Genomic DNA, 115,343 nt, shown 5'->3' on the forward strand with positions numbered 1-115,343 from the left:
AAGCTGGCGCAACAACCAGAAAAAGGATTAATCTCCCATGAGTGCTACCCCTAAAGGGTGCGACAGTCGGTGGTACACCGTGGTAGTTGGAGTCAGACTAACGGATGGGCTCAATGGCACCATAGTTTAAAGACCTTCTTCGCCAGCATTAAAACAGTATGGACTGCCAGATCCATTTTCATTCTCTGTGGTGCAGCGCTGATTTTGCGCTGCATGGATGGCTAACGGGTGCGTTAGTTGAAGAAGGAACTGGACAATAAACGAGCAAAACTCGCCACAAATATTGTGGCGAGTTTCGCCTTTTTATATGCCAATAGATATACCAAAACAGATGTCATTTCGGCTTGAATTTTTAGAAAAGCACCCCAAAACGGAACCCTTTAGTTATTGAACTAAAGCTACTTTTTCATGAAGTAAATACCAATTTAATCTGTATTAAAGTGTGGAGGCTCTCTTAGCCATGATTTCAGATATTCAATGAACTTTTTCGTAGCTGGAGCAAGGGTTTTAAAAGATGTAGCAGCAATACCAATTGTACGATAATTTTCTCCCTCTAACTTAAGAGCTCGAACGTTCGTTGGAACCCGATGTAAAACCATTTCAGGAAGTATACTGATTCCCAAACCATTTCCAACCATTGAAATAATTGCTTGGTCATCTGAAAGTTCAAATTTTATATTAGGGGTAACATTGTTCTCTTTTAAAATTCGATTTAAATCGTTATCGCTCCCTTTTTTCGCCTTGATTAGAGGCTCCGATTTGATTATTTCAAAACGAATCTCATTTTGTTCGGCAAGAGGGTGTTCATTTGAGAGGATACAGAGCATTCTATCTTTTCTTAAGGAAATCACTTCAAAGTGTTGCGAAGTCGGTAGAGACACAAAACCAAAATCAACCAAACCAGTTGATATCCAATGCTCGACGGCATCATAATCCCCCTCCAGGAGTTTAACCTCGATAGTTGGGTGAGCCTTATTAAATATTTTCATGATTTCAGGGAGCCAGTGAATGGACACACTTGAAATCGTTCCAATCCGTACTGTACCGATTTCCAGCCCATTGATATTAGCTATCTCTTGAACCATTTCCTCGTTCAACTTTAGAATTTCACGAATGTATTTTAAGAGACGCTCTCCGTTACTGGTCAAATGGATACCTGAGCGCCCTCGATTGAGTATAGATAATCCCCATTCTGATTCAAGGCTGGTAATGGCATGGCTGACAGCAGATTGACTTAAACCTAGTGTTTCACCGGCTTTCGTAAGGCTCCCTAATTCCACGACAGTACTAAATATCTCAAACTTAGCAAGAGACAGTTTGACCACTCCTTTTGCATGAATTTTATTCATGTTAATCTTCGAAAACATTCATTTTCCTAATCTTAATTTTACAATTATACTTATAAAATATCAATTCGTGAAAGTATAGGTGATCAAAAGATGAATCAAAATAAATTGTCTCGGATAGTAGATGGGAGAGAATCAGACACTCAATTAAAAGCAGATCTCATGATGCTGATCGTTACTATGATTTGGGGGTCATCTTATTTGTTTATGAAGATGGGTCTCGATTCTTTTCAAGGGTTTAACTTGATAGCATTACGTTTTGGCATAGCCTTTATTTTAGCCGGAGCTGTATTTTACAAGCGCTTAATACATATTGATGTTAAAACGATTTTTTATGGATTTTTATTAGGGTCAATCTTGTTCTTAATAATGTCTGTTGTTACGATCGGATTAAAATTCACGTCAATTTCAAATGCAGGATTTTTATTTAGTCTTTCAGTGGTATTTGTCCCGTTGTTATTAGCGATCCTTTTTAGAAAAAAACCAGAAATAAAAGTTGTTTTTGGCGTGGTCGCCTCTATTACAGGAATTGCTCTTTTAACATTAAATAATGAATTAACGATTAATTCCGGAGACTTCCTAATCATTTTAGGTGCAGTATTTTATGCCATTTTCATCATTTTAACTGATAAGTTGACGAAAAATGTTGATTCCATCACACTGGGGATTTTACAACTTGGATTTGCCGGGGCATGGGGGTTACTATTTTCATTATTTTTCGAAAAGCCACATCTTCCGAACACAACGGAATCATGGGTTGCTATTTTGGCTTTAAGCATACTTTGTAGTGCAATTGGTTTTATCGGTCAAGCCTATGCTCAAAAATATACAACACCAACGCACACAGGTCTTATATTTTCATTAGAACCCGTTTTCGCTTCATTATTTGCTTTTATTTTCGTAAATGAAACACTCCCAGCCAAAGGATATTTAGGGGCCATTCTAATCTTACTAGGTGTCTTAACTGCTAAGATCAATTTTAAAAAGCCCTTTATGAGAAAAAGATTCAATCAAACAGTTGACGGTTCTGAAGCCTAGCTTACTATCCAATGTAACAATAGTAAAGGTACAGATTTCCATCATTCAATAAGGGATATCTTAACCCATGTTGCCCTTCATGGTCAGTACCATCGAGGACAGATCAATCAACTTCTAAGAGCAGCAGACCTTGAACCAATTAATGTTGACTTCATTACATTTAGAAGATGATGTAGAGATTGATCGTTATTTTTTATATAAGAGAATATAAAACAAATAATAAAGGCAGTGTGTTTTTCATAAGAAGATACATTCATTGTTATCAAGAAACAGTCTAAACCCCTAGCTTTAGATATGGGGTTATAAGCTTATTTAACATAAAAAACATCCCACCAATCGTATTATAGGTGGGATGTTTTTTATGTTAAGTTTTGTTCATTACGAATTTTTTCGAGCAATGCTCGACAGCCATCTGAAATCAGCTGAAAGGTTTCTTCAAAATCTCCCGTGTAATATGGATCAGGGACATCTTTGTTATGTTCCGTTAAATCGAGCAGACGTATGATTTTTGGATGCCGAGGTTTACCGGTTATCTCGAAAATGTTCTTTACATTGCTCTCATCCATACCAATGATATAGTCGAACTTTTCAAAGTCTTTTTTCGTTAATTGTCGTCCAACAAGATCATCTGATGAAATGTTGTATTTTTTTAGAATGGTTAGGGTTCCTTTATGGGGAGGAGAACCTATATGCCAAGCACTTGTAGCAGCTGAATCAACAGTAACTTTCTCTGACAAATTTTCTTTTTTCAGTAAGTCACGAAACAATGCCTCAGCCATTGGTGAACGGCAAATGTTTCCCAAGCAAACAAATAAAACATTAATCATATCATTAACTCCTTTTAATCTTTTAAACTACGTTTAGTATTCCATAACGACCATTCTAAGTATATTATCAATGAATGTAAAATGAAAAGTAGAAGAACAAAGCTTTATGTGGACCAAGAATGCGCTAATCCCACGATAGTCGCGGCAAGCCCTGCCATAAAAATAGATTTAATGAAAGAGTAGGACTGTTTTCGGTCATAATCTGCCCATCTAAATAGTACAAATGTTTTAAGGTTGTTTTTATCCATATCAATGATTTGGTTAAAAATCCTTCAAAATTTTCAACTTAGATAAGATTTTAGCTAATAAGGAGGAGTGTTTAGTGAAATCGATTGGAATCTTGGGCGTAGGTCAAGCAGGTGGGAATATTGCAGAAATTGCATCAGCCTTGAATTTTCAAACAGCTCTCATTAATACGAATCAACGTGATGGTGTTGTAAACACGCGGGTAGAAAAAAAGTATTTTGTTCCAGGATATAATGGTGCAGGTCAAGATCGTTCATTAGGATTACGGGCTCTTCAAGAAAACTATAAGGAGATCATTGATTTTGTTAGCAGCTCCTTTAAAAACATCAAGCTTCTTTTAGTGGCTTTTTCAACGGACGGTGGCACAGGGTCTGGGATGAGTCCAATGTTAATTGATCTGTTAGTCGATCAGTTGCCTGGTGTCAAGGTAGGGGCGATCGCGATTATCCCTGAACGGAACGTATTAGCAGGAAATCGCATCAATACGGCCGAGTGTATCGAACAACTTTCCAATATAGAAGGCATTTCTTCTGTATTCCTCGTCGACAATGATCAAATGCGTAAAATGAAACCGCAATCCAGTAAACACGAGATTTACGTTGCGGCTAATCATCAAGCCATAGAGGCTATTAGTTTTCTCTTGAAAATAACGAAAAAGAGTTCTTTCTATGGCAACTTCGATGAATCCGATCTGATGAATATCCTTGGAACAAGAGGCGTAACGATGATCACTTCCGCAACGATTACGGATGCGAAAACCACTTCGGATGTCTCGAAGAAAGTACAGATTTCTTGGGCGAACTCGATATTCTGTCCTGTTGAATCACAAGGCGTAATCCGGGCTGGGCTTATCTATGAAGGTCCAGAGAACATTTCAAAGCTGATTAATGTACCTTCCATTTTTGAGAGGGTGGGCGAACCGCTGCAATTATTTGAAGGAACCTATATTTCAGAATCTGACCCTACGATCACAACCATTCTTGCTGGACTACCATTCCCAACGCGCCGGATGCTTTCTGTTGAAGAATCTCTTGAAAAAAACAAAGAACGATTAGAGGAGCTTGTGAAAAAAGAACAGACCCAAAATTACGAGTCTGGAATCCGTTGGGCATCCAACTTAAAACTTATAAAACAGGATAGAAAGCCAGTATCTATCACTTCCAAGTTAAATAAGTATCAGAAATAATTAGAATCTCATTCAGTATTCAAAATGAATACTGAGTAAAAGGAAACACATGCGGAGGAACCCATCCGTTGTGTTTCCTTTTTTAATTTAGGCTTTGTTAAAGAATAATGTTGTTATTTGATTTTCTCGAACATTTATTCTATAACGGGTGGACTAAAATTACCGAGAGCGAGTGAGTTTTAATGGTGTTAGCGGACATGATTAACCAAATCAGAAATCTTAGCCGAAGAGACCAGCAGCGATTGAAGGAGTTCTTTACAAACTCATTAGGGAGTGCAGCAGAAACAGAGTCTGTATTCAAAGATGTATCAGAACAGAAACACAAAGACGGCTACACCTGCACTCAATGTCAATCCACTAACGTCATTCGTTTCGGTAAATACCAAGTTAAAACTACAATCAATACCATTGAACGCCAAAGATACCGCTGCAAAGAGTGCTGTAAAACATTCACAGATAGGACGAACACTCCTCTTCACAGGACACATATGCCGAGTAAATGGCTTCAGTTTATTGAATGTATGATTGAGGGGTATTCCCTTCGAAAATCAGCTAAACTCATTGGTGCTCATTATGTGACGCTTTTTAATTGGAGGCATAAAATTCTAACTGCATTAAAGCAGATGGATTTTGAACTTTTTCAAGGCATAGTAGAAATGGATGAAACCTATTTTCTCTATTCCGAGAAAGGAAAACGGAATATCCAAGGACGAAAACCAAGGTTACGCGGTGGGAGTTCAGAGTTTAGAGTAATAAGCAAGGACCAAGTATGCGTTCTTGTAGCTAGAGACCGCCAAAAAAGAACGTTTTCCAGAACAATTGGAAAAGGGCGGATTATAAAAAAGAGTTTGGACGAAGCGTTAGGTTCCATGCTATCAATTCAAAATGTTCTATGTACGGATGCTTGGCGGGCGTTTATGACTTATGCCAAAGAAAAAGGAATTGAGCATCATCGCTTTAAAGCAAATGGTAGGGAGCGAGTTAAAGGGATTTATCATATCCAGAATGTAAATAGTTATCACAGCCGTTTAAAGAGCTGGATGGAGCGTTTTAATGGTGTAGCGACTAAATATCTAGACCATTATTTGAGCTGGTTCCAATTCTTAGACACCATCAAACATATAAAAGATAACTTTACGATAACCAAAATGGTTTTAGACAGTTGTTCTTTCTCAGTTAACATAACTTATGATAAACTAATGTTATCGGAATTTTCTGAATAATAGGAAGTTTATTGTTCCGTTAAAGGGCAGGTTAATTCAATAATCGGAAGGAAAAAGGTATATAGAAAGGGAACTATTTGATATACCGGATTAAATAAAGGAGAGAAGGCTATGAGTAAATCATTTATTGAACAAGTACATTATATTAGAATTCCTGTAAAAGATTTAGAACTGTCTGCACAATGGTATAGAGATGTATTAGGGCTCCAGTTACTAAACAATACTGAGGAACTTGCAATTTTAAAAGTAAATGAAGGACCTTTCTTACTTATCTTAGTTCCTACCGAAGATGAAACATTTGCACATTTTACAATTGATAATGAACAAGAATTTAGCATTGGCTTTACAAGTCCAGAATTATCTAAATTTCATCAACACTTAATTGATAATCAAGTTAAGGTCGAGGATATAAAAGAAGATAATGGTCATGCCTTTTTCCACTTTTATGACCCAAATGGTAATAAACTTCAAGTACACTGGTAAGATTATAATAAATAAATTACCTTATTTCATTAACGGGTGCTTTAACGGAATAAGAACGGGAACGTCCAAATCAGACGTTCCCATATTTTTTGCCTGAAAAACAACAATACTATTTAACAAAGCCTAAATTTAAAAACGTAGAAAACCGCAAAAATGATATAAAGAGTAAACAAGATTGTTTAAATTGATGAAATCTTTACCAATTCATAATCAATAATTTACAAAGGATAAACTTAGAATTAACACTTCTCAGCTATTCTTTTAATAGATTTACTTTTTAAAAAATTTTTATAAAGGGATGAGGAGTTTTTATTATGAGTAATCATGAGTTGCAAAAAGGGTTGGACAGACGAAGTTTTATAAAAATCGGTGGAATGAGTACACTCGCTTTAACACTTGGATCAGCTGTCCTTCCTGCTGATTTGTTCACGGGTAAAGCGCACGCTGAATTAAATGATGATGTTAAGCTTCAATTTAATCCAGACGGAAAATTCAAAATCGTACAGTTTAACGATACACAAGATGATGAAAACATTGACCGTCGTACGGTCGAGCTGATGGAAAAAGTGCTTGATACTGAAAAACCGGATTTTGTTGTCCTTAACGGTGACAACATTACAGGTGGTTGTGATACGCCAATCGAGATGAAGCAAGCGATTAATAATGTCGCACAGCCGATGGAGCAAAGAGGGATTAAGTGGGCTATTACTTACGGTAATCATGATGAGGATTCAACTCCAAAAAGCGGGCTTAATGAAGAGGACATGCTCGAGATTTACATGTCTTACAAATACAATATGAACAAGCCTGGAGTAAAAGATATAACTGGAACCGGAAATATGAATCTACTAATCAAAAATTCCAAAGGCACGGATGCGGCTTTTAACCTCTGGCTGCTGGACAGTGGAAGATATGCGCCTAACACCATAGCAGGTCAAGACTTTCATGGTTACCCGACCTGGGACTGGCTCCGTTTTAACCAGGTAAGCTGGTATTACGAGACTTCCAAAAAATTGGAGCAGCAATGGGGGCATAAGGTTCCTTCACTCGTCTTCATTCACATCCCTCTCTGGGAACATAGATATATGTGGTTTGCCAGCGTAGACGGAAGATCGGACCAACATCATGCTAACGCTGTGAATAAGCATACTATTGTGGGAGAAAGGAATGAAGATGAATGTCCAGGTCCAATCAACAGTGGCATGTTCACAGCCATGTTGGAAAGAGGAGATGTCAAGGGTGTCTTCTGCGGCCATGATCATGTGAACACATATATGGGTAATTATTATGGGATTCTTCTTGGTTATGCCGGAAACACTGGTTTTGGTACATATGGCCTTCCGGGCGCTAACCGCAATAGATTACGCGGTGCCAGGGTATTTAATTTAGATGAAAACACTGCAGATGTGCTAGTGGAAACACACATGGTGTTTGCCAAAGACTTTGGCATTGATTTGACAGCCAATGACCAGAGCATTGCTCCGGCTCCAATCGACGAAAGCAAAAAGAAAGAAAAAGTAATAAAATAGTTAATATTTAAAAATAAAGCAGTTGATTTCTTCAACGAAACCAACTGCTTTATAAATCATAAAAAATAAGACCAAGCCAACTTAAAAACTAAGTTGGCTTTTAATATGGAAAAACTATAATAGGCTATATTAATTGGTAAGTTTTAGAGAAGTAACTTGCTTTAATTTAACTAATTCAAAATGAATTAATTAAGTCATTTTGAATTAAATTAATTCGTTAGTTTTTTGATAAGAGTTATAAATTAAGTCTTCCCTATGTTGGTACGAATCTTGCGTTGTATTTTAGCAAAACTATTTCGAGTAACGATAACAACTGTTGAAAAAAGAGAGATGATTTTCTTTATAATAGGCAAAAAAACCCGAATCCAATAGTGGAGACGGGGTTTTTTTTAGTGAAAAATGGGGTGTGAAAGAGGGATTCTTTTCACACATTCATCATACCACCCAAATATGAATAAACTTTGACTAAACTCTTAACAATTTATTACCTGACAAAAGATATAACCTGAGAGAATATCTTTGCAACAAAAGAAATATAGGCTGACTTATACTAGCCGTATCGTAAAGACTTTTCTAAGTCAGCCCATTTTATTACTTTTTTATACCTTATTGATTACCATTTGTTTACTTATCATAGGTTAGACCGAAATCAAACCCATATGCATTACCATCTTTATCACGGTATACATAAGAAGGATCTTCATCATAACCTGGAACATCCCCGTTGTTGTTATCTACGGCTTCCTGATTAGCAGGAATGGTAAATGGAAGTTTTCCTGTTGGAGCAAATTTGCCGCGAATGACATCAACTAACGCTTCTGCTTTCACTCCGAAAACCGCTAATGTAGCTGCTGCATTTTCTTCAATCTCTCCGATCAGCCAAGGGCTGGTCATATTGACAGTAAGGATTGTCGGTACTTTTGCTTCAATTTCTTTGATTCTTTCAACATTGATCCCTGTTTCTGCACCAAGTGCCACAGAAAGTGGAATGTCCGGACGATCAGCTACTGTGCTTGGAATCGCATAGACTAATGCATGAGTAGCATCCTCCAAGTTGTCAACCACTTGGATAGCTGGATCATATTGGATAATTGACTTTTTCAAATCAGCAGTTCTAGTGCTTCCGCTTGTTCCGGAGGAGAATACCTCTACATAAAGCTTAATATCTTCGACCTTCTCATCTTTTAGCGGTAATGTGTCTTGATCATTACGAAGCAGGACAATGGATTTTCGATGGGCTTCATCTGCTTTTGCCTGTGAAGCTGGGTCATCAGCTATTTCTTGTGCATTATCCGGATCAACATACGGATTTTCAAATAAGCCTAATTCCATCATTTCCGTTAATAGTCTTGTTACAGCTTCGTCGATTCGCTTCTCTTTAATTAAGCCATCTTTGACTGCCTTGATAAGGTCTGTAGGATCTGCTTCACCGGAAACAATATCGGTTCCAGCGTTTATTGCTTTCGCATATCGTTCAGGCTTTGTCAGGTTTTCAACTCCCCAAGGCATGGCATAAATAATGGAAGTGTCGCTATTAATATAGCCTTGGAATTTAAGTTCTTTGCGCAAAAGATCGGTAATAAGCCTTTTGTTGTACGCAAAGCCCACTTCTTCAAACTCTTCGCCGTTCTTTAACTGTGGTACGCTGTATTCATTACTTGGGTACGCATAATAAGGCATAATTGATGTGGTACCCGCTGCAATCGCTGCTTTAAAAGATGGAAGGTGGTACTTATATAAACTGCCTTCAGTTGGATAAGGATTGAATTTACCCCATTCATAATGTGGATCATGACCATCTTGACGAGCACCGCCGCCTGGGAAATGCTTTGTCGTTAAAGAGACACTATTTGTGCCAAGCTCTTCACCTTGGAAGCCTTTTATCACGGCATAGATCATTTCAGAGGCTAGGTCAGGATGTTCACCAAAAGTACCATTGATTCGATTCCAAAGAGGGTCTGTCACGACATCTGCCATGTACATATAACCTTTACGGATTCCTGTAGAGGTCCATTCTTTTGCTGCAATTTGCCCAAATTCCTTTACTAGTTCGGCATCACGTGTCGCAGCAAGGCCTAATTCACCCGGCCATACAGAAAACTGACCAGATGCTTCGCTAAAACCAAATGCTAAATTCCCAGCATGGTTTCGAGGATTCGATGTCATGACTACAGGAATTCCTAGTCTTGTATCCTCTGAAATTTCTTGCAGCTCATTGATCCATGTTGCTAAATCTTTTGCGGAAGGATTGTCACGAATAATTAAGTAACGTAAATTTCTTTCCTGAATGCCCTTTGTAGCGGCAGATGCTTCTACAATCGGCGGATTAAACTCATAGAATTGCTGACCAGGAACAGACCAGCGATTAATGGTTGTTTCTGTATCTTGTTCACACGTTAAACTCCCCACCGTATCCGGACAGGACCTGCTGTTACCCATATAATGAGAAGAGATTAACATCATCCCGGCCTTTTCCTCAAGGGTCATCTGCTTAACAAGATCCTTTACACGTGCATTTACTGGGAGCTCCCAGTTTTCATATTTGTCTAATTTTCCGTTATTATTTAAATCTTTGTACTCTTTACCTTTGACGGTAAGAATATCCTTGGAAGTTACACTAAGTTGAGGGACTGTTTTGACCACTGCCTTGTTTTCATTTCCGCGGTCAGCCGAGGCATTAGGGATCACTAGCGATGACAACATCAGTGCCACTGCCGATAATACAGCTGCTTTCTTTATCTTTTTCAATAAACCCACCTTTTTTCCTCCCCCATTTATATAGACTTAAATACTAGGCTATGTAGAATGAAACGCCTGAAACACAAATCAACAGACCAGTTTAACACAGCCAAACAAAAAAATAGTAGAATTTTATCCTTGTAGACAATCCCCCTAACGTCAAGTAAACGCTTTCTTTCGCAAGTTTAGTTTACGATAAGGAAGGACTTAAGCAGTAGGGAGTTTTTTTAGATAAATTTGTGTTTTTTTAATATTCTAAAAATTAGTAAATAGTACCTATTATTAATAACTATCAATTTAAGTGTCAAAAAAATTAAATGCCATATTGAATAGAAACTATTTATTAAGAGTAAAAAATAAAAACTCCACCGTAATTGTATCGGATATTATAAATAACTATAAACCTAAGCGAGAACGTTGCTGGATTGCCGAAATGAATGGAGAAATTGTGGGTTCTATTTTTGTTGTAGAAGGAAATGAAGATACGGCTAAACTTCGTTTATTAATTGTAGACCCAAAGGCTAGAGGTTTAGGTCTAGGTTCACAATTAGTTAAAGAATGTATTAATTTTTCTAGACGGGTTGGATATAAGAAACTCGTCATGGACGAATAATGTCCTTAAAGAAGCTCGTCATTTTTATCAGAAAAAGGGCTTTAAACTTGTAAATGAAGAAAAACATCATAGTTTTGGGCAAGATTTAGTTGGAGAGACGTGGCAACTGTTACTTTAGAAAAATTTCAAGTCATTAGGGGAGCGATACTTCAATAAAGAAGGGTCTCTTTTTCCTTATTTTTAACAGGTTATTACAGATAGTGAAAGAAAGGTAGGAGGCACCAAAATTAATTTTTTGGTGCCCCAGGAGGATAATAATATGGAGGAACTTTTATCCATCCACGTTTACGCATAGCGGTTTTTACTTCCATGCCAAATATCATCTTTTCAGCATGAAATCTTGCCCACATAAGACCTATATCATTTCGAACACATTGAGATATATTTGTTGAACACATCACAATATTGGAAGCAACCTTTATAGAAATAAAGTTTGCTATTTCATCATCTGTAACTTTTACACCTAATGGAACACTATTAGGATCAGATTTTGGTTTAGATTGTGCTATAGGAGCTAAAGGGATTCCTTCTTCAATCATAAATTTTTCTAATATTTGTTTTTGATGATGGGCTAAATTTAAGGATCTCCTTATTAAACTAAGTAATTCGTCATCCGTTGATGTATTTAAAGATGCTTCAAGTGCGGGGATTTCTTCTGCTATTGCTGTGTAATAAAGCCAACAACCCATCGCTTCACCAATATGTGGACGAGACTTTGGTTCATTATCAACTGTAGTTTTGATGTAATCGATAACTGTTTCAAAAACATTAGGCATATTCATTCACCCTCATCTCTTTTAAGGTATAATTTTCCCATATTTAATAAAATTAAACGGGTCGGTTAATGGAATATACGATTGGAAGGCTAGACTTTGATTAATCAACGAAAATTAGTGCCATCATTAAGTGAATTTTTGAATTTAATCTGCTTGTTAAACAAACGGGTGCTTTACTTGAAGATACAGCAGATATGCTATTAATAAAAAATCTTAGAGTTGGAAAATTTTAAACTGCTAGGCAAAGAATATTTATCTAAATAAAATAAGGCAGTTCTTTATCGGAAAATAAGGTTCTCGTGAGGCTAAAAGATGTTAACCTCCCAAGGAAGTCCCCACTTATTTAAACGGAAGAAACTGAGATACAATGAGTAATTGAACTTAGATGAACACTAAAGATTAGTTATAATTAAAGGTGATTAGTAATGCCAATAACGGATCCTCAGATGGACTTGCTTTTTTTATCAACATATATTAGAATTTGATAAAACTATTTACTAATATTAAGAAAGGAGGCAAAAAGTCATGGAAACTGTTATCAAAAGTATTGCAACAGAAGTAAAGTCATATTTACATCTAGGAGATTTACTTGCAACGGGACCAGTCTGTCCTTTTTTAAGTAAACTTCATATAGATAACAGCTACCGGAAGCTTTTTGTCTTTTTATTTTAGAATCTGTAGAAAATCCCTTAATTTTTTGCGCATTTTGAATAAATACTAAGCAATTTACTAGACGCCGGTTTTATATGGCGTCTTTTTGTGTTTTAAAGGAGAAGAATTAAGATGATGAATATTTATATACGACCTCTTGTTGGATGAGATTCATGAAAAAGTGGAAAAAGGTCAGGTAAGGGACCACCAATACCGAAAAACCAAGTTGTATTAATTGGTGTGATGTCAATAAAGGAGTTTTAGAAAGGGTGAGACAATTGCTAAAAAAACTTAGGCAATATAGAAAGGTTTCAGTGTTTCAAACGCTTCTAATTTAGAAAAATAATTAGAAGCGAGGAATAATAATATGAAAAATCAAAGAATCTTTAATAAATCATTTCTTTTTTTATTTATAAGCAACTTTTTAGTTTTTATAGGGTTTGAAATGTTGCTACCTATTTTACCAGCCTATTTGTTAAGCATGAATGCATCTTCGATTCAAGTAGGTTTAATGATAACTTTATTTACACTAGGAGCTGTTCTAATCAGACCTTTTGTAGGGTACTATTTAATTGATAACCAACGGAAAAGTCTAGCCATTATTGCAAGTGCAGCTTTAATGATTTTTACAATGCTGTATCCTTTTCTTAATATTATATGGCTTTTGCTATTTTTACGACTTTTCCATGGCGCAGCGTGGGGAGTTTCAACCACAGCCAATAGTACAATTGTAGTCGATTTAATTCCTAAGACACGGTTAGGAGAAGGAATGGGGTATTTTTCAATTTCAACAACAGTCGGGGCTATCATTGCACCGAGTATAGGTATCCTTATCTATGACTCTTTTTCCTTCGATATTTTAATTTGGTCATCAGTAATACTCAGCTTATTGGCAGTAATTGCGCTTCAATTTGTATATTCACCTACTCCTGTTAAACTTGAGAAGCAGCCATTTCAATTTTTTAATGCGATCTTTGAAAAAGACGCATGGTTCCCAGCATTACTAACGATTATTACAACACTTGGTTTTGGAGCGATTATTACTTTCTTAGTTCTTTTTGGAAAACAAAAGGGATTAGATCATATTTTTCTATTCTTCCTTATCAATGCAAGTGTCGCAACTTTACTACGTCCGTTTACAGGAAGATGGTATGACAAAAAAGGACCTTGGTCTATCATCATTGTGTCTGCAGTGCTAGGATTTTTATCACTTGTTATGCTGTCTTATACGACAAATAATCTTCATCTTATTATTGCTGCGATTTTATTTGGCGCAGGCTATGGAACTGTTATGCCATGTTTACAAACATGGACGGTTCAAAAGGTAAGTGAAGAGAAAAGTGGAGCAGCCAACGCAACCTTTCTTTCCAGTTTTGACGTTGGTGTTGGAGTTAGCGCATTTGTATTAGGGATTTTAGCTGAATGGATTAGTTTAGAGATGATCTTCCGGATTATTAGTCTAAGTTTTATTGTTATTGCTGTTTTAGTCTATAAGGATTTTTTAAATGAAAAGAAAAGGTATAAAAATATATAAATCGATCTAAAAACAAATCCACTTCTATGTTAATAGAGGTGGATTTGTTTTGGTTGATACTTGCTTAAAATGTTGGCGGTACCCATTATAGGAATACGGCTTTTTAATCATAGTATGTGAACTATTGTACTTAAAGTAACGGGTGCATTAACATAATAAGGAATAAAATTAAAAGGCCTAAGATATGCAAGTTTTTATGCTCTACTTGTATATTTTTGCTTTTTTTACATTCATAAAACATACTACAATTGATATCATTTTATAAATACCAAAAACATGAGTGGCTCTCTACATACAAGGCTGCCAACCGATAGAACACTTTGGACACTTTCACCAAGCAAACACTCACGCAGTACACCTTGTCCAACCATCCCCGTAGCCCCGAAAAGAAGGACCTTCATAATTATGCCTCCTATTTTGGGTTTCTTCTTAAAGCGGGGCTAATTAAAAAAACGTGTCAGGCACCAGCCAATCTTTTCGTTGGTGTTTTTTCTCTTTCATTAAAAATCAAGTCACCTCGACCTTTTAATTTGTTGTCTGTACCCGCTCGAAATAAGCCTAAATGTCGTTAGAAGTCTCATACGGGGTATAAAATTTTAGCCTTAACTTATCTCCTTTTTTACCTATAATGAAATCTTGTAAGCGTTTTATATTTTCTGATACGAAGGGGAAGGGGAGAGTAAATTGAAGAAACCAAATGAGGGTCAATATGAACATCTACATAACGAAAGAAATGAATTGTCAAGGACCAAGGTTTTTAAGGGGAGTAATGGAAAAAGGTTCATTGCTTTATCACTTACTGCTTCATTGATTGTTCCAATAACAGCTGTGGTACCAGAAGCATTTGCCTCTGAAACACTAATGTTGAATGCTAGTTTCGCAGCAGAAGAATATGAAACAGCATCCCGTGCCAAGAATCTGGAGATGGAAGCACAAACCCTAGATATTCCACTTTTTATGTTCGAAAATGGCGTACCTAATTCATTTGAGACAAAAAACGGAGGTAATCTTGAAATGGATTCCCGTCACGTCAAAGATGGTAAACACTCACTTAAATGGGATTACACTAGTGGCTCTAAGCTATTGGTAAAAGAAAAAATTCAATTTGAGCCTTTTGTACCAAATGACAAGGACCAATCCATCCAAACCTTTGTGGTCTGGGTTTATAATGAAAAACCAGTAAATGATACCGTGACCTTTCAATTTGGCAGAGGCAATCAAGTGGACAGCTCGTTTAAAATGAACTTAAATTTTAGCGGCTGGAGAACTGCCTGGGTCTCATTTGAGCGTGATATGGAAGGAGCACCCCAACCTAACATGAATCGGATGACGATTGTCGCTCCTGAATCCGGGTCAGGTACTTTGTATTTCGACTCCATGATGCTTTCTACCCCACTTGATCCACGTCATCACACACCAGATTTACAAGTTCCGTTCGTTAATCCAGGTGTTAAAGATGGCGCAAACGCTCATTGGTTGGGACTTTTGCATTATTCCAGACAGACACCTCCAGAACCTCCACTAGAAGTGACAGAATCAGATTTGACGGGAATTCGAAAAATAGAAGATACATTAACAGAATTGGTTTTTCAGAAACAAAAAGTTACAGAAGCCTTACTCAACGACATACGCACTCGTTATGCTTCCTACGGGATTCAGCGTGAAGATGGGGCCATAAGGGGTGCTTCGCTTTTTATGCCACATTTTGATCAAGTGCCAGCTCCATTAAAAGAATCCTTCAAGGAGTTAAGTAATACGGTAGATCTCAAAGCTTTTACGGATTTTATGCAACTGGTGGCAAACACGTATCTCTCAACAGATGATGCGACTTTGAAATATGAGTTAAAGTCCATGTATATCGATTTGGCAGACCATCTGGCCGATCAGGGATGGAATGATGGAAGTGGTCAAGGCACCATGCATCATCTTGGTTATAATATTCGCGGTTTTTATACTTCTGCTTTTTTGATGCGTGATGTTCTTAAGGACGCCGGCATATTAGACAGAACCCAAAAGTCACTTTTCTGGTTAAGTGGTGCAGGCAAAATCTATTTTCCAAAAGAAGAAATAGAGGGGAACATTGACATTTTAAATACAACATTAAACGGAATGCTGGCAAGTATTCTTGTACAAGAGGATTCTAAAGAAAAAGTTAGAGATCTGGAAAGCTTTTCTTCCTGGCTGTCTCAAGGACTTCGACCTGCCAAAGGATTAAATCCTTCATTCAAGAACGACGGATCTGCCTACCATCATGACAATCACTACCCTGCTTACGCGAAGGATGCATTCAATGGAGTCACTCCAATGATGTATGTATTATCAGGTACTCCATTTAGGGTGGATGAAGATGCTCATGCGACTCTAAAAAAAGCATTATTATCCATGCGGCTTTATTCCAATAAAACACAGTGGTTAATCAGTATTGCAGGGCGTCATCCGGATGGAAAAGGTGCATTAACGCTGCCCCCTTATCGTTATATGGCTTTAGCAGGGACACCGGACGGAACTGAAGCCGTTGATAGAGAAGTAGCAGCGGCATATATACGACTTGCAGATAACGTAGATTCTACCGTTAGACAATTTCAAGCAATGGGCATCAAAGCAGAGTCTGATCCAAATGGTTTTTGGTCGATGAATTATGCCAATCTTGGGTTACAGAGACGCGATAATTGGCTGGTTGGTGTAAAAGGATTCAGCCGTTATTTATGGGGTAATGAAACCTATGAAAATGCTAATCTTTATGGGCGTTACATGTCTTATGGACAAATGCAAATTATGGGCTACGGTAATCACCAGGATAGTGGCTATGTACATGATGGATGGGATTGGAATCGTTGGCCAGGAACAACGACGATTCATCTGCCATTTGAAAAACTGCGCTCGAATGTTAGGAATGTGGATCGTTTTAGTGGAATTGAGGAAATGTTGATCTCTGATGAAACATATTCGGGGAGCTTAAGCTTGCAAGGGCAGAATGGAATGTTTGCTATGAAGCTTCATGAGCATCCAAAATATGATGGAACCCATCGTGCACGAAAATCCTATTTCTTCTTCGATAATCGAATTGTCGCGCTTGGTTCGAACATCGAGAACGAGAATAGTGAGTATCCAACAGAAACGACATTGTTCCAGAATCATATGAAAGAGGAAGCAGAACCGGTTTGGATTTCTGCAAAAGGTGCCATCAAGGAGTTTCCTTATAAAGACCAGGATGTACTGACTGAAAATGCGTGGCTTATCGATAATAAAGCAAACGGATATTATTTGCCGTCTGGACAAACGATTTCCATGACAAGGTCAGAACAATTGTCAAAAAACCAAAAAGATGGATCGGACACTTCAGGAAACTTTGCGACCGCCTGGATTGATCACGGAAAATCTCCTAAAGATGGAAAATATCAATATGCAGTTTTGGTAAAAACAGATTATGAAAAAATGAAAGCTTTTGGAGAATCTATGGCTGATCCCAATCAGGCTCCTTACGTTGTCCTTCAGCAGGATCGTATGGCACATATTGTCCACGATCGTGCTACTGGTATTATGGGATATGCATTGTTTGAAGCTAATAATTCTGTCAATCAAGGTTTAGTCCGCGCTGTTGATACTCCAACGATGGTCATGACACGGATGGATGGGGAGAAACTCGTCCTAAGTGCTGTCGATCCTGATTTGCGGTTATACGAGGGGATCGAGGAAGATCAATACGACGAGAACGGTGTCCAAAAAGAAGTAAGCATTTATTCTCGTACTTGGCGGCATTCCGAAAGCATTATGAGAGCATTTAAGCTGACGATTGAAGGTGAATGGAAAACCGATTCAACAGATGAGCGGATTCGAATTCTCTCCTCTGAAAACGGACGTACTGTTCTAGAATTCGATAGCAAAGACGCAGCGCCAATGGAAATTGTGTTACAGCCGAAATAACCTGTGCACCATATAAAAAGTTCGTTCCAACTAAAAGAAGAGGTGACACAGGAATTCGGTCACCTCTTTTTTTCCTTTATACTTATGACTAACGAAATATTTTAGGGGTACTTTTTATACTCCTATTTGAGTAGTTTAAATCTATAGATAGGGATATTTTCCAGATCTTTTTTCAAGGTAAAAAAACATCGTTATTATTTCACAACAGACATAGTTAAAATGAATGGAATAAAATCCTCATAAGTATCAAAATAATAATCTGCTTCAATGATTGAAGATGACCCATTCTTCTTCCCAACCTGGATAAACGAAAATGATTCCGGTAGACGAACCTCTATTCATAGTCATTTACCTAAGAGCATAATCATTACTATTATCAACCCTAAAGTATTGTATTGGACTTAGGGTTGTAATAATTAAAGGTGGAAAAAATAATGTACATGTTTTTTTACTTATTATTGGCCATTATTGCTGTGACTTGTATTGGATTACAAGCCGGGATCAATGGTGTGTTGGGAAAAAGGATTGGCGTAATTGAAGCTAGTTTTGTTTCTTTTTTTATCGGAACCATAATCCTCTTATTACTCGTTATTTTCATGGGAAAAGGGGACCTGTTAAAAGTAACAAACGTTTCGAAATGGCAGCTGCTTGGTGGAGCCCTTGGGGTTGGTTATGTATCTATCATGGTTGCTATCGTGCCAAAAATTGGAGTAGCTTCAGCGATAACAGCTGTTATTGTCGGACAATTATTTATTAGTGTTACACTTGATCATTTCGGAGTCTTCACCAATCAACCGATACCAATTGATTGGTATCGCATTACAGGATTAGTCTTTTTGCTGGTATCGTTGTTTTTGATATTTAAGGGAAACATTAAGTGGTTTTGAAGAAGTAAATAACAATCCTTTCACAATGGGGTAGGAGAGGGGATGTAATGTCGGCCTCAAGCAACGATAAACGCAGATATATGCCTGGTATTGATGGACTTAGAGCTGTAGCTGTCATTGGTGTTATTCTTTACCATTTAAATATCCCTTGGTTTCAGGGTGGGTTTTCAGGTGTAACGGTTTTCTTTGTATTATCCGGTTACTTGATTACGGACATCCTTATTGAAGAATGGAATAAAAATAATAAAATTAACTTCCTTCGATTTATGATAAGGCGTTTTCGCAGGTTGGCTCCTGCCTTATTGGTCATGATTTTTATCGTTACAGTTTGGGTAACATTCAGTGATCATCCTTCGTTTGAAAAATTACGTTCTGATTTATTGCCTTCACTTTTATATTTCACAAATTGGTGGTACATTTTCCATGAAGTTTCCTATTTTGATTCCTTCGGTCCGGCCTCACCGCTAACTCACATCTGGTCACTGGCAATTGAGGAACAATTTTATCTTATTTGGCCGCTGCTAGTGATTCTTGGTTTTACTTTTATTAATAGAAAAAGGTTTCGAGTTTTAGCTATCCTGGTCGGAATCGTCATTTCTGCTTGGTTAATGGCATTCCTCTATATACCAGGAGAAGATCCTTCTCGTGTGTATTATGGAATCGATACAAGAGCTTTTTCCCTGCTTCTAGGAGCAGCCCTTGCCTTCGTTTGGCCAAGTCAAAGATTATCTAAGACGTTGCCTAGACATGCAAGTTTGGTTTTGGAAATTGTAGGAATAACAGGCCTTCTGCTTATCATCATATTATTTATGGTTACGTCACAATTTGACCATTTTCATTATCAAGGTGGCATGCTTCTTTTATCCTTTATTACCACTTTAGTAGTTGCGGCATTAGCTCATCCTGCAAGTAAGCTAGCGAAATGGTTAAGTGTGATGCCTATCCGATGGATTGGAGTTCGTTCCTATGGAATATATTTATGGCATTATCCGATTATAATTTTAACCACACCGATTGTTAATACAGATGGAATAAACATTTGGAGATTAACCTTACAGATAGCGTCTACATTGTTTATTTCAGCTTTATCCTATCGATTTGTGGAAATACCAATTAGGAAAGGGCAGTTAAAAACTACTCAGAAACGATTAAGAAGTCTGCCTCTCATTCAACAAAGGATAGTTTTAGGAAGCTGTGCTGTACTATTTGTATTATTAGTGGGAATTGGAGTCGTATTTGCTACAAAAACAACCGTCATTGTTACTACTAAAGCACCCTTAACAGTTGAAACTATAAATGAAATTAATTTCAACAACGATCCAATCATAGAGCCTGAACCTGAAGAGGAGACCACCGTACCAGACCTTAAAATGAAGACCATTACGGTTATTGGTGATTCAATTCTCCATGATGTCGCTCCGTTCTTTAAAAACTATTATCCAGAAGCGGTTATCGATTACCGTGTCGGTCGGCAAATGTCTGAGATGCCTGAGGTGATTAAGCAACTAGAGGGCAGAGGGCAATTAGGGGAATATGTGATAATTCAACTAGGAACCAATGGACCTTTTGTTAAAACAGACTTAATAAATGTAATTGAAGGTCTCGAAAATAAAAAAGTGTTTCTAGTGAACTGTCGAGTACCCAGGGCATGGGAAACGACTGTCAATCGTACGTTAGAAGAAGTTGTTAACAGTGAGTTTAATACAATTCTCGTAGATTGGTATAGTGCCAGTGCTGGCCATCCGGAGTTTTTTGCAAATGATGGTGTTCATTTAACGAGAGTAGGCGGCGAAACCTACGCCAACCTATTAGTAGAACAAATGAAGGATTAAACACGTTGCATGAATTAATGTTTCATTTCGGATGAATAAGAACCTCAGAAAGGAAACTGAGGTTCTTTTTTCTATATGAGAAATAATTTGGTTTAGACTTAGTTTACATAATAAATTTACTAGTAAGTTTACAATTTTAGCTTCAAACAGTTATCCCACCCAATTAACAGTAAATATATATTAATATAAATAAGACGAGTTAGAAAAAGGAACACATTTTGTGGTTAAACTTCGAATTATATATCATTATAGCTTTAGAAGGTGGTTAAGATGAATCAAACTTTATTTTTTAGGCTTGAACAATTTATGCAGGAGAAAAAATGGAGTAAAACGGATTTAGCAAAACACTCCGGCATTCATCTTAGTGATATAAGTCGTATATTCAACCACAAGCAACCTCTTTCTCTACAAATTCTAGATGCAATCACCAAAGCATTTGGATTAGAAGAAGCTGCTTTATACACTGATTATATAGAAGAATGCTTCAACGAAAATCAGCATTTAGATAAACGGAGAACGATACAGTTCTTATATAAATGTGCAAGTGAAGGTTTCGAACAACTTTCTCATTCTATTTTAAACGCCATTTTAGAAGAAAAATCAAAAACGATAAGAAATAAGAATTTGATGTATATCTTTTCGGTTGCGGAGATGCTGTTTAAAGATGGAAAAGAAAAGGAAGCTTATCCTCTATATGAAATTATCATTGAAACAATGCCTAACCGATTCTCTGAGACACTGGCTATCAGTTATTTAAGACGGTTTCATATTGTTAGATTGACTGAGGAAGGTCAACAGGCTTTATCATATGTTTTGGAGCAGTTAGCGTATATGCCCATAGATGTGAAAATGGATGCCTATTTTTGGATTACCGCATTTTACTATAGACGTGAGCAGTGGAGAGAAGTGTTATATTACGCTGAGAAACTGGAGGCTATGGTCAACGATGGTGAATATTATGGCAGAGCCTTGCAGTATAAAAGTTTTGCGCTGAGACGCCTCGGTGGATCATTGGATGAAGTATTGAGCCTAACAGACCGATATGCACAGATTAACGAATTTTTCGCAGATATTGCTGTCGGAAACAGATTAGTTGCCCTGTTGGATTATGATTTTTTAGAGTATGTAGATGAATATCTTATATGGTTAGAAAATAGGGATGATATATATATGGGGTTGCCAAGATTGCTGGAGACATATGTAGAATTAGACCGATTAGATAATGCTGAGACATTATTGAAAAGATTCAAACCTGTGATCGATGATATATCTGTAAGTAAGGAATTCTTCAAGCAACAGGCTTATTTGCGTTATCGTTATGCACTCTCTTTGTATCTGTGTAAATGCAAATGTTTTCAAGAAGGGATGAATGAGCTATTAGAAGTAGCAAACTCAGCAAAGAAAATAGGAAATATGGAGATGCTAAAACGCTGTTTTTTTGTGTTTTGGACATATAGAGATCATGTGACTATTGAACAGGATGTAAAATATAAACAACTGCTCCATTAAAATTAGTTAGGTTTTCTAGTAAATGACAAAATGGAAGGAGAGCTCAATAGGGCTCTTTTTTTATTTTTAAAAAATAATTTGATAGAATTTCTCAAATTCAAAATTACCTCAAACTTACCTACAATTATACACTGATTATATAGAAGAATGCTTCAACGAAAATCAGCCTTTAGATAAACGGAGAACGATACAGCTCTTATATAAATGTGTACGTGAAGGTTACGAACAACATTCTCATGCTATTTTAAGCACCATTTTAGAAGAAAAATCAAAAACGATAAGAAATAAGAATTTGATGTATATCTTTACGGTTGCGGAGATGCTATTTAAAGCTGGAAAAGAAAAAGAAGCTTATCCTCTATATGAAATTATCATTGAAACAATGCCAAATCGTTTTTCAGAACCACTTGCAATCAGTAGCTTACTCAGCGAGTAAAATAGGAAATATGGAGATGTTAAAGCGCTGTCTCTGGCTGTTTTGGACATATAGAAATCATGTGACTGTTGAACAGGAAGAAAAATATAAACAACTTCTGCATGAAAGTTAGGGAAGTAAACACATAAATCTCATTTCTTTTTTCTTAAAATAACACAACTAAAATGACAAAATCGACAGAGAACTCATTAGGGCTCTCTTTTTTTATTTTGGCTCTAGTTATATAGCAAACTTTACTAAAAGTACCAATAAAAATAAAATAAATTGATTAAAAAAATAGAATTTGATGAAATTTCTCAAAATTAAAATTACATCAAACTTATATACAATGAAACCAGAAACAAAATAAGACAAGAGGGGTAAACCACATGAACAAAAAAACTGCAAAAGGTATTGCTAAACTAATCATTAAAGAGGGGAAGAGTGAGTTTGATGAAAAAACTTATTAAAGTTACTGCTGTTTTAACTCTTAGTACAGGAGTACTATTTAGTTCATTTCCTATCAGTAATCACCAGCCTGTTGTTAAAGCAACGTCTACTGACTCGATAGAGCAAGTATTATCAAAGCTGACAACAGAGCAACGTCAAGCTCTACAAAAATTAGAAGTAAGTAGTCAGGAAGGGCTCCAGTTATCACCTTCAGTAGATTTAGAGAGTTCAGATAATTTGTCGGTAATCGTGGAATTTAAGGACAAGCCGACAAAAGTTGCAGTCATTGAAGAAGCTGCAAATGGAAATAGTTTATCACTTTCAGAAGCAGAACAAAAAGCAAATGCAGCACAAGAAACGTTTAAAAATGATTTACAAACAATTTATAAAGAGGACTTAAAAGAAAATAAAAAATTATTTAAGATTAAGCACACTTATAAAAACTCTTTAAATGGTGTTGCAATTGAGCTTCCAGCAAATAAAGTAAAGTCATTACTACAATCGAAAGTTGTAAAAGCTGTTTGGCCAAATAATGTCTTTAAAGTTGAGCCACCTACTAGTCCAAAAGGATCTAGTGATTCGAAAAAAGTAGCAACTGAGGTATTTCCAGGAATCAATAAGTTACATGACGAGGGATTTACAGGTAAAGGGATTAAGGTAGGGGTAATTGATACAGGAATTGATTACAACCATCCTGATTTAACGGATGCATATAAGGGATACCGTGCACAAACAGGTGTTGATCCGAAAACAATTAGTCCAAGCTCGGTGAAAGGCTGGGATTTTGTCGATAATGATGCAGATCCGATGGAGACTACATACGACGATTGGAAGAAATCTGGCCTTCCCGAAAAAAGTCAAAGTGGATCAACCTTTTATACGGAGCATGGAACTCATGTTTCTGGAATCATTTCTGGACAAGGTAAAAATAATACAGATTACGCCGTAACAGGTGTAGCTCCAGATGCTGACCTTTATGTTTATCGTGTGTTAGGACAATTCGGTTCTGGATCAACTGAAAGTGTATTAGGCGGAATTGATAAATCTGTAGCCGATGGAATGGATGTTATCAATTTATCGCTTGGTAGTAATTTGAATGATCCAGAGAATATTGAAAGTCTGGCAGTTAACAATGCTGTTCTTTCAGGTGTTACAGCAGTAGTTGCAGCAGGTAATGCTGGAAACGAAATGTACACACTTGGGGCACCAGGTGCATCTGCATTAGCGATTACAGTTGGAGCAAATGATACGACTCAAGAAATTGCTATCTCAAAAGCAACTTTGCATGGTATAGAAGAGGTATCTGCGGATTTAAAATTGATAGGTAAAGGTTTTAATGACAAAGTAGATACATTACAAGGACAAAATCTACCAATCGTCTCAATTCCGAATTCAGGATCACCAAATGATTATAATGGAAAAGATGTAAATGGAAAAATTGTATTAGTCAATCGAGGTATTACAGCTCTTGTTGATAAAGTGAAAGAAGCACAAAAACACGGTGCTAAGGCAGTAATTATTGCCAATAATGTGGTTGGAGAAGGCTATATTCCGACTTATTTAGGTGCAGGGTATGGAATGATTCCAGCGTTCTCCGTATCAAAAGAACAAGCGACTGTCATTCAATCAAAACTTGGTACAGGAACACCAACATTCTCATTTGACGAAATGGGAAAAGAAACTGTACAAGGAAGCAAATTGGCAAGCTTCAGTTCTCGTGGTCCAGCTCGTATCACATACGATATTAAACCAGAAGTAACGGCTCCAGGCGTATCAGTCTTCTCGACTGTACCATCTTATATGCACGGAGCAGATCAAATTGGTAACTATCAATATGCATATGATAATTTATCAGGAACATCAATGGCTACTCCTAATGTAGCTGGGGTTGCTGCATTATTATTACAAGCAAATCCAAATTTAACGCCTGCTCAAATTAAAGAAACATTAATGAATACTGCAGACACATTAAATGGGGAGTACAGCGTGTATGAAGTAGGCGCAGGGCAAGTTGATCCTTATGAAGCGATGCATTCACAAACAAGAATTGAAGTATTAGATGAAACACTTGGATCACATGATAAAAAAGGTAACCTAAAAACAGTGAAAGATTTAACGGGTGCGCTTGCATTTGGCGTATTTGCACCGGGTGGAGCAAATGTAAGTGAAGAACGTTCACTATTTTTCTATAATAATAGCGATCAAGCAAAAACATTTGATGTGAACGTTACATTCCAAATAGATCGCAGGGGCTCATTGGATGCAGATGCAAATGGAGTCATGATTGAAACAGACAAGTCCATTAAATTAGAACCTAATGCGAAAAAGAAATCAGTTGTTTCGATTGCAGTTCCTAAATCAGCAGCAATTGGTACGTATGAAGGATATGTTACTTATACAAATCATGAAAACTCAGAAGAAACATACCAAGTACCATTCGCCATTAAAACAGTCGAAGAAGGAATAAACCCAGTAACAATGAGTCCACAAGCATTTACGCAAGTGTTCGATTCTGCGTATGCAGGACAATTAATTTATACGAATGCATTTCTCAGTATCAAATCCCATATGCGTACGATTGATGTCATTCTTGTTGACGGAAAAACGAACAAAGATTTAGGATTCGTTAGTACTTTGGATACTTTAGGCATGAATGAAAATGTGAATTATGGAGTTGCTAAAATATTTAATGGTCATTATTACAAAGCAACCGGTGATTCAGAGCACCCATTTGCTTATGACACTGATTTAGCAAAACCAGGTTTCTATAAACTAAAATTAATTGGAACAAATGATGCGGGTCGCACGTTCTCTCAAGAAGCACCTTTCTATTTTGATAATACGGCTCCAAAGATGACGGTTAACAGTCCTGACGTTGTTGAGTATAAAAATGGTCAAAGTACAGTGACGATTACTGGTTCAGTGTATGATAACGAAACAGAAGAGATGAAATCACTTGGCATGAATTTTAATCAAGGAAGTACTAGAGTGTTTTATAAAGACAATTTTGGAGGAAGAGATGTATCTGTTCCTGTCAATGCAGATGGTACATTTTCCGTTAATATTCCAACAAACTCAACAAGAGCAATGAATCTATCATTCTATGCAATGGACGCGGCATCTAATAAAACATTCAAAGAAGGTAGAGAGATCTTTGTTACACAAGACGATGTAGCTTATGGTTTCATGCAATCTGATAAACGATCTGCAAAAATGGGAGAAACAGCCCATGCGACATTAACTTTAAATAAAGTAAGCAATGTAAAACAAGTTGTTTATAAGTTTTATCATCACACTGATGTTGCGTCAATGAATGTCACACCACATCCAAGTTTGGCAGATAAAGTCAATGTAAATGTTGCGGAGAAGCTTTTTGCTGGTAATATATATGAAGCGACTGTAACAGTTACATTAAAAGATGGAGCAACTCCATTATCAGGAAATCTTTCTTTAGTAGATTTAGGATTTACTATGAGTAACACTTATACTGCATACCCTGTAATGTTTCCAGCTTATATACCAAGTGTTACGTATACAGATATAAATAATACGGCAAAAACAGCATTAAGCAGTAATCCTACAATTTATTTTATGGAACCAACGTATTCACTAGCTCGTGGTACCAATTACGCTGAGGCATTTACGATTTATTATGGAACACCAAATCAGCAACCTAATCAATCATATGATTATTCAAAAATGGGCATTAAAGTAAAAGCAACAAGTTCAAACGGCACGGTATACAATGGAACAGTTTCATCTTTAGTAGTATATAAAATACCTAATTTACCACTAAATGATGATCAATACGAACTTGAGTTTAATGTTCCTGGACATTTTACAGTACACAAAAACTTTACAATTGGCTTCAATGAAGAGGGTAAAGTCACATATCAAAATCTTTTATTACGACCAAACCCGGCTATTGCAGGGGACGTTAACAAAGATGATGTAATTGATGTAATGGATGCTTTGTATTTACAAAAGTATTGGGGTACAAACACTAGAGAAGCAGATATTAATTTTGATGGAGTTGTCGATGCAAAGGATATGGCATTTGTAGAAAAGAATTATTTAATGCAAAATCCAACAATTAACAATGCTCCAGTTCCTAATAAGAAATACAAATCTCAAACATTAGAAACAGTGAAGAGTGTATTAGGTTTATAAATAATAGGAAGAGAACAACTACTTAAATGATAAATCCCCGACTCAATCATGAATCGGGGATTTTTTAGCCTTGTTGTGGATCTCTTGATTGGAATGACATCGGCATTCCGTTTGGTGCTGATAATACTCAATTGTGTAGCTGGAAAGGGACAGGTCCCGAACATTTTAGAATATGTACAGACAAACATTATTTCTTTTCTATTTTTACTAATCCTTTACCTATATTATCTTTTTCAAAATAGCATATGACCTCATCATTGACTTGAATTTTATCACCCGAATCGATACTTTCAGCAGAAAAAACAATCTTTGTTCCATCATCACTTTGTCCGTAGTATTGGTCATCTTTAATTTTAGTGATTTTGTATTCTACCGTTTTGTATTCAGAGGAATCATTGCTTAGATTACTGACAGGAGCAGTGGTTTGAGTTTTTACTAAAAATAATACTAATAAAATTGCTGTGAGCATTCCAAGGATGATCATTCTTTTTAACATAATACTAACCTCCCACTAAGTATTTTAAAAGATGAAAGGGGAAAGTAAATCCTACTATATTCCTTTGGTCTTTCTACCTATAGCAGAATATCTCTATTATATTGAAGAAAAGGATTATTGAACATCACTGAAAACTAAAAATACGAACGTTAATAATAAAACGCGCACATAATTCTATCTAAACACGAACATTAATCGTTTTTTATAAAATATTATTCACATTTTATTGATTATCCACCAGTAACTTGTTATACTAACAACATACCAATTTAGAAACATAAAACATATATTATGAATTTTCATACTATTAGCATAATATTTATGATATTGTAATATATCTAAAAATTCACTATAATGATATTTGTTAGAATTTATAATCTACTTGAAGAGAGGCAGATAATTTAAAAATAATAGATAGAGGGAAAATAGCACTTTTATGTTCTTTTGGAATGGTGCACGATTATCTGAAACGAATGGGGGAAACATCTATGAAAAATCTATTGAAAAAGTGGAATCAAATCAGTCTGGTAAAACAAATATCTATTGGTTTATTGATTGGTATTATCCTGGCTGTCGCGATTCCCGAAGCAGCAAAACCCGTTGTCATTTTAGGATCTTTATTTGTAGGTGCTTTAAAAGCCATTGCACCAGTATTGGTACTTTTCTTGGTTATGTCAGCTATCGCGCAGCATAAGAGTGGTCAGCAAACGAATATGAAATCCATTATTTCTCTATATCTTTTAGGGACGTTTCTAGCTGGATTAATTGCCGTAATTGTAAGCTTTATTTTTCCTGTTAGTATTACACTTACAAAGGGCGCTGAGGATTTGGCGGCTCCAGGTGGTGTAGTAGAGGTTCTCAAAGCATTACTGTTGAACGTTGTCGATAACCCGGTAAATGCCATTGCAAATGCAAATTATATCGGTATTTTAGCTTGGGCGATTGTCCTAGGGTTGGCTTTAAGAAATGCACCAGATACAACAAAAACATTGATTACTAATTTTTCAGACGCCGTATCTAAAATGGTTACATGGGTAATCAAGTTCGCTCCATTAGGGATCATGGGTCTAGTTATTGAGTCAATTACAACAAATGGACTTGAGTCACTATTAAGCTATGGAAAATTACTTGTTGTCTTGATTGGATGCATGCTTTTTGTGGCTTTCGTTGTCAATCCACTCATTGTATTCGTAAACGTACGTCAGAACCCTTATCCACTTGTTTTCAAGTGCGTTAAGGAAAGTGGTATTACCGCATTCTTTACACGCAGCTCTGCTGCCAATATTCCTGTAAATATGAAATTATGTGAAAAACTAGATTTAGATAAAGATACTTATTCTGTATCGATTCCATTAGGTGCAACAGTCAATATGGCAGGTGCAGCGGTTACGATTTCTGTTTTGACTCTTGCAGCGGTTCATACACTTGGCATTCAAGTGGACATCCCTACAGCTATCATCCTCAGCGTATTATCCGCAGTATGTGCGTGCGGTGCTTCAGGGGTTGCTGGCGGCTCACTCTTATTGATCCCGCTTGCTTGTAGCTTATTCGGTATTCCTAATGATGTAGCAATGCAGGTAGTTGGAGTAGGTTTTGTCATCGGTGTTTTACAAGACTCTTTTGAAACTGCCCTTAACTCATCAACAGACGTCCTTTTCACAGCTACAGCTGACTATAGGAAGAGGCTTAAGGAAGGGAAAAAAGTAGATATCAAAAAAGTGGCTTAACAAAAAACTGATAATCCCTTTTGTTAAAACAGGAAACTGTCTTAACAGAAGGGATTTTTTTGAGAATTTAACAATGTAACAATGTTGTCAATATCTTATGGCCACTATAAAAAATGAAAGATGTATAATAAAAGTAGAAGATAAAGTTTTTATTTTGAGAGGATGAGAAAAATGTTAACGGATTATTCAAGAATCGTAGTTGCATATGATCATTCAGAATTAAGCAAAAAGGCTTTGAAAATGGCAATGAATTTAGCGAAGCAAGATAATCAAATTGAAATGATTGTAGTAATGGTTTTACAACCAGTAAGACCTATGCCTTATTCTTACGGATTTGTTACGGACTCCCAAGAAACTCAACGTGAAGAAGCAAATACCATACGAAATGAAATTCAGCAAGAACTGACTGAGCTCCCAAACAAAACAAGAACAGTATTATTAGAAGGAAATCCAGGACAAATGATAGTTGATTGTGTGAAGCAAAATGATGCAGATCTGGTTGTAATGGGAAGCAGAGGATTAAGTGGACTGAAGGAACTATTCTTGGGAAGCGTCAGTCATTATGTCGTACAAAAGGCACCATGTCCAGTTTTTATTGTAAAATAAACTAATAAAAACCTTATCAAAAAAGCTTGAAGAAGAAGTCTCAAAGGACAACTTCTACAAGCTTTTATTTTTGGAGACTAAAGGAATAAATTCAGCATAGCTATCTAAGTGATAATCAGCTTCAATGTTGTGATTTTGAAAGGCAACGGTTTTAATCCCTAATTTTCTTGCTGGAAGTAAGTCAAGTTCTCTGTCACCTACAACCAAATCAATGTGGTGATTTTTTAAGACATATTCATATGAAGCTGTATGAGTTTTTCTGTCGAACCCTTGCTCTTCAACGGAAACAATCTCTTTAAAATATTGGGTTAAACCAAATTTTTCAAGGAGATACATGGTAGATTCTCTATCACGATGGGTCACGATTATATTGTTTTCAACCGCTGATAGTACATCCTTTAAATGCTCAAAGGGTGTACTGTACTCTTTTGAGTAAAGTTTATCGATACTTTTATACTCTGCACGTTTTGCTTCATCAATGCCGTAATGTTTAAAGGTCGTTAGTGAATCAATTTTTAGCCATTTTAAAACCTCACTGCGATCGAGCTCACGCCGACTTAACTTTATAAATCCTTCCACCAGTGCTGGATATGTATCAAAAAGTGTTCCATCAAAATCCCATAATATGTTCAACATTTATCCCTCATTTCAAAAACTTATTCAAAATATCTCTCAAAAATAATACTGTATCATTATCTTTTTCATAAAACCAGCAGGGATTAAAAAACTTTACATATCAAAACTTGTAGACTATTATAAGAAATAATTACATAAAATTTTACCTACTAGGGGTGCCCTGATATACGGGCTGAGAGAAAAACTATTCGTTTTTTAACCCTTTGGACCTGATCTGGATGATACCAGCGTAGGAAAGTAGCAAAGTAGAAATTACCTTTTCTCTAACTATTTAAGTCAGGTCCAATTATGATGGATCTGGCTTTTTTATGTTTAAAAAACTAATAGAGTCACTAAAAAAGGGAGAAAGAAGATGGAGGTACTGTTATGAATAGGAAAGATTTAAGTTCAATTTTACAAAGAGTAAGAGAGGAAAACCCGCTCGTACATAATATTACCAATGTGGTTGTCACTAATTTTACGGCTAATGGACTTCTATCACTGGGGGCTTCACCCGTGATGGCTTATGCTCCAGAAGAGGTTGCAGACATGGTTCGGATTTCTCGTGCCCTCGTCCTTAACATCGGGACATTAAACTGGGAAGTTGTCGGCTCGATGATATTAGCAGGAAAAACGGCTAATGAACTTGGCATTCCGGTTATATTCGACCCCGTTGGAGCAGGTGCTACTCTTTTTCGAACGGAAATGGCACAAAAAATAATGGAAGAAGTGAAAGTATCTGTTCTTCGCGGAAACGCAGCTGAAGTTGCCAATGTTCTAGGGGAAAAGTGGGAGATCAAAGGTGTGGATGCGGGTGAACATCAAGGGAGTAGTGTGGAATTGGCTATATCCGCGGCACAAAAGCTTAATACCACAGTCGTGATTACCGGGAAAGAAGATGTGCTAACAGATGGAAAGACGACGTATTTGGTTTCCAATGGACATCCACTGTTAACAAAAGTGACAGGTACAGGCTGCCTGTTAACCTCTGTGATCGGAGCATTTGCGGGAGTGGAGAAGAATCTTTTACTCGCTGGATTATCTGCCTTAACCTTCTATGGAATCGCAGCGGAAAAAGCATTCGAAAAGGCGGGCAATATGGGGCCTGGCAGTTTTCAAATCGAATTTTTAAATCAACTTGCCCTTGTTACTTCAGAAGATATCGATCAATTAGCATCATTCAAACAGTTATAAGGAGTGGACACAATGAAAAAAGCATTAACAATTGCTGGTTCTGATAGCGGCGGTGGTGCCGGAATTCAGGCGGATATAAAGACTTTTCAGGAGCTAGAGGTTTTCGGTATGTCAGCTCTAACAGCTGTAACGGCCCAAAATACGCAAGGGGTTCAAGCTGTATTTCCGATGACAGCTGAGGCAGTTAGTAAACAAATCGAATCAATTGGCGAAGATATGAGTGCAGACGCTCTTAAAACAGGAATGCTGTTTAATGCAGAAATCATCCAAGCAGTTTCTGAAAAAATAGAATACTATAACTGGAAAAATGTCGTGGTTGATCCCGTTATGATTGCAAAGGGCGGCGCCTCTTTGCTTCAAATCGAGGCCATTACGGCAATGAAACAATATTTATTACCCCTTGCGATGGTCATTACACCAAACATTCCTGAGGCAGAAGTTTTAACAGGGATGTCGATTCGAACGCATGAAGATAAACAGGAAGCGGCAAAACGTCTTTATGATTTAGGAGTTAAGAATGTGGTCGTAAAAGGCGGGCATGACGAAGACCGACATCTATCGGTAGATTATTTGTATGATGGCAACGACTTTACCACCTTTACGAGTAGCAGAGTTCTGACAAAGAATACCCACGGAACAGGATGTACTTTTTCCGCGGCGATAACAGCTGAACTGGCCAAAGGTTTAAGTGTTTATGAGGCAGTATCGAAAGCAAAGCATTTTATCCAAGCAGCGATTGAAGATCAGCTAATGATTGGTCAGGGTCATGGACCAACCAATCACTGGGCATATCGAAAAAGAAATGTACTGACAAGGTAGGTGAGCAGCATGAATATTCGTAATAGGGATGCAATAAGAGAAGCATTGAAAGTCTACTTTATTATGGGCAGTCCAAATTGCAAGGACAATCCCGCACAAGTTTTGCTTGAAGCCATTGAAGGCGGAATTACCCTTTTTCAATTCCGCGAAAAAGGTACCGGTGCGTTAACGGATGATAAGAAGGTTGAACTGGCCAAAGAACTCCAACAAATATGCCGAGAGCATCGGGTTCCATTTATTATTAATGACGATATCGGATTAGCGATTGCGCTTAACGCAGACGGTGTTCATGTCGGGCAGGATGATGAGCCGATTGAGGAAGTAAGAAAGAAAATTGGCTCCGATAAGATCATTGGAGTTTCTGTACATAGTTACGAAGAGGCTATGACCGCTTTAGATGGTGGAGCCGATTATTTTGGAATCGGACCCGTTTTTCCTACGAAAACAAAAGAAGATGCCAAACCCTCAAACGGAACGAAGCTAATTGAAGAACTGCGAGACAAAGGATTAACGATTCCGATTGTCGGAATTGGCGGAATCACTGCCGAAAATGCTGGGTCTGTTGTCCAAGCGGGAGCTGATGGCGTATCAGTTATAACCGCGATCAGTCATGCTCCTTCTGTTACAGAAGCCACCCAAGCCTTATGGAAAAGTGTATTTTAAGACTTTATTGACTTTTTAAAAAAAAGTCTTCAAAGATTGCACATCAGGGGTTGTGTATCCAAATCTCTTGTATGAAAATTTTAATATAGTTAAAGTATCCATGTGACCAAAACTTATGTTTGAAACTGTCAAAATGGTCACAAGAAGGGTCGTTGTGACCAAAACTCATGTATGAAACTATCAAAATGGTCACCAGAAGGGTCGCTGTGACCAAAACTCATGGATGAACCTTTCAAAATGGTCACCAGAAGGGTCGCTGTGACCAAAACTCATGGATGAAACGATCAAAATGGTCGCAAGAAGGGTCGCTGTGACCAAAACTCATGGATGAACCTGTCAAAATGGTCACAAGAAGGGTCGTTGTGACCAAAACTCATAGATGAAACGATCAAAATGGTCACAAGAAGGGTCGCTGTGACCAAAACTCATGGATGAACCTTTCAATATGGTCACAAGAAGGGTCGCTGTGACCAAAACTCATGGATGAAACGATCAAAATGGTCACAAGAAGGGTCGCTGTGACCAAAACTCTTGATTAAATCCATCAAAGTGGCTACAAGAAGTAAGCTGCTATTCGGAAATTGCAAATTACAAAAAATTGATGATTCACACAGTCACCAATAAAATTTCATACTAGCACTGGGGGAGCCGAAATTGGCTGAGATTAGACCAAATATGGTCTTAAACTCCTGAACCTGATCTGGGTTGTACCAGCGTAGGAAAGTGAACTATACTTACATGAACTGATTTTTGTCGGTAATTTATAGTATAAACCGGTAATCCCCCAGTGCTAATAAAAAACTTGGAGGGATTTTTTATGAGAAAAACGCATAAACTCACATTGACAGCGATGTTGATCGCGATTGGCACACTCTCGAGTAATATATTGTTTATTCCGGTTGGTTTCACAAAGGTGTTTCCGATTCAGCATTTCTTGAATGTGTTGTCTGCCGTTCTATTAGGACCGTTTTATGCGGTTGCACAGGCACTATGTGTGTCGATCTTACGAAATATCATGGGGACCGGATCCATCTTTGCATTTCCAGGTAGTATGGTTGGTGCCTTGCTGGCTGGGCTCCTCTTTATGAAAACCAGAAAGATATATATGGCCTTTTTCGGTGAAGTGATCGGAACGGGCATTATCGGAGCGATTCTATGCTACCCGATCGCAACTCTACTATTAGGTCAAGAAGCAACATTGTTTGGATTTATTCCGTTATTTATTTTTAGCTCTATTGCGGGTGCACTGATTGGCGCCATTATTCTTTCAATCTTTTTAAAAAAGAAAATAGCAGTCTTTACTCGGAAAGAGACTACAGTAAAATAAATCTAGAGCCATTAAAAGTGTCCGGCACCGCTGGTAGACAAATGAATATCTACGGCGCCGGACACTTTTTTTCCCATTCTCCCAAGATTTAAACTTAGTAGAATTTGTTTTCCTAGGGATAAATTCCCCCCATATCTATAATTCAAATAGGTATTGTGATTTGTTTTTTTTTATTCCTATTAAAAAGTTGTTATTATCGCTTTAAAGTTTTAACAGTTATTTGTACTATTGAGGTGTATAGGGAAATTTCAGATAAATGATGTATAAAAATAATAAAAAGTCATCTCAATTAAAGGGAAGTGAACGTAATATGCTTAAAATCTGGAATATAGAGAAGATCATTGAAGATACATTAGAAAAGCACAATTTAGATATTAACTATGAGATTAATAATAAACTCACTGTACCAATGAGTTATAACGTATCGATAAATACGATAAAATTTAATTACCTTCAAGTTAACGGTTATATTAATAAAATTAGGATTAACCAGACAGACGAAAACCTTGTAAAAATTATTCTTTATCATGTGATTGGTTATTACTTGGATTTTAAGAAAAACAAACATGATTTAAGGACACTCATGTATGGTGAAGACGACGAAATAGAAAAGCTTAAAGCTAAGATTGAAAACAATGCTTGGGTATATGGGAGAACATTGGTCCCTGAGCAACTCTTACAATCCTATGACCAGGTACGTGAATTAGATAAAGAGCTAATTAATGGGCAATTAACAAATATTTAATTATTGGACTGCTTCGAGAAAACTATTTGAATGACTATAGCAGTTTAATGACTCTTATCGTGAGGTGATAAATAGTTGAAGGCTGATGCAGTTTTTGAAGGTGGCGGAACTAGGGGTATTGCTTTTGTTGGAGCGATTGAGGCAATGGAAGAGGAAAAGGTAGAATGGCAAAGATTAGCTGGAACATCAGCAGGAGCCGTAATTGCTGCACTTTTGGCTAGTGGCTATAAAAGCTATGAAATTAGAAAACATCTGAGTGAACTTGATTTTTCAAAGCTTCGAGGTAGGACTATTATGAACCGAATTCCCATTATCGGCAGCTTACTTGAACTAATGTTTAATCTTGGAATCTATAAAAATGAGTATTTGGAAACATGGGTGGATTCACTTCTTTCCAAAAAAGGCATTCAGACATTTGCAGATCTTCCAGACGGAAAGTTAAAGATAATCGCTTCTGATGTTACGAATGGCCAAATGCTTATATTGCCAGATGATTTGGTTCGCTATAGGTTAACTCTTGCGGATCTAAAAGTATCAACCGCTGTGATGATGAGTGCCTCTATTCCATTTTTCTACCGTCCGGTTATTTGGAAATCAAAAGACCTTTACAATTCCTATATTTTAGATGGGGGCTTACTTAGTAACTTTCCAATTTGGATATTTGATACCGACAACCCTCGGTTCCCAACATTTGGCTTCCGTTTTGTGAAAGATAAAGTTAACATTAATGCTGTTATACCAACACCTCTCCATCTTTTCAAAAATATCTTTAAAACCATGCTTCAAGCACATGATTTACGACATTTGAACGAAGAAACAAAAGAACGCACCATTCAAATTCCGACTGGGGACATCAACTCAACTGATTTTAACCTAAATGAGGATGAAATCGATTTTCTATATAAGTCAGGCTATACTTCCACAAAAGAATTTTTATCCAAGTGGGACTTTGAACAATATAAGGTCAAAAGAATGCAAAGAGCAAAGAAGGAATACAAGAAAAAAACGCCATTCTATAAGGAATGACGTTTTCTGTGTTTAAAATTTCAAATTTCATTAACAGAATATCTACCTTTTCATTTGATACTAGGTTACGTCTCCCTTGAAATCTCAAAACGCTATCCATCACATGAGTCACGCTAAGGTACTTGCAACTGAGAAGTGGAGTCATCTAGAACCAACCCAAGAAAGAATTGATAGATTACTTGATGTGGTTGAACGAAATCAAAACATCTTAGACCACAGTGATCTATACATACGCATCCTAGAAAGATGGCAAGCGAGTAATTTTAGCAATGCTGTTACAGACCATAACAGTATTTGGGATCTTCAAGGAGAAACAATTGGGGAAGCAACCAGATTGCTTACTAAAGAAGAGGAAGCTGAGTATATAAAAAAACACTTTAACCTGTTTTAAGGTGTCGATGGGTTTCCTTGTTACTGGAAACTATTTTATTAATAAATCCCTACTATACAAGTTATTTTCATACTTGTTATGGTAGGGCTTTTTTGTTTATCCACGAAAATCCATAAACTAAGCGGTGGTGCCATATTTTACAAAGTTAAACTTAATCATTTTCATAGTTCGCATATGTGTCATTTGCAGCCTATTTTTGTTGAGAAGATTCTTTTCTCATCCTAGAAGGTTTTTTGAAGTTATTAAAATAGGCTTTTGTATCAGTAGCAATACCCACCTATTGCACATATTTTGTTGGGAAGGTAATGCAGTGTATTTACCTATTTATAAGTTTGTTTTTTGCCCATTTCAAGTAGCTGCAGCCCTTTTTAAATATATAAGGAGGTAATAAAAATGTATGATTTCCATAGTCAACTCCAGGGATTAAGTCTTGGGGATTTCCAAGCGACCGAAGCAGTTCCTTTTGACCCAAGCATGTACTATACTGATCCTACTCGATTTGGTGGTATGGGTGGTATTGGCGGTCCTGGTGGTTTTGGTGGTATTGGCGGTCCTGGTGGTTTTGGTGGTTTTGGTGGTATTGGTGGTCCTGGTGGTATTGGCGGTGTTGGTGGTATTGGCGGTATTGGGCGATGCTCTAGTTGTTTTAGATGTTCTAGTTGTTTTAGTTGTTTTAACTGCTTCAACTGCTTTAATTGTTTCCGTTGCCATAACTGTTTTAGGTGTTCACGGTGTCATAATTGTGGAGGCGGTCATCGTTGCGGCGGTTAATGGTTCTTGTAAGAAATGTGATTACCTAAGGAAAAGAGGCAGCCCCGACAAGAGATCTTGTTGGGGTACTTTTCTAAAAGATTAGTCATAAGTGACAAATAGTTATACATAGGATGATAGTGATACTGATAATTTAGAACCGTTAAGGCTAAGGAGGAACGAAATGACAAGTTTAAACCCTTCTATGCGATTAAAAGTGAAAAGGGATACGTTTTATCTCCCTGATCCAAACAGAGGTGTGTATTTTCGGAACAATGTAAGCACGTTTAGTATGGAAGGAAGTATGATTGATAAGTGGGTTGAAAAGCTGATCCCGATGTTTAATGGAGAACACACTTTGGAGTATGTGACGAATGGCTTACCGGAACCATACCGAGATCGAGTGTATGAAATTGCGGAAACACTCTATCGAAATGGCTTTGTTCGGGATGTGAGCCAAGATCATCCACATCATTTGACGGAGCAAGTAATTAAAAAACATGCCTCTCAAATTGAGTTTGTAGATAATTTTGTTGATTCAGGAGCATATCGTTTTGAAACATATCGTCAGGCGAAAGTGTTAGCAGTAGGCTCTGGTCCTATTTTTATTTCGTTAGTTTCTTCGTTACTTGATTCCGGATTGCCCAGGTTCCAAATACTGATTACCGACACGGTTCAGACCAATAGACGGCGGTTGATGGACATCGTGGCACATGCTCGTAAAACAGACGTTGATGCGGAGGTTGAGGAGATCACAACGGGGCAGGGGGAAAGCTCCTGGAAGGAGATTTTAAAACCGTTTGATTATATTTTGTATGTATCAGAAAAGGGAAATGAAGAGGAACTCCAACTTCTACATAGGGTTTGCAGGGAAGAGAAAAAGGTGTTTCTCCCTGCGATCTGCTTAGAGCAGGTGGGGATATCAGGTCCGTTCGTACATCCAGACTCCGAGGTTTGCTGGGAGTCAGCGTGGCGCCGTCTTCATCAAGCAGCTCTCTTCAAAGATCAGCCAGTTACAGCTTTCTCTGCTACAGCCGGAGCTATGCTTGCGAATGTCAGCGTATTTGAATTGTTTAAAAATGTTACGGGTGTGTCCGAAAAAGAACCAAAGAATCAGTTCTATCTGCTTGATTTGGAAACGTTAGAAGGAAACTGGCATTGGTTCCTTCCACATCCAATGGTGACAGGACAAGTATCAGCTAGATTCGTAGAAGATATAGATTTGCGTCTAGCACAGAGAACAGAGAGTGGAGATCCGGGTCAATTTCTTCTTTTCTTCAATCAGTTGACATCAAAGGTATCAGGGATTTTCCATACTTGGGAGGAGGGCGAATTACAACAGCTTCCGTTAGCTCAGTGCCGCATACAGGCAGTAGATCCATTAGCGGAAGGACCAGCCGAGCTGTTGCAAGAGAATGTTTGTTCAGGTCTGACCCATGAGGAGGCTAGAAGGGACGCAGGGCTTTCAGGAATAGAATCGTATGGATCACGAATTGTCGAAAGCCTTGACCTGCCTCAACAAGTTAAGATTGGATTTGGTGAAACATTCGAGGAAGGTGTCTTCCGAGGATTACAAAAGTGTTTATACGAGGAGTTGATTAAACAATCTCTTGACCAGAACTATATTGTCTCTCGAGTAGAGTTGGGTACGGTAGAAGATGAACGCTGCCGGTTTTATTTGCAGTCCCTGACGATCATGGGAGGAGCACCGACTATAGCTATAGGTGAGGATGTGTCAGGATTCCCAGTTGTGTGGGTTGGTACAAGGGACGGATGGTATGGCAGTGTCGATTTGAATACAACAATGGCATTACGAAATGCGTTGCAACAGGCAATTATCACTCTGCAAAATAAAGAAGAATTTGATATAGCACGATCATTGGAGGTTTCGTCCATGATTCTGGATGAAAAAGTGCCGCTAAGCATTGAAATTCCTGCGTGTGAAGATAGAATACAAACCGAGGACTTGCTGAATGCTATGGAAATCTTGGAACGGAACGGAAAGCAGCTCTTGGTGTTTGAACTAGGACTTGATCCTTTTTTGAAAGAGGAAATGGCAGGGGTATTTGGAGTTTTGGTTCAAGAGGGGAGATTAACATGAGTGCTGTCGTGTTGGTTGTGGGAGAAGGTTTGTTGGCAGACCTCATGTATGAAGAACTGTCATCTCAATACTTAGTAGTTCGCCAAACTGCTTTCGAGGCAGTAGTACCTGTAACGATTGATTTGGCATTGGTATTACAGGATGCCTGGAATCCCTCGATTCAACTTAAAGCTGAAGAGGTATTTCGTCGAACCAACACTCCTTGGCTGAGAGGCTCTGTTTCTTTTGGAGAGGGTATTGTAGGACCGCTAGTTCGCCCCGGTGTGCCAGGATGCTCTCAATGCGCTGAAATGCGACGTATTATAACAGGACGTGACCGCAAAGAGATGTGGGAAATACAAAAGAGGTTGGAGTTATCCGGAGGAATGCAGCAGGAAGCTTGGGCATCGCGCTCGGGAATATTACAGATGGCCCACTTGATCGGGGCAGAGGTCCAGAGAATTATGCAGGGAGATCAGGCTTACTCTGAAGGAAAGATATGTTATATCAGTCTGAAATCATTGAAGAGTTCCTGGCATAGGTTTCTTCCAGTTCCCTTGTGTCAGGTATGTAGTCAATTACCTGACGATTCACCAACCATGGCTCGAATTTCACTGCAGCAAAGTCAAAAGGTTACCAACGACAGTTATCGCAGCCGTTCGTTAGATGACCTGAATAACGTTCTCGTTAAAGATTATCTTGATCATCGAACAGGCCTTTTGAATGATAAAATGGTTAACCTCGTGCATCCATTTGCTGATGTAAGTGTCAATTTGCCTTTGTTCGAGGGTGACGAGGGAACAGCAGGCCGGACTAACTCATTCGCTGTAAGTGAGTTAACGGCCATTTTGGAAGGGTTGGAGCGGTACTGTGGACTAGAGCCCCGTGGTAAACGGACAGTGGTCCATGACAGTTTTAACAATTTGAGAAATCAAGCACTTAATCCGATCGAGGTTGGTGTACACGCTAAAGAACAGTATGAGAGGCCAGGTTTTCCATTTAACCAATTTGATCCAGATCGCCCGATTGATTGGGTATGGGGATATTCGTTTTTGCAGGAGCGTCCGATTCTGGTTCCAGAGCTGCTTGCGTATTACAGTTTGGGCTGCGGGTCACGAGGTTATGTCTATGAAACTTCCAACGGATGCGCGTTGGGCGGAAGTCTAGAAGAGGCCATTTTCTACGGTATTTTGGAAGTGGTGGAGCGTGATTCGTTTCTGATGACTTGGTACGCGCAGATGTCCCTCCCGCGTCTTGACCCAACCTCGATTGAAGACCAAGAGCTGCTGTTAATGATTGAACGAATGCGTGCGGTCGCGGAATATGATCTATATTTGTATAACTCTACGATGGAGCACGGAATTCCAAGTATTTTGGCCATAGCAAAAAACAGAAAGGAAAAAGGAATGAATCTAATTTGTGCGGCCGGATCTCATTTGGATCCAGTACGGGCAGTGAAAACTGCGGTTCACGAGTTAGCTGGTATGATGCTGTCATTGGATGAGAAATTAGAGAAAGACCAGGATGAGTATGTACAAATGCTGCATGATTCTTCATTAGTGCAACAAATGGATGATCATGGCATGCTGTACGGTTTGCCGCAAGCAGAAGAGCGCCTGCAGTTTTTATTGGACGAATGTCGGCCATTGCGACCGTTTCACGAGGAATTCCAGTGGAAGTCAATACATTTAGATCTTACCGAGGATCTTCAGGATATTCTTCAAGTGTTTCGCCGATTAAACCTCGATGTGATTGTGATTGACCAGACTACACCTGAAACGATCCGAAACGGACTTTATTGTGTAAAGGTGCTAATACCGGGGATGCTGCCGATGACATTCGGACATCACCTTACTCGGGTAACAGGGCTGGAGAGGGTGTTTAGGGTACCAATGGAACTAGGATATTCAAATAAACCGCTGACAGCCGAACAGCTTAATCCACATCCTCATCCGTTTCCATAAGCGCATCACTAGGAGGATAGAGTATGATTCTAGATGAGTTTCTGCACAATTTACATTTTGATATTGAAAAGGCAAGCATCCCGAATTGGGAAGTGGATTGGGAAGATGGACCACTTCCCTATAAACTATACCGTGGATTGCCGGTAGTCCCATTATCTCTAGAAGTTCCACTGACACTTGAAGGACAGAAACAACCCTTAATGCCTGATCTGCGGAAAATGGGTGATTTTCTATGGTATGTATACGGCCTTACCCAATTTAGCCAAATGGTCTTTAGTTTGGATTCTACAGAGAAAACAACAGAACTAATGCAATCATACAGAAGATTTGCTCCCTCAGGTGGAGCGCTTTATCCAAACGAATTATACGTATATTTGAAAATCGAGGATTTGCCAGTTGGGGTGTATCATTATGATGTGGCTCACCATCGCTTGGTATTGCTGCGAGAAGGAAATTTCGATTCCTATATTGCCAGGGCTCTTGGTAATCGGTGTGACATTTCAACCTGTTTTGGGACGATTTTTGTATCGACCATGTTTTGGAAAAATTTTTTCAAATACAATAACTTTGCCTACCGACTGCAGGGGTTGGATGCAGGTGTGTTGATTGGACAATTATTGGAAGTATCGAAAAGATTTAACTTCGAATCAGGGGTATACTTTCAATTTCTTGATCGAGCCATGAATCATTTGCTTGGATTATCTGAACGAGAGGAGAGCGTATATGCAGTCATCCCGCTATCGGTGGAACCAACCATTTGGTCAGCCAACGGGAGTGAAAAGGACAGAATGGTATCTGCAGCCGAGTTGTGCCGAGAATTGACATCGATTGAGCCGAATCACTACGTCCGGTCACAAAGGGTTAAAGAGTATCCGATGTTAACCAAGTTAAATGAAGTGTCCATGTTGGATTCTACAACATTGTTTCCGTTAATCGAGGTGAAGGAGTATGAGAATAGTGATGGTCAATCGGTAGCCCTCCCTCATGCGGAGAGGTTGTCGTATGATCTTGCCTCTGTTTGTCGAAAGCGATTTTCTCCAGATATGGATTTCATTTTGGGAATGGTAAGTCAACTCGAACTGGCAAATCTGCTACACGAGGCGACGGATTCTTTTTCGTATCGAAATGACTTGGAAGCTACGCATCAGAAGCACGAGCCGCGTGTCTCCCTGAATGTCTGTTTGTATAATGTTGAAGGAATTCCTAATGGTGCGTATCAATATGACAGCACTGCTCATGCATTACGTCCGGTCCATCTCGGAGATCATCGACTCCTACTGCAATCTGGTATGTCATTATATAATGTAAATTTGCACCAAGTACCACTCTGCATACATGTCACAGGAGTTAAGGATTACTATAAAACTACACTCGGATACAGAGGATATCGAATCCAACAAATGGAGGCAGGTATGCTCGTGCAACGATTACTCTTATCGGCAGTAGCAAGGGGAATGGGGGGGCACCCTCTCCTCGGATATGATTCCAATCTGTGTGATGAAATTTACAGAATGGAGCCACAAGGAAAAACCTGCTTAATTCAAATTCCGATTGGTCCATATCGACATCGCCCTTGGTTAGTGGGAGGTTTGTGTAGTTAATTGCTTTACTAATTAAAAGTCGTGGAAAAAACAACGTGGATGAATGAACATGGGAAAAATGGGAATGAAGTTTATTTACTTCATTCCCATTTTTCAACCGCAGAAACGGACGAGTTTTTAGTATTTATATATACCAATTATTATGCCAAATATGCATTTTTTATATTGACCTCTAACACCAAACTATTATTCTATGGGGTGTGGTTTGTGCGGGGATACTCATTGTGGCATGTCCATAGATAACAATTAGATTTCGGTTTGCAGGGTTTCTTGAAAAGGGTTGGCCATTAGCTAATACTATTTGAGTATTTGGAGCTATATTTAATCGTAATTGACCATCACTACTCTCCAACTGACGGTTAAAATAATCTACTTTTACATTTTGATATGGACTTTCTTTTACCATAACAAGTGCTCGATATTGTGGTGGGTAAATAAGTGGAACAGGTGCATTTCCATCATAATAACCAGTTACCCTATCTCCAATTGCCACCATTACATGGTCTACAAAGTAAGTTGAAGGTGACACAACGAAATTTACTGAAGCTCCAACCCCGTTGTCTACAGACATTAATTTATAACAGCCTTCTCCTTCACCATTTTGCCCAGTAATAAAATCACTAATCATGGTGACCGTCCCTTGAAAGGAATTAAAATTTATCATACTCATACCTCCATTAAGGTTTATCTTTATTTTGTTTTTTTCCAAAAGGGCTTTTTCAATTAGTAAAGGGTAGGGGTTGGAGAACAGGCAACAGCATCAATAAATCTTGGATCTATACCATAAAACATCCAGAAGACACCGTTCCATCTATATCCAGAAACTTCACCATACTCAACACGAGTTGGGTAAAACCAGAAGCTTTCCCCATTTATTAACCACACATAAGTGTTTTCAAATAAACAGTCGATTATATAAGATACTGAAGGCTTTGGTGGAACGAATGTTGGGGGAGGGGATTGTGGTTGTTGTCGCATTGAGCCATGGGGTGGGAAAAAAACCATGTAATTTCACTCCTTTTCATCTAGGTCCACAACATAATATGTTGAAACGAATCATAAGGTTTAAAAATTAGCCATTTACCCAAGGATGAATTAGCCTATATTCAAAAAATTTTTCCAAACGTTTTTAAATAAACACCTAAGAAGGTTAGATTAACTTTGACCCTAGTATTGATACAAACAATCCTGTGGAGATAAATTGAGTACCATTCCAAGTAAGGAAGTTTTCAACATATCCTAATGTATCCGCATTCGATGTACCAATGATACGCTGTATCGCTAGCAAATCGTAGTTAATGCCTGTTTCATTTTTAACGATTGGCCATAGGGCAGATAAGCTAAGAACCTCACCTTTAATTGGATATTTTAGTTTTCCATTTTCATTGTAATATTGTGATAAATAATCAGGTCCTTTGTTACTTAAGTCTATGGTAAACAATACGTTAAGTTGAGGACTCGCTATACGAACTTTATAAAAATCTTGATAATCCACCGTGAATTTATATTCTTGATTATATTTTTCAACATCAAAAATTTCACGGAGCATGTTGTTCATTGATGAATAAATATAGAAGATGCCATACCCGCCACTGCCACCTGAGTCAATACTGACTAATATATCAGGAATTTGATCTTTGGTAAAATCTCCAAGGAACAGTCTCGCATTGTATCCGGCGTTGTTCTGAAGATTAACCGTTGTACTTTGATTAGAAAAACCATCTTGAATAACAAGTGTGATATTATCAGCAAAGATTCCTGATACTCCTTCGGGTTTATTGCCGAATAAAAGCACTTTATCTAAAATACCATCTCCGTTTACATCTCCTTGCTTCATATCTAACAAAAAAACATCATTCCTTGAATAAGTGTTGGTTCGATAAAAATATTCTTTGTAAGGTCTGTACACATGTATCCTCCTGTTCTAAATTCATTCGTGAACCAGATTAATATCGTATGTTACTTATTTCAACTGGCTATTAGTCTTTCCTAGGGATTAATCCCCAACTTATCAAAAATTTAATAGGTACCTAGATTTGTTTTATTATATGTCTATTAAAACGTTTTCTGTGTTGATAATTACCACCATCTCCACCATTTCTTTTGATGGGCGGCTGCAATCTGCTTTCTGGTTACTTCCTCCATTAATTTACCTCGTTCCGCCAGCAGTTGTTCCGTTCGTTCTACATACTTTAAAATTTGATTCATCTTCTCTTCTAGATAAGCTTCCCGTACGGCCTTCTCCTTCAGATGTTTGATTAAATCCATATTTATTTGCTCCAAATGCTCTATACGTTCCAACAGCTCATCATGATTACAATTCTGAGTTATTCCCTGGTCAGGTATAGTTTGTAATGGTTCTTCTTCGGTAACGGCGACTGTTTCATTTTCTTCAGAAATCCAACTCATTACGGCTTGTGCTGAAAGTTCCAACGTCATTCCCTCTTGACCGCTAAATTCAATGAATTTTCGGAGCGTGTTAATATCCTTATCAAAATAACCCCGATGTCCTCGAGTATTGCGATGAATGGGATACCCTTGTCCTTCTAAGAGAGTGGCATACTTTCGTAATGTATTGCTATCAATGCCAAGCAATTCTTGTACGTGACTAGGTGAATACATTTCCGTCATAACTAACACCTCCACGATATCATTCATTCTTTTTGCTCAGAGAATCTTCTTTTATATAAAAGTTATGATAGAGGTTGTAAACGCTGTATGTTCCTTTAATAATGTATTAGGGTGGTGTCCAGATTGTAAAGGACGCGGAACGACCAAAAATGTGGAATGTCCAATGTGTAAGGCAGGAGTTATAATCAAGAAGTTGAGCAGTATAAGCTTGAATTATGTGGCATCAATGATGAAGGACGAAAGGAAGTCGTTGATGGCATTGACGTGCAAACATGGTTAACAGGCAACGTAAGTGATGTTGTTGCAGAAAGCCTGATTACTGAGGCTGTTGCAGATATTCCAATATTCAATCGCATTCGTGAGTTGAATAAACGAGATATGATGGCTGTATATCAAGCCCTGGAGCAAAATAATTAAATTAGAACTTAGAGAGTAAGAAAACTCATTTGCAAAACATTTTTGCAAATGAGTTTTTTTTATACAGCTGATGAAGGATAAATTTTTTCAATATCTGTATAGTAGATGATCTCAGAAAGGATTTTACAGCCAGCTGCTTTATCATACTCCTGCCAAGCCTCATCCTTAGTTTCATATTCGAACATTTTAATGCTGTCTGCTGAATAAAGTGTCAAAATCCACACATTATCTCCCTCCCAGGGTAAGGTAGTTTGTAAGGATTTCCATTTTATTTTACAAATAGATCAAAGCCGATTGTAATTAGCCAACCAACAGCAAGAGTAACAGTGAGATATGTACCAAGATAAAGCAATATTTCAGCCATGTTTCCTCCTTTCTTCATCCTTCTAATCTAAAGCTATTATAACAAGCAATTTTTCAAAATTTGTCGAACCAAAGGTTATTTACAAATTTGTAAATAGACTGTTAACTTCCCTTAATATTAGAAATAACATTACGGTAATCGGGACCTTACGACCCCAAACATGAAGATAATCTACTGCTTTTCTCATTAATAAAGGGTGTGCTTTTTCCCATTTTTCAACGTTAAATAATAGGTAACACTTAACTAGACAATAAATTTAATGTTCCGTAGACTAAAAACTATATCATTTTTTTCTATTATTTTATTTGGAGGTAAGGGTTAACTTGCTTCCTAATCTACTAAACCTAAAAAAATAGATTAAGTACCGAATAATAGTGATTCATGAAAAATTTAGGATTTTGGATAACGGGGAGGAAAGAGCATGTTAGAATTTGACACAAGTATGGACCAACTAGCCAATATTAAGGTTATCGGTGTAGGCGGCGGGGGAAACAACGCTGTGAACCGTATGATCGAGGATGGCGTTGGGGGTGTAGAATTTATTGCCGTTAATACAGATTCACAAGCTATTAAGCAATCTCAAGCAGCGATTAAAATGCAAATCGGTGCCTCATTGACCAGAGGATTAGGGGCAGGAGCAAATCCGGAAATAGGAAGAAGAGCTGTGGAGGAAAGCAAACACCAGATTGAAGAAGTCTTAACAGGTGCAGACATGGTGTTCGTCACAGCTGGAATGGGCGGCGGTACTGGAACAGGGGCCGCTCCAGCTATTGCGAAAATTGCCCGAAAGCTTGGTGCCCTGACCATTGGGGTTGTAACGCGTCCTTTCAAATTCGAAGGCCACAAGCGTGCAGTAAACGCTGAAAGTGGAATTAATGCAATGAGGGAAGCAGTAGATACTCTAATTATTATTCCAAATGATCGCTTATTGGAGATCGTGGATAAAAAAACCCCTATGATTGAAGCTTTCCGAGAAGCGGATAATGTACTCCGCCAGGGTGTTCAAGGTATTTCCGATTTAATTGCTGTCCCTGGTTTAATCAACCTTGATTTTGCCGACGTGAAAACGGTCATGTCTCATAAAGGAACTGCCCTAATGGGAATCGGTATTGCAAGCGGTAGCAATCGGGCTGCTGAAGCTGCGGAGAAAGCCTTAAACAGTCCATTACTAGAAACCTCCATCAATGGGGCTCATGGTGTAATTATGAACATAACGGGTGGAAACAATTTAAGTCTATTTGAAGTACAGGAGGCAGCAGAAATCGTTGCTTCTGCTTCTAACGAGGAATTAAATATGATTTTTGGTTCAGTCATTAACGAACACTTAACAGATGAAATTATTGTAACGGTTATTGCCACTGGATTCACGGAGCAAGAGGAAAAAGTATTACATAAGCCTTCCCAGCCTACAATAGAAGAAATACCGAATCCATATGATAGGCAACAATCGGATTCATATCAAAGAGAACCGCGTGTACAATATCAAGAACCTGACCCAATTTACCATGATGAAGACGTTCAAAGTTATGGTCGACACACTGAAGATTCAGAGGAATCTCAGGATATACCAGCATTCTTGCGCAATCGAAAAAAACGATTTCGATCATTTTAATGATTGAATCAAGGTAGAAATTGCAGGACAGCTTATTGTTAGAAAAATCAAACATATAGAAAACCGTTAAGATTTTATCTTTGCGGTTTTTTGAGTTTTTTATAAATTAATTAGATTGGAATGGTATAATTTTCTAATAGGAACACGAGAGAAGAAAGTTCATTTGGAGGGGAAAAATGAAGATTGTTATTGCTGGGGGTACTGGTTTTATTGGTCAGAGGGTAACGGAACTGCTTCTTACTGAAGGGCATACGGTTGTGATTTTAACAAGGAAGGAAACGAGATCTTCCGGAAAGGTCTCGTTTATAAGGTGGCTCGAAGAAGGAGCCACACCAGAAAAAGAAATCAGAAAAGCGGATGCGTTTATTAACTTAGCAGGTGTTTCAATTAACGATGGTAGATGGAGTAAAAGTCATCAGAAACAAATCTATGAAAGTCGTTTGACCGCAACGGACGAATTACTTAGAATCATTTCCTTACTTCCTGAAAAGCCTTCTGTCCTGGTCAATGCTAGTGCAATTGGCATTTATCCTGCCTCTCTAAGTGCTGTCTATACTGAAAATTCATTGGAAACGGCAACTGATTTTTTAGGGAAGACGGTAAGCGACTGGGAATCCAAAGCAAAGCAAGTAGAAAACCATTCCATTCGCGCAGTCTACATGAGATTTGGTGTCGTGCTCGGTAAAGAAGGAGGTGCACTACCGCTGATGGCGCTGCCATTTCGTTTATTTGTCGGCGGGAAAGTGGGTTCAGGTGAACAATGGGTATCATGGGTGCATGTAATGGATGTCGTCCGAGCCATCGTATTTGCGATAAAAAATGATCAATTACGTGGACCAGTCAATGTTACATCACCTTCTCCACTTCGAATGAACGATTTCGGCAAGACTATCGGATCCGTTTTACATCGTCCCCACTGGTTGCCTGTACCTTCTTTCGCTATGAAAATGATTCTTGGGCAAAAAAGTGCACTCGTTCTTGAAGGGCAGCATGTTATACCTCAAGTGTTACAAGAGGAAGGTTTTGAATTTATGTTCCCCACACTCCGTTTGGCTTTAGAGGATTTACTTACTCAAACTAGTGATTAAAACATAATCAAGTTAGAAAGTTTTATATTTTTTAACACGAAAATCGAATGTATGTTCTTATATTGTGTTGTTTATGATATACTAAAATGGCAATAGATAAGGTTGTCCCAGGGGTGGTCGGCTTCTCTCCACGAGAGGGGGTGATGCTGTTTGACGGTTTTTGAAACGTTTATGATTATGCTTGGTTTTGCTAGTTTAGTGGTAGCCATTCTGACGTTCAATCAAAAAAAATAATCCACCCTCGAGATTGCATGCTCAGGTGGATTATTTAATCCTTTATTAAACAGTCGTCGCTTTTGAGGGGACCGTCTATTGCAGGACCGACATGTTGCAGCATGTTCGGTCTTTTTATTTTATGTTCATGCTTATCTATATTATAACGAAAAATAGGAAAAAAGAAACATAAACGAGAAAACTACTGTATTGGTATTTCAATCACATTTATCGTTCCAAATCCTTTTTTACTCTTAATTTGCATTTTTCCTTCTTTTCCATAGACTAATTGAATTCGTTTAAAGGTATTGGATAAGCCAATATGTCGATCAGAGATGTTATCTGATTTTAACCGTACTTGCAATTCGCGTAACTGTTGTTTATTCATCCCTTTACCGTTATCAATTACGGCAATGCGAAGTGTTTTAGTATGTACGGTTATTTTAATTTTTATCTTTCCTCCAGTCTCGGTTCGGCTTAAGCCGTGATAAATGCTGTTCTCAATAAGAGGCTGAAAGAGGAGTTTCAGTATCAAATATTGGTAAGCTAATGGCTCAATACTCCAAGTTACTTCGAATATGTCACGGTAGCGAATTTGCTGGATATTAATGTAGTTATCTGTGTACAGTTTCTCTTTGTTTAAGGGAACAAGGTTTCCAGGTTCATCCAATGAGTAGCGTAATATATCAGATAGATTTTCAACCATTTCATTCAATGAACTATGTCCGCGTGTTAAGGTGGTTGCCCGCCAGTTGATCGTTTCAAGCGTGTTGTACAAAAAATGTGGATTCAACTGAGATTGCAATGCTTTAAATTCAGCTGCTTGTGCTTGATATTCATTTCTCGAAACCTTCATTTGTAGATAATCTTGTTTAATAAATGTTCCTACTAAACGTTCTGTTATGTAGTGATATATGTCATTCTCTGTGTTCTCGTTTCGGGTAGTTATCTGATCTTGTCTGCGGGTGGCAGAGAGCAAATCAGTAATTGCGCGTAAGTGATTGGCTGCTTTCTTTGTGTGATAATAGGCATACCAAACACTGAATAAGAAAGACAGAAGAAGCATAGCAAGCGTTAAATTCTTTAACTGATTCGTCAATTTGTATAAAGAATCCTCTGGTACGAGAGAGATAAAGCTCCAGTTATAATTATCTGCATATTGGTTCGTAACGACAATGTTTCCGTTTTCTGTTGAAACCGTGTTTGTATCACTATAGGTCAAATTTAGTTGAGCCACAAGCGTTTCTGCTTCTTTCGTATTCGAATAATTGCTGGCTACAACTTCATTGGCTTCATTTAATAGAAGTATCTGCTGATCTTTGAACGTTTCGAGTTGACTTAGGCTCTTAGTTAAGTATGACTCTTTGATATTTAAAACCACAAAACTTTCTTGATTGTTATCGAGGGGTACTCTGCGGAAGAGCGAAATCACTTTCTCTTGATAAATTTGATCGTTTAATCCCTCTTTTAAGATTGTCCGTCTTTTTGTCCATACAACTTTTTCACTATTTTCATTGCTATTCAACTCGTTTAGCCAAACTGTATCTGGGTATGTCGAAATGGTAACCATTCCTCCATCGGTAGATGACAAAAAACGATCAAAATTATTATCAAGGTATACATAGATGGAATCGATAAAGGGTTTACCAATGGCAGGAGAATCAATAAAATTCTTTAAGTTTGCTAAATCTCTGAGCTGGACTCTGTTTGGAAATTCAGTGTTTAAAATCTTCTGGAGTTCTGTAAATTGGAATGCACTCGCAACAATGGTTAAGTTTAGGGTATCTTGCTCTTGAAATAATAACTCAATGTTCTCTTTGGATTGTTCTAGAAGTGCTGTGTTTTTCTTTTGTAAGTCAGCAACGATATAATGCTGAATGATGAAGTAAGAAGATATACCAAGTATAAGGATCGGAACCATCATAGGAGCCAGTATACTTAGTAAATTTTTCAAGAAAAAGCGTCGAAACAACTTGTCCAAGGTGTTTGTCATAATAAATTCCTAAATTCACGAGGTGATTTTCCAAAATAGCTGCTAAACTTTCGAGTGAAGTTTTTAGGTGTACTGTAGCCTACAAGTTCACTAATTTCGTAGGTTTTATAGTGGGAGTTTTGCAAAAGAAGAACGGCGTTTTTCATACGAATATGGGTTAAATAATCGGAAAAATTTACTCCGGTTTTTTCTTTAAAAAAAGTACTCAAGTAAGATGGGTTCATGTCCATCTGGTCTGCAAGTGATTCAAGGGAAGCTACCTTAAAGTTTTGATCAATATACTTGATAATCATTTGAATATTCTGGTTACCTACGTTTGCTAAATCGAAAAGAGCTGCCTGTGGTAAAAGACTCTCCACATTCACTTTTTGCTTTACCTGAAGAAGCTCATCACGTATTTGTGAAAATGTTTCAGTTAGTTCTATATGCTTTGTTGGTTTCAGCAAAAAGCGTCGAACCCCATATTCGATCGCCCTTTGTGCATAATCAAACTCCTTATAACCACTAAGAAGGACAACAATGGTTTCTGAACGCATACGATGCAGTTCTGCGGCAAGTTCGAGCCCGGACATTTCTGGCATACGAATATCGCTGAGTACAACATCAAAGGGTTGTTCGGATAGTAGCTGAAGTGCCTCCACTCCGTTTTTGGCAATCCCCTTTATTTCAAATCCAACGTGATCCCAGGGAAAAAAATTGAAGGACCGTTTCTAATTTCGTATTCATCATCAGCAATCAGTAATCGAAACAATTTATTTTCCCTCCTCATCTATAAAACTAATAATGAACCATTTAATAAACAAGATACTAAAAATAGTGAGATTTTCTTGCATTGTTTTTTGAATATTATACACAATTTTTCTAGAATAAAGAAACCTTTTCTTTATAAAGGGATAAGAAACTAAGAAAAGGATACCTAATGTAAAAATAAAGCACCTATTCAATGCAAAGATAATCAATGTAAGATTAGCCTAACAACAGATTTTTCAAAATTGAATGGAGGTAGACAAATGGATTTTGCACAGTCTATTAGTGAAAAGGTTGAAGGGAAAAGACAAAGTTATATTCATATTAGTGATGAAATTTGGAATTATGCCGAAACGAAATACACTGAACACAAATCTTCTGAAATTTTAGCTAGTAAATTGGAAGAAGAGGGTTTTAAAGTGGAAAGAAGTGTAGGAGGGATACCAACAGCTTTTACGGCAACATTTGGTTCTGGTTTTCCAGTCGTCGCAATTTTAGGTGAGTATGATGCGTTGTTTCATTTAAGTCAAGAAAAAAGTAAGACAGAATGGAGTCCTGTTGTTCCTGAAGGAAATGGTCATGGCTGTGGGCATAACTTATTAGGAACTGCATCACTTGCTGCAGCGATTACCATAAAGGAGATTCTGGAGGAAGAAACGCTGTCTGGTACTGTTCGTTACTATGGCTGCCCCGCAGAAGAAGGCGGTGGTGGGAAGGGCTATATGGTAAAAGCAGGTTTGTTTGCTGATGTAGATGCAGCGATTACTTGGCATCCATCTACCCAAAATGGAGTGATGTCCTTTCGAATGCTTGCAACATCTCAGCATTACTTCACATTTAAAGGAAAGAGTTCACATGCTGGGGTTACTCCTCATCTTGGGAGAAGTGCTCTTGATGCTATGCAGCTTATGAATGTTGGGGCAAATTATTTGCGAGAACATCTTATTCAAGACACAAGACTACATTATGCAATTACAAATACGGGCGGAAATTCAGCAAACGTCGTTCAATCTGAAGCACAAGTTCTTTATAAATTGCGGGGACCAAATCTCACAGTTGTCAATGACATGCTTGAGCGGGTGCAAAATATTGCAAAAGGAGCTGCACTCATGACAGGGTGCGAGGTGATTCATTCCTTTGATGCAGGTTCATCAGATATCACATTAAATCAGACACTTGAAAAAGTAATGAATGAAAGTTTTATTCAGCTTGGAGTTCCAATATTTAATTCGAAAGAGCAGGACTTTGCTGCAGAAATTAGAAAAACTTTTACACAGGAAGAAATGGTTTCTAAGGGAGAAAAAAGTTTAGCAGATACCATATTGCCCTACTCATTTGATGTCGGGATTGTCCATGGATCCAGTGATGTTGGTGATGTGAGTTGGATTGTTCCAACTGTCCAATGTAGGACTGCATGTTTTGCGCTAGATACACCGTTTCATACATGGCAAGTAGTTAGTCAAGGTACGACATCCATCGCACATAAAGGGATGCTTCACGCTGCTAAAGTTATGGGTTTGACTGCAGTAGAGCTATTATTACATCCTGAAACAGTTATAGAGGCCAAAGAAGAACACCAAAAGAAGCTTGCTAAAACTCCATATATAAGTCCAATTCCTGATACCTCGGCACTTCCAAAAGAAGTTGTTTCAATAGTTTAATAAAAAGTTGAATTTTTTGAAGATTTAAATAATTAGGAGGGACTTGTTAATGAATATGGCTGAAAAGATTGCTTCAAAAATTGAAGCGCGGAGAGAGTCTTTTATCAAATTAAGTGATCAGATTTGGGAGTTTGCAGAAACAAATTATACGGAATTCCGCTCGAGTGAGCTACTTGCACGAACACTTGAGGAAGCTGGCTTTGCAGTGAACACCGCAGCAGGTAACATTCCGACGGCTTTTACTGCATCCTATGGGACAGGTTCTCCTGTGATTGCCATTCTTGGTGAATACGATGCATTGTTTTATTTAAGTCAAGAAAAAGGAATTGCTGAAAAACGTCCAATTAAACAGGGTGGAAATGGACATGGCTGTGGTCATAATCTGCTGGGGACAGCAGGAGTAGCAGCCGTAATGGCAGTCCAAGAATTATTGGATGAGGAGCAATTTGAAGGAACGATTCGCTACTATGGTTGTCCAGCAGAAGAAGGTGGTGCTGGCAAAGTTTATATGATGAAGGCAGGTTTATTTGATGATGTTGATATCGCAATAACTTGGCATCCATCTACAGGGAATAGAGTAATCTCGCAACGAATAATTGCGAATAACCGCGTCACTTATAAATTTAAGGGGAGGAGCTCTCATGCCGGAGCTAGTCCACATCTTGGCAGAAGCGCTTTAGACGCTGTTGAGTTGATGAATATAGCCTCCAACTATTTACGGGAACATTTAATTCAGGATACACGATTACATTATGCGATTACGAATGCTGGAGGTTGTTCTCCAAACGTCGTTCAACAAGAAGCAGAAGTTCAGTATGTACTTCGAGGACCGAATATGTCAGTCGTTCAAGATATGGTAGAACGAGTAACGAATATTGCAACTGGTGCAGCGCTCATGACAGGCACTACGTTTACACATTCAATCGACTCAGGAACATCCGATTTGGTTCCAAATAAACCATTGGAACTATTAATGTATGCTAGCTTCCAACAATTAGGTGTACCCCAATTTGATCAAGAGGAAGAGAGTTTCGCTGAATTGATTCGCAGCACATTTTCAAAAGAGGAAAAAATAAGCGAGAAGGCATTAGCTGATACTCTCCTGCCATATGAGTATGATTCGGGAATAATTCATGGTTCAAGTGATGTTGGTGATGTTAGTTGGTCCGTACCAACAGCTCAATGTGTTACTGCTTGTTTTGCACTTGATACGCCTTTTCATACTTGGCAAATTGTTAGTCAAGGGACTACTTCAATTGCTCATAAGGGGATGCTCCATGCAGGAAAGGTTATGGGTCTATCTGTTATTGAGCTATTTAGACAGCCGAAAATTATTGCAGAAGCAAAAGCAGCTCATGCTAAGGAATTACAGGGGAAACCGTATATCTGTCCTATTCCGGATGGTGTCGGCATCCCATCAGTGACAACAGAATATTCTTTAATTTAAACGCTTTGAATGGAGGTTAGAACATGACAGGGAGTAATCACCTCTTGGATGTTTATAATATTAAGGTTACTTTCAAGGGAGATGATGGAGCGGTTAATGCCCTTGAAAACGTAAGCTTTCACATTGAAAAAGGTGAAATACTTGGTATAGTTGGTGAATCGGGCTGTGGGAAAAGCGTCACATCTCTTTCCATTATGAGGTTACTTGGCCAAAAAGGCCGTATTACCGAAGGGGAAATTTCTTTTAAAGGAAAGGCTTTAACATCTCTTTCAGAATATGAAATGCAAAAGATTCGCGGGAATGAAATTTCGATGATATTTCAAGAACCAATGACATCATTGAACCCTGTCTTTACACTTGGAAATCAAATGATTGAAACAATTAGGTTACATTTAAAACTAAGTAAAAAAGAAGCAAGGAAACTTGCCATTGACATGCTTAAAAAGGTTGGTATTCCACGTGCAGAGACGATCATTGATGATTATCCACATGCTTTATCTGGAGGAATGAGACAACGTGTAATGATCGCAATGGCACTTGTTTGTCAACCGAGTTTACTCATTGCTGATGAGCCAACAACTGCTCTTGATGTTACCATACAAGCACAAATACTAGACTTAATGAAAAAATTAATTCAAGAATCTGATGCCTCCATCATGTTAATCACGCATGATTTGGGAGTCATCGCTGAAATGGCAGACCGTGTCATAGTTATGTATGCAGGTCAAATAATCGAAGATGCAGATGTTTATACACTATTTGATAACCCTAAGCACCCATACACTCAAGGACTACTTCGTTCGATTCCTCACATGGACGGAGATGAAGTGGAACGGCTTGAGTCCATCCCTGGGTCAGTCCCATCTCTACAAAACATGCCAAAGGGCTGCCGTTTTAGTACAAGGTGCGCTTACGTAACAGAAAAATGTCTAACAGAATCTCCTGAATTACTTTCACTTTCTCGAGGGCATTCAGCTAGATGCTGGTTACTCACTAAAGACAATGCAGGGGATGTTTCTGAATTTCACCAAGTCTTCATTTAGCAAAAACACGGAAGGAGGAGTGAGCTTGGCTCAAGTAACGTTGCAGAAGAATCCCCTTATTGAAGTAAAAGATTTAAAGACCTATTATCCAATAAAAAAAGGTATCTTTTCTAAAACTGTTGGTCATGTAAAAGCTGTAGATGGAGTTAGCTTCTCCATCTACCCTGGTGAAACCTTAGGTCTTGTGGGAGAATCCGGTTGTGGAAAATCTACAATTGGTCGTACGCTAATTAGGTTGGAGCAGGCAACTGAAGGCCAGATACTATTTGATGGTCAAGATCTTACTAGCACAACGAATAAGAACTTAGTATCTATGCGCAAAAATTTCCAAATTATTTTTCAAGATCCCTATTCTTCGCTTAATCCTAGAAAGAGAGTCAAAGATATCTTGGCAGAACCACTACTTGTACACCATATCGTTGACCCAGCACAAGTAAACAAGCGGGTTGATGAGTTAATGGTTATGGTAGGTTTACCACGACAATCCAAAAATCGGTATGCACATGAATTTTCAGGAGGTCAGCGGCAGCGGATTGGGATTGCTCGAGCACTTTCTTTGAATCCTAAATTAATTATTTGTGACGAACCCGTTTCTGCTTTAGACGTATCGATTCAAGCCCAAATATTAAATTTGCTTAATGATTTACAAAAGCAGCTGGATTTAACATACCTATTTATTGCACATGGCCTTGGAGCGGTGAAGTATATTAGTGACAGGATTGCTGTTATGTACTTAGGTGAAATTGTGGAAATTGGAGAAACCAGGGATGTTATTAAGAATCCTAAGCACCCTTATACAAAAGCGCTACTAAATGCCTATCCAATACCTAACCCACATTTACGGGCTAAAGAAAGGGTTTTTATTCAAGGCGATGTTCCTAGTCCTGCCAACCCCCCTCAGGGCTGCCGATTTCATACACGGTGCCCAATTGCAACACAAACTTGTCGAGAAGGAAAACCAAAATTAGAGGGTGGGGTTCATAAAGCTGCATGCTTTGCAGTAGAATTATAGATTTTTAGAGGGGGAATACTCGTGTTAACCTACATCATTCGTAGAATAATAATTGCTATTCCAATTCTCTTTGGAGTAACAATCTTAAATTTTCTTATAATTAATTTGGCCCCAGGAAGTCCAGTTGATATTATGATAGATCCAAATCTTCCCCCAGAGGCTCTAGAAGCTCAAAAAGAAGCGCTTGGCCTGAATGACCCTTTTTATATTCAATATTGGACCTGGTTATTGAATCTATTCCAGGGAAATCTTGGATATTCACTAGTAACCTTTCAACCTGTTATAGATATCATTTCAGAGAGACTTGGCCCGACTATATTATTAATGCTCAGTGCATTAATTTTCGGATTATTAATTGCTATTCCGTTAGGTATATTAAGTGCCATTAAACAAAATTCAGTAATCGACTACTTGGCCACTGGAGGGGCATTTATGGGAGTATCGATACCAAACTTTTTTCTTGGACTTGGATTAATATATGTGTTTTCTCTACAACTAGGTGTCTTGCCTTCAGGCGGAATGCACACGATAGGAGCAGAGAGTAGTTTTTGGGATACGGCGCTGCATTTCGTATTACCAGTAATTGTTCTTGCAACGGCAATAGCAGGAAAGAAGATCCGCTATGTTAGATCAAGCATGATTGAGACTTTAGGGCAAGACTATTTACGAACTGCACGTGCTAAGGGGTTGAAAGAAACCATTGTAGTCAATAAGCATGCGCTTCGAAATGCATTAATACCTATTATTACTGTAATTGGATTGGAAATTCCGTTACTGTTCGCTGGTGCTGTTGTAACGGAACAAATTTTCTCATGGCCGGGTATTGGTCAATTAACCATTAGTTCGATTATGTCTCGCGATTATACCACCCTAATGGGGCTTAATTTAATTGCTGCCTTCATCGTTCTATTTTCTAATCTAATTACGGACATTGCTTATACCATCGTCGATCCGCGAATTAAATTTCAGTAAAATTTATTACCAGGGGAGGTGTGGATGATGAATGTTTCAAATTTACAACCGAATTCAGAAATTAACGCAAAAATACTAATTTCTGAAGCCAATGAACACAAGGATGAAAGTTACGTTAAAATGGTATTACGACGCTTTTTGAAACACCGATTAGCAGTAGTCAGTGCAGTTGGACTAGTACTAATCTCTTTGGTTGCATTGTTTGCACCATTTCTCGCTCCTTATGATCCATATGCTGTCACAGGTGCCTTTGGGGCTGGTCCTAGTGCTCAACATTTTCTTGGTACCGATCTTGTAAGCAGGGATGCGCTCAGCCGCTTAATCTATGCTGCACGTGTATCTCTTCAAGTCGGGGTTGGTGCAGTTGCTATTAGTAGTGTGATAGGAACGATATTAGGGTTAATCTCGGGGTACGCAGGAGGAAAAGTAGATACCGTTATTATGAGAATAGTAGATGTGTTCATGTCCTTCCCACATTTAATGCTAATCCTTGTCGTTGTCAGTATTGTCGGTTCAAGCCTGACCAACTTGATCTTAATTCTGGGTTTGCTGAATTGGACAGGTATGGCTCGTATTGTTAGAGGGAGTGTGCTTTCTATAAAACAGCTAGATTATGTGAAAGCGAGTATTGCACTTGGTTTTTCAACACCTCGTATCTTGTTTAAACACATTTTGCCCAATGTATTAGCTCCAATTCTAGTCCATGCCACATTTGGTATTGCTAACGCAATAATGGTAGAGGCAGCACTAAGTTTTCTAGGACTTGGTGTTCAGCCGCCAACGGCCAGTTGGGGAAATATGTTAACTGAAGCACAATCAATGACCGTGCTAACGTCACAACCGTGGTTATGGGTTCCGGCTGGAGTAATGATCGTCCTAACTGTCTTAGCCGTAAACTTTATAGGAGATGGATTAAGAGACGCGCTTGATCCAAAAAGTATAAAGTAAATAAAAAGAAGAAAATAAGGGGGTAAAATATCATGAGAAGTTACTTAAAAGCTTTTTTTCTATTAAACATACTTACACTGTTCATAATAGCAGGTTGTTCAAACTCAAATAATGATACAACAGGTGCCACAGTAGCTACGAGCAATCTCAAGACAAGTGATGAGAAAAGTATTACGATAGGAATAACCAACCCTCCAGGGGCTTTTAACCCAATAAAACGAGTTGATCTTACAGGATGGTACGTTACATCCATTCTTTATTCACCTTTAGTGGAAATGAATAGCTCCTTTGAATTTGTTCCAAAACTTGCAAAATCTATTGAATCTGAGGACAACCAAATTTATACAGTAAAATTACAAGAAAATGCGGTATGGTCGGATGGAAAACCTGTAACCGCTGAAGATGTTTTCTTCACTGCTAAACTAATTGGTTCTCTGGATTCGGGCTCTTTGATACAAGGCGTTTCAATGCTTGAAGGATTTAATGATAGTGGAAAACTTGAAGATCCGAATGCTGATATAACAGGAGTTAAGCTCATTGATGAATTCACCGTTCAATTCAAAACAAAAACACGAGTGGATGAAAATCTATTTAAACAGCAGCTCGGTGCACAATTTTTAACTCTTCCAAAGCATATATATGGTGACAACGCTCCTTCAGAATTTGCTAAACATCCTGATGTTCAAGAACCTAAAGTTACGAATGGTCCATTTAAGTTTGGAAAGTATGCAGCGAATCAATATATTGAATTAGTTGCGAATGAGTCTTACTTCCTTGGTGCTCCTAAACTTGATAAGTTATTCTTTAAAATTATGCCTGCTGCTAATATTGTGGCCCAGCTTCAAAGTGGAGAAGTGGATATGAACTATCCAGGTATAGGTAGCATTTCAAGTCAAGATTTTGAACGTGTTGAGAACCTTACCAATGTAAATACTACTTATGGCGATGCACTTGATTATCAAACTCTTGGCTTTAATCTAGAGACGATAAAAGATGTTCGTATACGTCAAGCCATTGCTATGGGAATAAATCGTGAAATGATTGTTGAGAGTTTATTAAAAGGAAAAGGTGAAATTAACGATTTAGTCTATGCTTCATCTAGTCCTTATTTCAATAAGTCGATAAAGCCAATCGAATATGACCCTGAGGAAGCTAAAAAATTACTTAAGGAAGCAAATTGGGAACAATCGAAGGTACTTAAATTTGTCGTTCCTTCAGGCAATACAACAAGAGAACAAATGGCAGATCTTATAGTTCAAAACTTATCAGAGATAGGAATAAAAGTAGAAATTGAAAAATATGATCTCCCAACTGCTAGCGAAAAAGCTCGTTCAGGAGAGTTCGATATACTTGTCTTAGGGTTCCCATTCTCATTCGATCCTGATAATACTACGATTTACTCTAGTAAGGGACCAAACAATCTCTTTAACTATTCTAATCCTAAAATGGATCAACTGCTTAAGAATGGTTTAAGTGAAGTGGACCCAGAAAAACGTAAAACGATTTATGATGAAGTTCAAGAACTTCTATCTGAAGAATTGCCAACACTTGTTTTATATTATGACAAACGCATGATGGCAGTATCGAAACGAGTTAAAGTGGGTCAACCGACTTCTGTCGGAGCCTTAGTAAATGTTCATGAATGGGATGTAAAATAAATAATAGAAGAAGGAACTTCTGTAATGGAAGTTCCTTTTTCACTGTTTTTATTCAAAAACAATCATTAGGATTAATAATTGCGATAGAATTCTTGATTGTCTACCTCTAACTGAAGGAAATCATTCGCGTCTTCAAGTGTAAGTAATCTTATATATATGTTTTGGCTTAAATTCATTGTTCTCACCCTTATAAACTTATAATATGGTTATATACAAATTTTATCATTAATAACATTCGTTGTCAGAATAGGAGATGATTACTTTATGTTTTGGGATAAACCCAAATGTATGGTTTGCGAGAAAGAAATTAAGGAAGATGAAATGGTTTATGTAAAAATGCTCTATCCTAAGCGAAAAGGTTTTACGGAAATCAAAGCATATATAAGAAACGAAGGAAAATTTATATGTGAAGACTGTATTACCTTAAATAGGAAAGAGGAGTGAACTTATTGGCAGTTATTAAGGATATCGGGCGTTATTGTCCTACAAACGATAGAGGACTCATACTTAATGATTCTAATAAAAGTAAAATACAACCTGAATTTCTAGAAGTAATCGAGCAAGTAGTAAAAGATTATCAAATTCATTTAGGAAACAACTTACATAGTATTTACATAAGAGGTTCGATCCCCCGAGGATTAGGAATAGGTGGAGTTTCAGACTTAGATACGATAGCCATTACACACAAAAAACCAAGTGAATTATACTTACAATGGACTAGTGAAGTTGAAGGAAGATTAAACGCTCAATTCAGTTGTATAAATGGAGTCGAATTAAGTTTCTATCATATAGACGAAATATTGGAAACTACTATTTTTTCAATTATTCCTTTTATGCTCAAGACCCACAGTATTTGTGTATATGGAGAAGATTTATCACCACATTTACCCGATTACAAGGCGAATAAAACGCTTGGAAATGATCACCTGATTAAACTTAAAGAACAAATTGAACTGGCAAGAGAAGACCTTGTTGATAATGATGATTTGTCTGATATATTAGATTGTTGTGGCTGGATTATGAAAATCATTGTTCGAGCTGGACTTGCACTTGTCATCGTGGAAGAAAATCTGTATACGCGAGATTTGTACCCTGCCTATAACATTTTTGCAAAGCATTATCCTGAAAAAGAGCATGATATGAAACAAGCTCTCCACTATGCAATCGAACCTACAACAAACGCTGACCGTCTCTTAATCTTTTTAAATGAATTTGGTCAGTGGATGATTCAGGAATCGGAAAAATGGCTGCAAATACATAATCCAAGTAAAGTTAGGTAAATGGAAAATATAATCAACGAGGTGTATGGGATGTTAACGAATGGTATGACAGAGGTTTTGAAAATTGAGTATCCGATTATCCAAGCTCCCATGGCGGGGGGAATAACCACTTCGACATTAGTGGCTGAGGTTTCAAAATCTGGAGGTCTCGGAATGATTGGAGCTGGCTATATGACTCCGAATCAAATACGTGAACAAATCAGGGAAATAAAGAAGTTAACATCAAGCCCGTTTGGCATAAATCTATTTGTTCCCAATGAATTTACCTATACTGAAAGTGAAATTAAATCAGCAAATCAACTATTACAGCCCATTTACGAGCAATTGAATTTACAACTTAATGATAGTTTGGACATTCCAAACTCCATCCATGTATTTGAAACGTTTAACGAACAGATAAAAGTAGTCATAGAAGAACAGGTCCCTGTTTGCTCCTTTACTTTTGGTATTCCTTCTAAGGAAACGATTGCAGAATTAAAAAGAAATACTATTATTCTCATAGGAACAGCTACAACAGTAGATGAAGCTGTTGAAGTTGAAAAGTCAGGAATGGATATAGTGGTTGTTCAAGGTAGTGAAGCGGGTGGACATCGAGGGAACTTTATTAGTCAATCTCAAGAGAGTTTAGTAGGTTTAATGTCCCTGATTCCACAGGTTGTCGATCATGTAAGCATTCCTGTTATTGCTGCTGGAGGAATAATGGATGGGAGAGGTTTAATGGCTTCACTATGCTTAGGTGCAAAGGGAGTCCAAATGGGTACGGCTTTCTTAACGTGTATCGAAAGTGGCGCTCATAAGGTATACAAAGAAGCTATAATGAACGCTAAAGAAGATCAAATTGTTTTAACTCGAGCTTTTTCTGGTAAATGGGCAAGAGGAATTAAAAATAAATTTATTACAGAAATGGAGAAACATGAAGATTTATTACCAGATTTCCCAGTTCAAAATACACTAACCCAACCTATTAGAAAAGCTTCTTCTTCTCAAAATAACGCAGACTACATATCACTCTGGTCCGGGCAAAGTCCTAGATTAGCTAAAAATCAAACCGTAAAAAACTTATTAGATACCATTATTACTGAAGCTAAAAAAATCAATAATTATATATAGAAGATGCAGCAATCCTTCCATAACGGAGGATTGCTTTTTCTTTTTCAATTAATTTAAGTAGGTTGTGATTTTCTGCTAATAAGAAATAATTTAAAGATAACGCTAAGAAACAGGGACATCATATCCATTTTTATGTAACCTTTATCCTAAAACACGAACATTTATTAGTTAATTTTTATTAATGTTCACTTTTTTGTTGAATATTTTTTATAAGTTTGCTATATTAACAAAGTAATAATCTTAAATATCATTACTCGTATATACTCAGTAATATGGTCTGAGTGTCTCTACCTGGTTCCCAATAATGAACTAGACTACGAGTTAAAGTATTCGGCTGTCCGGCAGCTCAAGCCACGCCATTTTATGATTTAGCAATAACTTCTTGCTAAATTATTTATACTTTGACTTTCGTAGGTCTAGAAGGCAGGAATGATCCTGCATTTTCTAGACTTTTTTATTTGGAACCAATTAGTGGGTATATCAAACAACAAGAGAAAAAGGGGAGAGTTATTTATGAAAAAGAAAATGTTAAAGAAATTTGCTTCAGTCGCAGCTATTTCGGGAATGTTAGTGATGCTCGCAGGATGTAATGCATCTTTACTAAATGAAACAGAAGTAGAAGGGGCGCAGAGACCAATCATCATTCAAGGTCCAATGCCTATAGAAGCGGAAGATTTTGCGAAAAAATTAGATAAGGTAAAAGTGGAAAAATCAGGAAACTTTGTTTTTTACAAAGGACAATTGAATAATTATCCAGTTATCGTTACGAAAACAGGTAAGGGAATGGAAAATTCAGCTGCTGCAACAGCATTGGCTATTGAAAAATATAACCCGATTGCCATCATCAATCAAGGTACATCAGGTGGACATGATCCAAGTCTAAATGTATTTGACATTGTGTTGGGGAAAAGAACGACAAACATTGGTTCATTAAAAACAACAAATATGGATGAAGGCCAAGGAATTGATCCAACTACATGGATTCCGATGGATTTAATGGCTTCGGAAGGAAGCGGATCAGATGAAAGTGCGAATAAAGTCCGTTACTACTACGGAGATGAGGATTTACTTGCCGCTGCTAATGCAGTAAAAGACACATACACGAAGGGTAAAGTTGTCGAAGGTACGATTGGTTCAGCAGACTTTTGGAATAGTGAAGTGGATCGAATTAAATGGATTCATGAGAAATACGGTACCTCTGTAGAAGAAATGGAAGCTGCTTCAGTAGCTCAAATTGCCGAAGCCTATGATGTAGCATTCTTAGGTATTCGAATCCTATCGAATAATAAAACAAATGGCGGTACCTACAATCCGGGGACAGCAGCAGCAAATCAAGAGTATGTTTTTGAAGTCGTTAAAGAATATATTTCTATGATGAAAAAGTAAATAATTAAGTGATTGGATGCGTTTCTACTTTTGTGGAGACGCATTTTCTTTTTCTACTTTACACAGCAGTGGAAAAAGGGATGTAAGATTTTTTAAAAAAGCAATATTTGTCTATTTCGAATAGACGAAATAATATTAATTGTAAAACTATTGTGAAATTGTTATATGCCCTTAAAAACACATAAACATCGTGTTAATATGAATATGCTAGGAACTTGGGATTAGCATATTACATAATTGAATATAATTATGATTATCACGAGTCAGAATGAAAGGAGTCTTATCTTGAAAAAAATCATGTTAATCTTGTTATGTACATTAATGATGGTACCCTCATTTGTTAGTGCGCACACAAGTATATCCACTTCCAATCCATCTGAAGGGCAAGTTGTAACAGAGAATCTAGAACAAATTATCCTTACTTTTGCTACCACTATCGAAGAATTAAGTACGATGGATTTGATTAAGGACGGAAATGTTATTCCGTTTGAAGGAATCAAAGTTGAAAATAAGCAATTAATGGGAACTATAGCAAAACCATTAGAAAACGGATCTTACATAATCCAATGGAAAATTGTTGGGGAAGATGGTCATCCGATAAAAGGCGAAATCAATTTCGTTGTTCAAAATGATCAAAATGAAGTAGAAACAAATCCTGTTACTCCTGAGGAAAACGAAGCAACTCAACAGGAAGACAGTCAATCCAATCAAATAGATGAAAAAAGTGTAGAACAAAACTCCGCTGCTGATACAGTTGAAAAAACAGAAGATCAAAAAAATGAATCAACAATGCTAACTACAGTTTTTATTATCTTAATCGTTATTTTTGGAATTGTACTTTTACTATTCACTAAAAAGAAGAAGAGTTAATTTTTATGTTTCAAGCGCAGCTTTAATTGCAGGGTGGTTAGCACTAGTTATTTCACTAAAAAAACGATCATAAATAATTTACCTTAAAGGACAAGAAAAATAAATTTCTTGTCTTTTCTTTTGTTAAGACTCCATAGGTCTTTGACCTACTTTTTGTTTTTTTTTTAAATATTTTATAAAGTTTTAATAATTGTGTGATATGGTTCTCTTAGCCATTTATGAAAATTAGCGCGGGATGATTTGGAGGTGATTATTTGTCCATTAAAATGAGGTTTCTGTTGTCCTACGTTGGAGTAATCCTTATTTCTATCACTTTATTATTAGCAGCTGGTTTTTTAATTATTTTTACGATAACTGGTGATGTAAAGTCAATAGAGCATTTTTACAAAAAATCTTATCTTCAAAAACCTTTGACTGCTGTTGAGGAAAGTGTGTTTCTTGATTTGAAGCTTTTGGCAAAAAATAACTCCGAGCAGCTTTTAAACGATGAACAATTGAAAAAGATTGAACATCAAGATATCAAGATAGTTGTTAGAAAAGATAAGAACATTGAATACGCTACAAGCACTCTTGATAAGCAGGCATTGGTTTCCTCGCTTCCTAGCTTTGAAGAAACAAATATCAATACGCGGGATTCAATTTATATTAATGACTTCGTTTTCACGTATGTGAAGTTTGATTTTTATTTTTCAGACAAGAGTGAAGGAAGTATTTTTGTATTGAGGAAGGTAAGCTCGAATGCCCAGTTGATTCGAGAGCTGTTCCCAATTTTATTAGGTCTTATGGTACTTCTGTTTATTATGGTTATTGGATTATTAAACTATTTAGTGTCAAGAAGTATCATTAAGCCTATCTCCATGCTAAAAGAAGGTGCAGAACGGATTAAGTCAGGAGATTTAAATTTTGAAATCAAGGCTACTTCAAATGATGAAATCGGACAATTAAACACGACGTTTGAGGAAATGAGAATTAAACTAAAGGAGTCAATAAACCTCCAGCTTCAGTACGAGGAAAATCGAAAAGAACTTCTTTCAAATATTTCACATGATTTGAAGACACCTATTACTTCAATAATTGGTTATGTTGAGGGGATTAAAGACGGTGTAGCAAACACCCGTGAGAAAATGGAGAAGTATTTAACCACAATTAACTTAAAAGCAAGGGATATGGATTCGTTAATAGATGAACTGTTTTTATTTTCAAAACTAGATTTAAAGAAAGAGCCATTCACTTTTGAAAATATCGAACTAGTTGAATATTTGCAGGATTATGTAGAAAAACTTCATCTGGAATTACATCAAAAAGGCATTCAAATTAATTATCATTTTATGAAAAAACCTATATACGTGACGGCAGACCGGGAGAAGTTAAAACGGGTTTTAGTAAATCTCATAAACAATTGTGTAAAGTATATGAATAAAGATGAAAAGAACATTTCTGTTTCTCTCCATGAAGGACCTTTTGATGTTGTTGTAGAAGTAAATGATAATGGCTATGGAATCGAACCTGCTGCTTTGCCATACATTTTTAATCGTTTTTACCGAGCTGAAAAATCTAGAAATTCTAGGACTGGTGGAAGTGGTTTAGGACTTGCGATTTCCAAACACATTATTGAAGAGCATGGAGGAGAGATTTGGGCAACGAGTGAGAAAGGCAAGGGTACAAGTGTCTTCTTTTCTTTGAAGAAAGGTGTGTATGAATGAAAAAGATTTTATTGATTGAAGACGAAGTTAGTATCGCAGAATTGCAAAGAGATTATTTAGAAATTAATCAATTTCATGTAGATGTTGATCATAATGGTGATTCAGGACTCCAACTGGCTCTTCAAAATGATTATGATTTGATCATTTTGGATATCATGCTCCCTGGAGTAAATGGGTTTGAGATATGTAAACAAGTACGCCAGGTTAAAAATATTCCTATTCTGTTTGTTTCCGCTAAGAAAGAGGATATCGATAAAATTCGAGGTCTCGGTATAGGGGCGGATGATTATATTACCAAGCCTTTTAGTCCAAGTGAGTTGGTGGCTAGGGTGAAAGCGCATATAGTGCGGTATGAACGCTTAGCAGGAAGTCAAGCGAAATCAAGTTCTATTTCGGTTAAAGAGATTTCGATTGATAAGTCAGCACGAAAAGTTTATATAAACGGCGAGGAAACATCTTTCACCACAAAGGAATTTGATTTGCTGGTGTTTCTAGTGATGCACCCGAATCAAGTTTTGAGCAAAGAACAGCTTTATGAAAATATTTGGGGCTTTGAATTGGCAGCAGATGTTTCAACTGTGACCGTTCATATCAGAAAAATACGAGGGAAAATTGAAAAAGATCCTGCACATCCGAAATATTTGGAAACGGTTTGGGGAGCAGGGTATCGATTCAATGTTTAAGATAATTATTATATATGATAATCCGTCACAAAGGTGGCGGATATTTTTTATAAAAATGAAGAATTTTTATGAAAAAGTTTATCTTTTTTTAAGAAATTTTTTCGAGAGAGTTTATGATTGGGTAGTAACATAAGGAAGGTAAACAAGTTCAATTAGTAATTTAGTTAGGAGGATAGCAAAAGTGAATTTCATGTGGAGATCCCTGACAATAGTCATTGGATGTATCTTTATACTTCAGGGGTGTGTCTCAGATACGGTTAGGGAACCAAATAAACAGGAGAAAGAGAGTAAAGGAGAGGTAGATATGGAGGAACAATTGATTCAAGCAGCAAACCGCAAAGATGCGGGTACAATAAGAAGATTGCTTGAGGAAGGTATTGATATTAATATACAGGACTCAGAAGGGCGAACCTCCACTATGATTGCAACTTACAACAATGATGAAGAAACTGCAAAAATACTTATTGACGCGGGAGCAGACGTCAACATCCAGGATGACATGAAAAATAACCCCTTCCTATATGCTGGTGCAGAAGGTTATATCAATATTTTAAAACTAGTTATTAAAGCGGGTGCCGACCCATCGATCACGAACAGATATGGAGGAACTGCTCTAATCCCTGCCTCAGAACATGGATATGTAGATGTTATTAAAGAACTTCTAACGAATACTGATATTGATATTAATCATGTAAATAATCTCGGTTGGACAGCTTTACTAGAAGCTATTATTTTGAATAATGGTGATGAGAAACAGCAGCAAACCGTGCAATTGCTAATCGATCATGGGGCAGATGTCAACATTCCTGATCATAATAATGTGACCCCTTTACAGCATGCACGCGAGAAAGGATTTAAAGCGATTGAAAATATTTTGTTAACAGCAGGAGCAAAATAACCTGATTGTAAAAGGTCCCATCATGAAACACATAACCAAGTACTATTAGAAATCATAGGCAGTAATGTAAATTACACTAAAATAATGAAATGAGGAACGCTAAAATGAACAAAAAAACAAAAATATTACCAGCTGTAATACTTGGATTAACTTTAGTAATATCAGGTTGCAGCACAGTCACCCAAGCAAAAACAAGTGAACAGAATCAAGAACAAACTGCAATAAAAAGTAAAAAACAAAAGAAGGAAACAAAAGGACAGGAATTGGCTTCTATTCTTAGTAACACAAATTGGCAGGGTACAAAGGTATATGATAAGGATAAAAATGACTTAACAAAAGAGAACGCAAACTTTATTGGTCTAGCGAAATATGACGATGAAACAGCGAGATATGAGTTTTTTGATAAAACGACAAAAGCAAGCCGAGGAGATAAAGGAACTTTCTTTATTACTAACGATGGAAAGAAGAGAGTATTAATTTCAGCAATGGGTTACCAAGCTGTTGTCGAAATAACAGAACTAAATAAAGATATGTTTACCTATAAAAGAATGGGAAAAGATGCGAATGGTAACGAAGTAGAGGTATTCGTTGAACATATTCCTTATATAGAAACAGAACTTTCCTTTACGGACCCAGATAAGACTTTAGATACAACCACAGGAGAAATTGTTACAGACAAGGATGGAGATAAAATTTTATCAGACACGCTATGGCAAGGAACTGTGGCATTAGATGAAAACGGCAATGATGTATCAGCCTACAACCAAAATTATTTGGGTCTTGCAAAATATGATTTTAAGACAAATAAATATGAATTTTTTGACGCTAAAACTGGTTTAAGCCGCGGTGATTACGGCTATTACGATGTTGTTCATGGAAATAAGATACGAGCCCATGTTTCACTAGGAATGAAGTATGGAGCAGTTCTTGAACTTACAGAGCTGAATGAAAATAAATTCACCTATAAAAGAAATGGTAAAGATAAAGATGGTAAAGACATAACTATAACCGTTGAGCATATTCCATATCAAGGTGATTTCAAACTAAAATTCACAAAATAATTTAAATATGACTTGGCTTGCAGTCATGAAGGGTATGGAATTTATCGAGGCCACTGAAAAAGTACTATAAAACAAAAAAGTAGAACTTGAACGTACTAAGCGATATGAGACACATATATAACACCACTTTTAGGCTGCCTTCATTCCAAATTCTTTTGGTGTGAGGCAGCCTAATTTTTCTTAAACAAAGAATGTCAAATAATCAAATTAATGTTATAAAAATTAAAAAACGAGCACCAAATATCCAATGCCCGTTCTAAACCCTATCCCTATGAAGCTGAAGAAAGCTGTAATAAATCAATTTGCTCCTTTACATTCTTCACTAAAATCATATCTGTATGAACATAATTTGACCCGAATAGTTTATGTAAATCGGAGAGAGTTAATTGACTTCCATTTACTAGCTCATTTTTGCTATAGATGTAAACTGAAAAATATTGTTGTAAAAACCGCATAAAGTCATTTAAATTCACTCCAGATTTTTCCATATACTCACTATTAAATTCAATAATACCTAAAGCAGAAGCACTTTTCTGAAATAGTTCTGTCATTCCTCTTAAAACAAATGCTTCATATCCCTCAACATCAACTTTAAATAAAATATTTTTGTTCGTAACATCCTCAGCGACTATCGAATCAATCGTTACAGAGCTAACCGTTGTTTGTTCAATCATATCGTGTGAAGGACGATAGGCTGCAGAAGATGTACCGGACCAATGTTTATCTACATAGAACGTTTTTTCTCCTACTTTATCTGCCGCAAAAACATTAAAGATCTTAATTTGCGCTTTATTTCGATGGACCTCTCTTGATTGATGAATATACTTTAACAAATCTCGATTCGCTTCGATTCCATAAATTTGTGTGTGGTTAGGATAATTTGTCGAGAAAATACATTCTCCATAGTTTACGCCTACATCGATAACCAAATCTGGTGAATATTCATTCACAGCGTTAATCCAAAAGTTTGTTAAACGCTTCTGAGTCATCCCATTGCTGATTAACAATGCTCTACCACGATTTTCTTCTGAATTGACAAAGATCGTATTGGAGGAAGGCAGCAAAATTTCATTTGGAATTTTACTTTTATTCAAAGTCTTGTATTTAAGAAATATTCCTAAATCAATTAAAAACTTCCACGTCCTCGGATAATTTTCCCACATTTTTAATAAGAAAGTCTTTCCCGCAGATACTCTCGTGTTCATTTTTTCCCCCCTGTATATGTAAATAACTACTTTCATAAAATTTTCTGTTTACATTTAAAAACTCCTTCACAGTTAAGAAAGCTTAACAATAAATTTACAATTATATTTAAACCATAAATTTAGTCAACCTGAAGTCTTAGATGAAAATAAAGCGGAGGACGGTTAAGGGATATTCAGTTCAATTGTATAGTTACATTAATGAGATTTACTAAATGAAAAAGAGGAGAAGATTGATGGAAAAATATTAATTTTAGCGGAATTAGTTGAGGGTATTGCTCGTGTGCTCAAATCCATGGTCGCGAAATTGCTTGTATGTGTGAATCCAGTAATTTTGTAATTCTAAATAAGGATAATAAAGCTTTAAAACAGAGGTGAGTTATGTATTTCAGAATAATCCGTAATGACATTTTAAAGAGCAAAGCGATAACGCTGACAACAATGATATTTGTAGCTGCTGCCTCTATGCTTGTTTCGCTTGCGGCGATTCTCGTTGTAAATCTTTCTGGTGCGCTAGATACGCTTATGACACAGGCGAAAACTCCGCATTTTATGCAAATGCATTCCGGTGATATTGATACCGCACGACTTAAATCCTTTGCAGAGCAAAATAACAACGTCGAAGAATATCAGGTAGTTGAGTTTCTAGGAATGGACGGCACGCAGATTATTTTAGGCGATCATTCGCTCAGCGATAGTGTTCAGGATAATGGCTTCAGCATACAGAACGAAAAATTCGATTATCTTCTTGATCTTAACGGCAACATCATCAACGTATCCGACGGCGAACTATATGTTCCAATAACCTATATGAGGGACAACACCGTTAGTGTCGGTGACAAGGCCGTAATAAACGGGAAGGAGTTTACCGTTTCGGGATTTCTCCGTGATTCGACCATGAATTCCTCGCTCTCCGCGTCAAAGCGATTTCTTGTAAGCAACAAAGATTTCGCGGAAATAAAAGAGCTTGGAAGTATCGAATATCTGATTGAGTTTAAATTAAAGGATTTCTCGGCGATTGGCGAATTTGAAACAGCTTATGCTTCCGCAGGGCTTGAAGCGAATGGACCAACGGTTACCTATACGCTTTTCAAAACGATGAACGCCATTTCAGACGGGATGTTGATTGCAGTAATTCTTCTTGTTTGCGCACTTGTCGTTGCGATAGCATTTATGAGCATACGTTTTACGCTCCTTGCGAAAATCGAAGACGACTACCGTGAAATTGGTGTTATGAAAGCAATAGGGCTTCGTCTTTCCGACATAAAGAAGATTTATCTTGCTAAATACGCTGGCATAGCGGCGGCAGGTAGTATTTTTGGGTTTATTTTTTCACTTATGTTCCAAGGCATGCTTCTTGAAAATATACGGCTTTATATGGGCGAAAGCGAAAATTCTTCTGTTGCCCTAGTTTTAGGAATCATTGGCATACTGCTTGTATTTCTTGCAATTGTTACATATGTAAACTTCGTTTTAAAACGCTTTCAGAAAATATCTGCTGCGGAAGCTATACGCTTTGGTACTTCTCAGGAAAAGATAGCTGGCGCTAAGCGTTTTACCTTAATTAGAAACAGACTGTTTAGCACGAATATTTTTCTCGGAATCAAGGATGTTCTTGCAAGAAAAAGACTATACGCCACAATGCTTGTGGTCCTGGTGATTTCGGCATTTATCATGATTGTTCCGCAGAACCTGTACAACACGATTTCCTCAAAAAGCTTCATCCAATATATGGGGATTGGAAACTACGATCTGCGCATTCAGACCAATATATCTGACAAAACGAATGAAATTGTGAAGACGATTGACAGCGACAGTGCCGTTTCAAAGTATACTGTTCTGACAACAAAGACTTTCAAAGTAAAAACGAGTAACGGTTCAGAGGAAAATATAAAAGTTGAACTTGGTGATCATGCGGCATTTCCTATTGAGTATTCTGAGGGACGAGCACCTGCCCGTGATGACGAAATCGCGCTTTCGGTTATAAACGCCGGTGAGATGAGCAAAAAGGTCGGTGATTATCTTACGCTGGTGATTGAAGGGAAGGAGAAATATCTCACGGTAACCGGAATTTACTCCGATGTTACTAACGGCGGCAAAACCGCAAAGGCTGTATTCACCGACAATTCGGCGAACGTCATGTGGACCATTATCTGTGTTGAACTTTCGGATAAATCTCTTATCGACAGCAGGGTTTCAGGATATTCGGACAAATTTGATTTTGCAAAGACTTCAGACATTGATGAATATGTTTCTCAGACCCTAGGCTCGACAATAAATTCCGTCGAAATGGCCTCCTACACCGCAGTTGCCTTTGCGCTGGTTATTACGGTACTGGTTACACTGTTGTTCATGAAAATGCTTGTTGCAAAGGACAGATATTCCATTGCCGTAATGAAGGCGCTCGGGTTTACAAACTCGGATATTAAGGCGCAGTATGTTTCTCGTTCGGTTTTCGTGCTGATTGTCGGAATCATTCTCGGTACGCTTCTCGCGAACACTCTAGGGGAGGTCCTTGCGGGCGCGCTTATCTCTTCGTTTGGAGCGTCAAAGTTTAATTTTACGGTCAATCCGTTTAATGCGTATCTGCTTAGTCCGCTAATGATGATATTCACGGTACTTATCGCAACTATGATTGGCACATCGAGCGCGGGAAAAATAAAAATTTCCGAAAATATAAAGGAGTAGGGGGAGTTGGCATTTGAAGAAGATTATTATCGGTGATCATATAGTAAAAGCTTTCGGTGAGGGTGATGAACAGCGCAATGTTCTCGACGGAGTATCTGTTGAAATAAACGAGGGTGAGTTCGTTTCGGTTATGGGATCTTCAGGATCCGGAAAATCGACGCTGATGTTTGCGCTGAGCGGAATGGACGGCTTTGACGGCGGAAAGGTTGTTTTTGACAGCAGGGATTTATCGGCGGTTGGGGAGAATGAACTTTCAGATATACGTAGAACAAAAATGGGATTTGTTTTTCAACAGCCGACTATGCTGAAAAATCTGAATATCCTCGACAACATTATTCTTCCGTCAATGCGCGGGAACAGAAAAAACGTCGTGAAAATTTCGGAGAAGGCAAGAGCGCTTATGAAAAGGGTAGGCATTGCGGAACTTGAAAAGCGCGACATTATACAGGTTTCGGGAGGTCAGCTTCAGCGTGCGGGAATCTGCCGAGCGCTTATGAACAGCCCAAAAATTATCTTCGGCGACGAGCCGACGGGTTCGCTCAATTCAAAATCTGCGCAGGAGATTATGGACATATTTTCCGAAATTAACGCTGACGGTACTTCGGTTATGCTTGTAACTCATGACGCAAAGGTTGCGGCTCGGACGGAGCGAATAATGTTTATGCGTGATGGAAAAATTGTGAGCGAGTTGAAGCTTCCGAAGTTTGACGGAATGGATATGGATGGCAGATTAGAGAAAGTAACGGTGAAAATGCTGGAAATAGGAATATGATTTGTTCTGATAGTGACATTAGTAAAAATCGTGAAAATTTCCCCTTGCTATTAACGAATAAATAAACTCGCCAATATTAAACTGCACCCCACATAATTAGATTGGTCTAAAAAATGTGGGGACAGTTCAATATTTTTGGCGAGTTTTGTTTTACACCGCAAACTGATTAAATGCCAACATTATTTTTCAACATACTGAACAAATAATAATTAACAGGATGAATAGGACAACAATTAACTGAAATCCAATACCCACATCAAATTCATTACTCACAAGAGAAACCTCCTTTTTCTGGGAAGAATACATCTTATGACATTCGCCCAGGGATTGATACTAGGAATTTTTTTAATCCAATTTTAGCTCACCAATTTGGTTATTTAATTCAATAGCGGGGTATTGGATTTTATTGCGTCACATTTTATTGAAAGAGTAACAAAGGGAGCGGCCGATTGGGAGCCCATTGAATGGGACAATCGATGAAATGGAAATTGGTTTTACTTTCTGGGGTCGTACCATTACAATCGCCAGACATTTAGCTTCCTCCACTCATGGTATCTTTTTGTATACTATGACACATTAATGTACCTACTTCTAAAAAGTATTCTTAGGGAATATTCTAACCATAGGAAGAAAAACCTAGTTCCAATTTTTAGTGGTTTGCTAACGGTCGTTATGGCTGGTGCCGTATTCACGCACATACAGGCTGGTCAAGTTTTGCAATTGCCATAACGCCATTCATTCTTCTTATATTAGCTGTCGTTTTGTTTTTCGGTCAGAGAAAAATCAGTATACCAAAAACAATTTAAAAGGAGAGGTTGAATTATGAATATCGCGTTATGGATTGTTCAAATTTTATTAGGGTTGATGTTTTTAATGGCAGGTACTACGAAAGCTTTTTCTTATGAGAAAGCGAAAGCTAGTATGCCATGGGTAAAAGATTCTTCAAAAGGCTTGGTTACGTTTATCGGGGTAGCGGAATTGCTAGGAGGACTAGGATTAATTTTGCCGTATGCCTTAGGAATCGCACCTATCCTAACACCAATCGCGGCTATTGGACTTGGGGTAATCATGATTCTTGCTGCTGTGTTTCACGCTAAGCGGAAAGAAAATCAGGCAATTGGGATGAATATTATCTTATTAGCGCTAGCAATATTTGTGGCAATCGGACGTTGGTAGGAGGAGTGAATATATATGATGCATTCATTATTTATAGAGCATGGTTCCCGAATTTGATAATTGGATCATTGATAAGGTACAAAAAGGGGACATAAATTCACTAGATTAGTATCTTCTGTTAGCTCCCCATGCCCGTTTAGCTGTACCAAGACCTGAACATTTTGTTCCTCTTTTTATTGCAATGGGGAGTGGAGACGAATCGAAGACCCCGAAGGTGATTAATCAAACCTAAGATTTTGGAGCATTAAGTAATTTGTGTATAGAATTTTAAACCAAGAAGATGAGTTTAGAGCGTTCCTGCAGTAATAAGGACGGCTCTTTTTTTATTTTTGGTTTTGATTCATTAAAATCAGTTTATTTGGTACAATTTCACCATTAATATTCCTTATTTCAGTTTATTTCTATAGGTAAAAATTTTATAAGAATAGGAGACATTTAAAAATGACAACTTCTGCAAAAAATTTAAGAACTTGCCCCAAAGGTCACAAATATTATAAAAGTAGTGATTGTCCAACCTGTCCGACTTGTGAGAAAGAGAGCAAACCTGAAAATGGATTTCTTTCACTGCTCTCAGGACCAGCAAGAAGAGCATTAGAAAACAATGGAATCACTACTTTAAATGAGCTATCAAAATATAGTGAAAAGGAGATTTTAAAATTTCACGGGATGGGACCAGCTTCTTTACCTAAACTTAGGTCAGCTTTAAAGGAAGAGGGATTATCTTTTAATAACTAATGACCTGCAACTGTTGGCAGCAATAGGGAGAGTACGGAATGGAAAATAACATGTTAGAGTTGGATTCAATGATAGCCCCCCAAGCAATCACTTTGGGGGGTTCTACGTTAATTGAATGTATTATACCTCTACTGGATTTTTAGGTCCGTTAAGATTCAATTGATAAAAAGCTAGGTCAAGCCAAGTATTGAATTTATAGCCTGCTTTTTTAATTGTTCCTGAATGAACAAAGCCAAAATTCTTATGCATCGCAATACTTTTTTCATTTGCTGCATCAATCCCTGCAATTAACGTCATATATTCTCTCTCATTGGCAATTGCAATAATTTCTTTCAATAAAGATGTAGCAATCCCTTTTCTTCTATAACTACCATCTACATAAATAGAATGTTCAATCGAATATTTGTAAGCAGGCCACGGTCTAAAGGGACCGAAAGTGGCAAATCCAACTACTTTATTATCTAACTCATATACGATTACAGGATAACCTTCCTCCATTTTTTGTTTATACCAAATCTCCCTCGTATCAAGGGTTTGGGCTTTATAGGTATATACAGCAGTAGTATTAAGGACGGCATCATTATATATGTCCAATATGTCCTGTAAATCTTTTTCCTGTGCTGATCTTATCACGAAAGACACCCCTAAATTATGAATATGGCCTTAATTATAACAGTGATAGCCATAAATATTAAGGATTATATTTTAATGACTACTTTTCCTTGAGCGTGCCCTTGTTCAAAGTATCTGAACGCTTCGGGAACTTCACTCAACGTATACTGTCTATCAATGATAGGTTTTACTTTGCCAGCTTCAAGAAGTTCTTTCATAAAAACAAGATCATTTTGATTGGGTCTTTGTAAGAAGGTACCCATTTTTTTACTCGAGGTCTTTGATATCCAAGCTCCCAATGTCATGGATTGGAACATTTGAGTCGCTGAACCTCCTACGTGAACAAAAATGCCATTTGGTTTCAAGGAACGCTTATAATCTGAAAGGGGTTGGTGTCCGTTAACACCAAGAATCAAGTCATAAGTGTTCTTATTTTCGGTAAACTTTTCCTTTGTATAGTCAATCGCGTGATCTGCTCCAAGCGATTGCAAAATGTCTAAATTCCTCGTACTACACACTCCTGTTACCTCTGCACCAAGTGATTTGGCAATCTGTACGGCGAAAGTTCCTACACCACCAGATGCACCATTAATCAAAACCTTCTGTCCTGGTTGAAGCTTTCCTTTATCCCGCAGACCCTGTAAGGCAGTGACTCCCGCCATCGGAACCGCAGCCGCTTCTTCAAAGGACAAATTGGCTGGTTTTAAGGCTAATGCATTTTCAGGAACTGCTACATTCTCGGCATAAGCACCCCAGCCACTAACAGATAAATCACCGAACACTTCATCGCCAATGTGAAACTGGGTAACATCTTTGCCAATTGCCTCCACCGTACCAGATACGTCACCACCGGGTATGCAGTATTTTGGTTTTAAAAGCCCAAAAGCAAAGCGAACTAAGAACGGTTCTCCTCTTAAAAGAACCATGTTCCCATAATTCACTGAAGCTGCTTTAACTTTTACCAATACTTGATTGTCCGTATGAATTGGACTTTCGACTTCTGTTACTTCAAGAACATCTGGCGGACCATATTTTTTATACACGATCGCTTTCATAATCGCCCTCCCTCCTATAATTAATGACGCCTAATTAAAGATATTCCAGTTAAAGGGAATCAATACTGGAGTCCATCTTTTTACCGATGAATTTTTAAGCATGTTATGGAAGGAAATCAAATTAAAGGGAAGGAATATCGCTTGAAAATGCACTGAATCAAAATTTAAATATGAATTACACGTTTGTCTATACACTTTTGTGTTTTTAAACATATTATATTTCGGACAAACCTTAATTAATTTTTATTTTATTAACTTGAAAATAGGAGTGACCTCGATGGGAAAAGATAGCAAAGCGAGTAAGGAGAGCAAGAAGAATAAGGCTGTAAATGTAACAAATGAAAACATTAAGGAAACCGAAGAAGGCGTGAATATCGAGAACATAGAAGTAGTTAGCAGCCAAGGTAATCAAACTGAATTAACAGACACATTGAATAGAATCTATGTTGAGTTAAGGAGATTAAACAGAAATTTACAGAAATTAGGGAGCACGAACAATTCAGTACTGCAAGATTCAACTTCTACAAATCAAATGGGCTCCGGCACTTTAATGCAACCAAATATGCTGCAACAATTACAGCTGTTTTTAGGTATGATGGGCAATAGTACTTTTGATTTTGATAAATTATTGGAGGTACTAACATTTGCACAAAGTATTGATAATGGAAAAAATAAAAAAGAAAAAAAATAATAATAAAGTAAAAGGATAGGGGCTTAAAAATAATCCTCTATCCTTTTATATACCTTAATTAATTTGAATTTGTATTCCTCTTTGTGTGGGCTAATATGACGAGATTTATTTCTAGATTAATAAACTAAAGACAAGTTGTAAGTCATAAGTGGATTATTGATAGAAATAGGTACATATTTTGGAAATAATATTCAAAAATACAAGAAAAAAGTAGGGGATTTTTAAATATTGTCGAAATATAAGGATAATAGATTTTCCTGGCAAAATTGCTAAGGTAAAAATTGATTAAAAGAAATAAAGAAATTTTACTATATTGGAGGAAAACAATGACCCCAAAAATATCATTAGTCCAGTCTACAAACTTAGCTCAAGTTGATTATGCGTATGCTAGTCGGATACCAGCAGGGATGGATTTACTATTTTTAGCGGGAGCTTGCCCCCTTACAAAAGAGGGAACCGTTCCAGATTCAAGTGATTATGAGCTTCAGGCAAACCTTTGTGTCGACAATTTGAAGGAAGCATTGAAGGAATGTGGAGCCTCATTGGAAGATGTCGTATATACAAGAGTTCTTGTTGCCACACAAAATCAGTCTGATTTGGTGACCGCTTGGAATATCATAAGAAAAGAATTTGGTGATCATGATGTGCCAAGTACCTTATCAGGGGTTACGGTTCTAGGATATAAAAATCAGTTAGTAGAGATCGAGGCAGTAGCCGCTGTAGATAACCGTATTAGTAATAAGTTAAATTATGAATAGGAGTTGTTAACAAATGGCAGATGGGATTGAAGATTTTTATTGTGACGAGGTATTGAGTGGTAAGACAACAGTAGAAAAAGTGTGGGAAACTGAGAATACATTAGCTTTTTATCATACTCGTCCTTTTTATGATGTACATATAGTTGTTATTCCAAAAAAACACATTACTTCACTAATTGATCTTAATCCTGATGATAAATATGTATGGGATGATCTATTTGTAGTGATTCAGAAGGTATCAAAACAAGTTAATGATAAATATGGAGCTTGTACTGTATCTACTAATATAGGTCAATACCAGAGCAATAAGCATTTACACTGGCACGTTCATTTTGGAAATCGTATTAGATATTTGGATGGCACTTGGTGTTAACAGTCCTGTAAGAATAAAAATAGAATCATAAATAACCCTTCTGAAGATTCAGAAGGAAAATCTAAAGTTGATTTATTTGTACCAATAAAAAAGCGAATATCTTGAACTAACTGAGGCGTTGATCCAAGAAGGATTAACGTCTTTTTTGAGCTACGCACGGGATAGTTGATTAAGGAATTAAATCAATTGATATGTTTTTAAGGTCAAAAATCTAAATGATACATAAAATGTTGTAGACATTTCATAAAGTAGGTGAATGTATTGTACTATTATTATCCTTACCGGCAAGACTGGTCTTCTGTATTGGAGTCTTTAAACGTAAGTATGAACGGCGAACCATTTTCTGATTATTCACCATTATTTTCCTATTCCGTCTATTATGTAAGCGCTTTTATGTGAAGTGATTCACATGTATAATAAGAGTATAAGAAATCCAATAACCGTAACTGGAGGAATCAAGATGATTACAGAACTTTTTCTTGAATTCAAAAACTGGTGGTTTGGCGAGTCAATGAATTATGATGAGATTGTAGAGTTTGAAAGGATTGAATCCAAGCATACAAGGGTCCATCATGATGAAGATATTTATGAAATGATTCGAGTACATTAATCTAATAACATGCCAAAGAAGACGTCTAGTTTAGAAGTCTTCTTTTTTTATTTAAGCAGGATAGTTTTAGAAAGAAATAGAATCTATCTATGTGAATATAAAAATCATTAAAGCGCTCATTTTGGGTGCTTTTATTGTGTTGAGTACATATATGCTTTAAGCCCCATATTGTTCACAAAATACATACTGCCAATACACATTACTACCATTTTTTGTGGTAAACGTATTTCCAAAATTAGTAGAATACCTTATAGTTAAAATTACCAATTTTTTCATCCCATTATAGAAATGTAAAGCTGTAGGAGGATACATATGGATCACGTAAATAGATTGAAGTCAGAAATTTCAAAGGTCATGGTGGGAATGGATAGTGAGGTTGAACTTCTTACCATTTCTCTCTTATTTAATGGACATATTTTGCTAGAAAGTGTCCCTGGAACTGGTAAAACCATGCTCGCTAAATCATTTGCAAATAGTATTAATGGGGTCTTTTCAAGAATCCAGTTTACACCAGATGTGTTGCCAAGTGATGTCACAGGGATTCAATTTTTCAATCCAAAAGTGCAGGAATTTGAACTTCGGACAGGACCCATTGTTGCGAATATCGTCCTTGCAGATGAAATTAACCGTGCCACACCGAGAACACAATCCAGTTTACTTGAAGTGATGGAGGAGAGACAAGTCACGATAGATGGTATAACCGTAAAGGTTAACGATCCATTTATGGTTATTGCTACGCAAAATCCGGTTGAAGCACAGCAAGGTACATTCTCTCTTCCTGTAGCTCAAATGGACCGTTTCTTTATGAAGCTGACGATGGAATATCCTAGCCTCGAAAGTGAAAAGGAAATTTTAAAGCAAGCTCGAGGGGTAGGGAATGGTAATAAAACTATTGCCGTTTTAAGCCATGATGAGATTAGGGAATTACAGGACGCAGTACAAAATATCATAATCAATGATACGGTCGAGTCATATTTGCTTCAAATCGTAAGAAAGACAAGACAGCATCCAGAAATTGATTTAGGGGTAAGTCCCCGTGGGGCATTAGCACTAATGAAGGCATCGCAAGGACAAGCCTTTTTAGAGGATCGTGAATTTGTAATTCCAGAAGACATTAAAAAGATGGTTCCTTATGTATTAGGGCATAGAGTTATTTTATCGACAGAAGCTTCTTTTACAAAAACAGCTGAAACAGTCCTTAAAGAAGTCGTGGAAAGTGTTCCTGTTCCGGTAGAGATGGGCTTTCATTCATGATGGAATGGAGTAAATATACTGTTGAGAATAAATACCTGCCCATAACAGGAGCGTTTGCATTCATCTTATGCATTGCTTCTTTTTTCTTACAATCATGGATGGCTTTTTTTGTTACCGTTTTCATATTAATACTATTTTACTTCAATCATCTCTATTTACAAAAAGTTGGTGAGGGTTTACTTTTTAATAATAAAAAAGTTAGAGGGAAGTACTTTCCAAGTGAGGAAGGGAATTGGGTACTCGAATTTAATAACAAAGGCGTGCCGATCATGAAGGCAAATCTAACGGTGACCTTTCATGATTCCGTTACACCGCATGATAAACAAGCTAATAAAAAATCTTCCATCTATGAGGTTACTGTCCCATTCTCAAGTAGTCATCGGCAAAGAACGAATATAACCATTCCTTTTACGGCTGAGAAAAGGGGCGTATCTAGAATACGCAAAGTAGAATTAATGATTCCACACTTCTTTGGTCTTGGTGAAACTGTATTGGAAAAGGAGTTTTATTCCATCCAAGAAGCCCTTGTCTTTCCAAAAACAATTGAGGTCCGAAATAAATATATGATACTTACCGACAAGCAAGGGGAATCTCTTAGTGCACATTCTCTATTTGAGGATACCCTATCTCCATCAGGTACACGGGAATATGTTTATTCGGATAGTTTTAATAAGATTCATTGGAAGGCAAGCGCGCGAAAACAATCTCTGCAAACAAAAATATATGACAAGGTAACAGAGAATGGCTGGAATATCTCTATTAATATAGGCAACAACCGTTTTATTTCAAATAATCTTGAAGAGATTTTAAGTGGTACTGCTGATTTGGCCTACTTCTTCGATAAACAAAATATCCCATTCTCACTTTCTATTAATATTCGTCATGTGGGTAGGACTCCGTTTTATTATATTATGCCGGGCACGGGAAGAGAGCATTTACAAAAAGTACTGGAAGCCATTGCACATATTGATGTGCATGCTGCTGTTTATCCCTTTGAAAAAATGCTTGCCTATTATGACAGTCATTTAGAGCGTCAACCATTCTTGCTATTAGGTGGTCCATACATACCTGAAAAAGGCGATGTTCTTAAAATGCTTTCGGATAAAGGAACAAGTATTTTCGAACTCATGGTGCAGGAGCAAAGCGCAACAATTGTAAAAAAATCCTTCTCTCAAAAAAGAGGGATGCCATCATGAGAAGCAATGTTTGGTATTTAGTTTATTACAAAACCATTGAAATCCTGTTTGGATGTTTAGTCATCGCATCTTACTATATATTACAAGGTCAAGAGACACCGATCGCACTTTATCTCTTGCTAACGATCCCGACTACCTATCTCTTTATTTTCCTGATTCAAAGATTTCAAGAAAAGAGCAGATTTTTATTCTTTATCATCGTTTTCCCAGTGATTGTGATTGGTGGCTTGCTGCTAGGATTTCCAATCATCTTTGTTCTCTTGCTGTCGATGTTGATTTACTGGAGAACAACCATCATGAATAGTGATAGTGTGCAAACTGGATTTTGGCTGTTTATGATCATTTTCTTTGGATTTATTCTTCTCGTTTTTGCAAAAATAAATAGCTATCACTATCTCAATCCGTTGGTTATAGTCATGTTTGTGCTTATTGCTTTCATTATTTTAGGTGGATTTATGATAAACTGGTTTTCAATTCAAGGTGATAAACTGGAAAAAAGAAAGCTGTTACGAAATTATCTAACGATTTTTGGTATTATAGCGGGATGTAGTTTATTGCTCGTTGCCGTTATGGATGGTATTAAATGGACGGTTGTTTCATTATTAAAATTAATCACATTTGCAGCAACCTTTCTTTTGTCGCCAATCTTTATCTGGGTTGAGAATTACGAGTCGACAGGCGAAGTGAACCCCTTTGCACAAATCCAAAATGCTTTATCTGGTTCAGAGTCTGGGAACACTAGGTTATTTCAAGATAAGCCGACAAAAATTAATTCTGTGAATTTTGATCCTACATTTATATATATGGGAGTTATCATAATCCTTTGTACGATTCTATTTATTGTCCTGTATAAAAAATTTCAAGGAAGTACAGAAGCCATTGATGATAACGATTCTACATTTTTTATTTCTTCTTCTTTTGATGAGATTGAGAAGAAAACTGGTTCAGCGCAACATAAAAGGAATGGCGGACAGCCTTCCTATCGAATTCGAAAGGAAATTTATCGACTTGAGAAAATAGCGGAAAAGCTGAATCTAGGAAGGATTTCTTCTGAAACGATCGGGGAGTGGTTCAAAAGAGTTGGTGTTGAGGAAGATGAATCACTTTATGTCATCTATAAAAAGGTACGATACGGGAATGTATTCGAATCTGATGAGGAATACAAGTTATTTTTAAAAGGAATTGAAAAAAAGAAAATAGAACTAAAACAGATACATAAGGTGCTCTTAGATGAGGGTAAGATTGAATCGACATCACGTATGAAAAACATTTTTAAAATATTTAAATAGGCAGAGGAACATTGGTTTATGTGTTCCTCTATTTTTGTATCAATATTACTTTATCCAAAATAGTGGCCATTACAATTCCTGTTGTATATCGAATTAGGTCCACTGTAAGATAGCCTTTACCCAATATCAATGCTCCAAGCAAGGTTCCACGAATCTGATTGATCCAATCTTCTTGATACAGTTGACTGAACTCAATTCCAAAGCTGAACAAAAAACTAAGCAAAAGGGATGTGTACAGACTCTTACGCACGAGTAAGAAGCGAAATCCGTAATAGACCATCATCGCCCAGAGGACATCTCCGGTATTCTCCGCTAAAAAGGGCAAAAGGAGATGGCTAAATTTCCTAGATGCTAAGCCCAATAAAATGGTGATCACCACAGCTATTAGATAGGTTATTCGCAGCTTTAAGTAACTTCGGTTGGTATGTTTATTTTTAGAAAACATTTGCATCACCATTTTTCAAAAGTATAATCTTCATTATATTCATAATTTTTGAATATACAAACTTGAAATGATAGTATCTAGAAATAGGGGGGATTACTACATACTTTTTGAATATATCTACACATTTTTTAAATATATCTACACACTTTTATAATATTTCGACAAATTCATTAAGGATATCTACAAATTAAATAAAAACTAACTCTAAAAGAGGTGTTTTGTGTGTTGGTAATTGAAGAACTTACATCCATTGAAGAGCATTTAGATCAACTATCTGACCTTTTGGTAAGGGTAGTGGATGATGGGGCATCAATCGGATTTTTACCGCCTATGAATCTAGCAGACGCAAGACAATATTGGCAAACTGTATTAAACCCAGATGTTATCTTATATATCACGAAAATAAAAAATGAAATCGTCGGAACCATCCAAATTCATTTATGCAATAAGCAGAACGGTCTTCACCGAGCAGAAATCGCAAAACTAATGACAGGTCCGGAGGCTAGACGCAAAGGCGTTGCCCGCACCTTAATGACAGTTGCAGAAGAAAGAGCGATCAGGGAAGAAAGAACTCTACTCGTACTCGATACAAGAGAAGGGGACCCTTCTAATCTTCTTTATCAATCACTTGGTTATATTCCTGCGGGGAAAATCCCTAATTTCGCCCTTTCAGGTGAAGGAAAACTAGATACCACCGTTATTTATTATAAAATTCTAGGGAGTACTCAACAATAAATGAGAATAATTGGCATCGATTTATCTGGTCCTAGTAACCATAATGATACGGTTTTGACTGTATTTGAGAAACAAGGTAGTGAATTAAAATTTATTAAAATAATGAGTAAAATAAGTGACCAGCTAATTTTGGAAGAAATTCAGATTCAAAGTCAATTAGATGAAGTTGTGATTGGAATGGACGCTCCTTTGTCTTATGAGGATGGGGGAGGTGACAGGCTTGGCGATAAACAGCTGAGACAGTCCATCATTTCAATTGGAATGAAGTCAGGCTCCATCATGCCTCCAACACTCAATCGAATGGTTTATCTTACTTTGAGAGGGATTAAACTTACTAGAGAAATAGGAAATCTTTCGACTTGTAACCCCATTTCCATTGTAGAAGTGCACCCTGGGGCTGTTATTGGTTCAAGACTTTCTCAACATGATTTCGAAAAAGTATTGATGTACAAACAAGACTTGACAGCAAGAAGTTTCATTAGAAACTGGATGGGAGAGCAGCAATTAACACAACTTCCTAAATCAATAGAGGAAGAGAGTCATACTATCGATGCATGTGCTGCTGCATTAGGAGCGTGGCATTGGGCAGATCCATTGTTCAAACCGAAATGGCTGCTTCCAGCAAATCTTCCTCTACATCCATATGATTATTGTTGTTAATTAATAAAGGTTATTTTGAAAGGGGTCATCATATTGTTGATGTGTTTGCCGAAAACATTGATCACTATCTCATACAAGTCGGTGGACGAGTGTATGTAGTTGCAGAAGGTAAGTGATATTAAGAATCAGGTGAAGGGAATATAATATGCAAACATTGCCACAAACACAACCGGTGAAGAAATACCTACCACTTTCTTTTTTGGTTATTTTTCTAGGATATCTAGTATTTGGGTTATCTGAGAATATTAAAGGACCAGCCATTCCTCAAATGCAAATTGATTATGGGATCGATGAGCTGCAGGTTGGATTTCTGTTGGCTATTAACTCCATTGGTTTTTTAATAGCTTGCAGCTTTACTGGCGCCTTTTCATCTAAATTTGGTATTAAGCTTACGAGTCTACTAGCGTTTGGATCTATGGCGGTATCTGGTGTTTTTATATATTTTTCTAGTAATTTTGCCACTTTTTCAGCTTCCTATTTTTTAATGTATTTAGGAAACGGAATGTTAGAAATTGCTTTGGCCATTTTGGCTGCAAGAATTTTTACAAAAAATACTGGCTTTATGATGAATTTATCTCATTTCTTTTATGGACTTAGTTCTACGGCCGCCCCTATGATGGCGGCTGGATTTATGGGTATGACGTTTTTTGGAAATGGCGAACTAGGCTGGCAGGGCATGTATTTTTTCATGCTTTCATTATGTATCATCCCCATGATCCCAGCCTTTTTAAGTACATTTCCAGTAGATAAAACGATTGCCCAAGAGCGCATGCCTATTAAGATGTTTTTAAAGGATCGGGTAGCTTGGTATATAATTATTATTCTCTCGTTTGGGGTTATCTTGGAGCTATCGATTGCTGGCTGGCTTGTTAATTTTCTTGAAAGATCTTTTCAATGGAGTTCAACGGCCGCTTCTGCTATGTTATCCATCTTTTTTCTTTGTTTCATGGTAGGAAGGTTACTACTAGGATTTGTAACAGATAAAATTGGATTTATGATTTCCATTATTATTTTTTCAGGTCTTGCTGGAATTACAACCATTTTGGCTACATTATTCGGTTCATCAGGTGTATGGTTATATGCAGCAGCTGGGTTTGGGATTGCACCCGTTTATCCGACCATTATGGCGCTGCTCGCTAAAAGATATTCTAAGGGAATTGACGCTGCGATTACCGTAACCGTAACGCTTATGGGAATTGTGGTAGTTATCAGCAATTTATTCTTAGGTGCGCTAATTGAATTTTTTAAGGGATGGTTCACGAGCTTTCTTGGACCTGAAATTGGCCTAATGAGAGGATTTCAGGCAGGATTTATTTTTATTGGAGTTTGCGGGTTACTATGCTCTTTTTTTAGTATTATTTTGTATCGGTATTTAAAGAAGAGGAATGAAGTGATGTAAAATGAGGTGACCATTTAGAGAGGGCACTGAAAAAGACCGCAATGGTTTTGTGGCCGAAAATCTGAGAGATAAAAACATGTATTTCCGCCCTTCCTGTAAATCTCCGTTACATCCTTATGATTATTGCTGTAAACATATTAAAAGTCATCTTTATAGTAAAGAAAACTGCAAATGTCGATTGTTTTACTTAAAAGGGGTAGCACCTACTATTAGTAGTGTCTACCCCTTTTTATTTCTTCCAACATGTTACGTTACGTAAATTTTTTTACCCTTTTTGCAGTGCCCTCATTGTATAGGATGCCTTTTTTACGAAATTACCATTGAGTTAAAATAATTTCATTTGTTCATTACTATTGTCATTAATTATCCCTTCCAATATATAACCCATTGCTTTATATCCAGAAAGACGTTTTTTGAACATTATGTTTAATACTGGTACTTGGTCATCAACATAATCAAAAACTTTAACTTCCTGTTTGTTCGAATGAATCCTGTGTAAACGTCCCACATATTGTTGAAGTGTACCTTTCCAAGATATTGGCATGGCTAAGAACAAGGTATCTAACCGGGGGTCATCAAATCCTTCACCAATATATTTTCCTGTTGCAATTACTAGCCGTTCTTCGTTATCAGGTATCTTTTCTAGACGTTCCAATTCTAACTTTTGTTCTTTTTTACTCATACTACCTGTTAGGAGAATAATGTTTTTTGCAAATCCTTTAAATTGCTTTCCGAGATTATCTAGGTGCTCAATTCTTTCTGTTAAAACAATAGGGGAGCGGCCTTTTTCTAGTTCGTTCAATACATCATTAAACAGTAATTGATTTCGATGTTTATCCTTTGAGATTGATTGATAGACTTCTTGAATATCTGTTGAATTAGACCTAAAATTTGTATATCTAGGTATTAAAGTATGCCTAAATGGGCGAATTTTCGCTTGGATTTTAGCGTCTGTTTTAAAACGGATGGGTCCACACTGCATGAAGATAATTGGATGGAGTCCATCCTTCCGAATTGGTGTAGCAGTAAGGCCATACACATACATAGCTCGAATTTGTTTTAACACTTTTTCAAAGGTAAAAGCTGAGATATGATGACATTCGTCAACAATAATCTGTCCATACTGAGTGATAAAGGATTTTATCTCACCTTTAGAATTTAAACTTTGGATGGTTGCTACATCAATTTGACCCGTTATTTTCTTCTTTCCACCCCCGATTTGTCCTATTTCTTGTGGTGATTTTTGAAGAAATAGTGCCAGCTTTTCCACCCATTGTTGGAGTAGTTGAGTTCTATCAACAATGATTAATGTATTCGTTTTCCTTTTGGCTATTAGTGCAGCGGCAGTAACCGTTTTACCAAAACCTGTAGAAGCTGCTAGTGTGCCATTTTCATGCCTCATTAACTCTGTAACTGCTTCCTCTTGTTGAGATGTTAATTGTCCCTTAAAGTTGGCCTCAATTGATTCTCCTTCGAACTGATCGGTTACTATTTCCATTTCTATCGAATGCTCTTTTAATAGCTTTTCTAATTCTGCATAACTGCCTCGAGGAAGTATTAGATGTTTTGAATCTTCCTCAAAGCAACTAATCACCTTTTGCATCCCATAAGTCGACAATCTCTTAGACTGTGCTTTATAGAATTCAGGATTTTTAAAAGTAGATAGTAAAATCATCTTAGATAAAATAGAGGAAGGAATTCCTTCCTTAACTATATAGAGCCCATTTTTCTTATTAACTTTAATTATTTTTGGAATAGAGGATAAAAATCGAGATTCTTTAATTTGTGATTGTACCGGATTTTTTAGAAACGATAAAACATCCTGTTTATTCATTTTCTGAATAGAAGACAAGTATAACCACTGATCTTGAAACGGAATGAAATTTTCATCGACAAATACACTTTTTCCGTTGTTCTTCGAATGAAGCTGCAGAGGTAAAGCAATTAGATTTCCAAATCCACCTCTAGGAAGTGTATCCTGATTTGGAAACATTCTATCGAAGGAGTCAATTCCAATTTGATACCGCTCCTCAAGTGTTTTTGTTAAAAGCTGCATGCCAAGTTTTCTGGCTAGCTCAGCTGATATTTTCTCTGAAAAGAATATCCACACATGTGCGCCATTACAAGATCTGGACCTTTCAATATGAACTGGAATATTTTCATTTTTACATTCACTAACAAATGCCAATACATCCTGTTGCCAATTTTGCTTATCGAAATCGAAGGCAAGAAAAAAACATGTTTCATCATGAAGAAGAGGGTATATACCTACCGTTTTTTCCCCGCTTAAATGATTAAATAGTACCTGATCGGTAAGTGTTGATAGTTTACGATGCTGACATTCGGAACATTTAATAAATGGTTTCTGACAAATTGGCTTTTGCCATTCTAAATCACACGCGGGTGTGTACCCTTTTCTTCCATCTTTAGACTCCCATCGATAAGCAAACACATCTATTCTGCCTTTAAACAAACTTTTAAAAAGCTTGATTTTTTCATCAGGTAACGATCTGTTACTAATTATTTTTCCAGCATTGGGGATTTTCACTGTTTCCTCTTGTTGGTGCATCATATTTGATAACAGCCTTTTTAAATACATATTTTCTTTTTTTAATATCTCTAATTCTTTTAACAGAAGATCATAATTCATTTTAAATCCCTCTAAATAATTTTGTATAATTCAATTGTACCTTATAATCAATGGTAATTTCAAAAAGTGGTAATGGGGAGGATAATTGTGAAAATCAAGGTAACAGACTTAAAAAAACAGTTAAAACAATATGATCAAAAAGAATTAATCGAACTTGTAGTAGAAATGTTTAAGAATAATAAAGATATTCAAAACTACTTGTCTAGTAAATTTTTAGGTGATCAAGCCATTGAGGTTCTTTTTAATCAAGCTCGTAAAAGAATTGAGAATGAATTCTTTCCTGATAGGGGCTTTGGAAAGCTTCGATTGGCTGACGCAAAAAAGGAAATTATTGCTTTTAAGAAAGCAACAAATGAACAAAAACGAACTGTTGACCTTATGCTTTTTTACGTGGAGCAAGGTGTTGAATTTACTAGTTCTTTTGGGGATATTTCAGAAGGCTTTTACTCCAGTATGATTAAAATGTTTGATCAAGTAGCCATTGAATGTGATCAAGCTGAAGACTTATACAAGGCATTTTCTACTAGATTACGTGACGTCGTGTCCATGTCACCGGAAGGCTGGGGGTTCAAAGAAGCTTTAATGGACGCGTACTATACCATCGAATGGGTTCATGATGACGAGGATGATGAATAAATTTTGGTAAAAGAGTGGGATAAAGAATGGCAAAAAGTAAGAAAAATTCGAGCAACACGCCTAGACGGAAACGATATAATCGAAATGCTCGGCTTCAAAATGCCCAAAAATGGGCCGAACAGTATAAAGGGAAAAATATCGCAAAAGGTTATAGTAATTGGTTTGGTGTAGACCTCTTGTGTGCAATTACCGAGCTGGAAATGCTTGGATACAAATTTAAACTGTCGTATAAAGAGCAGATTCAGCAATCGTTAATTACTAGGCGAATACAAATAGAAAGAAGAAAACGAAAAGAACAGATAGAGAATTATGAAGATGGGACCTTTTATTTTATCGAGGGTTATACTTTAAATGGTGTTTCTTATGGTATAACTCAAGAGGAATTGGAAGAAGATGAAGATATACCAAGGCAATCGAAAAATCAATACAATATGCAATTCTTAATAGATGATGAAGATTTACCGTTTTAGTTATCTTTTTTTGGGTAACAACCAGCTATGAATTGTGCCCGAAAATCAGAGGAGAGAAGGATTTGGGGTAGAATCAGCCGAGGATTATACCCGAAAATCAGAAGGGAAGAGGACTTGTTGTAGATTCAGCTGATGATTGTGAACAATAAGTTCGAACTTACTAAAAAACAGAGGTGAAAAAAAGAGGAATATGGAAAATCATGTCGAATCTTTTTTATGTGAAACTCATGAAAGGAAGGCGTATAGATGAAAGGGAAAGCGATAAATGTTAAGGTGTAGCATTTGCACAGTCTGTATCCAATACAAAAACGTTTCGGCATGAGTCTTAGCAAGCGACCTATTCTAATTTCCTGGCTAAGAGAATGTAAGAAAGTAATACCCATATTCTATCTCGTTGGCAATAAATATAATGATCGTACTATTGTTGTAATTGATATTTTTTGAAGAAAAAACCCTTGATGTAATCGTACTGGATCCGTTTGCAACCCCATCTAAAAAAGGCGAAATCGTATGGGAACATTACTCCCATTAAGCGATGGATTATATACTCCGATCATCGACTTTTACCATTTTGATTATGAGGACCGGAGAGATATTGCATTGTGCCTGCACCACTACTTCGATCTACATTTAAAAAATTCTTCCATGCATGAAACATTTATCCATGTACTTTCTGCTATGCTGCAAATAGAAAAACTTGTCTCCATAGAAATTCAAGAAAATACTTCTTAAAAATATTAAACCCTTCCTTTTGAGGATCCAATAAACCAATCTCAATGTGCTATAATAATGAAACTTGGAGGAATTTAATAATGAATAATGAATTAATAAGTTTATTCCGTTCAGTATTAAAAGAAGAATTAAAGCCTATCCATAAAAGCTTAGACGCAATAGAAAAAGTTGGCAATGAACATACAAACTGTTTGGACAAAATAGAAAAAGTCACCTATGAACATACAAATCGACTAGAGGCAATAGAACAAATCGGCAACGAACATGCTAAACGATTAAATTCTATTGACCAAGATGTTAAAAAACTAAAAACAGGACAAGAAAGACTTGAGCAAGAAGTTATAGGACATAGTAAATGTTTTGATGGTATTGAAAAAGATATAAAAGATCTTAAAACAGGACAGGAAGTTCTCCAAAAGAACATTATAAAAAGTATTGGAGACAATATTGAAAAAATTGCTGAACACTTCGATAATAAAACAGATGCATTGAATAAACGTGTTTATGAAGTAGAAACCGAGATTCAGCGATTAATTAAACAATAATAAAGAGTCTCTAAATTTAATAAATCATTTTAAAAAGTCCCAAGTGATTTGCCATCACTTGGGATTTTATTTTATAAATACGGACTTTCATGCTTCGCTTTTAGCATATTCCAACGGCGGTCTACTTCCTTATCAAACATCTCCAGCATGTCTTTGCTATTTTCATTGAGCAAATGTTTCGTTTTGCCCATCAGCTTTAACCATTCCGATACAGCTAAACGTTTGTTTTTACTCTCCGGGTCATAGGTGAGGGTCGTAATTCCATGCTCAACTTCATAAAGCGGGAAGAAGCAGGAATTGACGGCAGCCTCTACAATAGTCTGACCTAATTCATCCTTTGACTTCCAGTTCAATGGACAGGTAATTAAGATTTTCCCATAAACCAAGCCTTCATTGTTGGCATACCACTGTGCTTTCGCAGCTTTCTTTAGTAGGTCACGGTCAAAAGCCTCTGTACCTGTAAAGACATAAGGAATATGAGTGGCTGCCATAATTTGAGCGGTATCTTTATGATGGAATGGTTTACCATTTTGGAAGCCGCCAATATTGGATGTACTCGTCATATGTCCCATCGGAGTTGAGTAGGAGAGTTGGCTGCCTGTATTCATGTAACCTTCATTATCATACTCAAGGATAATCATCTTATGGTTCCTTAATGCAGTTCCAATTGCAGGGCCCATGCCGATATCCATTCCACCGTCACCCGTAACCATGACAAAAGTAAATTCATCACTCAAACCTAACTCAGCTAATTCACCGCGTCTTTTTCTTTCATGAAACATTTCCACAAGACCGGAAAGGGTAGCAGAGCCATTTTGGAAAAGGTTGTGGATGTATGTTGCTTTATGAGAGCTATAAGGGAAACCAGTGGTTACAACCATAGCACATCCAGTATGGAATAACGCGACAATATCTCCTTCAATTCCTTTAAAAAATAATTCCAGCCCAGAGAAAATTCCACAGCCAGGACACGCACCGTGACCTGAAGCCAGTCGTTTTGGCTTTTTCGTTAAACTCCGCATTGGAGGGATTTTCACTTTCAGTTCCCCGTTTTTTTCATCAGGAGTCACCGTGATTAACCCACTGTTCAAATCTTCTTTTTTCATCGGATTTAAAACGCGCTTTGGAGCAAATTCAGGATTGCCTGGATTATGACCAAAGTAGTCAAATGGCTTTTCTGCAAAGCCTTTTTCCGCAGCTTCTAGTGCTAATTGGAAAAATTGTTCGGCGTCGTCAGCATAAAAGTCTTTTCCGCCCAATCCGTAGATTCGGTTGATCACTTTCGTATGAGCATTTCCAACTGTTTGCAATGCCGCTCTTAATTCAAGCGCCATGTTACCGCCATGTGCTCCGTATGAGTCTGCCCTGTCTCCAACGGTAACGGCTTTAATGTTTTTCAACGCTTCAGCCAATTGTTTTTGAGGGAAAGGACGTATCATATTTGGAGAGATAACCCCAGCTTTTATCCCTTCTTTGCGGAGCCTGTCAGCTACGTCTTTACAAACCTCAGCAGCAGAATTTAACATAAATACTGCAACTTCAGCATCCTCCATGCGATATAAATCAAGGATTGGGTATTCTCGTCCTGTAAGTTCCGCATATTCTTTCGAAATTCTCTCGAAGACATGCTCCGCATTGTACATAGCTTCTGATTGTTGAAAGCAGTTATTAATATAGTCAGGTTCATTCATATAAGGTCCGATTGTTACTGGATTCTCACGGTCTAAAGCATGAGGGAAGTCCGTTTTAAGATCTCCGATAAATTTCTGGACATCACTTCTATTTTTTATTACCTGAACTCTGCGTTTTTGGTGGGAGGTAAAATACCCATCGAAAGAAACGATGACTGGAAGCCTAACTTCTGGGTCTTCCGCTAGTTTAATCGCAATAATGTTCATATCATAGACGATTTGCGGATCGCGTGCCATTAGAATTGGCCATCCCGTATTCAATCCAAAATATAAATCAGAATGATCACCATGGATATTTAATGGACCAGATACAGAGCGGTTAACTAAATTCAATACCATAGGAAACCGAGTTCCAGATTGAACAGGAAGCTGTTCTAACATATAAAGAAACCCGTTTGCACTTGTAGCGTTAAAAACACGGCCGCCTCCAGTTGAAGCCCCATAGCATATACCTGCTGAACCGTGTTCTCCATCTGCTGGAATCAAAACGATATCATGTTCTCCTCTGGATTTCATCCCATCAAGGAATTGGGCAACCTCTGTGGAAGGAGAGATCGGGAAGTACCCCATGACATGATAATTTATTTGGTGGGCTGCATAGGCTGCCATTTCATTACCTGATTCAAATACAAAGCTCTGCTCAATCGTTTCTTTTTCATTTGTGAGCTTATCTTGGTTTATTTCAATGGACATTAAGATCCCGTCCTTTCATTAGTTTTGTGTGACTAAATCAAATAAATGGGGTACACGGTTTTTGTCTGCATAGCCGTCATTATATTCTCTTTCTCCTGATAGCGCTTCCACCGGACAGGCAGTTACACATTTCAAACAGCCTTTGCAATATTGATAGTCAATTCCACTAAGAAACATCTGTGGACGACCTTTTTTGTCTGGTTTTTCTTCCCATACAAAGCAAAAGTCTGGGCAAGCTGTATCACAGGCTGCACAATTAATGCATTTCTCTTCATGAAAATGGGGGAGCATCCCGGCACGTGAAATACTTAAATCCTTTAACATGCTGTTACCTGGATTTAGGATCATACCGCCAATGGCCTGAGTTTCATAACCAAGCACGGGTTCTGGTCTCGAAAAAGGTATAGGCTCTACTCCAGCATCTGGAAGGTAGGTTTTAAATTCTACTTCATTATATCCCCGGTCAAATGTTCGAATATTTGGCTCAACTAGGTGTGGATATTTCTTTTCAAAAGTACGACGAATCGTTTGTTTCATAGACTCTGGGTCTAAAAAGTCCAAAATTCGATAAAGGGCACCCAACATAGCGGTGTTGGCTTTTGTTTGTTCTTCTAAAGCGATACCTGTTGCATCAATGATGGCAATCGATCCACCAGCAATTTTCATGAGATTCTTAAGTTCATCAGTAGATTTTTGTGAGTTTACTAGGATTGTACTGTCTGGATAGATCCCGCTTGTACAGTCGATGGTTTTAAAAAGGGCATCATGGAAAATGCCGACAACATGAGGGCGTTCTATTGGTGTGGTGTCTCGAATGTTTGTTTCAGGCTCGCAAAATCGAATATGTGCTTTTACAGGGGATCCTTTTTTCTCTGATCCATATGATGAAAAACCGACTCCATTCAGTCCGTTTCCAACAACTCCATCCTCGGAAAGCATTTTTCCGGCCAAGTTAGCTCCTAACCCACCAATGGACTCAAGACGGATTTCAAAAAAACCTAGTTCATTTGTTTTTGGCAATTTTGACAAAGATATTCCTCCTATCTGTGAAATGGAGTTTAATGTAGAATATTAAAAATATTCTATAAATTTAATTATTTTTATTGTAACAGGATACCAAAACAAATACAACAGGTAATTGAATTGAATGGTGTAGTTACCTTTTTTTCGTTGAGATTATTGTTTAAATCCTTACCTTTTGGTTGATGATGTGATATAGTACAGTTTTGAAATTGTTATATAACAACCTAGGAATGGAAAAGGTCTTAAAGATAATACCGAGGGAGGGATGTTTGTAGGTCACTTGAGCCTAGTAATCACATATACTGTAAAGGGAACTAAGTAATTGAAGCCAAAATTATAATCCGAACCTGTTATGATTCATGAATTTTTTAAGAAAGAAAGTATTTGAACAGGAGGGGATGGTTGTGAAGTTCACGATACAGTATATACCCCTGAACAAAATCAAACCTGATGTATCATTGAAGGTAACAGAGCACATTAAGAAACTTCAGAGACTGATGTGGGATTGCATGTTTGTATTGGTTGTTAGGAAAAATCGGAAAGATAACAACTATACGATTATAAGCGGGCAAGAACGTTATGAATCCCTTCGAAAACATACAAAAAGTATTTATGCTCCTTGTATCGTCGATAAAAGTAATTCCTCAGGAATGGTACCTTGGTTTCAACGATTACGAAAAAAACAGCCCCTTGATGATTTTCCATTACTACCTGCTGGCTGGTCCATTGTCCGCTCCTTTATAAAACAAGAACCTCGTTTTAAACAATTAACTCGATTCGAACAAATCAGAGTTCTCCTTTTAGCAGCGCGCTACAAGAGAACAGTTATTTATTCAATGAAATTGACTGTAGATGATATATTGAAAGACCAATAGAAATGAGAAAGAGTTAACCTTGTATATCCCTTTTTGCTTAAAAAATACTTATCCCTTAGATTTTCAATCTAAAGGGATTTTTTTTGTAAAAAATAGCAATTGAGGACATATGTCCTATCCGAGGTATCTTGATTTATCATTTAATTAGTATATAAATCTAGAGAAATTGGAGAGAAAAGGGATGAAAGGGAGTATATTTGCTTTTTTAGGTGGGGCTTTTATTACTTTGCAGGGTGTTGCAAATACCCGTATCAGTGAAGATATCGGCACATGGCAGACGGCAACAATTACACAGTTCACCGGATTTCTTGCAAGTTTGCTGGTCATAATGTTTGTAAGAGATAAGAAATGGAAAAGGTTAAAGTATGTTAAACCTCTTTACTTGACTAGTGGTGCTTTCGCGGCAATTATTATCTTTAGTAATGTCGCCTCCATTAAATATATAGGTGTGACCCTTTCCATTTCCGCCATTTTAATAGCACAGCTGAGTTTGACTTTTCTAATAGATGGTAAGGGATGGTTTGGTATGGTGAAACAGAAAATGAGGCTTCCTCAGTTCATAGGGATTGCGATGATGATAATTGGAGTTGTCATACTAAGTTTTTGATCAAATGAATTGGTCGACGCTGGAGGTAGAAACGTGAAAGAATTGAAAGATCGGGAGATGCTGGAGTATTATTTGAAGGCTCATCAATTAGAATCAGTATTTAATGAAGAAATCATGCCGTATTTATCACTTCATCATTTTGAGCAAGGGGAACTTATCTTATCTCAGGGTGAACCATCCAAGTATTTGTATGTCTTGGTAAAAGGTAAAATAAAAATCTACACCACTTCTGCCGAAGGGAAAACACTTATCTTATCTTTTAAATCACCAATTGAAGTTATTGGTGATATTGAGTACGTTCAGGAGATAGATACCATCAATACGGTAGAGGCAGTTTCCTCAGTCTATCTGATCGGTGTTCAACATACTATGCTAAGAAAATTTACAAATGATTATTCACCATTTCTGAAATTTATTTTAAATATTATTACGGAAAAGTTTTATCTGAAGACAAATTCCATGAGCTTCAGTTTGTTGTATCCTGTTGAGGTTCGATTAGCTAGTTATTTATTGTCGGTTACCCACGATGAAAACGAATCAATTTTAAACAGTCAATTAAGTACTACTAGTTTAACGGATACTGCAAACCTAATCGGAACCAGCTATCGCCACCTAAATCGGGTCATTCGGCAGCTTTGTTCCGATGGACTGGTAGAGCGCAGCAACGGTTTCATTCTTATTAAAGATAAAGAAGGTTTAAAGACTCTAGCTGGTGGCAATATTTACGAGTAAATTAGCTGGTATGACCGAGCGGGAGATATTTTTTCAGGATTACGGTCAATTCATACCTACTGGAGTGACCCAGAGTAAAAAATTTTCAGGGCTATGGTCAATGCAGACCTGCTGGAGTGACCGAAACAATTAAATTTTCTCTTTATGGTTAATGCCGCTTCCTCCTGCAGTCAATTATGAGTTTCTATTTAAATATTTCACATTGGAGTGTATACGATATGATTCTAGGACTATTATTTGCCGTACTGGCTGGAGCACTTGTCAGCCTGCAAAATATATTCAATAGTAAAATCGATGAACACGCTGGTTCCTGGACAACGACTACATTAGTATTATGTTTAGGATTCGTCGCTTCATTTACTATAGGTTTTTTGTTCGAAGGTAAACAGCTATTTATCTTACAAAATATGAAGCCATGGTACTGGTTCAGTGGTTTAATAGGAGTAGGTGTGGTAACCTGTATCGTGCAAGGCATTAGGTTGCTTGGACCAACCTATGCGATTTCTATCATTCTCACATCACAGCTCGGCATTGCATTATTGTGGGACACATTTGGCTGGTTGGGGATAGAAAAGGTACCTTTCACCTTCCAACAATTGATAGGTGTTCTAGTTATAGTTGCAGGCATTCTTATTTTTAAAATAAGCGGAGAACCTAAGTGGACTAAAATACCTTCTAATGGCTTAAAAAGGGTCCATGCAGAAAAGTAACCTAAGGATGGAGAGTTCCTTTTGAAAAATTACAAAACTTTGTTTTTTGATGTTGATGATACGTTGTTGGATTTCGGTGCTGCGGAAAAGATAGCGTTACAACTCCTTTTCGCGGAGCAGAATATTCCGCACACTCCTGAAATGGAAGCGAAGTATCAAGGAATAAATCAAAGTCACTGGAAGAGGTTTGAACAAGGAGAATTGGACCGTGATGAGGTTGTCAACACACGGTTTTCTATCTTATTTAATGACTATGAAAAAGAAGTCGACGGGACATTACTCGAAAAAAAATATCGTAGTTACCTAGAACAAGGTAATCAACTGGTGAATGGAGCTTTTGAACTAATCACTGAACTTCAAAGCGATTATGACTTGTACGTAGTAACAAACGGTGTGTCCAAGACTCAGTATAAACGATTACTTGATTCAGGATTATACCCACTATTTAAGGGGATCTTCGTTTCAGAAGACACTGGGTTCCAAAAGCCAATGAAGGAATTTTTCGATTATGTATTTGCAAGAATTCCTCATTTCGAAGTAGAACAGGCATTAATTATTGGCGATTCGTTAAGCGCAGATATTAAGGGCGGGGAGTTGGCTGGGTTGGATACATGCTGGTTTAATCCGAAAATGAAACCGAATCATTCTAATATTAACCCAACCTATCAAATTCACAAACTTGAAGAGTTAAAACAAATTGTAACTGAAAAAATGGGTGCCTATTAATTTGATAAAGGGGAGCAGAGTGTATGGAGTTAACCTATGAAATTTTAAAGGATAACGAGATTGAATATTGTAGAGATTTATGTAATGAACTGATGGGTTTTCAAAAATCAAAGGCATACATATCTCCCCAGTTGTTTGACAATATGAATTTTGACACTCGGATGGTTCCTTCCGTAAAAAATGCCATTCACAATTACACCGTAATCGTAAAAGATGGTGAGAAAATTATAGCCTACGTCTATTCCAATATCTCGCCGAAAGAAGCCTATTCTAACGATTTCGCTACTTTTTTTGACTTATCAACTGTTCGGAAAAAGAATGTAGGTTGCCTATCCCAATTTTATATAAAAGAAGAATATAGACAGTATGGAATTGGTTCCAAACTCTTTAATATGTCAATGAATTGGCTGAAGCAATTTGAGGATGTTGAAGATTATTTCATCTATGTCTCAAATGGCAATGACAATGCATTAGAATTCTATCAGCGTAAAGGATTTTCTGTGAGTCATACCATTTTAGATGGTTTTATTACAGTATTAAGAAAATAGAGCAGCATTGGGTTCTCGAAACTTAGACATCTACACCTCAAGACTTAGTTGAACTTACTTCTCCAGTATCTTTTTGGATTATCAAATCTCCTCTATACTGTGGTTACTATAGTAAATGGAGTGAGAATTATGATGGAATCAATACTGACCCTCATAGAAGACTGGGGTAAATGGGGTGTGTTAATTTCCTTATTTATTGAAGGGAGTGCTCTTCCGTTTATTGGATCTTTCATCATGGTCACAGTAGGATTTATTTTAGATTTGACCTGGTTTGAAATGGTTTGGATCTCGATAGCTGGAAGCTTATTGTATGCCTTAGGGAGTTGGATTCCCTTTTTTATTGGTTATAAATTTGGAAAATCTGTAGAAAACAGGTTAAGTTATACGAAAAGAGAAAAATTAGCAAAGGCAAAGGATGCTTTTACCAAGAATGGGGTTTGGAGCGTAGCCATTTCGAGTCCTCTCCACTTGGGGAATTTTGTTCCTTTTTTAGCAGGTATGTCTCATATGAATCTTCGAACCTATACTTTATTTACGATGATCGGAATTGCTCCGTCCACCTTATTATTTTTAAGTATTGGTCGTTTTTATACCGGCGATATCAACACCGTTATGAATACAATCAATGATTATCAACTATTACTGTTTATTTTGTTTGGCGTGATTACCTCTATATATATGGGCTTAAAAATATTAAGTCATCGTGAGGAAAAGAAATTAGTAAAAAATAAGGTAATAAGCTAGAAATCATTAAAACACCTGAATTAGGTGTTTTTTCTTTTTCAAAGTAGTAGAGTGCCGAAGGCAACTTAGGTTATTACTTCCATAGCCATAATCAATCGATTATAATTTCAATGAATGGAATGTATTAGGAGTGTTTAGATGAAAAATATATCAATTTTAGTTGCAGATGATGAAGAAGAGATTGCAAATTTAATTGCAATCCATTTGGAAAAGGAAGGGTACAGAGTTTTAAAAGTATTGGATGGGCAGGAAGCCATACATATAATCCAGACTCAATCGATTGATTTAGTTATATTGGATATCATGATGCCGAAAATAGATGGTTATGAAGTAACCCGGCAAATTCGTCAACAACATAACATGCCGATCATTTTTTTGAGTGCTAAAACATCTGATTTTGATAAGGTTCACGGGCTCGTAATTGGAGCAGACGATTATATGACGAAACCATTTACCCCCATAGAACTGGTTGCTCGTGTAAATGCACAGCTACGACGGTTTATGAAGTTGAATCAACCTAAAGTTAATCATGTTTCTGGCTTAGAATTTGGTGGATTGGATATTTCGCCTGAACAACGGACGGTTACTCTATATGGTGAAAACATCGACCTAACGCCGAAGGAATTTGATATTTTATATTTACTAGCCCGGCATCCAAAGAAAGTGTTCAGTGTGGAAAATATTTTTCAGCAGGTGTGGGGCGAAGCATACTATGAAGGGGCTAATACCGTAATGGTCCATATTCGTACGTTGCGAAAAAAACTAGAAGATGATAAACGGAAAAACAAATTAATCAAAACGGTGTGGGGAGTCGGGTATACATTCTATGGGTAAAATCGTACGAAGTTTCCGTTCTAGAATGATTCTCTTATTTGGATTAAGCATGTTTTTATCTGGTTCCATAACATATATAGTCTTTAAGGGACTTCAGTGGTTCTATCACACTTGGGTTCAATGGGGCAATCCGCTTGCTCAACTTCGGTTATTTATAAGCACTATTGGTGACATTAACTTCTTTTTACTGTTATTTATTCCGCTGTCAATCTTGTTTTTCTATTTACTCACTAAGCCCTATACTACGTATTTTAATGAGATTTCAAGTGGAATTCACAATCTAGCGCGTGGAGACTTTAAACAGCAGGTTCATATCCGATCAAATGATGAATTTAGTTCTATTGCCCATGATATTAATCTTGCAAGTGAAAAATTGGAAGAAGCGGTTCAAAGAGGAGATTTTTCGGAAAGCAGTAAGGACCAGCTGGTTGTAAATTTGGCTCATGATTTGCGGACTCCTCTTACCTCCGTTATTGGCTATTTGGATTTAATCCTTAAGGATGAGAATTTAACGAAGGATCAAGCCAAACATTATCTTACCATTGCTTTTACAAAATCTCAGCGTTTAGAACGATTGATTGATGAACTATTTGAAATTACCAGAATGAATTACGGCATGTTACAAATAGAGAAAAAGCTTATTAATTTAAGTGACTTGCTTTTTCAATTAAAGGAAGAAATGTATCCAGTCTTTGAAAAAAATGATTTGATTGCTCGATTGAATATACTGCCATCTCTATCTATTTTAGGTGATGGAGAACTGTTAGCACGTGTGTTTGAAAACCTGCTAACCAATGCAAACCGGTATGGGTTTGATGGTCAGTATGTCGATATTAACGGTTTTATTCATGAAGGGGAAGTAGTTGTTCAAGTCATAAATTATGGAGACAGCATTCCTCCGAATGAACTTCCGCACATTTTTGATATGTTTTATACTGGTGACAAAGCCCGGACACATCAAGAAGATAGTACAGGTCTAGGCTTATTCATCGCAAAGAATATTGTCGAGCAGCATAATGGTTCAATTACAGTTGAAAGTAGTTTAATTCATACCGTATTTGAAGTGCGTTTTCCTCAGGAAAACATGCCAATTGATCAAACTTAGTGAAAAACTTAAGAAAAATTTAAACTTTACCCTACTTTTTATTTAAAAAGTATTTCCTATTCTATTACCAAGATAGAAATAGGAGGATACTGAAAATGAAGAAGTGGGGATTTTTATTATTGGTTTTATTAAGTATAGGAATTACAGTTGTGAATAGATTGCCGTTTTTTCAAAACAAAATAGAGATTAAACATTATGAGCCAGATTATAAATTAGATGAAAGCGGAACTTCTGAAAGTCACCAAATGGTAGAGATAGCAGAAGAGCTGGTCTATCAGGGAAATTTACTTTTGGTCAATAATGATTATCCTGTTCACGCAGAGAGTATAAAATCAGATGTAGTGAATTTAATTAAGCACAGCGAATTAACAGAGGGATATGGTCTTTTAGATAGTGAAATTTATTTGTCAGAGGAAGTAGCGTATGAGTTTTCAGAGATGATAAGAGCTGCAGAAGCTGAAGGGGTTCGGTATTTCTCTATTAATAGTGGCTTTCGAGACTTTGACGAGCAAAATGTACTTTATCAACAAATGGGGTCTAGTTTAGCTTTGCCAGCCGGCCATAGTGAACACAATTTAGGTTTATCGCTGGATGTAGGATCGACTCAAATGAAAATGAGTAAAGCTCCTGAAGGTAAGTGGATAGAAAAAAATGCTTGGAAATACGGTTTTATTTTACGCTATCCAAAGGATAAAACGCATATTACGGGCATTCAATATGAACCATGGCATATCCGTTATGTAGGGTTGCCACACAGTGCGATCATACAGGAAAAGAATTTGGCATTGGAAGAATATCTGGATTATCTGAGAGAAAAAAAGAACATATTAGCTAATGTTAATGGCGTAGAATATACTGTTACCTATTACCCTCTTTCTACTAGTAAGACCATAAATGTACCGGAGAATAACAAATATGAGATTTCAGGTAACAATGTGGATGGAGTTATTGTGACTGAATACGAGTTTTAAGAAGAGGTTAAATGAATTGAAAAACAAGTTGAAGGAGTTGCGGCGACGGCTCTTTTTGTCCGTAAACTATTAACATTATCCGAGATAAATCTACTTATCCGAGAGATATTTTTGCTATGTGAGAGTAAATTTGCTTATCCGAGAGTATTTTTAGTTATGTGAGAGTAAATTCAACATTCTCGGAGAGTGAATTTTTCCACCTATTTATTTTTACATTGGAAATTTTTATCATTGAAATAGTGCAAAATAGTATTAAACGAGTATAAACATAATTTATACTAATATCCATGATGTAATTATACATAGGGGGATAAAATGGAACTATCTTTGTTATTAGAGTACGGCTGGGTTTTACTTATTTTAATTTTGTTAGAGGGCTTATTATCTGCGGATAATGCTTTGGTGTTGGCCATTATGGCGAAGCATTTACCAGAAGATCAGCAGAAAAAGGCAATTAATATTGGGTTGTTATTAGCTTTTATCTTTAGGGTTGGTGCTATCTTTATTATTTCGTTTTTGTTTCATGTTTGGTGGATTCAAGCGATAGGGGCTGCGTATTTAATTTTCATCGCATTAAAACATTTGCTTAGAAAGGATCATGGCGGTAAAGAAAAAGAGGGAAAAAGCTACCGAGCTACTGTAGCTCAAATCGCATTAGCTGATATAGCCTTCGCTGTAGATTCAATTTTAGCTGCAGTCGCTCTTGTAATTGCATTGCCAGGTACGCCAATGCGCGAAATCGGAGGTATGGATGGTGCGCAATTTATTGTCATTTTATTAGGGGCTATTGCTGGATTAATCGTAATTCGGTTTGCAGCAGGATTCTTTGTTAAAATCCTGACACAACGCCCTAGTCTTGAAACAGCAGCGATGTTACTTGTTGGCTGGGTCGGGGTTAAGTTGTTAATGCACACTCTTGCCCATCCAGCTATACACATTATACCTCATGATTTTGTAGAAGGACCGATTTGGAACACCATCTTTTGGTCTGTTATGCTTCTTATTGCTTTAGGTGGCTGGTTCTTATCTGGGAAGAAAACAGAACAGTCTACTTAAGTTACATCAATCACAAGAAAATGGCTTGGACGCATCCCAAGTCATTTTTTAATTTTTTTGAAGAAGGAAGGATGAATTAATATGAAATTTTCCTTTGATCATTTAGTTTGGTTCCACCATAAACCTGAAAATGCGATACAACCTCTTTCAGAAAAAGGAATCCATGTGTTGCAGGGTGGTCGTCATGAATCTTGGGGTACGTATAATTCACTCTCTTATTTTGATTTAAGTTATATAGAGTTTTTAGGGATTGAAGAGATATCAGTTGCTGAACAACACAATGAAAATCAATTAATTACCCAAATTGTTCAGCAGCTCGCTAAAGAAAATCGGGAAGGTCCTGCTAAAATAGCGATTCGAACCGATCAAATTGACGAATTAGCCATAAAGCTGAGACAAGAGGGTTTTACTATATATGGTCCACTTCCAGGACAACGTGTAACTGCAAGTGGGGAAGTGATAAGGTGGACACTTCTTTTCATCGAGGATCATCCTAATCAGCTATCGTACCCTTTTTTCATCCAATGGGAAAAAAATGATGAGGAAAGATTGTCTGCGTTTATGGAGCAAGGAATGTTGGAAAGGCATACTGCCAGAAATTCCAAATTTGAAAGTGTCGGGTTTGTTGTCCGGGATTTGGAAGAAACGGTAAATGCCTGGGGAAAGTTTTTAAATCTTACGCCCAGTGAAGAGTTCATGGATGAAGTCTTATGTGCTAGATGTCAAAAATTAAAATTGCCTGGTACCAATCTAATTTTCTGTACACCGCTTGGAAAAGGACCAGCAGAAAAGGTCTTAAATGAAAGAGGGGAAACACCTTTTTTAGTAAACTTGTCTGAAACTACCCAAAATAGCATTTTTGAAATGTTGAATGGCTATTGGAGCTTCCAATAACTTTTTACCAATCAATTTAGATTGATGAGTTTCCAATTTAAAAAAAGGTTTTTTTGATAAAACTCTAATTTACTAAGATTGGGGAGAAACATTTGGTAAATTCAAAATTAATTTTAGTAGAGGGATTGCCTGGTTCCGGAAAATCCACAACGGCAAAAATTACGAATGATATAGTAAGAGAGTGGAACGTGGATACAAAGTTGTATCTTGAGGGGAATGTTGAACACCCGGCCGATTATGAAGGAGGCTCTTTCTTCTCAAAAACTGAATTTGCTGAGCTGTTAGAACAGTTTAGTGAAGTGGAGCACATTTTATTAAAACATGCCATTGAACGCTGTGATGGATTTGTGTTGTCCCAATATAAATTAAAAAAAGACCTTGAAGAAATAAAGATTCCAGATACTTTCTGGAAACAAATTTGGAATCATGATATCTATGAGCTGCCACTCGAAAAGAACATTGAATTAATAACCGATAAATGGAAAAGGTTTGCTGAACAAGCAATGACAAGCGATCAAACTTTCATTTTCGAATGCTGCTTTATACAAAACCCGGTAACAATTGGGATGATAAAATATGGCGCTTCTCAGGAAGTGGTCATGAGTTACGTAAAGCAATTGGCAGACATCATTGAACAGTTAAACCCTATTCTAATTTATGTTGATCAATATGATTTGTCCAGGTCCTTTACGAAGGCTGTTCAAGAAAGACCAAAAGAATGGTCCACTGGATTTATGGATTACTATAATAACCAAGGCTACGGAAAAATGCACGGTGCTCAAGGGATCGAAGGAACAATAGCTGTTTTAGAAGCAAGAAAACAACTAGAAACCTCCATTTTTAATGCATTAGATATAAAAAAGGTTAAAATTGATAATTCTCAGTTTGACATAGATTTTCACAAAAACCGAATCATGGAAGTATTCATGAATTTTGTAAAAATGTAAAACTTTTAATTGATCAGGGTGCACTTTACCCCTGATTTTTTTCAACGTTGAGAAATTATTTTGTGGAAATAATTAGCATGGTTTGTTACTCCAAATAAAAATATAATGAAGATGGGTGAAGGGACAGAAAGCCATTCGCTTAGAGGAGTAGGATATGTTTTCAAGCATGAGCAACAAAGTTTTAATAGAAACATATAATAATGCAGTAAAGCTTAAACTAGACGTAGATTTTTTAAAACTGTTAGAGGAAGAAATAAATCGAAGAGGGATACAATCTGAAAAGGTAGAATGAATGGTATAAACCATCGCTCTATACTAAAGATTTCTTGTACCTTCTTCCAATCGTAATTAGGTTGTAATGTGATAAGATCAGCGAATGGCTTTTTGCTTTTCACTTCTATTATCAAGATTAAACGTCTATTAAATTTTCAAACTACTGATACTATTTAAAAAGCTAGGATAGCCTAGCTTTTTTTCTTTTGGTTATTTGAATAAGCAATTATTTCCCCTTATATATCACTCAATAGTTTTGTATAATTCTATATAATGAGAATTAGTAAATAAAATGTAGTGGTCAGAGCAAATCTGAAAATATCCTTTTGTAAAATGGAGTGCTGGAAATGATAATAATACGTAACGTAACGATAAAAGATTTATCTGATCTTGTAATCATTGAACATCTTTGTTTCCCAACAGAAGAAGCAGCAACTGAAGAGGCGTTTAAACAACGAATTCGACTTATACCGGATAGTTTTTTTGTTGCGGAAGAAGGTGGTGTCATAGTGGGTTTAGTCAATGGTCCAGTGATTGAAACGGAATTTATTACTGATGATTTATTCGAAGAGATTAAGGAAAATCCAGCATTCGGCGGTCATCAAACGGTTTTAGGGGTTGCAGTTACTCCACATTTCCAAACAAGAGGAGTGGCAACAGCGTTATTAGTACATCTTGAAAAAGAAGCAAGATTAAAAAAACGTGAAAGTATTACACTAACTTGTAAAGAGGATTTAATCCGGTTTTATGAGAACTTAGGATATAAAAATAGAGGTGTTTCGAAATCGGAGCATGGTGGAGTAACTTGGTACAACATGAGTAAAAAATTGCAATAAAGCAGTAAAGAATAAAAAAGAACCTGAGCCCAAAAACTAAGGTTCTTTTTTATACAGTCGACATATTCAGCAAAAGGTTTAGGATATGGTAGAATGGGTATTAATTGGAAATCATTTGTAAAAGTAAGGGAGAGATATCCATGTACGAATTAAAAACAAAAGAAACAGACAATAGTGTTATTGAGTTCATCGAACAGGTGGATAGCCCTAAAAAACGTGAGGACGCTTACAGATTATTGGATATCTTCACAGAGACCACTGGATTTGAAGCGCAAATGTGGGGACCAAGTATTATTGGTTTTGGATCCTATCATTACAAATATGAATCAGGTCATGAAGGTGACGCGCCATTAGTTGGCTTTTCTCCGAGAAAAGCAAAAATCAGCTTGTATTTTGCACCAGGTGACACGAAGCGGGAAGAATTATTAAACCAGTTTGGAAAACACACCACAGGGAAAGCGTGTGTGTACATTAATAAAGTAGCAGATATTGATGTAGATGTTTTAAAAGCATTAATTAATGAATCTGTATCCTTTTTACAAGAAATGTATCCTGCAAAATAACGCCAGTGAGTCCCTTATATTTACAATCGATTTGATTGCGAATAAGGGACTCTATTTCAATTCTTGTAAGCTTGGATGGAGGATGAAATAAGAGTATGACCATACATACCGAAATAAAGAATTATTGCTTGGAAACCATCCTCTTGTTTGGATGGTTCCATTTATTAACATGATCAAGGAAGCAATCCGGCTATCCCTAATAGTGATAGAACAATTTCAAAAAGAATTAGAATCACAATAATCCATTCAACGAATAGTCCGCGGATCGAGTGACTGATTGTCGAAAATCCATCCATGATGTTATAGAGTATTTCCGTTTTACTTTTCAAGATTTTATACCGATCATTCAACTCGAAAAACTCCAGCATCTTATCATAAAATTCACCTGCTGAACTGCTTGTCCAGGTGATATCAGGCTTATCAAGAATCATGATGTAAGCAAGAGTGTTATACTCGTGACGGATGATTTTTGCAGTCGTCCTTGCTAGTTCTTTATTGCCGATTCGCAGCTTGCCTTTCTCTAGTCGGTCAATCATCGTTTCAAGCTTATCGTTAATTTGTCCTAGCTGGTACTCCGTCTTTTCCAAAGCTACCGACTTTGCCAATACAGTAGAAATTAATTCAGGATAGTAACTCTCATATTCAGGAACAACAACATATTCGTCTGTTAACTCGATACTTTCGGTTTCTTTCATGTGTAGACTATAATCATCGCTGTATCTGTCTGCGTTTTTGACATCAATTTCCGGCTCGAAGGAGTGGAGGTAATTCAAAAAATCGGTTATCTCATTCGGAGTTGAGTGATTAATGAATACAATGCTGCCGAAGGAAAAAACAAGTACCATTTGAGTCTCGTCGACTTTTTTGTATAGAATCGATTTTAAGATTTCACCTTTTAGAATTAACGGCTCTTCCCAGGTGAATTTCTTTGGTATCCCACAATGGACGGCGATTTTGTTTAAATCTATTTCATGGGTAATGGCAAAGGCTTTAAAGGTTAAATCTCTCATATTCACCACTCTTTTCTTTTTTCTTAGTATATGAACCATGCAGTTAAATTAATGAAGGATATGTGAAAACAATAGAGAATAAATTAAGAGATACACGAATTAAAATGAATTTGTAAGGAGAAATATTAATGACTCATACGGAATTTGTTTACGTTATCTACATTGCGACTGCACCTGAAAAGCTTTGGGAAGCTTTGACAAGCAGCGAATACACAGAAAAATACTTCTTTGGCAGCAGTATTAAATCCGATTGGCAAGAAGGATCAGAAATCACTTATTCACGAAATGGACATGTAAGTGATTATGGAAAAATAATAAAATGTGAACCGTTTCAAGAACTCTCATTTACATGGACTTATGTGGGAGATGGATGGGAGGGGAAGCAGCCATCGAAAGTTACGTTCCAATTGAAACCTTTGGATGCAACTGTAAAATTGACGTTAAGGCATGAAAACCTACAACCGGGTGATTTAGTGGATAAAGACGATACTTTTGAAGGTTTAAACAATGGCTGGCCAGCGATTTTAAGCAATTTGAAAAGCCTTCTAGAAACCGGAAAAACTTTGCCTGCTGTTTCAATATAGAGATACTTAAAAGTTTGCAGAGAAACATCGCTTTTTTAAATAAAGTTTTTTCAATTGAAAACAAATGTAATACTTTCTCCTTATTGTTAAATAATAAGAAAAAAGGAGAGATGATTATGGACAATATAAAAGAATATATCGCAGCAGACTTATCGTCAAATTTAGTTAGTGAAATCAAATCACTGGAAGAAAAATTAAGCGAACAAGCGCATAAAGAAGTTGTTGTTATTGCATACGAAAAAGGCAATTAATAATTAAAAAAGAGCCGTTAAACAACGGCTCTAACTTTATTTTGCAAATACATGATTTCCAATTGTCTTTACTACTTCACGAGTAGTTATCCATTTATCTGTTGCGATTTCTGGATTATAAAAATAAATGCTATCATTTAAACGATCTTGTCGTGTTAATGCTTCTTCAACTGCTCGAATCGCTTCATCTGACGCGGGATTATTTATTTCACCATTTTGGACTGGTGAAAAGGCATAAGCTTTGCCAACAACTTCGTTTATCACTTCTGTAATGGTATTTGGAAATTCAGGTGAATCAACTCGGTTTAATACAACAGTTGCAACAGCAACTTTTCCTTCATAGGATTCGCCTTTTGCTTCTGCTTCTACTAATCTCGCAAATAAGTCTTTCTCTTCATTTGAAATAGATACAGCTGGTGTTTCTGGAGTTTCTATTTCAGGCTCAGTTGTTTGAGGTTCAGAAATTGGTGTTTCTTCCACATTAGTTTCTGAAGATTCGATAGCTAAGACTTTCGGTTTATATGGAATGAATTCCTTTTCGTCATTGTAATCATTATTTTCTTGTTTCATTTCATTCATGATCGGACCAGATGCTTGTCCAATTTCAGAAAGGCTGTCTGCTTTTACAACTTCATACTGGGTAATGGCTTCAACCGTAGAATTGTGTATTCCAATAAAAGCAAATGTAGCTACACAAGCTACCGCAACCTTTTTTAAATTAGTGTTTTTCATGTGTGCTACCTCCTGATGTTTTGTATGCTATAACACTAACATGAGCAAACACATGTTATACAGAACGATAACGTTACATTTCTTTATAGTTTGATGAACAACATTACATCTGAAGTGACAATATGACATTATTCCTATTTCCCTGTCATATTCGACCCAATTTTACGGTATAGAGGAAAGTTTTGTATAAGCAATATGGAGGAGAGTGAATTTTTAATAATTATTTCTATAATCTAATATTTCGGAAATGAAAATAAATGAGCATTGTGATACTATTACCATATTAAATGTATCAATATAATGGAGATGGATTTGCGTGCTAATTTGGAAGCGTAATTTGTGGGTGCTTTGGATAGGGGTTTTTTTCGTATCAGCAAGTTTTTCCATGGTTATCCCGTTTTTGCCTATATTCCTACTTCAAATTGGTGTGCATGAACACACAGAAGTTTGGTCAGGTTTGTTGTTTAGTGCTGCTTTTTTCGCAGGAGCGATTGCTTCACCGTTTTGGGGGAGAGTAGCAGATAAATATGGAAGAAAGCCGTTGTTAATCCGAGCAGGATTAGCTCTTTTTGTTGTCTATACGTTAACAGCTTTTGTAACAAATCCGTATCAGCTGTTAGGTTTACGTATTATGCAAGGTTTGTTAAGTGGATTCATACCAGGAGCCATCGCCTTAGTTGGTACCAATACACCAAGCAATAAAGTAGGATACGCTCTATCGATGATATCCTCAGCTTCTGCGTCAGGTGGCATTGTTGGACCGCTGTTAGGAGGGGGAATTGCTTCGTTAGTGGGGAATCGAGTGGCGTTTGGCAGTGCAGGAATGTTCGCGCTCATTTCCACACTCCTTGTTATCTTTTGGGTGACGGAAGAAAACTTCACTCCTAGTAAAGAGAAGGGCTCGATAATGAATGATTTTAAAGTCGCAGCGTCAAATCGTTCATTAATGCTGGTACTCGCATTAACCGCGATCACATCGGGTTCTGTCATGACCATTGAACCAGTTTTACCATTATATATAGTAGATCTTGGTGGTTCATCCCAGCATGCTTCGTTACTTGCAGGAATCGTTTTCTCACTTCCTGGTATTGCTAGTGTCATTTTTGCACCTTTGTGGGGAAAATGGGCTGACAAAGTCGGTTTCCAAAAGGTCTTATTCATCGGGCTAATGGGTGGGGGAATCGGAACCATCGCCCAAATTGTCTTCAGTAATATTTGGGGATTCTCTATTACTCGGTTCATTTTCGGTATCTTTTTCTGTGCCGTATTCCCTGCATTAAATGGACTAGTTGTAAGGTCAACACCAAAAGAATTCCGCGGGCGAGCGTTTGGTTTACACCAAACCTCTAATCAAATAGGCGGGATGATTGGACCGATTATTGGAGGAATCCTTGGTGGTATTTTTCCGGTTCAAACGGTGTTTGTTGTTACAGGTTTCTTACTCCTAGCCGCAACAGGTATGGCTTATTTGCACGCAAATGACTTAAATCGCGATTTTAAAACAAAAGTCGTTTCTGAAAAGTAACATTAAAAAGGATATAAATAGTATGTAATTAAGCCAACCATGATTCCCGTAATAGCTCCAAAAAAGACTTCTGTTGGTTGATGACCTAATAATTCTTTTAGTTTTTCTCTAGACTCCGGTTTCTTTAAATTGGGGTCTTTTAGCGTTTCAATCAGACTGTTAAAATCAGCTAACAATGTGTTTAGTATTTCCGCATGATAACCAGCATGCCTTCGAACACCCATCGCATCGTGCATAACGATCGCGGATACCACAACGCAAATAGCAAACTCATTTGACATAAAACCTGACATTAATCCAATTACTGTAGTCAATGAAACAATCATTGCAGTATGTGAACTCGGCATTCCGCCAGTGCTAAACATCAAATTCCATCTTAATTCCTTTGATGCTAAAAAATGTATCGGTATTTTTACGAATTGGGCAATGAACATCCCTAAAAATGCAGCTAATATCGGACAGGATAAAAACATTATAACCACCTCCTTATTTATCATATCAAAAAGAAACCCTAAATAACCGGAAGATTTTTAAAGAAAATGGAAGTATTGTGATAATATATGTATTGGATAAACCTAGGGTTTGGAGATGTAAAATAAATGATTATAATACGGCAAGAACAGCCAACAGATTATAGAAATACAGAAAATGTTGTAAAAAACGCATTTTCAACTGTTGAGATTAGTGATAAAAAAGAGCATGAACTCGTGTCTCGTTTGCGGAAATCAGAAGCATTTATTCCTGAGTTATCTTTCGTTGCCGTTAGTGAAGATACCAATGAAATCTTGGCTCATATACTATTAACTAAAATCAAAATCAAAAATGACCACCTCTCTGTGGAATCACTTGCTTTGGCTCCTGTTTCTGTATTGCCTGAGTATCAAAATAAGGGCATCGGAAAATCATTAATTCTAGAATCTTTGAAGATAGCGAAGGCAGTCGGCTACCAATCGGTTGTGGTCCTAGGACACCCGGATTATTATCCAAAATTCGGGTTCAAACCAACATCACAGTGGGGAATTCGACTACCTTTTGACGTATCAGAAAAATATTTCATGGCATTAGAGCTGGAAGATCGTGCTCTTGAGAATGTTGATGGAATCGTTGAATACTCACGTGCATTTTTTGAATAAAAATAAAGAAGTAAGAGTGGCTACATGGTCACTCTTACTTTTTTTTGTGAATTCTTGTCTAGGCTTGAACAGCCAAGAAGAGATCGTGCCTGAAGAAGTAGTTGAAGCAAGATTAGGTAACAATCCCGGCAGGATTCTCTAACTAAATGATTCTATAGTTTCTATTATTTTTTTTAGTGCTTCACGATCGTCGGAACCAGATGCTTCTAAATTAATTTCTGCATTGTTGGGGATGGCTAGAGATAAAACGCCCATTATTGATTTACAATTAACTTTATGTCCATTGTAGGTAAGATAAATATCAGATTCAAATTGAGAAGATACCTGGACCAATTGGTTAATCGCACGACTGTCTAAACCAGCATTGCTTTTAAGCTGAATTGTCTTAAGTACCATTTGAGGAAATCCTCCTTATCATTCTGATTAAATTACATTCTTTTATGTATGAAAGATAATATTGAAATATGATTCATTTCATTTTTTTTAAAATGATTGTGACCGAACTTCGGAAATAAAAGTGGACATGGTCACTCCAAGCGGTCTGGAGTGACCGAAAACCAAACCTAAAAGCAAAAACGGTCACTCCAGCATTAACCTGGGGTGACCGTTTCTTGTTTAACTTATATTTCTAGAATTTTTTCTAATTTTTCTTGGTCAAAGCCGAAAACAACCTCTGATCCATTTTCATCCTCTATTACAGTAGCAGGTGTCGCTGATGCACCTAATCCTACAATTTCATCTAGGTATTGAGGATTTTCTCTGATATTTTTCTCTTCAAAATCAATACCATTATCTTTTAACCAGAGTTTTTCAGCTGTACACGGACCACAACCTTCTTGTGTGTATATCACTACCTTGCGCATTTATATTCCTCCTTTGTTCAACATACTTACATCTTAAACCATTTCATTTAATAAAGTCTCATGTCATGCTTCCATTTATAAGTGAATAGTAAATTACAAGCAATGCATTTCAGCTTCTGCTTGGTCCCAAGGGACAGAGTAGCCTTTCCCTTTAGAACAAAAAATCGAAGAAGAAGTATACTCCGGGTCAGCGTCCTTATTATAGTTGATCTTTTCTATGACCTCATGTGGATTATGACAAGGGTAATATCCTCCGAATACAAGATTCATTGTGCCTTTTCCTTGCGTAATCGCTGCAAATTCAGAACCGTAGTACATAAATGTTGCCACTGGTACTTTTCCGGTAATTACAGCTTTGGTACCTGATGTATTAGGTGTTTCAAAGCTGCCATGAGCATTTTGGATATCCGTCATAATTTTCCCTAAGTGGTCAACTTCTATTTTAATTGTAAAATAATAAAAAGGTTCAAGCAGGATGTTGGTTGTTTTTTCTAAGCCCTGCCGCAATGCACGGAAAGCAGCTTCGCGGAAGTCCCCGCCAGAAGTATGTTTATT

Annotated in this window: 112 protein-coding genes, 2 pseudogenes and 3 riboswitches (1 of these 117 running past the window's edge); of the genes and pseudogenes, 87 read left to right on the top strand and 27 right to left on the bottom strand. The window is 37.1% G+C overall.

The window, feature by feature from the left end; genetic code table 11:
• Window positions 1–425: 425 nt before the first annotated feature.
• A complete protein-coding gene (locus tag TR08_RS06050) occupies window positions 426–1,316 on the bottom strand; it encodes a LysR family transcriptional regulator (protein ID WP_045516794.1) in 891 nt (296 codons plus the stop codon).
• Window positions 1,317–1,439: 123 nt separating this feature from the next.
• Here TR08_RS06050 and TR08_RS06055 point away from each other — a divergent pair, with 123 nt between their 5' ends.
• Both TR08_RS06055 and TR08_RS30800 read left to right on the top strand, forming a co-directional pair.
• On the top strand, window positions 1,440–2,384 hold the full coding sequence (locus TR08_RS06055) for a DMT family transporter (protein ID WP_045516602.1): 945 nt from the start codon (window positions 1,440–1,442) through the stop codon (window positions 2,382–2,384).
• Between the two features lie 6 nt (window positions 2,385–2,390).
• Entirely contained in the window at window positions 2,391–2,555 is a 165-nt protein-coding gene (locus tag TR08_RS30800; RefSeq protein ID WP_081954379.1) for a DinB family protein, read from the top strand.
• A 188-nt stretch (window positions 2,556–2,743) separates the two neighbouring features.
• On the opposite strand, the gene TR08_RS06060 is transcribed toward TR08_RS30800, so the two are convergent.
• Window positions 2,744–3,211, bottom strand: coding sequence for a low molecular weight protein-tyrosine-phosphatase (locus TR08_RS06060; RefSeq protein WP_045516603.1), 468 nt, complete (start codon window positions 3,209–3,211; stop codon window positions 2,744–2,746).
• A gap of 322 nt (window positions 3,212–3,533) precedes the next feature.
• On the opposite strand from TR08_RS06060, the gene TR08_RS06065 reads away from it, so the two are divergent.
• The 4 genes from TR08_RS06065 (at window position 3,534) to TR08_RS06080 (ending at window position 7,878) form a co-directional block, all read left to right on the top strand.
• On the top strand, window positions 3,534–4,643 hold the full coding sequence (locus TR08_RS06065) for a cell division protein FtsZ (protein WP_045516605.1): 1,110 nt from the start codon (window positions 3,534–3,536) through the stop codon (window positions 4,641–4,643).
• Between the two features lie 182 nt (window positions 4,644–4,825).
• A complete protein-coding gene (locus tag TR08_RS06070; protein ID WP_045516606.1) occupies window positions 4,826–5,866 on the top strand; it encodes an IS1595 family transposase in 1,041 nt (346 codons plus the stop codon).
• Window positions 5,867–5,977: 111 nt separating this feature from the next.
• A complete protein-coding gene (locus tag TR08_RS06075; RefSeq protein ID WP_045516608.1) occupies window positions 5,978–6,349 on the top strand; it encodes a VOC family protein in 372 nt (123 codons plus the stop codon).
• A gap of 314 nt (window positions 6,350–6,663) precedes the next feature.
• The gene (locus tag TR08_RS06080) at window positions 6,664–7,878 is read left to right on the top strand and encodes a metallophosphoesterase family protein (RefSeq protein WP_045516611.1); all 1,215 of its coding nucleotides are present in this window, start codon (window positions 6,664–6,666) and stop codon (window positions 7,876–7,878) included.
• A gap of 624 nt (window positions 7,879–8,502) precedes the next feature.
• On the opposite strand, the gene TR08_RS06085 is transcribed toward TR08_RS06080, so the two are convergent.
• Window positions 8,503–10,635, bottom strand: coding sequence for a glycoside hydrolase family 3 protein (locus TR08_RS06085; RefSeq protein ID WP_052427356.1), 2,133 nt, complete (start codon window positions 10,633–10,635; stop codon window positions 8,503–8,505).
• 415 nt (window positions 10,636–11,050) lie between these two features.
• Between TR08_RS06085 and TR08_RS33090 the strand changes: the two genes are divergently transcribed.
• Complete coding sequence (locus tag TR08_RS33090; protein WP_238579091.1) at window positions 11,051–11,230, top strand: GNAT family N-acetyltransferase; 180 nt, start codon at window positions 11,051–11,053, stop codon at window positions 11,228–11,230.
• Between the two features lie 227 nt (window positions 11,231–11,457).
• On the opposite strand, the gene TR08_RS06095 is transcribed toward TR08_RS33090, so the two are convergent.
• Entirely contained in the window at window positions 11,458–12,006 is a 549-nt protein-coding gene (locus TR08_RS06095) for a DUF3231 family protein (RefSeq protein ID WP_045516613.1), read from the bottom strand.
• 525 nt (window positions 12,007–12,531) lie between these two features.
• Between TR08_RS06095 and TR08_RS32390 the strand changes: the two genes are divergently transcribed.
• Both TR08_RS32390 and TR08_RS06100 read left to right on the top strand, forming a co-directional pair.
• Entirely contained in the window at window positions 12,532–12,678 is a 147-nt protein-coding gene (locus TR08_RS32390) for a hypothetical protein (RefSeq protein ID WP_193747685.1), read from the top strand.
• A gap of 346 nt (window positions 12,679–13,024) precedes the next feature.
• On the top strand, window positions 13,025–14,191 hold the full coding sequence (locus TR08_RS06100) for an MFS transporter (RefSeq protein WP_045516615.1): 1,167 nt from the start codon (window positions 13,025–13,027) through the stop codon (window positions 14,189–14,191).
• Between the two features lie 254 nt (window positions 14,192–14,445).
• Here TR08_RS06100 and TR08_RS31815 read toward each other — a convergent pair whose 3' ends face one another.
• Window positions 14,446–14,592, bottom strand: coding sequence for a hypothetical protein (locus TR08_RS31815; protein ID WP_202964961.1), 147 nt, complete (start codon window positions 14,590–14,592; stop codon window positions 14,446–14,448).
• A gap of 283 nt (window positions 14,593–14,875) precedes the next feature.
• Here TR08_RS31815 and TR08_RS06105 point away from each other — a divergent pair, with 283 nt between their 5' ends.
• The 6 genes from TR08_RS06105 (at window position 14,876) to TR08_RS06125 (ending at window position 27,378) form a co-directional block, all read left to right on the top strand.
• Window positions 14,876–18,115: a chondroitinase family polysaccharide lyase gene (locus TR08_RS06105; protein ID WP_052427357.1), complete on the top strand. Its 3,240-nt coding sequence runs from the start codon at window positions 14,876–14,878 to the stop codon at window positions 18,113–18,115.
• Window positions 18,116–18,549: 434 nt separating this feature from the next.
• A complete protein-coding gene (locus TR08_RS06110) occupies window positions 18,550–19,002 on the top strand; it encodes a DMT family transporter (protein WP_238579092.1) in 453 nt (150 codons plus the stop codon).
• 47 nt (window positions 19,003–19,049) lie between these two features.
• The gene (locus TR08_RS06115; RefSeq protein ID WP_045516616.1) at window positions 19,050–20,834 is read left to right on the top strand and encodes an acyltransferase family protein; all 1,785 of its coding nucleotides are present in this window, start codon (window positions 19,050–19,052) and stop codon (window positions 20,832–20,834) included.
• A gap of 270 nt (window positions 20,835–21,104) precedes the next feature.
• Window positions 21,105–22,343, top strand: coding sequence for a helix-turn-helix domain-containing protein (locus TR08_RS06120; RefSeq protein ID WP_045516617.1), 1,239 nt, complete (start codon window positions 21,105–21,107; stop codon window positions 22,341–22,343).
• Between the two features lie 292 nt (window positions 22,344–22,635).
• Window positions 22,636–22,779, top strand: a complete 144-nt coding sequence (locus TR08_RS32395) for a hypothetical protein (RefSeq protein WP_193747686.1) — start codon at window positions 22,636–22,638, stop codon at window positions 22,777–22,779.
• A 432-nt stretch (window positions 22,780–23,211) separates the two neighbouring features.
• Window positions 23,212–27,378: a S8 family serine peptidase gene (locus tag TR08_RS06125; protein ID WP_045516618.1), complete on the top strand. Its 4,167-nt coding sequence runs from the start codon at window positions 23,212–23,214 to the stop codon at window positions 27,376–27,378.
• Between the two features lie 187 nt (window positions 27,379–27,565).
• Here the strand turns inward: TR08_RS06125 and TR08_RS06130 are convergent, their stop codons facing one another.
• On the bottom strand, window positions 27,566–27,874 hold the full coding sequence (locus TR08_RS06130; protein WP_045516620.1) for a hypothetical protein: 309 nt from the start codon (window positions 27,872–27,874) through the stop codon (window positions 27,566–27,568).
• A 488-nt stretch (window positions 27,875–28,362) separates the two neighbouring features.
• Here TR08_RS06130 and sstT point away from each other — a divergent pair, with 488 nt between their 5' ends.
• Both sstT and TR08_RS06140 read left to right on the top strand, forming a co-directional pair.
• A complete protein-coding gene (gene sstT, locus TR08_RS06135) occupies window positions 28,363–29,601 on the top strand; it encodes a serine/threonine transporter SstT (RefSeq protein ID WP_045516621.1) in 1,239 nt (412 codons plus the stop codon).
• A gap of 171 nt (window positions 29,602–29,772) precedes the next feature.
• Window positions 29,773–30,207, top strand: a complete 435-nt coding sequence (locus TR08_RS06140) for a universal stress protein (RefSeq protein WP_045516623.1) — start codon at window positions 29,773–29,775, stop codon at window positions 30,205–30,207.
• Between the two features lie 54 nt (window positions 30,208–30,261).
• Here the strand turns inward: TR08_RS06140 and TR08_RS06145 are convergent, their stop codons facing one another.
• Entirely contained in the window at window positions 30,262–30,840 is a 579-nt protein-coding gene (locus TR08_RS06145) for an HAD-IA family hydrolase (protein WP_045516802.1), read from the bottom strand.
• 144 nt (window positions 30,841–30,984) lie between these two features.
• Window positions 30,985–31,096, top strand: a riboswitch (TPP riboswitch).
• Window positions 31,097–31,209: 113 nt separating this feature from the next.
• Between TR08_RS06145 and thiM the strand changes: the two genes are divergently transcribed.
• The 12 genes and pseudogenes from thiM to TR08_RS06200 all read left to right on the top strand — a co-directional run bounded on the left by thiM (window position 31,210) and on the right by TR08_RS06200 (window position 43,382).
• Window positions 31,210–32,016, top strand: a complete 807-nt coding sequence (thiM, locus tag TR08_RS06150; RefSeq protein WP_045516625.1) for a hydroxyethylthiazole kinase — start codon at window positions 31,210–31,212, stop codon at window positions 32,014–32,016.
• A gap of 12 nt (window positions 32,017–32,028) precedes the next feature.
• A complete protein-coding gene (thiD, locus tag TR08_RS06155; protein ID WP_045516626.1) occupies window positions 32,029–32,835 on the top strand; it encodes a bifunctional hydroxymethylpyrimidine kinase/phosphomethylpyrimidine kinase in 807 nt (268 codons plus the stop codon).
• A gap of 9 nt (window positions 32,836–32,844) precedes the next feature.
• Entirely contained in the window at window positions 32,845–33,498 is a 654-nt protein-coding gene (gene thiE, locus TR08_RS06160) for a thiamine phosphate synthase (protein ID WP_045516627.1), read from the top strand.
• A 631-nt stretch (window positions 33,499–34,129) separates the two neighbouring features.
• Window positions 34,130–34,237: riboswitch (TPP riboswitch) on the top strand.
• A gap of 78 nt (window positions 34,238–34,315) precedes the next feature.
• The gene (thiW, locus tag TR08_RS06165; protein ID WP_045516628.1) at window positions 34,316–34,825 is read left to right on the top strand and encodes an energy coupling factor transporter S component ThiW; all 510 of its coding nucleotides are present in this window, start codon (window positions 34,316–34,318) and stop codon (window positions 34,823–34,825) included.
• A gap of 310 nt (window positions 34,826–35,135) precedes the next feature.
• Window positions 35,136–35,570: a hypothetical protein gene (locus tag TR08_RS06170; protein ID WP_045516804.1), complete on the top strand. Its 435-nt coding sequence runs from the start codon at window positions 35,136–35,138 to the stop codon at window positions 35,568–35,570.
• Between the two features lie 75 nt (window positions 35,571–35,645).
• The gene (locus tag TR08_RS06175; RefSeq protein ID WP_045516629.1) at window positions 35,646–36,596 is read left to right on the top strand and encodes a patatin-like phospholipase family protein; all 951 of its coding nucleotides are present in this window, start codon (window positions 35,646–35,648) and stop codon (window positions 36,594–36,596) included.
• Window positions 36,597–36,672: 76 nt separating this feature from the next.
• Entirely contained in the window at window positions 36,673–36,987 is a 315-nt protein-coding gene (locus tag TR08_RS06180) for a DUF6241 domain-containing protein (protein WP_052427358.1), read from the top strand.
• A gap of 393 nt (window positions 36,988–37,380) precedes the next feature.
• Window positions 37,381–37,575 (top strand): annotated as a pseudogene (locus tag TR08_RS33095) (heterocycloanthracin/sonorensin family bacteriocin); the annotation flags it as partial.
• 16 nt (window positions 37,576–37,591) lie between these two features.
• Entirely contained in the window at window positions 37,592–37,843 is a 252-nt protein-coding gene (locus TR08_RS33100) for a hypothetical protein (protein WP_238579096.1), read from the top strand.
• A gap of 78 nt (window positions 37,844–37,921) precedes the next feature.
• Window positions 37,922–39,838 carry a putative thiazole-containing bacteriocin maturation protein gene (locus TR08_RS06190; protein ID WP_045516630.1) on the top strand — a complete coding sequence of 639 codons (1,917 nt, stop codon included), beginning with the start codon at window positions 37,922–37,924 and terminating at the stop codon, window positions 39,836–39,838.
• Window positions 39,835–41,781, top strand: coding sequence for a TOMM precursor leader peptide-binding protein (locus tag TR08_RS06195; protein WP_045516632.1), 1,947 nt, complete (start codon window positions 39,835–39,837; stop codon window positions 41,779–41,781). The genes TR08_RS06190 and TR08_RS06195 overlap by 4 nt, the downstream gene beginning before the upstream one ends.
• A gap of 23 nt (window positions 41,782–41,804) precedes the next feature.
• The gene (locus TR08_RS06200; protein WP_045516633.1) at window positions 41,805–43,382 is read left to right on the top strand and encodes a SagB family peptide dehydrogenase; all 1,578 of its coding nucleotides are present in this window, start codon (window positions 41,805–41,807) and stop codon (window positions 43,380–43,382) included.
• 172 nt (window positions 43,383–43,554) lie between these two features.
• Here TR08_RS06200 and TR08_RS06205 read toward each other — a convergent pair whose 3' ends face one another.
• From TR08_RS06205 to TR08_RS06220, 3 genes are all read right to left on the bottom strand, one after another.
• Window positions 43,555–44,046, bottom strand: coding sequence for a hypothetical protein (locus TR08_RS06205; RefSeq protein WP_045516635.1), 492 nt, complete (start codon window positions 44,044–44,046; stop codon window positions 43,555–43,557).
• Between the two features lie 486 nt (window positions 44,047–44,532).
• On the bottom strand, window positions 44,533–45,291 hold the full coding sequence (locus tag TR08_RS06215; protein ID WP_045516636.1) for a hypothetical protein: 759 nt from the start codon (window positions 45,289–45,291) through the stop codon (window positions 44,533–44,535).
• Window positions 45,292–45,461: 170 nt separating this feature from the next.
• Window positions 45,462–46,013: a MerR family transcriptional regulator gene (locus TR08_RS06220; RefSeq protein ID WP_045516638.1), complete on the bottom strand. Its 552-nt coding sequence runs from the start codon at window positions 46,011–46,013 to the stop codon at window positions 45,462–45,464.
• Between the two features lie 211 nt (window positions 46,014–46,224).
• Between TR08_RS06220 and TR08_RS30805 the strand changes: the two are divergent.
• Window positions 46,225–46,430 (top strand): annotated as a pseudogene (locus tag TR08_RS30805) (ABC transporter); the annotation flags it as partial.
• Window positions 46,431–46,489: 59 nt separating this feature from the next.
• On the opposite strand, the gene TR08_RS32400 reads toward TR08_RS30805, so the two are convergent.
• Complete coding sequence (locus tag TR08_RS32400) at window positions 46,490–46,654, bottom strand: hypothetical protein (RefSeq protein ID WP_193747687.1); 165 nt, start codon at window positions 46,652–46,654, stop codon at window positions 46,490–46,492.
• A 561-nt stretch (window positions 46,655–47,215) separates the two neighbouring features.
• On the opposite strand from TR08_RS32400, the gene ftsZ reads away from it, so the two are divergent.
• The 3 genes from ftsZ to TR08_RS33870 all read left to right on the top strand — a co-directional run bounded on the left by ftsZ (window position 47,216) and on the right by TR08_RS33870 (window position 49,728).
• Window positions 47,216–48,406: a cell division protein FtsZ gene (gene ftsZ / locus TR08_RS06225; RefSeq protein WP_045516640.1), complete on the top strand. Its 1,191-nt coding sequence runs from the start codon at window positions 47,216–47,218 to the stop codon at window positions 48,404–48,406.
• A 176-nt stretch (window positions 48,407–48,582) separates the two neighbouring features.
• Complete coding sequence (locus tag TR08_RS06230; RefSeq protein WP_045516642.1) at window positions 48,583–49,494, top strand: TIGR01777 family oxidoreductase; 912 nt, start codon at window positions 48,583–48,585, stop codon at window positions 49,492–49,494.
• Between the two features lie 150 nt (window positions 49,495–49,644).
• Entirely contained in the window at window positions 49,645–49,728 is an 84-nt protein-coding gene (locus TR08_RS33870) for a putative holin-like toxin (RefSeq protein WP_370576283.1), read from the top strand.
• 181 nt (window positions 49,729–49,909) lie between these two features.
• Here the strand turns inward: TR08_RS33870 and TR08_RS06235 are convergent, their stop codons facing one another.
• Both TR08_RS06235 and TR08_RS06240 read right to left on the bottom strand, forming a co-directional pair.
• Window positions 49,910–51,700, bottom strand: coding sequence for a cache domain-containing sensor histidine kinase (locus TR08_RS06235; RefSeq protein ID WP_045516644.1), 1,791 nt, complete (start codon window positions 51,698–51,700; stop codon window positions 49,910–49,912).
• Window positions 51,697–52,341 (bottom strand): response regulator transcription factor, encoded by a 645-nt coding sequence (locus TR08_RS06240; RefSeq protein ID WP_052427360.1) that lies wholly within the window; start codon window positions 52,339–52,341, stop codon window positions 51,697–51,699. The genes TR08_RS06235 and TR08_RS06240 overlap by 4 nt, the downstream gene beginning before the upstream one ends.
• 369 nt (window positions 52,342–52,710) lie before the next feature.
• On the opposite strand from TR08_RS06240, the gene TR08_RS06245 reads away from it, so the two are divergent.
• The 16 genes from TR08_RS06245 (at window position 52,711) to TR08_RS06320 (ending at window position 70,179) form a co-directional block, all read left to right on the top strand.
• Window positions 52,711–54,108, top strand: a complete 1,398-nt coding sequence (locus TR08_RS06245; protein ID WP_045516646.1) for a M20 family metallopeptidase — start codon at window positions 52,711–52,713, stop codon at window positions 54,106–54,108.
• Between the two features lie 49 nt (window positions 54,109–54,157).
• Window positions 54,158–55,555, top strand: coding sequence for an amidohydrolase (locus TR08_RS06250; protein ID WP_045516647.1), 1,398 nt, complete (start codon window positions 54,158–54,160; stop codon window positions 55,553–55,555).
• 23 nt (window positions 55,556–55,578) lie between these two features.
• The gene (locus TR08_RS06255; RefSeq protein ID WP_045516649.1) at window positions 55,579–56,598 is read left to right on the top strand and encodes an ABC transporter ATP-binding protein; all 1,020 of its coding nucleotides are present in this window, start codon (window positions 55,579–55,581) and stop codon (window positions 56,596–56,598) included.
• A gap of 25 nt (window positions 56,599–56,623) precedes the next feature.
• On the top strand, window positions 56,624–57,610 hold the full coding sequence (locus TR08_RS06260; protein WP_045516650.1) for an ABC transporter ATP-binding protein: 987 nt from the start codon (window positions 56,624–56,626) through the stop codon (window positions 57,608–57,610).
• Window positions 57,611–57,631: 21 nt separating this feature from the next.
• Window positions 57,632–58,582: an ABC transporter permease gene (locus TR08_RS06265; protein ID WP_193747688.1), complete on the top strand. Its 951-nt coding sequence runs from the start codon at window positions 57,632–57,634 to the stop codon at window positions 58,580–58,582.
• Between the two features lie 27 nt (window positions 58,583–58,609).
• The gene (opp4C, locus tag TR08_RS06270) at window positions 58,610–59,530 is read left to right on the top strand and encodes an oligopeptide ABC transporter permease (RefSeq protein ID WP_052427362.1); all 921 of its coding nucleotides are present in this window, start codon (window positions 58,610–58,612) and stop codon (window positions 59,528–59,530) included.
• A gap of 32 nt (window positions 59,531–59,562) precedes the next feature.
• Window positions 59,563–61,188 carry an ABC transporter substrate-binding protein gene (locus tag TR08_RS06275; RefSeq protein WP_045516651.1) on the top strand — a complete coding sequence of 542 codons (1,626 nt, stop codon included), beginning with the start codon at window positions 59,563–59,565 and terminating at the stop codon, window positions 61,186–61,188.
• Window positions 61,189–61,452: 264 nt separating this feature from the next.
• Complete coding sequence (locus TR08_RS06280) at window positions 61,453–61,632, top strand: hypothetical protein (RefSeq protein WP_045516652.1); 180 nt, start codon at window positions 61,453–61,455, stop codon at window positions 61,630–61,632.
• 5 nt (window positions 61,633–61,637) lie between these two features.
• A complete protein-coding gene (locus TR08_RS06285) occupies window positions 61,638–62,468 on the top strand; it encodes a hypothetical protein (RefSeq protein WP_045516654.1) in 831 nt (276 codons plus the stop codon).
• A gap of 30 nt (window positions 62,469–62,498) precedes the next feature.
• On the top strand, window positions 62,499–63,578 hold the full coding sequence (locus TR08_RS06290) for an NAD(P)H-dependent flavin oxidoreductase (RefSeq protein WP_045516656.1): 1,080 nt from the start codon (window positions 62,499–62,501) through the stop codon (window positions 63,576–63,578).
• 234 nt (window positions 63,579–63,812) lie between these two features.
• Window positions 63,813–63,915: riboswitch (purine riboswitch) on the top strand.
• A 176-nt stretch (window positions 63,916–64,091) separates the two neighbouring features.
• Window positions 64,092–64,964 carry a 5'-methylthioadenosine/S-adenosylhomocysteine nucleosidase gene (locus TR08_RS06295; RefSeq protein WP_193747689.1) on the top strand — a complete coding sequence of 291 codons (873 nt, stop codon included), beginning with the start codon at window positions 64,092–64,094 and terminating at the stop codon, window positions 64,962–64,964.
• A gap of 285 nt (window positions 64,965–65,249) precedes the next feature.
• On the top strand, window positions 65,250–65,834 hold the full coding sequence (locus TR08_RS06300; RefSeq protein ID WP_052427363.1) for a copper resistance CopC family protein: 585 nt from the start codon (window positions 65,250–65,252) through the stop codon (window positions 65,832–65,834).
• 254 nt (window positions 65,835–66,088) lie between these two features.
• Complete coding sequence (locus TR08_RS06305) at window positions 66,089–67,537, top strand: sensor histidine kinase (RefSeq protein ID WP_045516657.1); 1,449 nt, start codon at window positions 66,089–66,091, stop codon at window positions 67,535–67,537.
• A complete protein-coding gene (locus TR08_RS06310; RefSeq protein ID WP_045516659.1) occupies window positions 67,534–68,220 on the top strand; it encodes a response regulator transcription factor in 687 nt (228 codons plus the stop codon). The genes TR08_RS06305 and TR08_RS06310 overlap by 4 nt, the downstream gene beginning before the upstream one ends.
• A 190-nt stretch (window positions 68,221–68,410) precedes the next feature.
• Window positions 68,411–69,118: an ankyrin repeat domain-containing protein gene (locus tag TR08_RS06315; RefSeq protein ID WP_045516821.1), complete on the top strand. Its 708-nt coding sequence runs from the start codon at window positions 68,411–68,413 to the stop codon at window positions 69,116–69,118.
• Between the two features lie 104 nt (window positions 69,119–69,222).
• Complete coding sequence (locus tag TR08_RS06320) at window positions 69,223–70,179, top strand: DUF4822 domain-containing protein (protein ID WP_045516660.1); 957 nt, start codon at window positions 69,223–69,225, stop codon at window positions 70,177–70,179.
• 269 nt (window positions 70,180–70,448) lie between these two features.
• On the opposite strand, the gene TR08_RS06325 is transcribed toward TR08_RS06320, so the two are convergent.
• Window positions 70,449–71,384 (bottom strand): FkbM family methyltransferase, encoded by a 936-nt coding sequence (locus TR08_RS06325; RefSeq protein WP_045516661.1) that lies wholly within the window; start codon window positions 71,382–71,384, stop codon window positions 70,449–70,451.
• A 378-nt stretch (window positions 71,385–71,762) separates the two neighbouring features.
• Between TR08_RS06325 and TR08_RS06330 the strand changes: the two genes are divergently transcribed.
• Both TR08_RS06330 and TR08_RS06335 read left to right on the top strand, forming a co-directional pair.
• A complete protein-coding gene (locus tag TR08_RS06330) occupies window positions 71,763–74,069 on the top strand; it encodes an ABC transporter permease (RefSeq protein WP_045516662.1) in 2,307 nt (768 codons plus the stop codon).
• Between the two features lie 13 nt (window positions 74,070–74,082).
• A complete protein-coding gene (locus TR08_RS06335) occupies window positions 74,083–74,841 on the top strand; it encodes an ABC transporter ATP-binding protein (protein WP_045516664.1) in 759 nt (252 codons plus the stop codon).
• A gap of 186 nt (window positions 74,842–75,027) precedes the next feature.
• On the opposite strand, the gene TR08_RS33555 is transcribed toward TR08_RS06335, so the two are convergent.
• A complete protein-coding gene (locus tag TR08_RS33555; RefSeq protein ID WP_081954374.1) occupies window positions 75,028–75,147 on the bottom strand; it encodes a YjcZ family sporulation protein in 120 nt (39 codons plus the stop codon).
• A gap of 516 nt (window positions 75,148–75,663) precedes the next feature.
• Between TR08_RS33555 and TR08_RS06340 the strand changes: the two genes are divergently transcribed.
• Together TR08_RS06340 and TR08_RS06345 are read left to right on the top strand one after the other, a co-directional pair.
• A complete protein-coding gene (locus tag TR08_RS06340) occupies window positions 75,664–76,017 on the top strand; it encodes a DoxX family protein (protein ID WP_045516666.1) in 354 nt (117 codons plus the stop codon).
• A gap of 441 nt (window positions 76,018–76,458) precedes the next feature.
• The gene (locus TR08_RS06345) at window positions 76,459–76,752 is read left to right on the top strand and encodes an RNA polymerase alpha subunit C-terminal domain-containing protein (RefSeq protein WP_045516667.1); all 294 of its coding nucleotides are present in this window, start codon (window positions 76,459–76,461) and stop codon (window positions 76,750–76,752) included.
• 120 nt (window positions 76,753–76,872) lie between these two features.
• Here the strand turns inward: TR08_RS06345 and TR08_RS06350 are convergent, their stop codons facing one another.
• Window positions 76,873–77,385 (bottom strand): GNAT family N-acetyltransferase, encoded by a 513-nt coding sequence (locus tag TR08_RS06350; protein WP_045516668.1) that lies wholly within the window; start codon window positions 77,383–77,385, stop codon window positions 76,873–76,875.
• A gap of 65 nt (window positions 77,386–77,450) precedes the next feature.
• Entirely contained in the window at window positions 77,451–78,419 is a 969-nt protein-coding gene (locus TR08_RS06355; protein ID WP_045516672.1) for an NAD(P)-dependent alcohol dehydrogenase, read from the bottom strand.
• A 277-nt stretch (window positions 78,420–78,696) separates the two neighbouring features.
• Here TR08_RS06355 and TR08_RS06360 point away from each other — a divergent pair, with 277 nt between their 5' ends.
• From TR08_RS06360 to TR08_RS06385, 7 genes are all read left to right on the top strand, one after another.
• Window positions 78,697–79,110, top strand: coding sequence for a hypothetical protein (locus tag TR08_RS06360; RefSeq protein WP_045516673.1), 414 nt, complete (start codon window positions 78,697–78,699; stop codon window positions 79,108–79,110).
• Window positions 79,111–79,436: 326 nt separating this feature from the next.
• Entirely contained in the window at window positions 79,437–79,868 is a 432-nt protein-coding gene (locus TR08_RS06365; protein WP_045516674.1) for a RidA family protein, read from the top strand.
• A gap of 13 nt (window positions 79,869–79,881) precedes the next feature.
• Window positions 79,882–80,241, top strand: coding sequence for an HIT family protein (locus tag TR08_RS06370; RefSeq protein WP_045516675.1), 360 nt, complete (start codon window positions 79,882–79,884; stop codon window positions 80,239–80,241).
• 460 nt (window positions 80,242–80,701) lie between these two features.
• Window positions 80,702–80,851: a hypothetical protein gene (locus TR08_RS32405; protein WP_193747690.1), complete on the top strand. Its 150-nt coding sequence runs from the start codon at window positions 80,702–80,704 to the stop codon at window positions 80,849–80,851.
• A 312-nt stretch (window positions 80,852–81,163) separates the two neighbouring features.
• A complete protein-coding gene (locus tag TR08_RS06375; RefSeq protein ID WP_045516676.1) occupies window positions 81,164–82,105 on the top strand; it encodes an AAA family ATPase in 942 nt (313 codons plus the stop codon).
• On the top strand, window positions 82,102–83,301 hold the full coding sequence (locus TR08_RS06380; protein WP_052427364.1) for a DUF58 domain-containing protein: 1,200 nt from the start codon (window positions 82,102–82,104) through the stop codon (window positions 83,299–83,301). The genes TR08_RS06375 and TR08_RS06380 overlap by 4 nt, the downstream gene beginning before the upstream one ends.
• Entirely contained in the window at window positions 83,298–84,590 is a 1,293-nt protein-coding gene (locus tag TR08_RS06385) for a UbiA prenyltransferase family protein (protein ID WP_045516678.1), read from the top strand. The genes TR08_RS06380 and TR08_RS06385 overlap by 4 nt, the downstream gene beginning before the upstream one ends.
• Before the next feature lie 28 nt (window positions 84,591–84,618).
• On the opposite strand, the gene TR08_RS06390 is transcribed toward TR08_RS06385, so the two are convergent.
• Window positions 84,619–85,041, bottom strand: a complete 423-nt coding sequence (locus tag TR08_RS06390; RefSeq protein WP_370576278.1) for a ribosomal maturation YjgA family protein — start codon at window positions 85,039–85,041, stop codon at window positions 84,619–84,621.
• A 219-nt stretch (window positions 85,042–85,260) separates the two neighbouring features.
• Here TR08_RS06390 and TR08_RS06395 point away from each other — a divergent pair, with 219 nt between their 5' ends.
• The 3 genes from TR08_RS06395 to TR08_RS06405 all read left to right on the top strand — a co-directional run bounded on the left by TR08_RS06395 (window position 85,261) and on the right by TR08_RS06405 (window position 87,829).
• Window positions 85,261–85,770 (top strand): GNAT family N-acetyltransferase, encoded by a 510-nt coding sequence (locus tag TR08_RS06395; protein ID WP_045516825.1) that lies wholly within the window; start codon window positions 85,261–85,263, stop codon window positions 85,768–85,770.
• Window positions 85,771–86,430, top strand: a complete 660-nt coding sequence (locus TR08_RS06400) for a DUF429 domain-containing protein (RefSeq protein WP_045516681.1) — start codon at window positions 85,771–85,773, stop codon at window positions 86,428–86,430.
• A 145-nt stretch (window positions 86,431–86,575) separates the two neighbouring features.
• The gene (locus TR08_RS06405) at window positions 86,576–87,829 is read left to right on the top strand and encodes an MFS transporter (protein WP_045516682.1); all 1,254 of its coding nucleotides are present in this window, start codon (window positions 86,576–86,578) and stop codon (window positions 87,827–87,829) included.
• A 325-nt stretch (window positions 87,830–88,154) separates the two neighbouring features.
• Here the strand turns inward: TR08_RS06405 and TR08_RS06410 are convergent, their stop codons facing one another.
• Complete coding sequence (locus TR08_RS06410; protein WP_045516685.1) at window positions 88,155–90,479, bottom strand: TOTE conflict system archaeo-eukaryotic primase domain-containing protein; 2,325 nt, start codon at window positions 90,477–90,479, stop codon at window positions 88,155–88,157.
• Window positions 90,480–90,566: 87 nt separating this feature from the next.
• Between TR08_RS06410 and TR08_RS06415 the strand changes: the two genes are divergently transcribed.
• From TR08_RS06415 to TR08_RS06430, 4 genes are all read left to right on the top strand, one after another.
• Window positions 90,567–91,115 carry a DUF6155 family protein gene (locus TR08_RS06415; protein ID WP_238579093.1) on the top strand — a complete coding sequence of 183 codons (549 nt, stop codon included), beginning with the start codon at window positions 90,567–90,569 and terminating at the stop codon, window positions 91,113–91,115.
• Window positions 91,116–91,141: 26 nt separating this feature from the next.
• Entirely contained in the window at window positions 91,142–91,585 is a 444-nt protein-coding gene (locus TR08_RS06420; protein WP_045516688.1) for a hypothetical protein, read from the top strand.
• A gap of 510 nt (window positions 91,586–92,095) precedes the next feature.
• Complete coding sequence (locus tag TR08_RS06425; RefSeq protein ID WP_045516690.1) at window positions 92,096–92,317, top strand: hypothetical protein; 222 nt, start codon at window positions 92,096–92,098, stop codon at window positions 92,315–92,317.
• A gap of 80 nt (window positions 92,318–92,397) precedes the next feature.
• Complete coding sequence (locus TR08_RS06430; protein ID WP_045516692.1) at window positions 92,398–92,862, top strand: hypothetical protein; 465 nt, start codon at window positions 92,398–92,400, stop codon at window positions 92,860–92,862.
• Between the two features lie 71 nt (window positions 92,863–92,933).
• Here TR08_RS06430 and TR08_RS06435 read toward each other — a convergent pair whose 3' ends face one another.
• Window positions 92,934–95,246 (bottom strand): thiamine pyrophosphate-dependent enzyme, encoded by a 2,313-nt coding sequence (locus TR08_RS06435; protein ID WP_045516694.1) that lies wholly within the window; start codon window positions 95,244–95,246, stop codon window positions 92,934–92,936.
• Between the two features lie 18 nt (window positions 95,247–95,264).
• Complete coding sequence (locus tag TR08_RS06440) at window positions 95,265–96,275, bottom strand: 2-oxoacid:acceptor oxidoreductase family protein (protein WP_045516696.1); 1,011 nt, start codon at window positions 96,273–96,275, stop codon at window positions 95,265–95,267.
• Window positions 96,276–96,673: 398 nt separating this feature from the next.
• On the opposite strand from TR08_RS06440, the gene TR08_RS06445 reads away from it, so the two are divergent.
• From TR08_RS06445 to TR08_RS06515, 16 genes are all read left to right on the top strand, one after another.
• Entirely contained in the window at window positions 96,674–97,144 is a 471-nt protein-coding gene (locus tag TR08_RS06445) for a hypothetical protein (RefSeq protein WP_045516698.1), read from the top strand.
• A gap of 181 nt (window positions 97,145–97,325) precedes the next feature.
• Complete coding sequence (locus tag TR08_RS06450; protein ID WP_045516700.1) at window positions 97,326–97,751, top strand: DMT family transporter; 426 nt, start codon at window positions 97,326–97,328, stop codon at window positions 97,749–97,751.
• 33 nt (window positions 97,752–97,784) lie between these two features.
• Window positions 97,785–98,483, top strand: coding sequence for a Crp/Fnr family transcriptional regulator (locus TR08_RS06455; RefSeq protein WP_045516702.1), 699 nt, complete (start codon window positions 97,785–97,787; stop codon window positions 98,481–98,483).
• 218 nt (window positions 98,484–98,701) lie between these two features.
• Window positions 98,702–99,193 (top strand): DMT family transporter, encoded by a 492-nt coding sequence (locus tag TR08_RS06460; protein WP_045516704.1) that lies wholly within the window; start codon window positions 98,702–98,704, stop codon window positions 99,191–99,193.
• Between the two features lie 21 nt (window positions 99,194–99,214).
• Window positions 99,215–99,919, top strand: coding sequence for a YjjG family noncanonical pyrimidine nucleotidase (locus TR08_RS06465; RefSeq protein WP_045516706.1), 705 nt, complete (start codon window positions 99,215–99,217; stop codon window positions 99,917–99,919).
• A gap of 23 nt (window positions 99,920–99,942) precedes the next feature.
• Window positions 99,943–100,467 (top strand): GNAT family N-acetyltransferase, encoded by a 525-nt coding sequence (locus TR08_RS06470; protein WP_045516711.1) that lies wholly within the window; start codon window positions 99,943–99,945, stop codon window positions 100,465–100,467.
• Between the two features lie 129 nt (window positions 100,468–100,596).
• Window positions 100,597–101,211: a DedA family protein gene (locus TR08_RS06475; RefSeq protein WP_045516713.1), complete on the top strand. Its 615-nt coding sequence runs from the start codon at window positions 100,597–100,599 to the stop codon at window positions 101,209–101,211.
• A 138-nt stretch (window positions 101,212–101,349) separates the two neighbouring features.
• Complete coding sequence (gene vanR / locus TR08_RS06480; RefSeq protein WP_045516714.1) at window positions 101,350–102,045, top strand: vancomycin resistance response regulator transcription factor, VanR-F/VanR-M family; 696 nt, start codon at window positions 101,350–101,352, stop codon at window positions 102,043–102,045.
• Window positions 102,038–103,150 (top strand): sensor histidine kinase, encoded by a 1,113-nt coding sequence (locus TR08_RS06485; RefSeq protein WP_045516716.1) that lies wholly within the window; start codon window positions 102,038–102,040, stop codon window positions 103,148–103,150. The genes vanR and TR08_RS06485 overlap by 8 nt, the downstream gene beginning before the upstream one ends.
• 95 nt (window positions 103,151–103,245) lie before the next feature.
• Entirely contained in the window at window positions 103,246–104,121 is an 876-nt protein-coding gene (vanY, locus tag TR08_RS06490) for a VanY-A/VanY-F/VanY-M family D-Ala-D-Ala carboxypeptidase (RefSeq protein WP_045516718.1), read from the top strand.
• A gap of 315 nt (window positions 104,122–104,436) precedes the next feature.
• Window positions 104,437–105,177 carry a TerC family protein gene (locus tag TR08_RS06495; RefSeq protein WP_045516719.1) on the top strand — a complete coding sequence of 247 codons (741 nt, stop codon included), beginning with the start codon at window positions 104,437–104,439 and terminating at the stop codon, window positions 105,175–105,177.
• 81 nt (window positions 105,178–105,258) lie between these two features.
• Window positions 105,259–106,071 carry a VOC family protein gene (locus TR08_RS06500; protein WP_045516723.1) on the top strand — a complete coding sequence of 271 codons (813 nt, stop codon included), beginning with the start codon at window positions 105,259–105,261 and terminating at the stop codon, window positions 106,069–106,071.
• 92 nt (window positions 106,072–106,163) lie between these two features.
• Window positions 106,164–107,018 carry a hypothetical protein gene (locus TR08_RS06505; RefSeq protein WP_045516724.1) on the top strand — a complete coding sequence of 285 codons (855 nt, stop codon included), beginning with the start codon at window positions 106,164–106,166 and terminating at the stop codon, window positions 107,016–107,018.
• 154 nt (window positions 107,019–107,172) lie between these two features.
• Window positions 107,173–107,310 carry a sporulation histidine kinase inhibitor Sda gene (gene sda, locus TR08_RS30815; protein ID WP_081954375.1) on the top strand — a complete coding sequence of 46 codons (138 nt, stop codon included), beginning with the start codon at window positions 107,173–107,175 and terminating at the stop codon, window positions 107,308–107,310.
• Window positions 107,311–107,638: 328 nt separating this feature from the next.
• A complete protein-coding gene (locus TR08_RS06510) occupies window positions 107,639–108,127 on the top strand; it encodes a GNAT family N-acetyltransferase (protein WP_045516726.1) in 489 nt (162 codons plus the stop codon).
• Window positions 108,128–108,267: 140 nt separating this feature from the next.
• Window positions 108,268–108,690, top strand: coding sequence for a DUF1801 domain-containing protein (locus tag TR08_RS06515; RefSeq protein WP_045516727.1), 423 nt, complete (start codon window positions 108,268–108,270; stop codon window positions 108,688–108,690).
• A gap of 173 nt (window positions 108,691–108,863) precedes the next feature.
• On the opposite strand, the gene TR08_RS06520 is transcribed toward TR08_RS06515, so the two are convergent.
• Entirely contained in the window at window positions 108,864–109,700 is an 837-nt protein-coding gene (locus TR08_RS06520) for an RMD1 family protein (RefSeq protein ID WP_045516729.1), read from the bottom strand.
• A gap of 128 nt (window positions 109,701–109,828) precedes the next feature.
• On the opposite strand from TR08_RS06520, the gene TR08_RS06525 reads away from it, so the two are divergent.
• Both TR08_RS06525 and TR08_RS33560 read left to right on the top strand, forming a co-directional pair.
• Window positions 109,829–110,284 (top strand): SRPBCC family protein, encoded by a 456-nt coding sequence (locus TR08_RS06525; RefSeq protein WP_045516731.1) that lies wholly within the window; start codon window positions 109,829–109,831, stop codon window positions 110,282–110,284.
• A gap of 116 nt (window positions 110,285–110,400) precedes the next feature.
• Window positions 110,401–110,535: a hypothetical protein gene (locus TR08_RS33560; RefSeq protein WP_274520996.1), complete on the top strand. Its 135-nt coding sequence runs from the start codon at window positions 110,401–110,403 to the stop codon at window positions 110,533–110,535.
• Window positions 110,536–110,571: 36 nt separating this feature from the next.
• Here TR08_RS33560 and TR08_RS06530 read toward each other — a convergent pair whose 3' ends face one another.
• Window positions 110,572–111,267, bottom strand: coding sequence for a cell wall hydrolase (locus TR08_RS06530; protein ID WP_045516733.1), 696 nt, complete (start codon window positions 111,265–111,267; stop codon window positions 110,572–110,574).
• Window positions 111,268–111,583: 316 nt separating this feature from the next.
• Here TR08_RS06530 and TR08_RS06535 point away from each other — a divergent pair, with 316 nt between their 5' ends.
• Complete coding sequence (locus TR08_RS06535) at window positions 111,584–112,792, top strand: MFS transporter (protein WP_045516734.1); 1,209 nt, start codon at window positions 111,584–111,586, stop codon at window positions 112,790–112,792.
• A gap of 2 nt (window positions 112,793–112,794) precedes the next feature.
• On the opposite strand, the gene TR08_RS06540 is transcribed toward TR08_RS06535, so the two are convergent.
• Window positions 112,795–113,265: a divergent PAP2 family protein gene (locus TR08_RS06540; RefSeq protein ID WP_045516736.1), complete on the bottom strand. Its 471-nt coding sequence runs from the start codon at window positions 113,263–113,265 to the stop codon at window positions 112,795–112,797.
• A 126-nt stretch (window positions 113,266–113,391) separates the two neighbouring features.
• Here TR08_RS06540 and TR08_RS06545 point away from each other — a divergent pair, with 126 nt between their 5' ends.
• Window positions 113,392–113,925, top strand: a complete 534-nt coding sequence (locus TR08_RS06545) for a GNAT family N-acetyltransferase (protein ID WP_045516738.1) — start codon at window positions 113,392–113,394, stop codon at window positions 113,923–113,925.
• Between the two features lie 138 nt (window positions 113,926–114,063).
• Here TR08_RS06545 and TR08_RS06550 read toward each other — a convergent pair whose 3' ends face one another.
• The 3 genes from TR08_RS06550 to TR08_RS06560 form a co-directional block, all read right to left on the bottom strand.
• Entirely contained in the window at window positions 114,064–114,321 is a 258-nt protein-coding gene (locus TR08_RS06550; RefSeq protein WP_045516739.1) for an HPr family phosphocarrier protein, read from the bottom strand.
• Window positions 114,322–114,545: 224 nt separating this feature from the next.
• Window positions 114,546–114,788, bottom strand: coding sequence for a glutaredoxin family protein (locus tag TR08_RS06555; RefSeq protein ID WP_045516741.1), 243 nt, complete (start codon window positions 114,786–114,788; stop codon window positions 114,546–114,548).
• A 93-nt stretch (window positions 114,789–114,881) separates the two neighbouring features.
• Window positions 114,882–115,343: the final stretch of a GTP-binding protein gene (locus tag TR08_RS06560; protein ID WP_045516743.1), read on the bottom strand. The gene runs 1,482 nt beyond the window's last position; the window shows 462 of its 1,944 coding nt (coding positions 1,483–1,944); its start codon lies beyond the right edge, outside the window — the gene reads right to left on this strand; the stop codon is at window positions 114,882–114,884.

Origin of the sequence: Neobacillus niacini (genome assembly GCF_000759675.1) — a bacterium.
GTDB classification, from domain to species: Bacteria; Bacillota; Bacilli; order Bacillales; family Cytobacillaceae; genus Neobacillus; species Neobacillus niacini_A.

Coding starts and splice junctions, on each gene's coding strand:
- thiM (WP_045516625.1), top strand. CDS start 31,210: ATGAATAGGAAAGATTTAAGTTCAATTTTACAAAGAGTAAGAGAGGAA.
- TR08_RS06545 (WP_045516738.1), top strand. CDS start 113,392: ATGATTATAATACGGCAAGAACAGCCAACAGATTATAGAAATACAGAA.
- TR08_RS06475 (WP_045516713.1), top strand. CDS start 100,597: ATGATGGAATCAATACTGACCCTCATAGAAGACTGGGGTAAATGGGGT.
- TR08_RS06235 (WP_045516644.1), bottom strand. CDS start 51,700: ATGACAAACACCTTGGACAAGTTGTTTCGACGCTTTTTCTTGAAAAAT.
- TR08_RS06400 (WP_045516681.1), top strand. CDS start 85,771: ATGAGAATAATTGGCATCGATTTATCTGGTCCTAGTAACCATAATGAT.
- TR08_RS06195 (WP_045516632.1), top strand. CDS start 39,835: ATGAGTGCTGTCGTGTTGGTTGTGGGAGAAGGTTTGTTGGCAGACCTC.
- TR08_RS06095 (WP_045516613.1), bottom strand. CDS start 12,006: ATGCCTAATGTTTTTGAAACAGTTATCGATTACATCAAAACTACAGTT.
- TR08_RS06325 (WP_045516661.1), bottom strand. CDS start 71,384: ATGAACACGAGAGTATCTGCGGGAAAGACTTTCTTATTAAAAATGTGG.
- vanY (WP_045516718.1), top strand. CDS start 103,246: ATGAAGAAGTGGGGATTTTTATTATTGGTTTTATTAAGTATAGGAATT.
- TR08_RS06405 (WP_045516682.1), top strand. CDS start 86,576: ATGCAAACATTGCCACAAACACAACCGGTGAAGAAATACCTACCACTT.
- TR08_RS06200 (WP_045516633.1), top strand. CDS start 41,805: ATGATTCTAGATGAGTTTCTGCACAATTTACATTTTGATATTGAAAAG.
- TR08_RS06310 (WP_045516659.1), top strand. CDS start 67,534: ATGAAAAAGATTTTATTGATTGAAGACGAAGTTAGTATCGCAGAATTG.
- TR08_RS06255 (WP_045516649.1), top strand. CDS start 55,579: ATGACAGGGAGTAATCACCTCTTGGATGTTTATAATATTAAGGTTACT.
- TR08_RS06280 (WP_045516652.1), top strand. CDS start 61,453: ATGTTTTGGGATAAACCCAAATGTATGGTTTGCGAGAAAGAAATTAAG.
- TR08_RS06500 (WP_045516723.1), top strand. CDS start 105,259: ATGAAATTTTCCTTTGATCATTTAGTTTGGTTCCACCATAAACCTGAA.
- TR08_RS06485 (WP_045516716.1), top strand. CDS start 102,038: ATGGGTAAAATCGTACGAAGTTTCCGTTCTAGAATGATTCTCTTATTT.
- TR08_RS06070 (WP_045516606.1), top strand. CDS start 4,826: ATGGTGTTAGCGGACATGATTAACCAAATCAGAAATCTTAGCCGAAGA.
- TR08_RS06555 (WP_045516741.1), bottom strand. CDS start 114,788: ATGCGCAAGGTAGTGATATACACACAAGAAGGTTGTGGTCCGTGTACA.
- TR08_RS06425 (WP_045516690.1), top strand. CDS start 92,096: ATGGGAACATTACTCCCATTAAGCGATGGATTATATACTCCGATCATC.
- TR08_RS06120 (WP_045516617.1), top strand. CDS start 21,105: ATGAATCAAACTTTATTTTTTAGGCTTGAACAATTTATGCAGGAGAAA.
- thiD (WP_045516626.1), top strand. CDS start 32,029: ATGAAAAAAGCATTAACAATTGCTGGTTCTGATAGCGGCGGTGGTGCC.
- TR08_RS06055 (WP_045516602.1), top strand. CDS start 1,440: ATGAATCAAAATAAATTGTCTCGGATAGTAGATGGGAGAGAATCAGAC.
- TR08_RS06100 (WP_045516615.1), top strand. CDS start 13,025: ATGAAAAATCAAAGAATCTTTAATAAATCATTTCTTTTTTTATTTATA.
- TR08_RS06295 (WP_193747689.1), top strand. CDS start 64,092: ATGAAAAAGAAAATGTTAAAGAAATTTGCTTCAGTCGCAGCTATTTCG.
- sda (WP_081954375.1), top strand. CDS start 107,173: ATGTTTTCAAGCATGAGCAACAAAGTTTTAATAGAAACATATAATAAT.
- TR08_RS06495 (WP_045516719.1), top strand. CDS start 104,437: ATGGAACTATCTTTGTTATTAGAGTACGGCTGGGTTTTACTTATTTTA.
- TR08_RS06420 (WP_045516688.1), top strand. CDS start 91,142: ATGGCAAAAAGTAAGAAAAATTCGAGCAACACGCCTAGACGGAAACGA.
- TR08_RS06355 (WP_045516672.1), bottom strand. CDS start 78,419: ATGAAAGCGATCGTGTATAAAAAATATGGTCCGCCAGATGTTCTTGAA.
- TR08_RS06385 (WP_045516678.1), top strand. CDS start 83,298: ATGAGAAGCAATGTTTGGTATTTAGTTTATTACAAAACCATTGAAATC.
- sstT (WP_045516621.1), top strand. CDS start 28,363: ATGAAAAATCTATTGAAAAAGTGGAATCAAATCAGTCTGGTAAAACAA.
- TR08_RS06515 (WP_045516727.1), top strand. CDS start 108,268: ATGTACGAATTAAAAACAAAAGAAACAGACAATAGTGTTATTGAGTTC.
- TR08_RS06110 (WP_238579092.1), top strand. CDS start 18,550: ATGTACATGTTTTTTTACTTATTATTGGCCATTATTGCTGTGACTTGT.
- TR08_RS06315 (WP_045516821.1), top strand. CDS start 68,411: ATGTGGAGATCCCTGACAATAGTCATTGGATGTATCTTTATACTTCAG.
- TR08_RS06435 (WP_045516694.1), bottom strand. CDS start 95,246: ATGTCCATTGAAATAAACCAAGATAAGCTCACAAATGAAAAAGAAACG.
- ftsZ (WP_045516640.1), top strand. CDS start 47,216: ATGTTAGAATTTGACACAAGTATGGACCAACTAGCCAATATTAAGGTT.
- TR08_RS06290 (WP_045516656.1), top strand. CDS start 62,499: ATGTTAACGAATGGTATGACAGAGGTTTTGAAAATTGAGTATCCGATT.
- TR08_RS06275 (WP_045516651.1), top strand. CDS start 59,563: ATGAGAAGTTACTTAAAAGCTTTTTTTCTATTAAACATACTTACACTG.
- TR08_RS06230 (WP_045516642.1), top strand. CDS start 48,583: ATGAAGATTGTTATTGCTGGGGGTACTGGTTTTATTGGTCAGAGGGTA.
- TR08_RS32405 (WP_193747690.1), top strand. CDS start 80,702: ATGATTACAGAACTTTTTCTTGAATTCAAAAACTGGTGGTTTGGCGAG.
- TR08_RS06060 (WP_045516603.1), bottom strand. CDS start 3,211: ATGATTAATGTTTTATTTGTTTGCTTGGGAAACATTTGCCGTTCACCA.
- TR08_RS06205 (WP_045516635.1), bottom strand. CDS start 44,046: ATGATAAATTTTAATTCCTTTCAAGGGACGGTCACCATGATTAGTGAT.
- TR08_RS33555 (WP_081954374.1), bottom strand. CDS start 75,147: ATGTATTCTTCCCAGAAAAAGGAGGTTTCTCTTGTGAGTAATGAATTT.
- TR08_RS06530 (WP_045516733.1), bottom strand. CDS start 111,267: ATGAAAAACACTAATTTAAAAAAGGTTGCGGTAGCTTGTGTAGCTACA.
- TR08_RS06125 (WP_045516618.1), top strand. CDS start 23,212: ATGAAAAAACTTATTAAAGTTACTGCTGTTTTAACTCTTAGTACAGGA.
- TR08_RS06540 (WP_045516736.1), bottom strand. CDS start 113,265: ATGTTTTTATCCTGTCCGATATTAGCTGCATTTTTAGGGATGTTCATT.
- TR08_RS33090 (WP_238579091.1), top strand. CDS start 11,051: ATGAATGGAGAAATTGTGGGTTCTATTTTTGTTGTAGAAGGAAATGAA.
- TR08_RS33560 (WP_274520996.1), top strand. CDS start 110,401: ATGGACAATATAAAAGAATATATCGCAGCAGACTTATCGTCAAATTTA.
- TR08_RS06115 (WP_045516616.1), top strand. CDS start 19,050: ATGTCGGCCTCAAGCAACGATAAACGCAGATATATGCCTGGTATTGAT.
- TR08_RS06370 (WP_045516675.1), top strand. CDS start 79,882: ATGGCAGATGGGATTGAAGATTTTTATTGTGACGAGGTATTGAGTGGT.
- TR08_RS31815 (WP_202964961.1), bottom strand. CDS start 14,592: ATGAAGGTCCTTCTTTTCGGGGCTACGGGGATGGTTGGACAAGGTGTA.
- thiE (WP_045516627.1), top strand. CDS start 32,845: ATGAATATTCGTAATAGGGATGCAATAAGAGAAGCATTGAAAGTCTAC.
- thiW (WP_045516628.1), top strand. CDS start 34,316: ATGAGAAAAACGCATAAACTCACATTGACAGCGATGTTGATCGCGATT.
- TR08_RS06550 (WP_045516739.1), bottom strand. CDS start 114,321: ATGGTACTTAAGACAATTCAGCTTAAAAGCAATGCTGGTTTAGACAGT.
- TR08_RS06140 (WP_045516623.1), top strand. CDS start 29,773: ATGTTAACGGATTATTCAAGAATCGTAGTTGCATATGATCATTCAGAA.
- TR08_RS06245 (WP_045516646.1), top strand. CDS start 52,711: ATGGATTTTGCACAGTCTATTAGTGAAAAGGTTGAAGGGAAAAGACAA.
- vanR (WP_045516714.1), top strand. CDS start 101,350: ATGAAAAATATATCAATTTTAGTTGCAGATGATGAAGAAGAGATTGCA.
- TR08_RS06450 (WP_045516700.1), top strand. CDS start 97,326: ATGAAAGGGAGTATATTTGCTTTTTTAGGTGGGGCTTTTATTACTTTG.
- TR08_RS06320 (WP_045516660.1), top strand. CDS start 69,223: ATGAACAAAAAAACAAAAATATTACCAGCTGTAATACTTGGATTAACT.
- TR08_RS06345 (WP_045516667.1), top strand. CDS start 76,459: ATGACAACTTCTGCAAAAAATTTAAGAACTTGCCCCAAAGGTCACAAA.
- TR08_RS06075 (WP_045516608.1), top strand. CDS start 5,978: ATGAGTAAATCATTTATTGAACAAGTACATTATATTAGAATTCCTGTA.
- TR08_RS06520 (WP_045516729.1), bottom strand. CDS start 109,700: ATGAGAGATTTAACCTTTAAAGCCTTTGCCATTACCCATGAAATAGAT.
- TR08_RS06470 (WP_045516711.1), top strand. CDS start 99,943: ATGGAGTTAACCTATGAAATTTTAAAGGATAACGAGATTGAATATTGT.
- TR08_RS06375 (WP_045516676.1), top strand. CDS start 81,164: ATGGATCACGTAAATAGATTGAAGTCAGAAATTTCAAAGGTCATGGTG.
- TR08_RS06460 (WP_045516704.1), top strand. CDS start 98,702: ATGATTCTAGGACTATTATTTGCCGTACTGGCTGGAGCACTTGTCAGC.
- TR08_RS06510 (WP_045516726.1), top strand. CDS start 107,639: ATGATAATAATACGTAACGTAACGATAAAAGATTTATCTGATCTTGTA.
- TR08_RS06390 (WP_370576278.1), bottom strand. CDS start 85,041: ATGCAAATGTTTTCTAAAAATAAACATACCAACCGAAGTTACTTAAAG.
- TR08_RS06330 (WP_045516662.1), top strand. CDS start 71,763: ATGTATTTCAGAATAATCCGTAATGACATTTTAAAGAGCAAAGCGATA.
- TR08_RS06360 (WP_045516673.1), top strand. CDS start 78,697: ATGGGAAAAGATAGCAAAGCGAGTAAGGAGAGCAAGAAGAATAAGGCT.
- TR08_RS06190 (WP_045516630.1), top strand. CDS start 37,922: ATGACAAGTTTAAACCCTTCTATGCGATTAAAAGTGAAAAGGGATACG.
- TR08_RS06525 (WP_045516731.1), top strand. CDS start 109,829: ATGACTCATACGGAATTTGTTTACGTTATCTACATTGCGACTGCACCT.
- TR08_RS06430 (WP_045516692.1), top strand. CDS start 92,398: ATGAATAATGAATTAATAAGTTTATTCCGTTCAGTATTAAAAGAAGAA.
- TR08_RS06080 (WP_045516611.1), top strand. CDS start 6,664: ATGAGTAATCATGAGTTGCAAAAAGGGTTGGACAGACGAAGTTTTATA.
- TR08_RS06220 (WP_045516638.1), bottom strand. CDS start 46,013: ATGACGGAAATGTATTCACCTAGTCACGTACAAGAATTGCTTGGCATT.
- opp4C (WP_052427362.1), top strand. CDS start 58,610: ATGAATGTTTCAAATTTACAACCGAATTCAGAAATTAACGCAAAAATA.
- TR08_RS32390 (WP_193747685.1), top strand. CDS start 12,532: ATGGAAACTGTTATCAAAAGTATTGCAACAGAAGTAAAGTCATATTTA.
- TR08_RS06130 (WP_045516620.1), bottom strand. CDS start 27,874: ATGTTAAAAAGAATGATCATCCTTGGAATGCTCACAGCAATTTTATTA.
- TR08_RS06380 (WP_052427364.1), top strand. CDS start 82,102: ATGATGGAATGGAGTAAATATACTGTTGAGAATAAATACCTGCCCATA.
- TR08_RS06250 (WP_045516647.1), top strand. CDS start 54,158: ATGAATATGGCTGAAAAGATTGCTTCAAAAATTGAAGCGCGGAGAGAG.
- TR08_RS06365 (WP_045516674.1), top strand. CDS start 79,437: ATGACCCCAAAAATATCATTAGTCCAGTCTACAAACTTAGCTCAAGTT.
- TR08_RS06340 (WP_045516666.1), top strand. CDS start 75,664: ATGAATATCGCGTTATGGATTGTTCAAATTTTATTAGGGTTGATGTTT.
- TR08_RS06410 (WP_045516685.1), bottom strand. CDS start 90,479: ATGAATTATGATCTTCTGTTAAAAGAATTAGAGATATTAAAAAAAGAA.
- TR08_RS06170 (WP_045516804.1), top strand. CDS start 35,136: ATGCTTAAAATCTGGAATATAGAGAAGATCATTGAAGATACATTAGAA.